We start from the raw sequence: 113,282 nt of genomic DNA, 5'->3' as shown, positions 1-113,282 counted from the left end.
CTGTCATGATCGGCATAGCCGCCGTTATTGCCCTGACCTTTCTCTTTTTCCACTATTCTGCTTTTATCAGCAGCAAACTCGGAAAAACCGAGATGAATGTGATCACCAGACTGATGGGATTAATCTTAGCCGTGGTTGCGGTCGGGATGATTGGTGCGGGGCTGAAAGGCATGTTTCCGATCTTAACCTCATGATGCAAAAAGCAGCTCCTTATTTTAGAGAGCTGCTTTCTTTTGTTTTTGGCACGTACCGAAAGACTTCCTCACTCTCAAAAAATTCAATCAACCTGCTCAGCCAATCATAGTAATGAAGCCATTCTTTTAATTCATTCAGCAGCTGATTGACTTTCTCTTCCGCTTCCGGGGTAAGCCCGTCCCTTTGTAAAAGATCACTCAGCTCCCGGTTTAATTTTTTATACAGCACTTTGTTTTTGCTCACGACCTTTGTCCAATTCGCCGCAAATAAAGAAATGAAGGTTTGATAATAATCCTGCTCGACGTCATAAAGGTCTTTTCGTACGCCTTTTTCAAACACCTTTTCGGCGATATTGGCATCGATCATTTCCCGGACAACCTGGCTCATCCGTGTTTTGCTCATGCCAGTTGCCTCAGAGAGCTCGCTTAAGGTCATTGGTTTTCGATTCATATAAATAATTCCGAGCACACGTCCGACAGTTGAAGGCATTCCAAACGTATGCATATTTTCGGCAATCTTCTCAATGAGATGCTCTTCAGCATGTTCAATGATGTCGAGAGCGGTTTTTTTCACAGCTGATCATCCCTTCAAATGGCAATTGATGGTGTCAATATATCATATTTCTTCCTGGTGTTGAAAATAGCTGAATGCAGAGGAAGTGGGAGGTATCCGGCGTAATTGTAAGAACACCCTTTCCGTCTCGGTCATAACAATAAATAATCTATAAATAACATATAATTTCAACACATTGTAAACTTTTTATTTTACAAAGTTCAAACTATAATAAGGATTATACTTTTCAGAAAATTTAAAGGAAACCTGCGGAGGTGCACGGATTGCTGAAATTGGAACAAGTGTCAAAAGTATATAAAGGCGGCAAAAAAGCTGTGAACAGCATTGATTTAGATATTGCCAAAGGTGAATTTATCTGTTTTATCGGCCCGAGCGGCTGCGGAAAAACGACAACGATGAAGATGATCAACAGACTGATAGAACCATCGTCTGGAAGGATCTTTATCGACGGAGAAAATATTATGGAACAGGACCCGGTTGAGCTGAGAAGAAAAATCGGCTATGTGATTCAGCAGATTGGTTTGTTCCCCCATATGACCATCCAGCAGAACATCTCACTCGTACCAAAGCTGCTGAAATGGCCTGAGGAAAAACGGAAAGAACGGGCGCGCGAGCTGTTAAAGCTTGTGGATATGGGCCCAGAGTATTTAGACCGTTATCCGCATGAGCTCAGCGGCGGACAGCAGCAGAGAATCGGCGTGCTGCGCGCCCTGGCAGCGGAACCCCCTCTCATTTTAATGGATGAACCGTTCGGAGCGCTTGATCCGATTACGCGTGATTCCCTTCAGGAAGAATTCAAAAAACTGCAGAGAACCTTAAACAAAACGATTGTGTTTGTAACCCACGATATGGATGAAGCGATTAAGCTTGCTGACAGGATTGTGATATTAAAAGCGGGAGAAATCGTTCAAGTCGGCACACCTGATGAGATTCTTCGAAACCCGGCAAATGAGTTTGTTGAAGAATTTATCGGGAAAGAGCGCCTGATTCAGTCAAGACCGGATATCGAGCGGGTAGAGCAAATGATGAACAGAACGCCGGTGACGGTATCTGCGGACAAAACGCTTTCTCAGGCGATTCAGCTGATGAGAGAAAAACGTGTTGACTCGCTGCTCGTTGTGGACCGGCAAAACGTGCTGAAGGGCTATGTTGATGTGGAAATGATTGATCAAAACCGCAAAAAAGCGAGCATCGTTGGCGATGTATACCGTTCAGATATATATACCGTTCAAAAAGGGGCGCTTCTTCGCGATACAGTCCGAAAAATTTTGAAGCAGGGGATCAAGTATGTTCCGGTGGTCGATGAACAGAACCATTTAGCAGGGATTGTGACAAGAGCGAGCCTCGTTGATATCGTATACGATTCCATTTGGGGCGACGAGGAAAACCAGCTCATGACGATCTGACCAGGGGAGGAGCTCTTTTAAGATGAATCAAATGATGACTTTTTTGCAAACGAACGGCGGAGAGCTGTTGTATAAAACAGGAGAGCATTTATATATTTCACTCATAGCCGTTGTATTGGGCATTATCGTTGCAGTGCCGCTCGGCGTTGCTCTTACCAGAATGAAAAAAGGCGCAGGTGCGGTAATCGGTTTCGTAAACATTGTGCAAACCCTGCCGAGTCTGGCGATTTTAGCCTTTTTTATTCCGCTTCTCGGCGTAGGAAAAGTGCCTGCGATTGTCGCTTTATTTTTCTATTCGGTGCTGCCGATCCTGCGCAATACGTATACCGGCATTAAAGGTGTAAATAAAAACCTCCTGGAATCGGGGAAAGGGATTGGCATGACCGGCTGGGAGCAGATTCGGCTCGTTGAAATCCCGCTGGCGATTCCCATCATCATGGCGGGGATCCGCACATCAACGATCTACCTAATTGGCTGGGCGACACTTGCGTCGTTTATCGGGGGAGGCGGCCTCGGGGACTATATTTTTATCGGCCTGAACCTATACCAGCCTGAATATATCATTGGCGGTGCCGTGCCTGTCACAATTCTGGCAATTATCATTGATTATGTGCTGGCCGTGACAGAACGAAAAGTGACGCCGAAAGGCTTGCAAGGGATGAAGGAAGTTTCGTAAGGAGTTGGCTCTGTTGAAAATGACAAAAATCAAATGGCTTGGCGCGTTTGCTCTCGTCTTTGTCATGCTGCTAGGCGGCTGCTCTCTGCCGGGTCTCGGCGGCGCTTCTGACGACACGATCAAAATCGGGGCGCAAAGCATGACAGAATCAGAAATTTTAGCGAATATGATCGCGCAGCTTATTGAACATGATACAGATTTGAATACCGCTTTAGTGAAAAACCTCGGCTCAAACTATGTTCAGCACCAAGCGATGCTGGGCGGTGACATTGATATTTCAGCCACGCGCTATTCCGGAACAGATTTAACAAGCACCCTCGGCAAGGAAGCGGAGAAAGATCCAAAAAAAGCGCTGAACATTGTGCAGAACGAGTTTCAAAAGCGCTTTTCTTATAAATGGTTTGATTCCTACGGCTTTGATAACACGTATGCCTTCACCGTAACAAAAAAGTTTGCGGAAAATGAGCATATTAACACCGTGTCCGACCTGAAAAAAAATGCCTCCCAATATAAATTAGGCGTCGACAATGCTTGGCTGAAACGAAAAGGCGACGGGTATAAAGGCTTTGTCAGCACATATGGCTTTGAATTCGGCACAACTTATCCAATGCAGATCGGGCTTGTCTATGACGCAGTCAAAAACGGGAAAATGGACGCCGTTCTGGCTTATTCAACGGATGGACGGATTAAAGCCTATGACTTGAAAATCTTAAAAGATGATAAGCGTTTCTTCCCGCCGTATGACTGTTCACCGGTGATTCCGGAAAAGGTGCTTAAGGCGCATCCGGAGCTTGAAGGTGTGATCAATAAGCTGATTGGGCAAATCGACACGGAAACGATGCAGGAACTTAATTATGAAGTGGATGGCAAGCTGAAGGAGCCGTCTGTCGTAGCAAAGGAATTTTTAGAGAAACATCATTATTTTGACTAAGAAAAGAGGTGGATCATATGGAAGTACTACAGCAGCTTGGCACATACTATTCGCAAAACGGCGGTTACGTGATGCAGGAATTTTACCGCCATTTTCTGATGTCGGTGTACGGCGTTTTATTTGCTGCCATTGTTGGAATTCCGCTTGGCATCCTGATAGCCAGATACAGAAGATTAAGCGGATGGGTTTTTGCGGTCACGAACGTCATTCAGACCATCCCGGCTCTCGCCATGCTCGCCGTGCTGATGCTTGTCATGGGGCTGGGCGCTAATACGGTGATATTGTCATTATTTCTGTATTCTCTTCTGCCGATTATCAGAAATACGTATACTGGGATTATCAGTATTGAGCACGCCTATCTTGAATCCGGAAAAGCAATGGGGATGACAAAATTTCAAGTGCTGCGGATGGTCGAGCTTCCGCTTGCGCTTTCTGTCATAATGGCCGGCCTGCGCACCGCGCTTGTCATTGCCATCGGCATTACGGCCATCGGGACATTTGTCGGTGCTGGCGGTCTCGGGGACATCATCGTCAGAGGATCAAACGCCACAAACGGAACCGCGATTATATTAGCGGGAGCGATCCCCACAGCTCTGATGGCGGTGATTGCCGATTTGGTCATGGGCTGGCTTGAACGAGCATTAAGCCCGATTAAAAAGAGAAAGAAGAAAAATCTGGCAGGTGCCGCATAAGAAAAAACGCCTTGTAATGACAGGGCGTTTTTTACGGCTTCGGCACATATTTAAAAATTTCTTCGCTCTCAAAAAACTCAATCAAACGGCTGAGCCAATTATAATAATCAAGCCATTCCTTTAATTCTTTCAGCAGTTCATTCACTTTTTCTTCCGCTTCAGGAGTAAGCTCTTCATCCAACACGCTAAGCAGCTCCCGATTGAGTTTTTTATGCATCATTTTGTTTTTGCTGATGACTTTGCTCCAGGTGGCTGAAAACAGCGTGATAAATGTTTGATAGTAGTCCTGCTCAACCTCATATAAATCTTTTCGGACGCCTTTTTCGAACACCTTCTCGGCAATGTTGGCATCAAGCATTTCCCGCACTACCTGGCTCATGCGTGTTTTGCTCATGCCGGTGGCCTCAGATAATTCCGTAAGCGTCATCGGTTTTCGATTCATATAAATAATGCCCAGCACTCGTCCGACGGTAGAGGGCATTCCAAATGCATGCATGTTTTCCGCGATTCTTTCTATAAAATGGTCCTCGGCCTGTTCAATGATCGTTAACGGATCTTTCTCCAACGGTTTCATCCTTTCAGCTAACAATTCCGATGTCAATATACCACATTTTTGATACGGCGAGAATGCTGTCAAAAGAGAATTTGGCAGGAAATTGGAGCAATAAGGAGATCAACACACGTCAATGCGGGTAAATCAGCGTTTACACATACTTTATAAATAATATGAACAAATTGTAAACTTTTTATTTTATAAACTTTATTCTATAATGGGAAGCATTCAATTGTCTGAAAAATTAAATTTAAACTGAACAAATTGAATAAACTTAATTTTGGAGGTGCGATGTTTGCTGACATTAGAAAATGTCTCGAAAACATACAAGGGCGGCAAAAAAGCCGTGAACAACGTAAATCTTAAGATTGCAAAAGGCGAATTTATCTGCTTTATCGGGCCGAGCGGCTGCGGAAAAACAACAACAATGAAAATGATTAACCGATTAATTGAGCCTTCCGCCGGAAAGATTTTCATTGACGGCGAAAACATCATGGACCAGGATCCTGTAGAGCTCAGGCGCAAAATTGGCTATGTGATTCAGCAGATCGGCCTGTTTCCCCATATGACTATTCAGCAGAATATCTCACTCGTCCCAAAACTGCTGAAATGGCCGGAGCAGCAGCGGAAAGAGCGGGCGCGTGAGCTTTTAAAATTGGTCGATATGGGGCCAGAATATGTAGACCGTTACCCTCATGAATTAAGCGGGGGACAGCAGCAGCGAATTGGTGTATTACGGGCACTTGCCGCGGAGCCGCCGCTTATCTTAATGGATGAACCGTTTGGGGCACTCGACCCGATTACGAGGGATTCCCTCCAGGAAGAATTTAAAAAACTGCAAAAAACCTTACATAAAACCATCGTATTTGTTACCCACGATATGGATGAAGCGATTAAGCTGGCAGACCGGATTGTGATTTTAAAAGCGGGAGAAATCGTTCAAGTTGGAACGCCCGATGACATTTTAAGAAATCCGGCAGACGAATTTGTTGAGGAATTTATCGGCAAGGAGCGGCTGATTCAGTCATCCAGCCCGGATGTTGAACGGGTTGACCAGATTATGAACACACAGCCTGTAACGATCACCGCGGATAAAACGCTTTCTGAGGCCATTCAGCTGATGAGGCAGGAACGGGTCGATTCATTGCTGGTCGTCGATGACGAGCGCGTTCTGCAAGGCTATGTCGATGTTGAAATCATTGATCAATGCCGGAAAAAGGCCAATCTCGTCAGTGAAGTTTTACATGAAGATATATACACAGTACTGGGCGGCACACTGCTGCGCGACACGGTCCGCAAAATTTTAAAACGGGGTGTCAAATATGTTCCCGTTGTGGATGAAGACCGACGCCTGATCGGAATTGTGACGAGGGCAAGTCTGGTCGACATCGTGTATGACTCCCTCTGGGGAGAAGAAAAGCAGCTCGCAGCATTGTCATAGGGAGGCGCGATAAGTCATGCATCATATTGTTCAATTTTTGCAAACCAATGGGGACGAGCTTCTTTATAAAACATACGAGCATATTACGATATCGCTCATTGCTGTGATCTTAGGCGTGCTGGTTGCCGTCCCCCTCGGGGTTGTGCTTACCAGAATGAAAAAAGGAGCCGGCACCATTATCGGCATTGCCAATATCATTCAGACGCTGCCGAGTCTGGCCATCCTCGCTTTTTTTATCCCGCTCCTTGGTGTAGGAAAGGTTCCGGCCATTGTGGCTTTGTTTTTCTATTCCGTATTGCCGATTCTTCGCAACACGTATACCGGCATTCGCGGCGTCAACAAAAATCTGCTCGAGTCTGGCAAAGGCATCGGAATGACGCCGGCTGAACAAGTCCGCTTGGTGGAGCTGCCGCTTGCCGCGCCAGTGATCATGGCGGGAATCAGAACATCGACGATTTACTTAATCGGCTGGGCCACGCTTGCTTCCTTTATCGGAGGCGGCGGATTGGGTGATTACATTTTTATCGGACTGAATTTATATCAGCCGGAATATATCATCGGGGGCGCGGTACCTGTCACGATATTGGCAATTGTGATTGATTATGTGCTGGCAGTTGCTGAACGAAAACTGACACCTGCCGGCATGCAGAGATTGAAGGAATTGTCATAAGGAGGCGGCTCATGAAAAGAAAATATCTCAAATTAATGATAGGTTTAGCACTTGTGGCAACGCTGACGCTGAGCGGATGTTCGCTTCCTGGTCTCAGCGCTGCTGCAGACCAGACCATTAAAATCGGCGCGCAAAGCATGAGCGAATCAGAAATCATCGCCAGCATGCTTGGCCAGTTGATCGAACACCATACAGATCTCAAAACAGCAACGATTAAAAATCTTGGCTCCAACGCGGTGCAGCAGCAGGCTTTAATGAACGGGGAAATCGACATTGCCGCCACAAGATATACGGGAGACGCGCTGACAGGCACGCTGAGAATGGAACCTGAAAAAGATCCGGACAAAGCGCTGGCGCTTACTCAGCGGGAGTTTAAAAAAAGATATGATTTAAAGTGGTATGACTCCTACGGGTTTGATAATACATATGCCTTTACAGTCAGCAAGGAGCTGGCCGACCAATACCATTTAGAGACCGTATCAGACGTTAAAAAATGGGCGCCGCAATTAAAGCTGGGCGTTGATAACTATTGGATGAAGCTCAAAGGAAACGGCTATCAGGATTTTACGAAAACCTACGGCATGACATTCGGCGGCACGTATCCGATGCAGATCGGCCTTGTGTACGACGCGGTGAAAAGCGGAAAAATGGACATTGTGCTTGCGTATTCAACCGATGGAAGAATCAAGTCCTATGGTCTCAAAATGCTAAAGGATGATAAACAATTTTTCCCGCCGTACGACTGTTCTCCGGTTGTTCCGGAAAAGGTGCTCAAAGAACATCCTGAGCTTGAAGGCATCATCAAGAAAATGCTCGGAAAAATCGACACAGCCACGATGCAGGAGCTTAACTATGAAGTCGACGGCAATCTCAAAGAACCGTCTGTCGTTGCCAAGGAATATTTAGAAAAACATCACTACTTCGAATCGTGAAAGGGGGAAGAGGTCAATGAACGTGCTTGAACAGTTAATGACGTATTACGCGCAGAATGGCAGTTACGTCATGGATGAATTCGGCCGCCACTTTCTCATGTCGGCTTACGGCGTTTTATTTGCCGCTGTCGTCGGGGTTCCGGCCGGAATCCTCATCGCGCATTTTCGCCGTTTGTCAGCCTGGGTGTTTGCAGTAACAAACGTTATTCAAACAATCCCGGCGCTCGCTATGCTGGCCGTCTTAATGCTTGTTATGGGGCTCGGCGCAAATACCGTGATTCTATCATTATTTCTGTATTCCCTGCTGCCGATTATTCGAAACACGTACACAGGCATTATCAGTATTGAGCATGCCTACTTAGAATCGGGAAAAGCAATGGGCATGACGAAATTCCAAGTGCTCAGAATGGTTGAGCTCCCGCTCGCACTTTCTGTCATTATGGCGGGCCTTCGCACAGCTCTCGTCATTGCCATTGGAATTACTGCGATCGGCACATTTGTCGGTGCCGGAGGCCTTGGGGACATGATCGTCCGCGGCTCAAACGCGACAAACGGAACTGCGATTATTCTAGCCGGAGCGATACCAACTGCGGTGATGGCGGTAGGGGCGGATTTGCTCATGGCCTGGATTGAAAGATTGTTGAACCCAGTTAAACAAAAAAACAGAAAAAAGTTAATTCGTGTATCGAGTTAAGCAAAAAGGATTCTTTTCTAAAAGGGAAAAGAGTCCTTTTTTTATGGGATTTATTGGGTGAATCTTGATTTTTTTTTGATTTTTCAAATGTATAGTTTAAATAGAATATTATGAAAATTTTAGAATGGAATGAATAAAATGGAGGACTTTACGAAGGGATGTTGAATTGTTGTTGTTATCGAAGTGGATAAATATGGGAGGTTGAAGACTAAGATGAAATCCTTATATACACCTACAGATTATTATATGATTCGGGTTCCTTTGGTACATCAGGCCTTGAAAAATGAGAACTCTGAGGATACAGATCAGTTATTGCATGACCTTTGTAATGATTCATTATTTCGTGAACAAATACTGGTATCTAGCAGGACACTATATGACACAATGAATATTTTCCTTCAAACGCCCGATAAATTAAAAGGAAAAAAAAAGCGGAACTTCCAGCAAGCTATTTTGAAGTATGCAACAAGAAGAGCAACTAGAACAACGCCTTTTGGCCTTTTTTCTTCAGTGGGTATAGGGGCATTTTCCGATAAAAATCAATTATCTTTTAATCAGCATTCATTTTACAAAAAAGCACGTGTTGATTTTGAGTGGCTCTATCAATTGATGAGAAAACTAGAAAACGAATACATCGACCGGCTTTCGTTTACATTAAACCCCGCTTGTTACATCAAAGGTGATCGGGCTTACTTGTTGTATAGCACAGATGGAAAATCTGAAGAGGTTAGTGTTCGTGCAACATCGGTTTTCCATCTAATAAATGAACTTTGTGGTGAATGTGTTGCTTATCATGATATTATTCGTAGTTTGACAGAGAACTATGAAAATACCCCAATAAGCAAAATTAATCAGTACGTAGAAGATCTTATTGACAAAGAGTTCCTGATATCAAATTTACGGCCGCCAATGACTGTTTCAGATCAATTTCAGTATTTAATTACTCAAGCGGAAAGCAGCCGAATTCCAAGTGAGCTTCTTCAGGCTTGCAGGAAAATACAATATCAGATAGATGCATATAACCGGATCACTATCGGAGAGGGAGAGGACCAGTATTTAAATCTGATTGAAACAATGAACGAACTCGTAAAGACTTCATCTCCTCTGCAAGTGGACACGGGTTTAGGTGACTCCTCCATTCAACTAGATAATGAAACATCTCTTGCGATAAGTGAATTGGCTAGTATGTTTACTTATATGGCTGCTCCCTCCGCAGAAAGACTAGACCACTTAGAAAAGTACAAAAATGTGTTTTTGGAGCGTTATGGGTATGAAAGAGAAGTTCCTCTTTTAGAAATGCTTTGTTCCAACGCTGGCATTGGTGCCCCTGCTACTTACACGAATCCTGTTAATGAATTCTTCGAAGAAATATCATTTGAGGATCAATTTTCACCTGAAATGAAACAATTTTTTATGAAAAAATACTTTGAATCAGTTAGAAAGAAAGCTCCCATTCAATTACACGACGAAACATTCCATAGAATCTGCAATTACGAAATTGCAGATGAAGAAATTCCAGTATCATTTGAACTCAATTTCTTTGTTAAATTGCGCAATGGCACAGTCATGCTTTATTTAGGACCAAATGTCGGATCTACACGTGCAGGGAAAACATTTGGAAGGTTCACTCACTTATCTGATTCAATCAATGCCGTTATAAAAAATATACATAATAAGGAAAAAGAGTTAACGGGCAAAAATAAGAAAATTTGTGAGCTGAGTATTGTGCCTAATCAGGTCAGGTCTGGAAATGTAACAAGAAATGTAAGTTATCGGGAAAAAGAAATGAACCTTTTTACAAACAGTGTCTTGCATCACAATGATTCTATTAAAGCTGAAGATGTTCTAATTGGAATCGATAAAAACCATATCTTTTATGCCAGACATAAATGTACTGGCGAAATTCTGTCTTTTGAATCAAATCATATGTTTAATCCTTTATTAATGCCAAATGCCATACGATTTTTATTGGAAATTTCAAGAGACGGCAAAAGAAAATGGAATGATTTCCCGTGGATGGGCATCTATAGTGATTTTAAGTATATTCCTGAAATCAAATATAAAGAAATAATCTTATCATGTGAACAATGGCTGATACACAAAAGTGATTTAAGCATTCATTCGAATTCATCGATAGACGAGGTGAAATCTGCATTTTTTGAATTTCATCGTACTTATGATCTTCCGCAAAGATTTTATATCGTTAACGCAGACAATCGATTATTAATTGATATAGAAGATGATCGTACTTTAGATGTTTTTTTCTGGGAACTTAAAAAAACGAATCATAACCATCCGTTACAACTTGTGGCTGCTGAGCTTGATGCAAATGCTTTAAAGGATAGAAACCAAAATGTCTATTCGGGGGAAATCGTTGTTCCGCTGATCAGGAAAAAACCAGAAAAACCATTGAAATTACCGGTCCTTAACTCAGTAGAGGAAAATGGATCCGAAAGAATTAAAATGCCATTTGAAGATTGGCTGTTTATTAAACTTTATTGTAAACAAACTAGAGAAGAAGAGCTAATTGCTTTTGAAATAGCGGATATTTATAACCAGATTTCTGATCAATATCCAGTCAGACATTTCTTTATGAGGTATCGAGATCCGAAGCCTCATATAAGACTTAGATTGAATGGAAAAGCAGAGGTGCTGTACAGTTTATTTCCACAATTATTGAATTGGCTGAAAAGCTTAAGAGAAAAAGGACTGGTTACTGAGTTTGTTATCACCCAATATGAGCGGGAAATAGAACGATATGGCGGGCTAGACCTAATGGATGCTGCAGAACAGGTTTTCTGTGAAGATAGCAAAGTTGTTGAAACGATGATCAGAATGCATCGCATGAAGGATATTGCGATAAGCAAGGAAATCGCAGGTATGGTTTCTGTCATACAGTTTTTAGAACAGTTCGAGCTTACGTTCGAAGAGCAGTTAACGTTTTTAGAAAAAAATTGCCTGCAGAATGAGTATCGTACTGAATTTAAGAAGGATAGAGAAATGTATATTGAAATATGCAACTCTGATAGAGAATGGGATAATCTCAGAAAAACAAGTGATGGCAGAATATTATATGAAATATTGAAAACTAGAAAAATAGCTGCAGCTAATTATGCATGCTTAATAAACAAGGCATTTGATAACAAAGAAGCAGTATATTCACGCATAGGTAGTGTAATTCACCTACATTGCAATCGTTTATTCGGCACTGATAGAGAAATGGAAACTAAAATACTTACACTTTGCAGACACTCTTTATATGCCCAGAGATATCAAAAGAAGAATGGTAGTTTAGCATGGAAGTAAAGGAACAACTAAAGCTAAAAGAGCTGCTGTTTATCATGAAACAAATGCCTAAGACTATCAAATTAATTTTCACCTTAGAAAGATCACTGTTTTTAAAGTTAATTTTATTCAGTATTATTACCGGTATTCTGCCAATTGTTTCACTCTATATTTCCCAAGAATTGATTAATTCCCTTGTGACTATACGCAAAGATGTTTCAGTTGTTATCTCCATTTTCTTAACATATCTTGGCGTATCATTTTGTTCGGAGCTGATCTCTCAGGTTTCTGAATATTATAATGGCAAATTCCAATTAAATATTGGTTATAAACTGAACTATAAAGTCATGAAAAAGAGCAGTAATCTAGCATTGAAGGATTTCGAAAATCCTGAAATATACGACAAATTAGAAAGGGTAACTAAGGAAATCAGCTATAAACCTTACCAAATCATTCAAGCCATCATTACAATGACCACATCATTTGTGACTCTGCTCTCATCAATTGCATTTTTGATGTCATGGAACCCTAAAGTTTCGCTGCTCTTGTTGGTTATTCCAGTGATTTCTCTATTCTATTTTTTGAAGATTGGACAGCAAGAATTTTTTATACATTGGAAACGAGCAGGACAGGAAAGGAAATCGTGGTATATCAGTTATATACTCACACACGATTTTTCTTTTAAAGAATTAAAATTGTATAACCTTAAAGATTATTTATTAAACAAATACTGGGATATTAAAAAATCCTTTATTGATCAAGATACAAAAATATTGAGAAAGAAAACTTATTTGAACCTAATATATGAGATTGCAGTGCAATTAGTTGGAGCTGTCATTATATTTATTGCTATTATGTCTGCTTTTGCGGGAAAAATAATGGTCGGTAATGTGATGAGTTATATCAGATCTGTTTCGCTGGTGCAAAGTCACTCACAGTCTATCATGACTAGCATTTATTCCATCTATAACAGCAATCTCTATATGAATCAATTGTATGAATTTCTGGAATTAAGAGAAGAGAAAAATCAAGGTCATAAGAAGCAAATTGTTGAGCCTATTCATTCTGTTATCTTTCAGAATGTCAGCTTTATCTATCCTAATCAAGGAGAACAGACACTGAATCATATTAATGTTTCATTGAATAAAGGAGAACGAATAGCCATTGTTGGGCCAAACGGGTCAGGGAAAAGTACATTCATTAAGCTCCTTACCGGATTATATGAAGTTCAGCAAGGTGACATTTTGGTTAATGGAGTAAATATTAAAGAATTGGATATGGACAGTTATATGGAACAAATTGCGGCACTCTTTCAAGACTTCATGAAATATGAAATGACCTTAAAGGAAAATATAGGATTTGGACAAATTGATAAACTACATCAGACAAATAAAATGCATGAGGTCCTCGATATTGTAAAAGCTGATTTTTTAAAAGGTCATTCATCCTATCAATTCGATACACAGCTTGGATTATGGTTTGATGAAGGAAGGCAATTATCCGGCGGACAATGGCAAAAGATTGCTTTGGCTAGGGCTTATTTTAGGGAAGCTTCTTTGTATATTTTGGATGAGCCAAGTTCTGCGCTGGATCCAATTGCAGAAAAAGAAACCTTCGATACTTTTTTCAGTTTGTCAAAAGATAAAATAGGAATATTTATTTCCCATCGATTGGTTGCTGCTAAACTTGCAGATCGGATCATTGTTATGGATAAAGGGGAAATAGTAGGAATAGGAACACATGAAGAGTTATTAAAAACATGTCCACTGTATAAAAAGATGGATGAATCCGAGAACTATATGAATCCGCTAGAGGAGGACGGTACTAAATGGGAAGAGGCGCTGTATCAGGGATAGAAGTTGAACTGGTGAAGGAAATCGCTCGACAAGTTTCTAATTACGATAAAGTACTTGAAATAGTGAATAAAAAAGATAACTTCCTCAGTATTGGGGAAGTTCCTCTTATACCTTGGAAGCCGACCGCATTGAGTCATGGTATACCAGGCATATGTATGCTGTATGGCGAATTGCACGCTCATTTTCCTGAGGAAGGATGGGACGATTTAGGACACAAATATTTATCGATTTTAGTAAATGAAATAAAAGAAAAAGGGCTGCATACTCCATCTATGTTTTCCGGAGCAGCTGGCATTGGACTTGCAGCTGTCTGTTTATCGCAACATTTCACCTATTACAAAGGTTTCATTTCCCGTATTAACGAATATTTGGCTGAAGTAGTACCTCAATTGTTAACTGAATTTTCTCAGCGGGAAGTGTATATGAGTGACTACGATGTAATAGAAGGTGTCAGTGGAATTGCAAGTTATCTTCTGCTATTTCAAGAAGATAAGGCAATGAAGGATTTGTTAATTGATATTTTAAAGTATCTGGTTAGATTAACTGAAGACATTACCATGAATGGAGAAAAAGTTCCTGGATGGCATATTCCATCTGAACATCAGTTTACAGATATCGAAAAAAAAGCTTATCCAAATGGAAACTTTAATATGGGATTAGCACATGGGATACCTGGTCCTATTTGCATTCTATCTTCAGCACTCATGCAGGGAATTAAAGTAAAGGGTCAAGTACGTGCAATTGAAAAAATGGTAGATTTCTTACTGGGATTTTCTGAAAAAGATCAAGGCAACTTGTTTTGGAAAGGAAATATAAGCTTTGAGGAGTATCAATACGGATCTCCACCTAACGCTCTAAATTTTAGTAGAGATGCTTGGTGCTATGGGAGACCTGGAGTATGTCTTGCGATTGTTAAAGCGGGAAAAGCACTTCAAAATACTAGATTTTTAAATATAGGTGTACAGAATTTAAGGTGCACAGCATCTGATATACAGGGGATTTTTTCTCCTACGATATGCCATGGCTATAGTGGAATAAGCCAGATTTTGCTTGCAGTGAATCAACTCACTGGACAAGAATTTTTTAACGAAGAGCTTCAAAAGATCAAACAAAAAATTATGAGCTACTATGACAAGGATTATATCTTTGGGTTCCACAATTATGAATCAATTGAAGGGAATGAAGCAGTACCTTTGCAGTACGTCGGTCTATTGGATGGAGCTGTAGGTGTAGGATTAGGGCTATTAAACATGGAATTAGGCTCAAAAACAGATTGGACAAAAGCATTACTTATTTAATAAAAAAAGGAAAAAATGATAAAATCTTGATATTCTTCTGTTACTATATAGGTATTGAAAGGAGGTGACCAATATGTCAAAGTTCGATGATTTCGATTTGGATGTAGTAAAAGTCTCTAAACAAGACTCTAAAATCACTCCTCAATGGAAAAGTGAATCACTTTGTACACCTGGGTGTGTAACTGGTGTATTGCAAACTTGCTTCCTTCAAACAATAACTTGTAACTGCAAAATCTCTAAATAAGTAAAACCATTGAATCACTTTGCTCTGACTCCTTGCATTCCTGAGCGTTATACATACTATTTTCATAGAGTTAGGGCCTAAAAATGATGTAAAAAGTAACGGGTGTGAATGAGTTTAAATTTCACACCCGTTTTTCATGTGGAAAAAAGTAACAAGGGGGATGATGGATAAGTCGATTTAAACAACACTCTAATACATACCCAAGTCAGTCTTTTTATCATGTACAGACAATTTAAGGAAATTCCTCAGAAATTCATATTTTAATGGATAGATCAATATGAGATAGATCTATCTGGAGTAAACAGTGTGACCTGATCACGCTTTTTTATTTAGACAAGTTGATTGTGTTGCCAGAAGCCCAAATGCTTTAAGTTTCCAGTTAGAAAAAGTATTTTGATTAAATTTTGATAAAAGTATTCTAGAATGATCAACATCCCACATAGATACCGCGCAGAGGAAGAATTCATTTTATCTTTAACATCTATTGGGGAAAATTCATAAGATTGAGGTGATGTACGTGTTTTTGAAAAGATGTGTAAACATTTCAGGCTGTTTTATTGTTTTATTTATGTTATCTGCTTGTCAAGCATTAACGAAGTTTAAAGATAAAACTGTTGAAGAAACAAAAAAAACAGTGCATTTTACTGAGGATAACAACGAAACATCTGAAACAATGGAGAGCTTGATTGATAAGGGAAAGCTCGATCAAGTGGTCTATAACGAAAAACTTTATCAGATGAAAGATAAAGTTGATGAAGACAAAAAAGGAAAAGTAATAGGGGCAATAGGTCAAACCTTCTTTGTAGATAGTGAGGGAAAGAGATGGTCTGAAGAAGAACTGAAAGAACCGTATATCTCTAATGATCCGGATGAAACCAGAGAGAAAAAACCTCTACGCTATGGGAAGGTTTACAGTGCGAACGAGGATACTGATGCCAAAGATGAAATCATTGTGGAGTTTAATCGCGAGTATTATCGAGCGGTTTTGATTAAGAATGAAAAGGGATAAGGGAGAGTGTGACATGAGTACAGTCCTATTAGAAACCAAAAGTCTTACAAAAAAGTTTGGCAAAGAAACAGCTGTTTCAGATGTTTCATTAACTGTTCAAAAAAACAGCATTTACGGTCTGCTTGGACCAAATGGAGCTGGAAAATCGACGACACTTAAAATTTTAACAGGAATTTTACGGAAAACTTCTGGTGAGGTTTTCTTCGACGGACATAAATGGAAACGTTCTGATTTGCAAAATATCGGATCTTTAATAGAAGCTCCACCCCTTTACGATAATTTAACAGCATTTGAAAATGTAAAAGTACATGCAACGTTGCTGGGCCTATCTGAGGATCGCATAAACAGCGTGCTAAAGACAGTAGATATGCAGCATGCTGGAAAGAAAAGAGCAGGGCAGTTTTCGATGGGGATGAGGCAGCGGCTGGGAATTGCTATTGCTTTATTAAATCACCCTAAATTATTAATTCTTGATGAGCCTACGAATGGGCTAGATCCAATCGGCATTCAGGAGCTCAGAGATCTTATTCGCTCTTTTCCTCAGGAAGGAATAACCGTGATTTTATCTAGTCATATACTTTCAGAAGTCGAGCAAATAGCAGATCATATTGGGATTATCATCGGCGGTCATCTTGGGTACCAGGGGGAAATAAACAAGACTGATGATTTAGAGCATTTGTTTATGGAAGTTGTAAAGGCAAGCCGTGAAAAAGAGGGTGTAAAAAGATGATGAATTATATGAAGGCCGAAAACCTGAAGTTTAAAAGGACCTTTTCTAGAAAAATGATTATCTTAGTGCCGCTGCTTAATATAGGTTTTTCTTTTTTGATGAACATTCAATTTTTTGTTCCCGGTACTTTTAACTGGTGGTCTATTATATTTATGCCGGTGATGATAGCTTTATTTTGTTCTTTATCTCATCAAAAAGAAAAAAAGGCCTCTAATTATAATGGTACGTATTCATTGCCTATTGATTTAGGAAGATTATGGTACTCTAAGATTGTAATTATTATGATTTATTCGCTATTATCTCAAATTGTATTTTTAGTGTTTATGTTACTAATGGGGTTTGTTATAGCTGATTTTGCTATTGTTACGCTTTCTACAATTGCCGCAAGTTTATTGCTTTGGGTAACAAGCCTTTGGCAAATTCCACTTTGTTTATTTGTGGCAAAAAAGTGGGGGCTTACAATAGCGGTAATGTTAAATCTTATAGGAACCCTTGTTCTAGGTATAATGCCGGCATCTCGTTCCTTTTGGTGGTTTATTCCTTGGAGCTGGCCAATTCGAATGATGTGTCCCACAATAGGTATTCATCCTAACGGTCTGTTGCTTGAAAAAAATGATCCTTTGTTGAGTTGGATGGTCGTCCCTCCTGCTATATTGATTTCTATTCTATTATTTTTAATAATAGCGTTTTTGACTAGCCGTTCGTTTGCCCCTTCAATCGATTACAGAACAAAAAAGCAGGGGGCGATATAAGGTGAGATTACTTTTGAGGTGTTTAAAAGCTGATTTCCAGAAAAGCAAACACACCTCCTTTATGTGGCTCCATTTAATTATTCCTATAGCTTTTTCAACTGTATTGATTCTGTATTTTTATGAGAGAGATCAGAGTCAATTTCACTTGTATAAGTCTTTTATGGAAGCTATTGCAGTTGCATTGCCGCTGCTTATAGGGGTGTTATGCGGAATGACTGCATCCTTAGAAGAACAGGCAGGGAAATTTCAAGTGTTACTAGGGAGTACGTCTCCAAAAGTCATTGCTTATGCCAGCAAAATGTTAATGCTGCTTTTCATGGAACTTTGCTCTATTGGTATAGCGCTTTTCATTTATATAATAGGATTAAAATTTATTTTACATGTGCCGGATTTGTCTTACGATATTTTTATAACAGGTGGTGCCTGGCTAGTTGCGGGTAGTGTAGCCCTATATTGTATTTACTTTTTTATCAGCTGTATGTTTGGAATGGGTGCTTCTGTCCTGATAGGCGGAGCTGGCCTGCTTATGACCGCTCTAATGAATACTGGATTAGGAGATGCTATATGGAAATATAACCCTTGGGCTTGGGGTATTAGATTGTCAGGTTTAAATGGGGTACTCCACTTTAAAGAAAAAGGGGATAATCCTTTATTAATGCATGAAATAAATTCAGGGGTATTGGTTATGATTTTTGGTATAATATGTATAATCATTGCCAGTCTAATATGGTTTAGTAAATGGGAAGGCAGAAAAACGTTTGAATAGTATGAGGGGGACAGGAAATGGCCAAAATCCTTGCTGTCGATGATGAAAAAGATATTCTTGTACTGATACAAAATATTTTGCGCCGTGACCAGCATCAAGTTGACATTTTAGATCGTGTTAAAGGACAGCCGCCTGACGTATTTCAAGGATATGATTTAATTTTGCTGGATGTTATGATGCCAGATATTGATGGTTTTGAGCTATGTAAACAGATACGTCCTTTGGTTGATTGTCCAATTTTATTCCTCACGGCTAAAACAGAAGAGGAAGCGATAGTAAAAGGTCTTATTACCGGCGGAGATGATTATATTACAAAGCCATTTGGTGTTAGAGAGCTTAGTGCTAGAGTTAATGCTCACTTAAGAAGGGAACGGAGAGATAAACATCAATCGAAAAGAGTCATCTCGGGTTTTTTATTTCATTTTGATAGTAAAGAAGTATTTATCAATAACCACAAACTTAACCTAACAAAAAATGAATATAAAATCTGTGAATTTTTAGCTCAACATAAAGGGAGAACTTTTTCAAGAGAACAAATTTACGAGGAGATATATGGATTAGAGGGGAATGCTTTGTATTCAACAATTACTGAATTTATCAGAACGATTCGAAAAAAATGTAAAGAGCATAATACAGACCCTATCAAAACGGTATGGGGTGTTGGGTACAAATGGGAATAGGTTTTAAGGGCCAGAAAACACTTCTTAGAGAACTGATAAAGTATATGGTCACGTTATGTATAAGTTTAGTTGTACTGGCTCTGCTATATTTATTTATAAATACAATCGCAATGAATACGGGTTTCTCACATCCCGCGAATTATAATGAACGAGAAGCAGAAAAACTTGCGCCAAAGCTGGAAAATACAGCTAAAGTCACTGCTGATATGATTCCAGATACAATGTCATATGCCATCCTTGATAAAGAAACAAAACAAAAAACAGCCGGAACCATTAAAGAAAAAGATCTGCAACTGGTTAAAAAGAAGATTGAAAAAAAACCGTATGTCAATTATAAACAAAAAGGATATTTGGTTATAGATAGAAATGAAGAGTATTGTATTTTGCAATATTCATTACGTGCAGATTTTAGCTCACCTTTATTAAGAAAATACCTTCCTAATTATGAATTAACGAGTATTTGTATTTTGATAGTCTTACTCATTGTAGTCATTTCTATTATAACAACTTACTTTGCTAATAGATTAAGAAAACATTTTGAGACACTGAACGTAATTACTCGATATATAAAAGAGCAAAATTTGCAGTTTACTCCCGAATTTACACATATTAAGGAATTTGATGATGTAATTGATTCCTTAATTGAAATGAGAGATGCTCTTCGGTCATCACTCGAAGCTCAGTGGCGATTAGAAAAAAATAAGAAAGAGCAAATTGGTGCTTTGGCACATGATATCAAGATCCCGATTACCATTATTAAGGGAAATGCTGAATTACTCAGCTTGTCTATTCAAAGCGAAGAACAAGCTGAGTATACAAAATATATTCTTGGAGCAGGAAATCAAATTGAACAATATATTTCTCAGCTGATTCACCTCTCGAGAACGGAGGATTCCTTAACTATTCATTTGAAGAAAGCCTTTGTAGATAAGCTGACAGAAACTCTACAGAAAGATATATCCGCCTATAAAGGAAATAAAAAAATAAATATTTCATTTAAAAAAGAAAATCTCAAGAAAGAGGCGGAAATAGACTGGCAACTGTTACATAGGGCGTTATTGAATATTTTAACAAATGCAGTTGATTATACACCGGAGGATGGGACTGTCTCGGTGCATGCTGAATGCGATTCTGATACTTTTTATTTTTTTGTAAAAGACACAGGAAATGGATTTTCGGAAATCGGGCTAAAAAAAGCAACAGAACTTTTTTACATGGATGACAAGGCCCGTCAGTCTAAAGGTCATTATGGAATGGGGTTGACCTTCGCAAAAAATGCTGTGAATCTTCATAATGGAGAACTTACTCTTGGAAACACTATAGAGGGTGGCGGAGAAGTGCGAGTGAAAATACCCTTATATAGAAATCATTAAACCCACGCCCTATCTGGACGTGGGTTATTTTTAAATCGTAAACTGACCCATCTTCTCATTAAGCTCCTTCGCCAGCTGCTCAAGCTCTTCAGTATTTTGAAGCACTTGATCCATCGAATGGGCGGATTGCTCGGTTATTGAAAATGTTTCTTCAATGCCGGCGGCCGACTCTTCGGATACAGAAGCGATATTTTCAATCGATTGATTGATGGTAATCGATTGGTTTGTTAACTGCTTCAGGCCATCCGTTACTTCCTTAATGCTGTCTGCAACATGGGTGACGGATTGTTTGATATGCTGCATAGCCTGTCCGGTGTCTGTCAGGTTTTCCGTTCCTTTTTCGACTTCTGTAAAGCTGCTTTCCAAGTACGTAATGACAGTGTGGATCTCCTGCTGTGTCCCGCCTACAATCCGGGTAATATCCTGCACGGAATCAGAAACGCCGTCAGCCAGCTTTCTGACCTCCTCTGCCACAACGGCGAAGCCTTTGCCGCTTTCTCCTGCGCGGGCAGCTTCAATCGCGGCGTTAAGGGACAGCAAATTCGTCTGCTCGGCAATCCCGTTGATGACCTGAACGAGCTTGTTGATATCCTGAGAATGCTGTTCAAGTGATCTCACTTTATGCACGGCTTCTTCAACAATATGATGGATGGTTTTCATTTGCTGTAATGACGTAGCCATATTTTCGTTTCCGCTTACCGCGAGTTCGAGAACGTTTTGCGACGTATCGCTGATGGTGATGCCGTGATTATAGGCTTTATCAATGCTTTCAGTGAACTCATTCATCGATTCGGCAATCGTCACGGCGTCTTGGGCCTGCTGTTCAGAGCCCTCAGCCATTTCGTTCATCGTCTCGGTAATATGTTTGCTGCCGGAACTTGTTTCATTCGTTGCGGTTGCAAGCACCTGTGAAGAAGAAAGAACCCGGCTTGATATGTCTTTAGAATATCCGACAATATCTCTCAGATTCCCTACCATTTTTTGCAGCGCTTCATTCAGATCACCCAGCTCGTCTTTTGAGTTGAGCGGCTCCATATCGTTCGACAGATCGCCTTCGGCAATATGATTGGCAGATTCCTTCATGCGAATGATAGGCTTTACAATGTTTCGCGTGATATAAAGCCAGATGAAAATGCTGATGAGGATCGATGCTGCCACAAGCAAAGCAGTGTAAATGAGCCCTTTATGATAGACGGCCTTCGTTTCTTTTACCGCTGTGTTGCTGCCTTCTTGATTTAAGTCAACAAGCTGAGTGATTGTTTTTTTCATATCCTCAAAGCTGGCCTCAGTCTGAACCAATAAACCTCTTGCTTTGTCCATGTCATTCGTGCGGCCGCTTTCGATAATTTGCGCATGAATATCCATATAGGTATTCACTTCAGTTTGAAGCTGCTCGAACAGTTTCTGCTCTTTATCAGTGGAGATCGTTTTTTCGTAGTTATCGAGCTTTTGGTTAATGTCTTCCATGATTTGATTCATTTCTTGATCAAGTGTATCCATTTTGCTTTTGTCTGTATAAATCAGAAAGTCCTTTTCTTTAGAAGACAGGTGCTCGGTTACATAATTAATTGAAGTGATTCCTTTGATGCCGTCAATCCATTTTGTGTTGATTTCATCTGTTTTTTGAATGATATGCTGCATATTAAGAACGCCTATTCCGCCTACAAGTAAATTGATCAGGATCAGTGTCAAAAATACCAGGCTGAATTTGCGGGAAATCGTCAGTCGCATATAGTGGTCTCCTTTAAAAACGTAATGTGTGGATGTACTATATATCGGCTGAGAAATCGTTTTTTCACCTGGAAAAAAATAAAAAACGGCTCTTTTCTCGTCTTTGAGATCAGAACCGTTTTAGCAATTAGTCAAGAAAGGAAGGGTCAATCCATTCAGTCGCCCATTTAGAAATCTCACCTAGAATGGGGGCCAGTGCCTTTCCTTTATCAGTCAATGAATATTCGATGCGAACCGGAGTTTCAGGGATGACATCCCGCTTCACTACTCCTTCAAGCTCAAGTTCTTTCAGCCGTTCTGACAGAACTCTGCCGCTTAGATTTGGAAGTGCTGCTTCAATTTCGCTAAATCGCTGCGATCCGTTCAAGAGCTGAAATACGATCAAAGCGACCCAGCGTTTACTTAAGATGTCGACTGCTTTTTCAAATCTAGGACACATTTCTGATTGGTTCATACTTTTCACCTCGTCTGTCACTATTATAACGCAAATAACGAGGGAGGGTATGCAAGCGTGATTGATAAAATGCAGAAAGAGAAACAGGGGATTATGAGGAAGAGGCGCGTTTTTTTGCTTCTGAAGACAAAAAATCGAAGTATTTGCTGAGATTTTCAATATCCTGCTTTGAGAGATGTTCCCATTTTTGACTATTGAAAATCGGGAGGTGCTCCGCTCCGCGAGTGACAGCCGTCTGGTAAATTTCATAAACGGATTGATAGCTTTCAGATGCTTCGCGGATTTCTTCAGGAAAGGCCTGAATATGGCCTGCGGCGGCCATTAGGTTTTCGTACGGCACTTTCAGGACGGCTGCCAGTTTTTTAATCGTGGCGGGTTTTGGCGTCCCGCGTTTGCCGTTTTCAATTTTTGAAATGGTGGCCGAGCTGATGCCTGAGTACACCGCAAGCTGATTCACTGTCAGTTTGCGGGCGCGGCGCAGCTCCCGTAATTGCTGTCCGAATGGTGACATGGTCTATCGCCCTCACATTTCTATAGAGTCAGTCATCAGCAGACCGTTTTTTGGCTTCGTCTGAAATAAACGAAAAATAATGATCCAGCATGAGCAAATCTTCTTTATTGAGATATTGCCATTTTTCGTTCTCAAGAAGCGCAAGGTTTTTCAGGTCATAGGCCTCCGCTTTTTCGAGCAGCTTGCACTTCGTTTCATAAGGAGCCTTGGCTTCATGCACTTCTTCGATGTAACCAGCCTTGTACATAAGCCCCTCATAAGGAATTTTTAAGGCCTCTGCCAGTTTTTTGATGGTGGCAGGTTTGGGAACGCCCCGTTTTCCGTTTTCGATTCTGGAGATGCCGGCCGCGCTTACGCCTGAATAAGTCGCCAGCTGGTTGACTGTTAACTTTCTCTCTTCACGCAATGCCCGTAATTGTTCGCCAAAGCTTTCCATATATCTCACCCCGTCCCTCACTGTTACTCATATTTTAGTATGTTTATTGACTAAAGGGAATAGGTAGACTGGAAATGTATTGACAAAAGTTAACATAAGCCGTAATGTAAAAGTATAGAAAAAAGTTTTTCAGGAATGGAAGGTGAGGAAAGTGCCAGTAGAAAAGATACAGATTAGACGTGATTATGTCTTGCAGTATATGGTTAATAACGATTATTCCCTTAATCAGCTTGCGCTGGAAATCGGAGTCTCACCCGCCACACTGAGCCGCGTGCTGAATGGAGAAAGACGGCCGGGGCAGCTTGTGATCGGTAAAATGCTTCACTATTTTAATTTGAAATTTGAGGATCTTTTTTACTATGACTTTATTGACAAAAGTCAATAAAGTAACAAAAAACGCAAGGAAGCCAAGCGTTTTCTATTCCTATGAATGATGTGTCAGCACAAACCCTGTCACCAGCTCATTGCACGTTTTCCATTGTTTTGTCGGCAATTGATGTCCCTGATATTCCAATCTGAAAAATTCGGCATGTCTGCACGATCTTCGGTAATAGCCTGCGTTTGTAAAGGTCCAGTCCCGCAGGCCGCCATACATAAACAGCATTGGCATGTCTAGGCGGGGCAGTTGTTCAATGCAATTGTAGCCAAGCGAATCCAGATAATACTGATGCCAATGGGCCTGGTCTGCTTTTTTCATATGGTCTGTTAATATGCTGCGAAGCTGTCTGTCTTTTGTGTGGCTGCCAGCGAGGATTTTCATGAGCAAACCGGGGTTTTTTTCAAGCAGATACATTCCCAGTTTGTGCAGCTTCTGGCCGATTACGTTATGAACAGCTGGGTAGGCGCCGGACAGAATAAGGTGTGACACTTTGTCCGGGCGGGTAAAGCCGATATGCTGCGCGATTAAGCCTCCGGCAGAATACCCGAATAACACAGCTTTATCAATGTGCAAAGCGTCCATGAATTGCGCGATCTCGTTTGCGTAATAGGAAATAGACGCTGGCTGATCGATGTGATCACTATCACCGTGGCCGCTTAAATCGGGAAAAATCACCCTGAAATGCTTGGATAGAAGGCGCTGATAATAAAAAACCTTGCGTCCCATGCCCGGCGGGTGGATAAAAATGATAGGGATTCCCTGTCCATATTCTTCATAAAAAAGATGTTTCCTGCTGTCTATGCTGATAAGCGGCATCGCTTTTCTCCTTTGACCTTTTCATATGAATAGGGTAACCAAGATAAAACGTCTTATCCGGCCTTTTGGCGTCTGATACAGCGTGACATGCCAACCCTTTTCATGTAAAATAGAAGTAATGTAGCCAGTGAGTCTGGAGGTGTATGGGATGCACGCAGTTTTGATTACCTTGTTGGTTATCGTCAGCATTGCACTTATTATTGTCGTTTTGCTTCAATCCAGTAAAAGCGCCGGATTATCTGGTGCGATTTCAGGCGGAGCGGAGCAGCTCTTCGGGAAACAAAAAGCAAGAGGTCTTGATTTAATTTTGCACCGCATTACGGTAGTGCTGGCAGTCTTGTTTTTCGTGTTAACGATTGCGCTTGCTTATATCCTATAGGGCAATGTTTGTATAAGGTCTGATGTGAAGTCAGGCCTTTTTCACGTTTCTGGATGATATTCAATACGTTTTTTTCTGATTAAACTGTGGAAAACTAAAATGATCGTGCAGATAGAAAGGGAGACATGAGCATGAAAGTTGTGACACCAAAACCATTTACATTTAAAGGCGGAGACAAAGCGGTGCTTTTGCTGCACGGCTTTACAGGCAATACAGCGGATGTAAGGATGCTGGGACGATATTTGAATGAACGCGGCTATACGTGCCACGCGCCTCAATATGAAGGACATGGCGTCCCGCCTGAAGAACTTGTACATACGGGGCCCGAAGACTGGTGGAAAAACGTAATGGATGGCTATGAATACTTAAAATCTGAAGGCTATGAGAGCATTGCTGCCTGCGGACTGTCGCTTGGCGGGGTTTTTTCGCTGAAATTGGGTTACACTGTACCCATAAAGGGAATTGTCCCAATGTGCGCACCGATGCATATTAAGAGTGAAGAGGTCATGTATCAAGGCGTTCTTTCATACGCTCGCAATTACAAAAAGTTTGAGGGGAAAAGCCCGGAGCAAATTGAAGAGGAAATGAAAGAATTCGAAAAAACGCCGATGAATACCCTCAAGGCGCTGCAAGACTTAATTGCTGATGTGCGGAATAATGTCGATATGATTTATTCACCGACATTTGTGGTGCAGGCCCGTCATGACCACATGATTAATACCGAAAGCGCCAATATTATTTACAACGAAGTGGAAACTGATGATAAACAGCTGAAATGGTACGAGGAATCAGGGCATGTCATTACACTCGACAAAGAACGTGACCTCGTCCATCAGGATGTGTATGAATTTTTAGAGAAGCTCGATTGGTAATCAACAGGAGGTCGGATAATGGAAAAAGAAGCATTTATGGAAAAGCTTCTCTCGTTTATGAAGGAAGAGGCGTACAAACCTCTGACCGTTCAGGAACTTGAGGAGATGTTAAATATTACGGAAGCCGAGGAGTTTAAAGAGCTAGTCAAAGCGTTAGTCGCCTTGGAAGAAAAAGGGCTTATCGTACGGACGAGAAGCGACCGCTACGGCATTCCGGAGAAGATGAATTTAATAAAAGGAAAGATTTCAGCCCATGCGAAAGGATTCGCCTTTTTGCTGCCTGAGGATTCGTCGTTAAGTGATGTGTTTATTCCGCCTAATGAGCTAAATACGGCAATGAACGGCGATATCGTCATGGTGCGTCTGAATTCACAGTCAAGCGGCTCCAGGCAGGAAGGAACCGTCATACGGATTTTAGAAAGAGCGATTCAGCGGGTTGTCGGCACGTATACAGAAACGAGAAACTTCGGCTTTGTCATTCCGGACGACAAAAAAATCACGAGTGACATCTTCATTCCGAAAAATGGGAAAAATGGAGCTGCGGAAGGGCATAAGGTTGTTGTCAAGCTGACGAGCTATCCTGAAGGCCGCATGAACGCAGAGGGTGAGGTTGAAACCATTCTCGGCCACAAAAACGACCCGGGCATTGATATTTTATCGGTCATTCATAAGCACGGCCTGCCGGGAGAATTTCCAGCTGACGCGATGGAACAGGCATCAAGTACGCCTGACACGATTGATGAAAAAGATCTGAAAGACCGCCGTGATCTCCGTGACCAGGTGATTGTCACCATTGATGGTGCGGATGCGAAGGATTTGGATGATGCAGTTACCGTGACGAAACTTGATGATGGAAGCTACAAGCTTGGCGTTCACATAGCTGATGTCAGCCATTACGTAACCGAAAACTCGCCGATTGACAAAGAAGCGCTTGAAAGAGGGACAAGTGTGTATCTGGTTGACCGTGTCATCCCGATGATTCCGCACAGATTGTCAAACGGCATCTGCTCCTTAAATCCAAAGGTTGACCGCCTGACGCTTTCTTGTGAAATGACAATTAACAGTCAGGGACAGGTGACAGAGCACGAGATCTTCCAAAGTGTCATCAAAACAACGGAAAGAATGACATATTCAGATGTGAATAAAATTCTTGTTGACGATGATGAAGAGCTGAAGCAAAAATACGAGCCTCTTGTTCCGATGTTCAAAGACATGGAGCGCCTGGCTCAAATTCTTCGCGATAAGCGGATGGACCGCGGCGCCGTTGACTTTGATTTCAAAGAAGCAAAGGTGCTTGTTGATGACGAAGGAGCGGTTAAAGACGTTGTGATCAGAGAACGCTCTGTCGCCGAGAAGCTGATTGAAGAATTTATGCTTGTGGCAAACGAAACAGTAGCGGAGCATTTCCATTGGATGAACGTCCCGTTTATATACCGGATTCACGAAGAGCCGAATGCTGAAAAGCTGCAAAAGTTTTTAGAGTTTGTGACGACATTTGGCTATGTGGTGAAAGGAACGGCGGGGAATATTCATCCGCGCGCGCTGCAAAGCATTCTGGACGCTGTGCGTGACAGACCAGAGGAAACGGTTATATCTACTGTTATGCTCCGTTCGATGAAACAGGCGAAATACGACCCGCAAAGCTTGGGGCACTTCGGTCTGTCAACGGAATTCTATACGCATTTCACATCGCCGATCCGCCGTTATCCGGACTTAATCGTTCACCGCCTGATCCGAACGTATTTGATCAACGGCAAAGTCGATGAAGCGACTCAGGAAAAGTGGGCTGAACGCCTGCCGGATATCGCCGAACATACATCATCAATGGAGCGCCGTGCAGTTGACGCCGAGCGTGAGACGGATGATCTGAAAAAAGCGGAATACATGCTTGATAAAATCGGTGAAGAGTTTGACGGCATGATCAGCTCTGTGACAAACTTCGGAATGTTCGTCGAGCTGCCGAATACAATTGAAGGACTCGTCCACGTCAGCTTTATGACAGATGACTACTACCGCTTTGACGAACAGCATTTCGCAATGATCGGCGAGCGGACAGGCAACGTCTTCCGCATCGGGGATGAAATCACAGTCAAGGTTGTCGATGTCAATAAAGATGAGCGCAATATCGACTTTGAAATTGTCGGCATGAAGGGCACTCCGCGGCGTCCGAGAGAATTGGACAGCAGCCGGAGCAGAAAACGCGGAAAGCCTGCCAGAAAACGTGTTCAAAGCACCAATACACCTGTTTCTCCAGCTCCGTCTGAGGAAAAAGGGGAGTGGTTCACTAAGCCGAAGAAGAAAAAGAAAAAACGCGGCTTCCAGAATGCTCCGAAACAGAAACGGAAAAAGAAGAAATAGCAGCTCAACCAGCAAATAGGGCCGCAGCGCTCTATTTGCTTTCTTTCGGAAACAGCTTTTCATTGTAGCGGTACGTGACATTTGGTAAAATAGAGCGTATCGCAAAAGGTGGACAGTTTTTCCTTAGAGAGAGGAGGTTCTGGCATGCCAAAAGGGTCAGGAAAAGTATTATCTCAAAATAAGAAAGCCAATCACGATTATTTTATAGAAGAAACCTATGAAACAGGCATCGTTCTGCAAGGAACCGAAATCAAATCGATTCGCGCCGGCCGCGTAAACCTTAAGGATTCCTTCGCCAAAATCGAACGGGGAGAAGTGTTTCTCCACAATATGCACGTCAGCCCATATGAGCAGGGAAACCGCTATAACCACGATCCGCTTCGGACAAGAAAGCTGTTAATGCACCGCAAGGAGATTAATAAGCTGATCGGGTTAACAAAGGAAAAAGGCTATTCTCTCGTTCCGCTGAAGCTGTATTTAAAAAACGGCTTTGCCAAAGTGCTTCTCGGCCTTGGAAAAGGGAAGAAGAACTATGACAAACGGGAAGATCTGAAGCGCAAGGACGCGAAGCGGGAAATCGAAAGAGCGTTCAGAGACAGTCAAAAAGGCTTCTAAAGGCATAGTGCTTGATTCGAAAATCAGGCCTGTGCTATACTGTGGTCACGATCAGATCACGTCGCCATTCATTTGAAGGATTTGACAATTGAAAAGAGCCGTGATCATGTTATAATAAGACTATAGCCAGTTTGAGTGAGAGCTTGATATTTTCTCCCGTATTTCCCTTATACCAAGGGGACGTTACGGATTCGACAGGGATGGATCGAGCTTGAGCTGCGAGCCGAGAGGCGATCTCGTAAACACGCACTTAAATATAACTGGCAAAACTAACAGTTTTAACCAAAACGTAGCATTAGCTGCCTAATAAGCGCAGCGAGCTCTTCCTGACATTGCCTATGTGTCTGTGAAGAGCACATCCAAGTAGGCTACGCTTGCGTTCCTGTCTGAGAACGTAAGAAGAGATGAACAGACTAGCTCTCGGAAGGCCCGCCCGCAGGCAAGAAGATGAGTGAAACCATAAATATGCAGGCTACGCTCGTAGACGCTTAAGTAATCGATGTTTCTGGACGTGGGTTCGACTCCCACCGTCTCCATACATATGTTGAAACCACAGTGTTATCAAGGGTTTGAGCGCCCTTGATAACAGCGTGGCAACATTTTGGCAACATTTTAGAAATTTTCTTTGTCCATAAGCTCAACTATTTCTTTTTGGGCTGAGGGGTAAAGGTGGCTATATGTGTTCAATGTTTCCGCCACATTCTTGTGTCCCAATCTTTGGGCTATGACGAGAGGATTACATCTCTTATGGATTAAGTATGACGCGTGAGAGTGTCTAAATTCATGTATAAGAATCCTTTTGACTCCAGACAATTTTAAGTATTTTTCGTATCGTCTATCTATTGTGCTGGTTGCAATGCTATCATAGAATGAACCAAAAACTCTATACTCAGGTTTGACCGGTGCTATTTTTTCGGCGCTTTTTTTTATGCCTTTTAATAATTCCATAACTTTTTGAGGCATTGGATTAATTCGAATGGACGATTTAGTTTTAGGAGTAGTGACAATCCGATTGTATTCAGTTTTATTTATGTCAATCAGGTTATTTTCGAAATCCACATCAGCCCAAGTCAATGCTAACATTTCGCCTTTCCTTGCCCCGCTGAAATACAGGGTCGTGAAAAACGCTCTGTACAATTCATCGTCAACCACTGAAATAAACTTCTTGAATTCATCAAACTCCCAATAATTCAATCTTTTATTTACTTCCACTTCAAAATTCCCTGCAATTTTTGCGGGGTTATTTTTCGTGCCATGAAACTTTATGGAGAAGTTAAATACAGCTGACAACGTTGTATGAATTTTTTTTAAGAAATCTGGCGCAAATTTATCTATTATTTTGCTTTGATACAGCATGACTTTTTTAGGTGTAATTGAGTCTACCTGAGTATTGCCAAACTCATGGATTAGATGGTTGAAAAGAATGTTTTTTATAACGTTAACAGAGGATTCTTTTCGTCGTGCTCTATACCAAGCGAAATAACTGTCAGCTGCTTCTTTGAAAGTTATATCAGAGGAATCATCTATCTCGATTAAAAATTTAGCTTCAGCTTCTTTCGCTGCTTTTTTTGTTTTAAATCCACGTTTTCTAGCCTGCTTTACACTGCCGTCCTCTCGCTGTACACGGGTGGTAAAAAAGTATGTGTTTGTTTTCTTATCTTTGTATACCGGCAAAGTGATTCCATCCTTTCTAATCACTAATTCACAATATTAAGATAGCACTAGTTTTAAAACTTTAAAAGAAATTTTTACATAATTCATGAGAAAGTAGACGGAATATTCAATACTTTTTGTTACAAATATGGTATAATTAAGTATAGAAATATTTTTCTTTAAAAATATTGCAAAATTCTAAATATTTTCGTCAGCATTCGACAATTTTCTATTTGCGCTTATGTTAAATTTAAGTTGAAAAGGTGATTATAGTGAACACGGTAGCAACAAGAGACATAAGGGTACATCTAAGAGAACTGATAAAATCATCGGGAGAAAAACAAATCACTGTCGCTGCTAATATAGGGATTAGCGAGGGATACCTTAGCAAATTCTTTAATGGGAAAGAGATTAATTTTTGGATGGTAAGAAATATTGTTTTGTACTTGGATAGCGAAAATGAAACTGAGTTAATGAGAAGGTATTGTTTAGACGGAGTAAAAAAGAAGAATTACCCTGCGGCATTAGAATATTGTTATGCTAAGAGACTATTTTCGGTTGTGGAAACCTTGATTGATAGACAAATCGAAAAAGACGGAAAACTGAATTCTTGGTCTAAAATCTATAAATTTATACTTGAAAATAGATTGTCGCTTGGAAGTTTGGAGTATACACAAAGGCTTAGTGAGCTTAAATCAGATTGCCATGATACGAAAACCTTACTACTTATTTTAGAAATGTACGCTAATTTTCAAAGCAGAAAGTATGAACTAACTCTCGACAAAATCAAAAAAATTAAAAAGCTCATCAGTAGAATATCTGATCCGTTTTTAAAATTAGCGTTCTCTGCTCGTTTAGAAGAGGTTTCTGTGAATATATATTTAAAGCAAGATAACGCTGTGTATAAAGCGAGGGAAGCTGCTCATTCTCTTCACGAGAAAAATCTTAGTGTGAATTTAAATTTGACTGCACTGTACATATTAGCGTTGTCCTATATGAACGAGTCTTATTTTGTATCTTATGAATACTATAAGAAATGCATTAAATTACTCGACCAATTTCCAGACCGGATTAAAGAACTGACACAAAATAAAGAAGAAATAGCAATCCTACAACGGTACTGGGGAAAAGAGATTTCTAAAGAATATCAGGTGACTGCTTTCGCTAAGGCATTAGCAACACAGGACTCATTAAGCTCTTATTATGAGCATGATTTCTATAAAAGGTATGCTCTACTCTTTGACGGAATTAAAGAAGAGTCTGCAGAAAAGTTACTGCTGTCTCTATACTTTTTCTCTCAGCAAAAAGATCAATTTCGGTCAACCCTGCCAAAAATATACTTGATAAAATTAGGATTTAATTTTAATATTTAGTAGCAGGAGGTGTTGAAGATGAAAAAAATGACAGTAGTCTTAGTCTTGGCGTTCGGTATACTGTCCTTAGGTGTTACAAATGGAGCATTAAACCATTCTAATGCAGAAGGCGAATTCCAAACAGCCGAGATTATTGTAGGCGCATAATTTCATCAACACCCTCGAAAAGCAAATATAATTTCAAAAAAGACGTTGCCAGCAATGGCATCGTCTTTCGTGCTTTTTGGGGAAATTTCCTGTTTTCAAAAAAAACGAAAACAGGAAATTCTTTTAAAAGTATTTGTTTTGATTACATTTTAAAATATAATGGAACATATGTTCTATATAAATTGGGGGATGCAACATGAAAATCACTTTTGAAAATCTTATTGATAATTTGAGAAAGGAGATTAATAAAGAAAAGGAAAAGGTAAATGACCGAAAAGAGGCAGTTTAGTCCTTATCGTTCATATAACTTTCCTTTAATTTCCTTAACTCTTTCAAGTGTTGAATCACTATTTGTAACTCTTCTTCTGTTATTTTGCTACCGTTCTCGTGCACTATATTGAGTTTTTTTAGATCGTCGACTGTAATGCTTTTTTGTGCGAGTAACTTTTTCTCCGGGTCAGTAAAGCTATCCAAGCTTTCTTCATCAAAAAATAAATATGATTTATGAACATTAAAGTAATCAGCAATTTTCTCAATAACCTTCAACGAAGGCACTTGAGTATTGTTTTCTATTCTTGATAAATAACTCTGAGAAATTCCGATTTCCTTAGCTGCCTCATCCACAGTCTTTTTCTTTTCGGTTCTCAGACGTTTAACGGCATGTCCAATTTTCTTACTTTCCATGCTTAACCACCTTTTCATCTAAGGGATAAAGGATAAACAAATTGAATTTAATGTCAAAAATAAATTGACTTTAAATTCAAATTTAAAGTCAATGATACAAATAATGATATAAATATTATATCATAGCAACTTTCCGGACGGGAATATTGTATTGAAAAAAATACTTGCCACGAATATTCCTGTGTGGTATATTTTGAATATATTCCTGATAAGAATAATTTGGAGGGGTTAATTTTGATAGACTTATCTGAACTTGGTCATATGATCAGGAAAAAAAGAAAAGAGAGTGGTCTTTCTCAAACAGTTTTTGCAGAAAAGATTGGCTGTACTGGTTCTTATGTTTCACGGTTAGAAAACGGAAAGGTTTCGCCTACCTTAAAAAGCCTAGAACAAATTTCGCAAACATTAAATATCAAAGCGAAACTTTTTTTTGACTAGTTTCATACCTGTCAGGAATATAATTAGACCGAGGAGGCGTTTAATGGAGTTATGTACTTAAATCTTTTTGTTGCTAGGAAGGAAAAAAGAAAATCCCAACGTGAAATTGCTGAAGTTTTGAATATTAGTCCGCAGACCTATCACTTAAAGGAATCCGGCAAAAGTGATTTTCTTTTGGCGGAAGCGCGAGTTTTGGCACAACTTTTCGAGCGGTCTATAGATGATCTGTTCAAAGTGAGCTAAATCGCGGTAAGGAGGTAAAATGCATGTATTTAATTAGTCAAGTATGGTCGAAAGCAAAATTCCATACGGTTATAAGCGAATCAGAGTCATTGCATCAAAAAGCTTTATGTAAGTTAGAGGCACAGGGCGGCAAAGTGGTTAGAACCGAAAGGATAGATAATACATTGGGGTCAGTAATCGTCAATGGTAAGAGATCAGTTTGGCCTTTAACTAAATCAGAGAGGGCTGAACAAAATGTCTGAGGTAAAGTGGATCAAGTTAAGCACCCAGATGTTTGAGGACGAAAAAATTAAGTTGATAGAGCAAATGCCTGAATCAGATACGATTTTAATCATTTGGGTCAAACTGCTTGCTCAAGCCGGAAAAACTAATGCTTCTGGATACATTTATCTAAGTGAAAACATCCCATACTCAGATGAAATGCTTGCTGCTATTTTCGGACGTCCTCTTAATATTGTTCGACTGGCTTTAAGTACCTTTCAGAAATTCGGCATGATTGAGATTAACGAAGAAAACTATATAAGTATTTCAAATTGGGAAAAGCATCAAAACCTTGATGCAATGGAAAAAATTCGCGAGCAAAATCGAAAAAGAGTTCAAAAACACCGCGAAAAACAAAAGGTATTACAGCTTTCTTCATCTAGTAACGTTACAAGTAACGTTACAGAAACGGAAAGTAACGCAATAGATATAGATAAAGAATTAGATAAAGAAAAAGAATTAAAAGATATATTGTCGGGTAAACCCGACGGCGAATCTTCTTCAAAAAAAGAAAAAGAGGAGATTCCATACAAACTGATCATTGATCTGCTGAACAAAGTAGCGGGGACACGATATCGACCTACTACAGCAAAAACAAAAAAAGACATTAAAGCACGCTGGAACGAAGGTTTTCGTTTTGAAGATTTCAAACACGTCATCCTAGTAAAAACAGAGGAATGGCTTCATGATCCTGCTATGAATAAGTTTCTGCGTCCTGAAACATTGTTTGGAACTAAGTTTGAATCTTATCTTAATCAAAAAGGAGGCTTAGCACATGGAGGAAATCACAAGGGAGCGGGCAGCCGCAGTCAAGGGCGAAATATCTCGGAGGATGACATTCCATACTGATGAGGCTGGAAATCCTGTCTACTGCAATAAACACACAAGAATTATCGGCGGCGAAGAAAAGCCTTTTCCAGTTCAACTGATGAAGCTGCGTGACGGCTCAGTGAAATGCCCAATGTGTGAAAGGGAACAGCGCAATAAGGAGATCGAACAAGAAGCTGAGGCGTGGCGCCGGCAAGTAGAGAGAAAGGTTCTTTCTACACATTCACTAATCGCTGATCCAACTCTGGTAAATGCAACATTCGAAACCTTTCACTGTTACAACAAAGAGGATACACAGAACAAACGCCGGATGCTTGAATTGGTTGATCAAATCAAAGCGGGCGTGGTCATGAACATATTTTTAACTGGCGAGTCAAATGCCGGGAAGAGTCACTTGGCAATATCAGCTCTTAAAGAACTGAACAAAAAGAGTCCAGAAGAGTATGCAAAATCAGCTCTTTTCGTTAATAGTGACGCACTCATGCGGCGTATTAAAAATTCTTTCAAAGATGATTCGGAAAAGCTTACGGAGTCCAAGGCAATCGAACTGCTTACAAGAGTCGACTACCTTGTTATTGATGACTTAGGGAGCGAAGTGGGCGACACAGATAATGAGAACAGGGCGGCACCTGATTTCATTTCAAGAGTTTGGTATGGAGTCTCTACTGGCAGACAAGGCAAGGTGACCATAGTGACAACCAATCTTACCGGAGTTGCTTTAGCAAAGCTTTATGACAGAAAGACCGTCAACCGACTTACAGCCCATCTTGAACAAATTGATTTTGTCGAGAAGCAAAAGAACAAAGGGCGTAAGACACCGGCTTTGCCGATTTAAGGGGGTGAGATAAGTGGTACAAGCAGTAATGCCCGGCGTTTGGGAGCTCAAGCCAGAACGGAAGCTTACTGACGCTGAACGCAAAAAAGAGATTAATAAACTTATTGCTCTCATTGATCAGAAAATTGCTGACTATCAAAACTTTAGGAGGAATGCAGTTTGAAACACGGTAAACGCCCAACACGCGCGCAAAAGGACATTATCAAGCAAAACGGTTTAAATCCAAACAACTGGCTGGTTTCTAAAAACCTGCAGCATGAACAGAGATTGATCATTGTTCACCGGTATACCGGTACGGTAAGGAAGTGCTTGGCTTGAGCGTTGCGGTTCTTGCTGATCGGTTAGATATCGCTTTGACTGATCTTAATTTTGAATGGTCATTGGTGCAAATGCGTCAAGTTGTTGATTACTGGTATGATGGCAAATCCATTTATGACATGGCCGAGCTGCTGAATAGAAAGCCGGATGAAATCATTTTGCTCATTGTTGACTTTGCAAGAGGCCGCGTACTTCCGCCACGTCCTTATGGGTTAAATGCAAATAAACGAATTTCAATCAAGAGAACGCATCTGAAAGGTAAAAAAGATAATCTGCGGCGGTTCGTGCAGGATAGCCCGGTGTATATACCATTCATCGAAAAAAACTTTGTCTGGAATGATTCGGAGATCAAGCGGTTTCGTGAAATGTGGGAAGCCAATGAGTCTATTATCTGTATTTCAGAGGAGCTTGATAGAGACATAGACGAGGTTCTATTCCTTGTTATGGATCAAGCCAGCAGGGACTTCATTCAGCCACGAAGGAACGGACTTCTCGGAAAGGATGCGACGGAACATGATCTTATCAGGCAGCGCCTTCCCTTTTGAGAAAGCAACCATTCACCAACTTATGGTCATTGTGCGGTATGAAGAATGTCCGCCTGACTATAAAAATGCCGCGATGCAATTATTGATCAAGAAGGGAGCGGGGACCGTTGGAATGGACAGAACGTCAGCACTTGATTGAGTGGCTCACTATCTTGGGCGGATACGGAAAAGCATTTCTGGAACGCCAGTCAGACGATGAAATTGAGACACTTTACAACCTGCGCATCAAACAATTGAACGAAGAGTAAGGAGGCGAGGACATGACAGAAAATAAAAACTTACGTCAGCATGGGGAAGTCATTACATGGGTTATGACGGAAGAGGAGCGTTTGGAGTATATAAAAAAACATCCAATCATCCCAACAGAAGAACCACAGACAAAGCTGCAAGTTTTCCCGATGAATGATTGGATGTAATGATGGTCATTTAGTAAATGCCACCGTATGGAAAATAGAAACTCGAGACTTCTATTATACCATACGGGGGCGTTTATAGTGAACTGTCCAAAACATATAGAAAATCTGGAACAGGTACTTAATCAAATTGAAAATGACAAAAATTACGTCATTGTGATTGACGGAAACAATAAATCATTCAAGTTAACGGAAATGCCGGAGCACGGCAAAACAATCGTGCAAACGTCTAAAGGCAATCTTTCAAGAATTGATTTTGAAATCGGATATAAAATGTGACGCAGAGGGGCCGGTCCTCTCTGCGATATGGGAGGAACGGGCATGGATAAATTGGAGGAAATAAAAAATAGATTTTCAATAGCAACTTCACTTTATAAAAAGCAAATTGACGTTAATTGGTCCACTATTCTTGAGGATCAAGAATTTCTAATTGAATCAGTAGAAAAGCAGCAAGAAATCATCGAGGAAAACAAGCGCCAGCAGGAAGTCACGGTACATCAATTCCGGCAAGCACAAAAGGATATTCAGCAACTAAGCGGCGATAGGAAACGATACAAACAGGCATTAGAGAAGATCATTATCAATCTCAATTTTGCGATAACAGTTGCTCAAAATGAATTGGAGGGTGATGTGCAATGAACAAGGATATTCAATTTTTGAAAGAGCTTCAAAATGAATTGAAAACACAGGATCATGACTCTCAAGCTGCACCACGGTTTTGGACAGTCGGTGATTATGAATGGGTTGAAGCTCGGGAGGAAAACGCAGAGCGTTATTCTGTATACCTGCCCTATATTGCAGAATCCTATGTTTTTGATGATTATCTAAAAGAAATAAAAGAAGATTGTGAGCTGTCTAAGGAAGCCTTAACAGAGTTGCAAGAAATTGAGGACGACTATGACGATGCTATTGAGTGGATTCAAAAATACATTGATGAAGAAGCAGAATTAATTCCAGAAAGAAAGGTTCACATTATACAACCAAATACAATGTTTTTGACAAAAGCAGAAGCAAAGAGTCACATCAAATTGAACAAGCACCATTACACTTCAGAAGCTCATACGTACGCAATGACAGCTTGGAGGGCGCCAAAAGTTGAAAGGCTACTTGAAATCCTTGAAACGTTTGATTGGGGTTCGTTCAGGAAAGAAGGTGCTGCAAAATGATTCCTCTACAAGTTGAGCTGCAGCGGGCAGTCAAATCCACGAAGGACGAAGCGATGACCATTTACGAGGCGGCCGAACACTTAAAGGTTAATGTCGAGGAAGTGCCTATGATCGTTGCTCAGGCTGATGATCTAAGAATGATCGGCAATGACGCAATTATTGCAAAAAGGGACAAAACAAATGGCTGGCTCATTGTGGCGATGGTTTTGGTTTTATTCTTTGCAATCGCAGTCGGCTGGGAATAGGGGGATGACAGCGTGATTAAGCAACATTATGACGATAGCAAAAAGCATATACACGTTCTTTCATATGGAGGGGGCACACAATCAACGGCCCTTCTCCTTATGGCTCTGAAAGGTGAAATAAATGGAGTTATTCCTGACTATATCATTTTCTCTGATACTGGCTGGGAGCCTCAACACGTTTATAACTGGGTCAATAAAGTAAACGAGCACATCAAAGCAACATATGGGCGGGAAATCATTTTCACAGATAACGGAAACATTCGTGATGACATAGTTCAAGGTGCTGAGACAGGTAATAGGTTCGCCAGTATTCCATTCTTTACTCGGGATTCAAAAGGTGAAATTGGCATCGCCCGCCGGCAATGTACCAACGAATATAAAATATTACCCGTTAACCGGAAAATCCGTTCATTGCTCGGATACAAGCCGAGGCAGCGCATTAAAGAAGTCGTTCACCTATGGAAAGGCATTAGCACTGATGAAATTCAGCGAGTTAAACCGAGCCGGGAAAGCTGGCAAGTAGCCGAGCATCCTTTGGTTGATGTGGCTTTCATAGATCGGTCACGCTGCATTACATACGTTGAGCGTGAGGGACTTGGAACGCCGGCGAAGTCCAGTTGCATCGGCTGCCCTTTTCATGATTATAACGCATGGCGTGACATGAAGATGAAAGACCCGGATTCATGGAAAGACGCGGTGGAAATAGATAGGCTTATTCGGAAGCTGCCACGATTCAAAAATAATGCCTTCTTGCATAAGTCCGGGAAGCCGTTGGAGGAAGTTGATTTCAATGAGAATCAGCTCGACATTGATCATTTTTTGAATGAGTGTGAAGGGATGTGCGGCGTGTGACAGTTAAACAAGATTACAAACCGGTTTTCCAGCAAGCAATTGAGGTTTTTGAACAGAAGTATGGTGACAATGGCAGGTATTATCTAATGTTCCTGCTGCAAGACAATCTAATGAAAACCGTCGGCGGGCGGAAATAAGGGAGCGCAAACATATGAATCTACAAAAAATGTTCGAAATGCAAAGGGTGCTTGATGAACGGATCATCAAAGAAAAGGGGCTGGAAGGTCAGGACTTGCTGCCAAACCTCATTCTCGCTTTACAAGTGGAGCTGGCTGAGTGTGCGAATGAATGGCGCGGCTTTAAGCATTGGAGTAATGACAGAGAACCTAGAATTTGTGTAATAGATAAAAAGGGACAGACTGCAAAAGAATATTATAAAAATCCACTGCTTGAGGAATACGTGGACTGCCTGCATTTTATCTTGAGCATTGGGAATAGAATTGGAATTAATAATGATACTGCGATTCAGCAGATCATGAGACAGGCAGAAGAAAGGGAATTAGAAACAAATATCGGTATTGGAAAAACATTTTCACATTTAATATCACTTGTATTTGGTTTCTATTTTTCGATTGACGACTGGACTTATGTAAGATCTTTTGAGCGCTTTTTGAATTTAGGCAAATTGCTTGGGTTCTCGTCTGAACAGATCGAAGCTGCATACATGGACAAAAACGCCGTCAATCATCAGCGGCAGCAGGAGGGGTATTGATGAACCACACCGACAACCCGATCATTTCAGCCGTTATCAGCAAACTAAACGCACAACAGGAAAAGGGGCTTGCCAAGTACGGACAGCCCGTCCAAGTTAGTGCCTATGACTTGCGCGGTTGGTTGCAGCATGCACTTGAAGAAACTCTTGATCATGCAGTCTATCTGGAAGCAGCTATCCAAACGATCCAAGCGCTTGACGACAATCAAATTATTAAACAAGTTATCAAAGGATTCAATGAAATGGAGGCTGCGCGTGAAAACATCCAACGCTTATATTCTTCCCGGCATTATAGCGGGTGGGATCATGCAATGTCACATTTTAAAGAAATTCTTGTCTCGGCTCAATTATTGAAGGAGGATGCGGAATGAACACAGCATACAGAGTTTGGGACGGCGAGAAGATGCATTATTGGGATGAACCGGGTATGAGTTTAGAGATTATAGGGACTCATTGGTTTTTACGATATATGGACAGCAAAGGTCACAAGAATCTCATTACAGGAAGTCACGAAGAAGGATCGGTACTCATGTGGGGAACTGGGATAAGAGAAGCGCCCGAAGAAATCCAACTTGGGGAAACAATTTATGCGGGGCACATTGTCCGACAAGAGAATCTTGATCCTGACTTATGCGGGAATCCCACTCTTATTGGGGAAGTGAAAATGATTGAGGGTCAATGGTGCATCGTTAACGACAAAAAAGAAGAGTGCCGCCCGTTGTTTTCTGAGACGGCGATAATCTCAATAATCGGCGACATTTTTCAAAATCCTGAGTTATTGGAGGGCGCGGAGTGATGAACACTAATGACAAAAAGGAGCGAGGGAAATGAAAGCGATTGAAAAGGATGGTAATGACACAGTGGACATTATAAAATGTCCTCACTGTGAGCATTTGATGGGATATGATGATTTGGAGATCGGGGAACTGTCAGGAAATTTTGATATGAAATGTGAAAAATGCAAAAAGGTTTTCAATGTGGATTTTACTAGCATGTTCTATTTTACGACTAAAAAATAAATATAAGTCCAAGATGGAGACGCCTGCGGACACTAATCACTGTACAGAGAAAATCTGTGCTTTGGTTGGTGTCCGTTTTTTATTTGAACGGAGGGATGGCATGAAGAAGAGAGAGAATAAGCCCAATAAAAATGCGCAGGAGCGTTCTGAACGGTTTTGGCGGCAAATGATGGGGCAAGACAGGCAAACATTGAAAAGAGGCAAAGGCGGGGCTTTAAGACGCAAATAAACGGGAGGGTAAAAATATGAATCAATTAACATTAAACATTCCTCAGATTGACGAAGAAGCGACTAAATTAAAAGCAGAGAAGCTGCTTGATCAATACCGGTTATATCTCTTACAGGTGCCAGATGATTTTTTACCAAAGGTTACACCTACTTACAGCATTGTTCCGCCGAGCATTACGAATGAATTTCATTCATCGACGGAAGATGCAGCATTAAAGCGTCTTGATTGGGAGATTCAGCGTGACAAATTCTTAAAAAGGATTCAAAGGGCTGTTAACCGGCTTTCTCAAAGAGAACGGCAGATCATCGTCATGCTCTATATGAAGCCGGAAGAAATGTATGATTATGAGGTATATGCAGAAATGAGAATGAGCCAGCGCAGCTATTATCGTGTAAAGGCAAAAGCTCTCTATAGGCTGGCGTTTGCTCTAAGAGAAGAAGTCTACAAGAAAGGGGCAGCTTCTTAATGAATTTTGTTCAGCCTATACGTGATCCGGAATGCATCTTTTACATCAAGAGGTTTTTAAAAGAGCAAAACATGAGGAATTACATGCTATTCGTGACCGGTATCAACTCAGGGCTCCGCATATCGGATATTCTGCAGCTGAGAGTAAGAGACGCGAAACGCCCTTATTTCAATCTCATAGAGAAGAAAACGAAAAAGAAAAAGAGAATTGACATGACGCCAGCTCTTCAACGAGAGTTTAAGGCATATGTCGAAGGGAAAGAGGATCATGAGTTTCTCTTTAAAAGCCGTGAAGGGATTAACAAGCCAATATCCCGGTCGATGGCATACAAGATTCTCAGGGCGGCTGCTGAGTATGTTGGTTTAGATGACATCGGCACTCATACATTGAGGAAAACATTTGGCTATCACTTTTACAAACAAACGAAGGACGTTGCAATGCTGCAGGAGATATTTAATCACTCGGATCAACGGACAACCTTGCGGTATATCGGAATCAATCAAGACGCCATGAACAACGCTATGAAGAAATTTAAAATATAACCAGGCTCATCCAAAACAACAAGGATGGGCCTTTTTCTTTGCATTTTTCGTCAATTCCTCAAAAATAACAGGTGTGTAATTCATTTTAGGGATATTGGTTAAAAACAGAGAGGACAAGGGGTTGGCTCGGTTCGACGAGTTGCACAGTATAAAACATATGGGTAATTCGTGGATTGTGTGGATATGTATAAAAGTTACCGTTAATTAATTCGTGATTGTGAGAAAGGTAGCTGATATGATTAGTATAAAATGACAAAAGGAGGAAGTTTCTTGAACAGAGAATTTGATTTTTGTAAGTGTGAAAATAGCTCTGCATCAAACCCTCAAATAGAAGATGAGTGGGGTTATTGGTTTGTTTGTAATGACTGTAATAAAAAAATAGAGGATGATTTTCATTATTTTGATGAACCAGATATTTATTAGTCTTAATTTTAAAGGAGGTGAGTGGGATGAGTAGAGGTTCTGGATCAAAGAAAGAACAAAAAGGTATGGTTTGATGTGTCTGTGAAACTACATATAAGGGTGGTGAATATTATGAGCAGAGGTGCAACACTTTTAGATGAAAAAGGCATGTACTAAAATTTTGGCAGAAAGATGGCATGATTACGGCACACCATTTTGTTTTCAGTCCTGTATTATGGTATTAGGTAATAAATCGACAGGCGCTTTCCCAATTGGGAGGGCGCTTTTTCATTGGAATTTATCACTAATAAAACTATGTACTAAATATTCTATTATGGAGGTAGTGCCGTGATTAAGAAAAGTAAGCTGCCATTTATAGAAGCCCTTGTGTCTCTTGGATGTTATGAAGGAGCAAAGGGAGCGGCTTTGTATGATATGTCTGTTTCTGAATTAACTAAATTGCTCGTTGAAACAAGATGTAAGCTTGTTCGTAAATAATTCGACAAATTCTGCAAATTGTTCCTTTGTCCTTTTCTTTCACCGATAATAAAGAGGGAGGTGATTAGATGATAGTCACAGGAACAGTAAAACATCTTAAAGATAGTCTGGACTTTGAGATTGAACTGGATGAGCAAGATATATCTACAGACACTATGCCAATTAGTCAGTCTTCAAGTTTAATAATCAATGCAGTAAATAGAAAATATGAGACCAATTTTCCGCATTCCAGTAAGTTAAATCCGGTCCGTATAAAACAACAAAACTAAGCATCCTATTGGGTGCTTTTTATATTCTCTGTAAACTGCTTCCGGTAAATCTCAGGATAGACAATTGGCGGTTAACGGCTTGAGTGCGGTGGCAGTTTAGAAAGAATATGATTGGAGGGAGTTAAGTGCAAAAGAATACATTGAGAAACAAAGTCTATGAGCAAGCACGTCGCACTTTAGAAAAGGAGATACCATCTCTTGAAGAATCAATAAAAAAAATAGAGCAACGGATGGATCAACTAAAAAAAGAAAAGGATCGCCTCAGTAAATTGTTAGACGAAGACAAAGACTTTGTAGAGGAAGCTAGTGAAAATTTTGGGTTTGTCAGACATTTTTTTATGGGTTATGACGGTTCTCAATGTGGTTGGTTATTGTTTTTAAATAAAGAATTTTTATCTGACACAGATGGTTTTTCGTATGAAGAAGTGATCAAAAAAAGAGATGGTGATAGAGAACATAGGCTGCGTCCTCAAACATTGTTCGATGCTGGAGTCATTAAACCATGAAGAGAGCTTTAAAGCCCTGCAATGAACCCGGATGCCCCAACCTAACAAGAGAGGGCTATTGTGAACAGCACAAACGAGCCACACCAGCCTATGATCAATACAGGGAGTCCGCTGCCAAACGGGGGTACAACAGCAAGTGGAGGCAGGCGCGTCTTGGCTACCTGTCAAAGCATCCATTTTGTGTATCGTGCATGATGGAAGGTAGACGAGTCCCGGCAACAGTAGTCGATCATATCAAACCGCATAAGGGAGACACGAAACTCTTTTGGGACTCAAGCAACTGGCAGCCTTTATGCGCACCGTGCCACAGCAGGAAGACAGCGAAGGAGGATGGAGGATTTGGGAACAGAACATCAAACATGCTTGTGTGATGAATGCGGAACAATGCTCTTGGTCAAAGGATGCTCGAAGGTCAGGAAGCATGACGACGGCATTCGTGAGCATTATATCAAGTGTCCTCGGTGTCGGACTGAGTATACATCCTATTACACCAATGCTGACATAAGACGTATGCAACAGAAGGTAAAGAAACTATTTGCTCTTCGTGCAACGATGAAAAAGGAAACAGCATACGATCTGTATACAAAGAAATTAAACGAAGCACAAAAGAAATTAGAAGCCGCAATGCTGCAGTTGACAGAGGAAATGAGCACCCCCCACCCTAAAATCTCTGAGGGGTGAACGCCGGAGACCGCGCTCCCCTCCCCATTTTGAAAAATTCCCTAAATGAAAATTCGGAAGGAGGTGAGGGAATGGCTAGACCGCGGCAACCAGTTGACTTGCTACTGGTGAAAGGGAAGAAACACCTGACACAGCAAGAGATTGAGGAGCGTCGAGCACAGGAAATAAAGGCACCAAATGATAAAGTGAAAGCTCCGTCATATTTACCAAAAGACTTAAAAAGAGAGTTTAAAAAGATAGCGGACGAGCTGAAAAACATCGGGATTATGACCAATTTAGATGTTGATGCGCTTGCCCGTTTTTTGTTTGCCCGAAAATTATATTTGCAAGTAACAGAGCAATTGCTTGAACGGGGTCCGATGAAAACAGTGATCGTTAGAAAATTTGACGATGATGGGAATGTAATAGGAGAAGAAGAAAAGGTTGTTCCGAATGATGACTATTCTGAACTATTGATAAACCAAGACAAGTTGTTTAAACAATGCCGGCAAGCTTCAAGTGATTTAGGGCTGACCATTTCCTCTCGCTGTAAACTCGTCATCCCGAAAAAAGATGATGGGAAACCGAAGTCAAAAGAGGAAGAACGGTTCGGGGGCCGCATGTAATGCAAGAGATTACTGCCGAAATTCTCATTGAACGGGTATGGTCATACGCTGAGAAAATCCGTTCCGGTGAAATCAAGGCAAGCAAAAAGCACAGATGGGCAGTTGAACGCTTTTTCCGAGATGTTGAACGCCTCGCAGATGATGACTGTCCTTATTATTTTGACGCTGAGGCTGTTGTCGATTTTTATGAATGGGCGCGGCAATTCAGACACGTCGAGGGGATTCTTGCCGGACAGCCAATTGAACTTACAGACTTTCAGCTTTTTATAGCGGCTAATATCTACGGTTTTTATAAAAAAGAAAACGGTGCACGGCGATTTCGAAAAGTTTATATACAGCTGGCCCGGAAAAATGCGAAATCACAGTTTCTTGCTTTAGTGGCATCATACGAGATTTTTCCGACGCAAGAAAAACACCGGGTATTTATCGCCGGCTGGTCCAGAGAACAATCAGATGAGGTTTATCAAGCCATACTCGAACAGCTGCATCATGCGCCCATACTGAAAGGGAAATACTCCTCAGCCAATGGGCGAGTAAAAAAATACAAGACAAACTCCATCATTCAGCCTTTATCTCGGGAAGCCCGGAAGTTAGGGGACGGGAAAAACCCATCTATTGGGATAGTGGACGAATATCATGCTCATGAAACAAGTGAAATTTATGATGTTCTTGATAGTGGTATGGTCGCCCGTCGCAGCCCGTTAATGGCTGTTATTACGACAGCCGGCTTTCATATGGAAAGGCCGTGTTTCAGGGAATATCAATATACAAGTAAAATCCTTGATCCAGACATTGACACGGAGAATGATGATTATTTTGTTATGATCTGTGAGCTTGATCCAGAGGACGATATAAAAGACGAATCAAACTGGATTAAAGCCAATCCCATTGTTGCGACATATCCAGAAGGCATGGAGTCTTTACGGTCGGCCTTAAAAGTAGCATTGGAAGTTCCGGAGAAAATGAGAAGCTTCCTTACAAAAAATATGAATCGGTGGGTTGATCAAAAGGATAATGGCTATATGAAAATGTCAAAATGGCGGGCATGCAAAGGGGAAATTCCTGATATGCAAAGCATGGCCGTATATCTTGGACTTGATTTGTCCATGACTACGGACCTAACCTCAGTCGGATGGGTCGGCGTGCTTAATGGAATTTATTATGTGGGTCAACATTCTTTTATGCCCGAGGGGCGTGCAAAAGAAAAAATGGCGACGGATAAAGTGCCATATGATTTGTGGAGAGATATGGGATATATCACTTATACGCCCGGCGACGCTGTTGACTATCAACTTGTTGAAAAATGGATTTTAGAATTTATTTTCAAAAATCGTTTCCAACCACAGGAGACAGGATATGACAAATGGAACGCCCTGCATTTGGCTCAACGCTTGGAAGCTAAAGGGCATAATATGGTTGAGATTCCGCAAAGAATCAATCATCTATCCTTGCCAACAAAAGATTTCCGGCAAAATGTGTATGATGGCAAGATAGTTCATGGGGATGATCCAGTATTAAATTGGGCGATCAATAACGCGATCATGAAAATTGATCCGCAGGAAAATATTATGCTGGATAAAGCAAAATCGCCGCAAAGGATTGACCCTATTGCAGCTGTTATAAATGCATATGCCCGTGCAATGTACTTTGGCACCAATGGAAGAGTTGATTTGAATGAGCACTTTGGGTCCGGCAATTTTAGTTTTTAGGATGTGAGAAGTATGAAAAAGGTTAGTGCCTTTTTTGCAGCCATGTTTAACTCTAGAGTTATGAAAAGAGGGTTTTCTTTTTTCTTGTTGATATTAAATGATCTGCTATTCATCACGGGTGCAGGCTTTATCCTGACAGCTGCTTATAGATGGAATACAAACATCGGTCTTATTCTGACGGGTGTCTTTTTTATGTTTTATGCCTATCTCCTGACCAAGAAAGCGAGGTGAAATAGTTGTTAATAGATCGGATGTTTGAAAAACGGTCCGGTTCAACGGATATAGACGGTTTCAATGATTTATTTGTGAATTTATTCGGCGGCCGGAAAACAGCAAGCGGTGAAACTGTAAATGAAAGAAATTCATTGGTGCAGCCTGATGTTTTTGCATGCGTGAATGTATTATCTGATGATATTGCAAAGCTCCCGATCCATACGTTTCAAAAAACAGAAAACGGCATAGAACGTAATCCGGATCATCCCACTGCCTACGCTGTTTATGCACGTCCTAATCCTTATATGACTGCTTTTGTATGGAAAAAGTTGATGATGACGCAAGTGCTGACGTGGGGAAATGGTTACTCATATATCCAATTCGGCGAAAACGGTTATCCAAAAGCGCTGTCTCCTTTACGTCCTGAAACTACAAACGCTTATATTAGTCCGAATACCGGCATGTTGTGGTATCAAACGGTGGTCAATGGAAAGGCCGTGGAGCTGTATGATCATGAAGTGCTGCATTTTAAAGGACTCTCAACAGATGGCATACACGGGAAATCACCCATAGGGGTTGTGCGGGAACATATCGGGGCACAATCGGCAGCCACAAAATACAATGCAAAGCTGTATAAAAATGAAGCAACACCGCGCGGGATCTTGAAAGTTCCTGCTTTTTTAGATGAGAAGCCTAAAGAGAATGTTCGTAAAGAATGGAAAAGAGTAAACCAGGGCGAAAATATTGCGATCATCGACAATGGCTTAGAATATCAATCTATTTCTATGCCATTGCAAGAAGCTCAATTTGTCGAGTCTATGAAATTTAATAAAGCACAAATTTCAATGATCTATAAAGTGCCGTTGCATAAACTCAACGAATTGGATAAAGCAACTTTCTCCAATATTGAGCATCAGTCTATTGAATATGTTAGGAATACTCTGCAGCCGTGGATCGTGAATTTTGAACAAGAACTCAACGTCAAATTATTTATGGATCACAACCAAAGAAGCGGCCACTATGTAAAATTCAATGTCGACAGTGAGCTGCGGGGAGATAGCCAGTCACAGGCAGAGTATTTTAAAACAATGCATGAAACAGGAGTGCTGAATAAAAACGAAATTAGAGAGCTCATTGAACGCAATCCGATTCAACACGGTGACAAATATCTCGCCAGTTTAAATTATGTGTTCCTTGATTTCATGGAGGAATATCAGCGTCTTAAAGCTGGCGGTGCCGTGAAAGGGGGTGACATCAAGAATGAAGGATAAAGAGGTCCGGCAGTTAACAACACCCATTGAAATCCGTTCTGAGGGTGAAGGCCAAAGCGAATTTGTCGAAGGATACGCTTTGAAGTTTGAAAAATGGTCAGAGCGTCTTGGATGGTTCAAGGAGATTATCAGCAGGAATGCACTTGATTCAGCCGATCTTTCAAACGTTATTGCTCTTTTTAATCATCAGCAAGACTTCCCTTTGGCGAGAAATACTGTTTCTGGCGATGTTGGGCGTCTCGACCTTGAAATAGATGGAATAGGTCTCAAATTCAGATTTAAGCCCTCAGACACGTCATACGCGCGTGATTTAATGGAAAATGTCCGCAGCGGTGTTATCAATCAATGTTCTTTTGCTTTTTCACTCGATTATGGCGACGCAGACGCGGACGAGTGGCGGTTGAATGAAGATGAGGACATCTATGAGAGAAGAATCAATAAAATACATCGTATTTTTGATATATCTCTTGTCACAACGCCAGCGTATAGCGATACAGAGGCAGTTGTGGGCGCCCGCAGTTTGGAAAAAGTAGAGCAATTGAAGGAGAGCCGCAACGCATCAGATGAAACATTAAAAATGGAATTGGAATTACTTGACCTTGTACTCCCGGAGTAAGGTCTTTTTTTGTGTCTAAATAAGGAGGAAACCTATATGCCAATGCAAATGAGCAAAAAAGAAATTCAATTAAGACAGCAATTTACTGAAAAGAAGCAACAAGCAGACAAGGCGCTGCAGGAGGGTAAAACAGATGAGGCCCGTGCCTTGCTTGATGAAGTGAAGCAGCTCAAGAATCAAATTGAATTGATGACAGAAGGACGTTCACTTGATGTGCCTGACTTGCCGGGAGGAGTGAATTTTGTGCCGGAGCAGGAGCGGAATCCAGAAGGTAGGACAGGTGATACAGGAGCAAAAGAGGAGCGTCAAAAGATGTTCGCTCAAGCATTCATGAAGTCCCTTCGAGGCAAGCGTTTAACTGATGAGGAACGTGACTTATTTGAAAGTGAAGAGTTTCGGGCAATGTCCGGTAAAAATGAAGAAGATGGCGGCATCTTAATTCCCGAAGATATTTCTAGACTGATCAAAGAGTTAAAAAGGGAGCAAGTACATCAGTTAGAGCAATACGTGACTGTTGAGCCAGTTGCAACTCGCTCAGGAAGCCGTATGCTTGAGAAAAATAGTGATTTGACTCCGTTTGCAGTTCTTGAAGAAATGGACGAGATTCAAGAAACGGATCAGCCGAAATTCTCCAAACTCTCTTATAACATTGTGGATTATGCTGGCATCTTGCCACTTTCAAATACACTGCTTCAAGACACAGACCAAGCAATCATGACCTATGTGGCTAAATGGTTTGTGAAGAAATCAATCACAACTCGTAATGCTTTGATTTTGTCGATTCTTGATAGCTTGAAGAAAGTAGAATTTAAAGGGCTGGACGCAATTAAAAAGGCTTTAAACGTAACGCTTGATCCTGCTATTTCATCAGGCGCAATCATCATGACTAACCAAGACGGCTTTGACTATCTTGATCAGTTAAAGGATGCAGACGGCAAATATCTACTTAAAGACATCCCTTCTGAACCGACAAACAAAATGCTATTTGGCCGTCAGGTAGTGGTCATTTCAAACAAGATTCTAAAAACAAAATCAGGGAAAGCGCCTGTCATTGTCGGCGATCTAAAAGAAGCGATTGTTTTATTTGACCGCCAGCAACAATCAATTGCCTCTACTGATGTCGGGGCCGGTGCATTTGAGACAAATACAACTAAAGTGCGCGCAATTGAGCGTGAAGACGTGAAGTTGTGGGATTCTGAGGCTGTAGTGTACGGTCAATTGACGTTGCCTGCTGAGTAATAAAGGAGGGTTATCATGCGAGTAACTAAAAACTATACCACTGATGGCGGAGATCGTACCGTCATTGGCGGTGTTTTAGACATCGACGGTGGAACCGTTATGAAGGATGGTCAGGAAATTTCATTAGGCGGCGGAAATCAAACCGAAATGGGTGCAGGTAGTGTAACTCATGAAATGCTGCAGGATAAGTCAGTCCGCAGTAACAATATCGGCACCGGCAGCGTAATGGAAGAGCACTTGAATTCAGCTATCACAGAAAGAATATCAAGTTTAGAAGATAGATTGAAAGCTTTAGAGACAGCTAAAACAGAACCAGCTGCAACTGAATGAAAAATATAAAAGAAAAGGATGAGTGAAAATGGCAGAAGATTATCTTTATGAGAGTGGCGGAGTAAAAACATCATCTGAAAAGGGTGCTGACGGAAAAGCAATCACACCCGTTTATTTAAAAGAAAACAGCGAGGAAAACCCTGTGTATGTGAAAGGATTAAAAGGCGACCCGGGCCCGCAAGGACCACAGGGCCCTCAAGGTGAAAAAGGCGAAACTGGTCCTCAAGGTCCGAAAGGCGATAAGGGAGACACAGGAGAACAAGGGCCTCAAGGGGAAGCAGGGCCACAGGGGCCGAAGGGAGAAAAGGGCGATCCAGCTGTAATTGCAGACGGCTCTATTACTCACGAAATGCTGCTGGAAAAGTCGGTTCGTAGCAAAAATATTGGCACAGGAAGCGTCATGATGGATCATTTGAATGCAGAGGTGAAGGCAGTATTTGACCAGCTGCAGAAGCAAATTGATGAGCTGAAAAATGAGGTGCAGACACTTAAAGGAACAGATGAAGCGCCACAAGAATAAGGCGGTGTATCCTAAATGGATTTAGAGGCTATTAAAAACTATTTAAAGGTCGAGCATGAAGAAGATGATCGCCAGCTCTTGAGACAAATAGCTGCGGCCAAAAGCTATATCATCAATGGAATAGGCCGGTATATAGAAGGGCACCCGCAATTTGAGCTGGTACTTCAAATGCTTGTTGAACATTGGTATGAAAACAAAGGGATATATGAGTCCGGGGGCACCGGCTCGTCTATCCCTTTTACTGCTGAAAATATATTGACGCAGCTGCGTTATATATCTGTGGAGGAACAAGAAGATGAGAAAAAAGATCAGCCAACTCCGGCACAGACTGACCTTTCAAAAGAAGGAGTCAACACAGGATGAAGAGCTGAATTGGAATGAGGGATATATTGATCTATTCACTGTATGGGGATCGATAGAAGGATTTAGTTCTCTCGGGAACAATCAAACTGTTATCGCGGGAGCATTGGGAGTCAAATCACCGAAAAAGATCACAATTCGTTATCGGGATGACGTTCAACAAGATATGAGGGTTGTGAAATATGTCGGCCAAAATGAAAAGAATGAACCGGTGTTCCGCACCTTTGATGTAATAGATTTTAATGATCCTGAGGATAACAAGGAAGAGCTTGAGATCATGTGTCAGGAGGTTGGTTTGAATGGCTAATATGGACATTGACGGCCTTGATGATTTAACACAGTATTTTGAAAAAATCGGCGGAGACGTTGAAAAGGTTGAACCCGTAGCATTGAAGGCTGGTGGTGAAATTATTGCTGAACGGCAGCGCGGCCACGTTAACCGAAGTGATAAACAACAGCCTCATATGCAGGACAATATTACAGTCTCTAATGTAAGAGAATCCAAGGACGGAGAGAAATTTGTTTCTGTTGGTCCGAATAAAAAAGTCGCTTATCGTGCCAGATTTTTAGAATGGGGTACTTCAAAAATGCCGCCGCATCCCTTTATTGAAAAAGGCGGAGAAGAAGGGGAGGCAAGCGCTGTTGAGGTCATGCAGAAAATCCTTACAGCGCCGATCAAATGACTATGGACCCGGTTAGTGAATTAGTCAAAACTCTTACGTCCAGTTCTAAATTGGATGAATTAGTAACGGGCGGAATTCATAATCTTACCGCAAATGATGTGAATGCTTTTCCGAGAGTCGTATTTTATGAGCTTAAAGACGCTGATGCTGGTTATGCAGATAATAAAGCATACTGTTTTGAAGTTCGGTTTCAGATTAGTATATTCACTCAAGCAGCTACGCGGAAATTTGAAAAGCCGATTGCTAATGAAATAGATAAATTAATGCGTTCAATCGGTTATGGCCGGTATGATTCGCAACCATTATACGAAGAAGACACCAAAGTCTATCACAAAGCAATGCGATATGTGAAAGGCTATTTTAGGGAGGAAGAATAGATGGGAAAAATTTTAACCGGACTGGATATGTTCCATATCGCAGAAGTTCTGAAAGATACAAAAGATGAACTTGAGTTTTCAGTTCCAGAGGAATTACCAGGTGCAGTTAGTATGAAACTTGACCCGAAGTCTGAAACGGAAACTTTCTATGCGGATAACGGTGCGTATGCACAGTTAAGCAGCTTAGGAGACATTGACGGGGAAATGGAAGTCGCAGATTTACCCCTTGATATGCAGGCGAGGATTTTCGGGAAAACGGTTGAAAATGGCATTCATTTCTCTAGTGCAGATGACAGGCCACTAGAGATTGCGCTGGGTTTCCGTGCAAAAATTTCAACTGGTGGCTACCGTTACTATTGGGCTTTAAAAGGGAAGCCGGAATTAGTACCAGTTGAACATAAAACGGAGGAAGGAAAACCGTCGCCTCAATCTACTCAAGTGAAAATTAAATTTAGTCCACTGACCAATGTGAAAAAAGGAAAGAGAAGATGGGAAGCTAAAGCCGAAGAAGGAAACGGCATTAATGCTGATACTTGGTTCAGACAAGTTGTCTATAACAAAGATAGTTTTACTTCTGGCGGAAACGATGAAGTTGTGGACGTCGGTAAATAAGTAACCTGAGCGCTTTAAGCGCTCTTTTTTCTTGAATTAAAAGGAGGAATGAAAGTGGAGGCTTTAACAATAACTCTAAGAATTGACGGGAAAGACAAAAAATTCGTGACACCAGACTTCATTTCCGGAAAGTTGTTTCGCAGTGCTGCGGCTATTGCGGAAGACTTTGAATCTAACGATACTGACAGGCTGTTTACTGAAGAACAAAATGAATTTGTCTGTAATGTATTCGGAAATAAATTCACGCTTGATCAATTTGAAGAGGGAATCGATTCCCGATTAGCTGGAAGAACAATTTATGCTACTGCAAATTATGTTCTTGGAAACATAACAGAAGCCAGCGCTCTGTTAAATCCGAATCAGAATGCAGATGGTGAAGAACCGGGGGAGTAAGTTTGTCCGAGGCTGTCATGGATATGTACAACGCCTTGGAAGAAATCGGGTTCTCCCAAAATCAAATTGACGAAATGGACATTGTGTATCATCTCAAACGGTTAGCTAGGAGAAAAGAAACGACTGAAAATCCAAAAACTAATGAGAATGATCAAGTGTACATAGATCAAATTTTAGGATAAGGAGGTGCCCGATTGAGCAAGGACATTAAAGTCAAACTGTATTCCAATTCATCTCAGTTTAATACCGAAATGCGTGGTATTGCTGTCCAGATGAAAAATATCAAATCAGAGTTTGAGAAGAACCGTACAGCAGTTGGCGTGTGGGGGAATCAGTTAAAGACTGCCCAAGTAACAGCCCGGACTCTTAGCCAACAGCTTGAGCAGCATAAACAAAAAGTAAAAGCACTTCAAAGAGCTTATGCAGATGCAGCAATCAAAAAAGGGAAGGATGCAAAAGAGACACAATCTCTTGCCCGCCGACTGAATAATGCAACAGCTCAGATGAATAGAACGCAGCACGCTTTGAATGAAACAACTCAGAAAATCAAAGAAATGGAAAGCGCATCAAGTAGAGCTGCAGCACGTATCAGGCAGATGGGGCAGCGCATGAATTCTGTAGGCGGAACAATGCGGAATGTTGGATCATCGGTTGCAATGACATCGGGTGTGGCCTTCGGTGGCTTAGTTCTGACATTCAAAGATGCCATACAAACAGGTATGGAATTTGAAAAACAAATGAGTAAGGTACAAGCGATCTCTGGCGGAACAGCGTCAGAGGTAGCCAAATTGAAAGAGCAAGCAAAAGAGCTCGGTGCAACCACTGTCTTCACAGCAAGTCAGGCGGCGGATGCACAGGGCTTTTTAGCAATGGCCGGATTTAAAGTAAATGATATTTACGATGCAATGCCGGGGATGCTCAGTCTTGCGGCTGCTGGTCAATTGGAGCTGGGCGCGGCGGCAGATATTACGTCAAATATCATGTCTTCTTTTGCTCTGAAAGCAAAGGAATCAGGTCACGCTTCGGATGTCATTGCTTATGCAGCTGCTAACGCAAACACAAATGTAGAGCAGATGGGTGAAGCCATGAAATTCTTGGCACCTAATGCTCATTCACTTGGATGGGGCATGGAGGAATCAGCTGCCGCAATTATGGCCTTTGGTGATTCCGGTCTTCAAGGAACTTTAGCTGGACAAGCGTTTGGAACATCTTTAACCCGTCTTGCAGCGCCTTCCAGAAAAGCAGCCAAGGAAATAGAAAGATTAGGCTTTAATTTCTTGATGCTGCTGGGAATATGAAGAGCATGCCAGAAGTAGTCGCTGAGATGGAAAAAGGCATGAAGGGCATGACAAAGGAGCAACAGGCAGCTACGCTGAAAACAATTGTGGGTGCCGAGGCGTATAAACATTGGACAATTCTTCTTCAAAAAGGCTCGAAAGCCCTCGGAGATAATACAAAAGCTCTTGAAAAGTCAGACGGGGCAGCCAAAAAGATGGCGGATACCATGCTGGATAATGCACATGGTAGTATCGTAGCGTTTGAATCGGCTCTTGAAGGCGCGAAAATAAAGCTTACCGAGAGCCTGTTGCCGGCACTAGGTGATTTAGCTGATAAAGGTGCCGATATTATATCCACTTTTAACAATATGGATTCCAGCACCGTACAAACGATTGCCAAAACCGCACTTCTTGCCACAGGAGTTCTAGGCGTAACAACAGCCGTCGCAACGTTAACAGCTGGTATTGGAGCCCTCCTTGCATTCACCGGACCAATTGGTTTGGCAATTGTCGGCGGAACAGCTCTTCTCGGAGGAATCACTGTTGCTACTTATGCTTACAACGAAGAATTAAAGAATCAAAAGAAGAAGCAGGAAGAGGCACGGGAAGCTGCATTGCTATATGGTGAAGGGGTTTCTAAAGCGACTCAAAAGTCAGCAGCGGCTTATGTTGATTTGAGAGAAAAAGCTGAACTTCAATTATTTGAATTGAGCCGGGTTTCTGGTGAAGAAGCAGAAAAAATGTCTTCTAAACTTGTCACTACTTATTCTCAAATGCGGGACAGTCTAATCAAGGAACTTGAGGGATTAAAGAAAGATGCATTAGTTGTTCTCAAGGGTTTGTTTGAGGATACGGACGAGAATACCAAGAAACAAGGCGAAAAGATCACAGATAAGATGGTCGGCGCTATTGATAAGGACATGCAGGAAGCCCGCAAAAAGGTAAAAGAATTGGAGCAGTTACAAAAAGATACGGGCCTTGTTTCCTCAAAAATGAACGAATCACAAAAGGCAAAATTCAACGAGATTCTTTCATACTTCGAGCAGTCTACAAGTAAATTTGCGGCAAATCAAAAAGAAGCTATCGCTATGCAAAAAGCAGTTTCCGAGCAGCAAGGGAAACTATCATTCAAACAGGCGAAACAGTACAACGATGATATTAAGAAGGTTTATGAAGATGGACAACAAGCAGCCAAAAAGGACTTGGATTATCGGAATGATGTCATTGAAAAACTATATGCACAGGGCTATATTGATGCAGAAAAACGCAATACTTTGCTCAGTAAGAGCACAGCTGATTATGACAAGGCTTTAGCAAAAAACACAGCTGCTTATGAGAAGAATTCAAGTGCTCTCTTTTCAAAAATGTCGAGAGACGGACAACTATTAGATTTAGAGACTGGGAAAGCATTAAAGCGACAAGATGAATATGTTTCTAACTCAATGGGGATTATGGTCAAAACTGAGGAATCTGAATCCGCCTATCAAGAACGGTGGGCCAATAAACAAATTGAGTTTCTTCAAAGTTTAGGTAAGAGCAAAGAAGAGGCCATTGCTACCACACAGCAGGCACTTCAAGAGTTTTATCAAGGCGTGGGGATGACAGAAGGCGAAGCGCGGGCAGAAGCAAGCAAAGTCGTCTCGGCTGTTGAAGATGAAATGAATAAGCCGGGTAACACGCAAGCTGCCGGTCAAAAAGTGGTTCGTGACTTTGCCAGCGGCTTAAAACAAGCAAAGCCGGCTGTTGTGGGAGAAGGAACAGTTTTACAGCAGGCTTTAAATAATTCATTGAAGTCGGATACTTCTACACCTGCCCAAGCTGGTAAGTCTAAAGGGAACGCATTCAAATCAGGTTTAAATTCCACAAAAAACTCTAATGTTCAAAGTGGATCGGTCTTACGTCAGGCTGTGCTGAGTGAGCTCAACAAAGGCGGAGGACAGGCCAGTTCAGCTGGTCAGAATAAGGGGAATAAACATAAATCCGGTTTGAACTCAACGAAAGGGGCAAACACCTCTGCAGCTGGTTCTCTCAGTTCATCCGTGACCAAAACTCTTGGGAAAACCACAGATGGTGGCGGAGGTAAGAAAGCTGGGACCATGTTTTCGAGTGGAGTGAACAGCAAAAAAGGAAGTGCGAGCAGTGCAGGGAAGAATGTTTCCAACAGCGCGAAGACAGGGTTGAAAAGCGTTAAAACAAACAGTGTAGGTCAAGACTTTGTAACTGGATTTATCAATGGAATGGGATCTCTAAATGGATCACTTGTGAGTGCCGCATGGAAACTTGGGAAATCTGCACTTAGTTCATTAAAGAAATCCATTGACTCGCATTCTCCGTCAAAACTGACTCAATCAGAAGGTCATAACTTTTCTGATGGTTTTGCAATTGGGATTCAAGATAAAGCTAAAACAGTGAAGAAAAGTGCTGTTTCCATGGCTCAAAGCACAATGAGCTCATTTAAACAGGAACTTAGCCAGATGGCTTTTGACATAAAGGGCGCGGCCGATCAGCTGATTTCCATGAGATCAGAACTTGTGGTCAGAAACGAAGTAGATACACCATCTTTAAACCAAAAGCTTGATGCATTGATCACGATTTTATCCAAGGGGCTTACAAGTGATGGAGGAGGAAGCGCGGGAATGGCACAGGCTCCAATTGTCATTTATCCTGCACCTGTTCAGATAGATGGTCAGCACGTTGCAAATATCCTGTTTGAAAAAGGAGATGGGAAGATTCTTGATCAAAAGAGCGCGGACCGTTACAACCAGAGTGCCTATAAAGGTGGGGTGAGAGGCTAATGCTTGATCTATATATAGATTTTAACGATGGGAAGGGGGAGCGAGAGCTGACAAGCTTGCTCCCTCGTTTTAGTGTAAGGAGTTTTACACCCGACTCTCCAAACATTGAGCGAGAAACAACAACGATGTCGAGGATAAACGGCTTAGTCTTGCCGCAGCATCCCCGGGATGTTGTGTATAAGGAGCGAAGTATAAAAGTTGAATTTCTTCTCGATTCAATTATTGCTGAGACGTTTTACCAGAACAGGCATGAACTTTATGCCTTGTTAGTTCAGCCTTTTCCCTATTACATTTCAACGGATCTGTTTCCTAACCGTCGTTTTCTTGTTACGTGTGACGGGAATTTCTCTATCCCGAAAGATAAGCAAAAAAACCATGCAACATTCACTGTAGAGTTTACAGACATTCTTGGACTGGCTGAATCTAAATTCACATCATCTACCTCTCAAAACTTTTCCGGAGAGCATTGGAGTTCTGGCATGGGAATTTTAATGAGGGATGATCTTGAATATCACTTCAAAAACAAAAAGCGATTCAGCATTTATAATCCGGGGGATGCCATTGTAAATACTTTGCAGCATAACTACAATGTTACCTTTTGGGCGAAAGGAAAGAATGTCACAATAGTCAATCACACGAACGGTGAAAAGCTAAAGATTGAACAAGAGCTTCAACGATCTCAGAAGGTAACGTTCATCATGATTAAAGATAAACGAATTAAAACCTCTGGCCGGCTTCCGTCCTTAGATATTGGATGGAACGAGTTTGAAATACAAAACTCGAATGATTTTGAAATCAAATTTGATACCCATTTTTATTACAAGTAAGGAGGGATGATATGGCTGCAGCAGACTTTATTAAAAGCCTTGTACCCGGCGCACAAAATGTATACAAAAAATACAATGTTCTCGCCAGCCTTGTCATCGCTCAGGGGTGTCTTGAGAGTGCGTACGGTACAAGTGGACTTGCTCAAAAAGCTCATAACCTTTTCGGCATAAAAGGGACCTATAACGGTCAATATGTCTTGATGTGGACAAGTGAGCAAGACAAATATGGAAACGTTACCCGGATTCAAGCAAAGTTTAGAAAGTATCCCTCCTATGCTGAAAGCTTGGCTGATTTAGGAAGCTTGTATAACCGTCTTGATCGGTATAAGGCGGTTGTGGGTGAAAGCAATTATAAAAAAGCATGCCAAGCAGTAAAAGACGGCGGATATGCTACTGATGTGAACTATCCGAGCAAGTTAATCAGTATCATAGATAAATATAATTTGACGCAATATGACAACATTACGACGCTGCCTGACGATCCAGATGTACCAGAGAATCCAGATACACCAGTTGAGGACCCTGTATTTCCAAGTAAGGAATATGCGGGGAAAGACATTTCTTTGAATAAAAACTTGCCTTCAGATGTGGATTTCCCTCAATTATTTGTTTCGACGACGGACGGAACGGATGTTGTTGAAATAACAGGGGTTATTGTTGATTTGACAGATGACACAACGGGAAAGAAAAGCTTTACCTTTACTATTACAAAAACTCAGCAGAATGCAGCTGAATTTGATCTCTTAATAAACGACAATATCCTTTATATAGACGAGAGAAAGTTCAATCACCAGAAATACTACATTACGGATGTTGACTTGAAACAATCAAAAAACGTAATCACAAAAACGATTACCGCGAATCATATCTATTCTGTCCTTCTTGTCGAAAACCGTGTTGAGGAAACTGTCTCTAAAAAGCTAAGGCTAAAAGAGGCACTTGATATTGCGCTGAAAGGGACGGACTTCACTTATGTATTAGAAGCTCCTGAAAGTGATTTCCCGTCTGCAGAAGAGGAGAATTTCGGAGAGAAAAACAGTACAGAATTGATGGATCAGATCATAGAGGATTATGACTTAGAAATTGATGTTGATAATTATAAGATTCATGTTTACAAGAAAATGGGGCAGGAAGTAGACTTCACGCTTGATTCCCGTTATAACATGCCGGGAATTAACATTAAAACAAACTCGCAAAACTGCACGACTCGGGCGTGGGGATACGGTGCAATGGCAAAGGATAGCAACTCTACAGATAAGAAACCTAAGTATGTTTTTGAGCCTATTCTTTATGTTCATCCCGAAGAGAAAAAATTCTTGCGAGAGGGTAAACCAAGATGGGCCGATCCGATAAAAGATGAAACAATCAAAAAGCCGGGCAGCATGGTCTCAGCTTTAAAGAAACATGTCAATCCTTACCCAGAAACCACTGTAAGTGTAGACTATCAATATATCTATGAACCTAAGCTTTTATCTATTGAAAAACCTTTTTGGAAAGGTGACACAATTCATGTTTTAGCTGATACGGCCGATGGCATTACGTTTGAAGATGATGTTCGTTTAGTAACCATTCAGTATAATCCTTTGAACCCTTATAGCAGTCCTAAGCTTACATTTGCGAATTTCAGAAAGGATATTCAAGATATTGCAGTCAATCAGGCCAAGAAAATAAGAGATCAAAAACGTTATATTGATCAGTTATTGCAAACGCTCCGATAAGCGTTTTTTATTTTGCTCAAGAAAGGAGTGCTGCTGTTGTTAACGCTAAGAAAGTATTTTGGCACCATCAGAAACGCATTATATGAGGAACAGCTTGCAAATGATTTAGGAAGCATTGAAACTGCTGTGAATGGTATTGAGCGAGATGTTACGAATCATAAACGGACAGACACTGCTCATACATCCTCACAGATCGCTCATGGGGGCGGACTAACTGTCTATGAAGAAATTGAAATAGCAAAAGCGCGTATACGAAATCTTGTTTTAAATGCAGATGGAACCAATATAAAAGAAACCATAGATGCCCGTGTAGATAAAAGGGGGAAAGTCTATCCTTCTTTACGTGATCACCTCATCGCAAATGAAACTGATCTCGAAAACTTAGGTTCCATTGTTCAAAAAGAAATGGGCTTTGACTTCACAACTGTTCCCCCGGTTTATCATACAAACTTGAATTTAGCAGATAAAACGATACTGCAGTGTTTTGTTATTGATGAGTTGACTGGCGATATCTACGCCACACAGGTTGCCAGCGGAAACCAAGATAAAAGCGAAAGTTTCATCATTACACGTATGAACCAAAATGGAGTAATGCTAGATAGCATGAAGCTAGTTCACGGCGGCCACGGTACCACGATTGGACTGGAACGGGAAAACGGAAAAATGTATATCTGGTCAAACTATAATGTTGTTGATTCAAACGGAAACACTGTCGGAAACGATCTTGTACGTTTCCCTTATACTGCGGGCGCCACACTGAATGGCGGCAGCGGAGGGATCAAACGCTATAACAAATTCAACGATTACTATACAATCCCTGTCATTGATAGAGAAAATGGCTTTATTGCGTTCCGAATCAGGTTAAAAGACGATAATAGTTTAGTAGAGCTCAGGAAATTAAGTGATGTAAAAAACGGCGTAAATAAGGTTTTGGGAAAGGTGATCATTCCGAATGACTTATTCTATCTTCAAGGGTTAACAATAGACGGGTATGATTTGTACTGGTACACCGGGGACACCAATAACAAAACGTATCCATGTGAAATCACGCAATTTAGCTTTAAGGATGGCAGCTTAAAAAAACGTATCTCTTGTGATTTTGGTTATGGACCGGACGGCAAATACGAAGATGGTTTTCGTGAGCCTGAGTCCATCTTTTTATACAAGGACCCGAAGACAGGGAAGAAATCGCTATTTGCTGGCGTGGCGACGGGAGCCGTTGGAAAAAGGCTTGCCAAGGTATATGCCTATCATTCGAAAGAGAACGCAGCCAAATTCGGTATTGATTTAGCGCAAGGGTATCAAGGGTATAAACTCACTCAAAACAATGGCTATTCAAAACGGCTTCCGGACGGCTTAAAGTCATTAAAAGAATTCAGGCAACCCGGTTTTTATTATATGTTGACGACAGAAACAAAGACGCTTTCGGATCATCCAGACAGTGGTAATGCTGGATGGTGGTTGAATATTGCGCCAGCTGATCGCGCCGGATCAGTTATTCAAACGTTAACCAGAAACGCAACAGCCCGACCAATTAAAATTTTAACCCGGGTTGTTACAAATGACGGGAATGTTGGTGAGTGGTCCGAGATTTCAGCAAGTGGAAAACTACCCTGGGCAAACCTGCCTTTAAAGAATGGTGCAAAGAATCCTGACAGCAACAATCGCCTTCAATTTGCGATACAAGGAGGTTTTCTTTTTGTGAGAGGTCGAGTTACCATTCCGAAAAAAGATGGCGTTGATTTTGCGACATTGCCTGCCAGTGCCCGGCCTAAAAAGAATGCCTTTAAAAGCTGTCCTGTAGCCGGAACAACGGGAGAGCGAAAGATTGTTTTTAGGTCAAATGGAAATATCTCTGCACTAGGTCTATTTGTAAAAAACGAGTCGAATGCAACATACACCTATATTGATGAGATCATCAAGCTGGATTAAAAAGGGGTGTCTTATATGGAGAATGAGCAAATGTGGGCTTATCAATATGATGAAAACTATATTTATGATTGCCCGGTTGAAATTCAATACATTGAAGATGATGACGGAAACGTAAAGCGTGTTGTTCCGGAAAATGCAACTGAGATCAGTCCGGGCGACTTGGTGCTTGCTAAATGGACGGGAACAGAATGGGTAGAAAGTGCATCGGCTGAATACATTGAGTCGCTTGAGACAGCTGATTCAGTTGAAGAAAGCGACGGGGCAAAGGCTCTGAAAGCTGTTGCCGATATACTTGAAACAATGGTAAGGGGTGATGCTGGATGAGCAGCCCTTTTTATAATGCCATTAAGACTTGTTATCTATCAGGGTATTGGGATGGAAAAGAGGAGCTTCTTTCTATGGCAGTCGATCAAGGAAAGATTACTGAAGAGGAAATGAATGAAATCAAAAGGCTTCGGCAGGATGAAGCATCTCCTTCTATAGAGGAGTAAAGGAGGGACACTATGCCGTATAAAGATGAATCACTTACTTTTACGATCAATGGCCGGCGCAAAAGCCCAGTCCAAACAAATATTCAATATACAACTCAAGATAAAGGAACAGCAAAGCTAGCATTCCAGCTTATGAAAGACGGGGTTCCCCTACCGTTATCCGCGGCAGTGGTGAAGCTCGTTCTTTTAATGTCTGACGGCAGCCGATTTGTCCGAAATATTGAAATCACTGATAAATTGAACGGCCGGCTGACGTATGTTCTCACTGATGAAGAAATTAGACACGTTGGGATAGTTCAGGCGGAATTGGATGTTTCGTACACCAATCAACAGGCAATGTCGATCCATGAATTTTCTTTTGAGATTAAGAAGGCACTGATTGACACCGATATTTTGCCAAGCGTTGAATACTATATAGATGATTTTGAGTCCTTAAAACATAAGATCAACGAGCTTTATAACGAGACCATTCAGACCGTTGAAGAGCTGCGGAAAAAATTTGAGGATTTAGAGAACATTGAAACAAAAGAAGGGGCACAGAAAAAGGCTGATGCTGTTCAGGCTAATTTAGATACCCATAAAAATGACAAGTCCAACCCTCATGGTGTTACAAAAACTCAGGTAGGGTTGGGGAACGTAGACAACGTGCAGCAAGCAACAAAAGCAGAATTCAATACACACAATACGGATTCTACGCGTCATATCACGTCCACAGAGCGTTCAAACTGGAATGCGAAAGAAACGACAACGGGAGCACAAAACAAGGCAGATACTGCCGAAAAAAACGCAAAAACGTATACTGATCAACACATCGATAATAAAAGCAATCCCCATGGGGTGACAAAAGGTCAAGTCGGGCTTGGGAATGTTACCAATGACAAACAGGCAACAAAAACTGAATTTGATACGCATGTAAAAGATGTGACTGCTCATATATCTGAAGCAGAACGCACAAAGTGGAACGGTGCTCAGCTTTTCAAAATCACAAATGATGTTGGAGGGGTCTTGATTTCAATCGCTGATACAGACGATTTTCTGGACAGAATTGTGAAGGCAGGCAAGACGTTCGGGACATTTTATTCAACAGGAAAGCCGACAAATGCACCTTCCACTTTATCGACAAGAGGTTTTTTTCACTTCACATCCATTGATAGTAATAGTAACGGCACTTTCGGCTATGTCGTGGCTATGGATTATAAGAATAATATGTATTCAAACTATGTTGACGGCAATTTAGGCTGGTCAGGTTGGAAGCGACTTCTCACTGAAAATGATACTGACAGTGCGCCTTGGTTAAATGCAACATATAAAAATGGGGCAAAGACTGGAGATCGTCAGCTTCAATTTAAAAAAGTAGCAGGTGCCCTTCATCTTACGGGCCATATTGTGACAGATCGAGAAGTCGTTTTTGCGTCTATTCCTTCCTCCTATGCCCCGTCAAAAGGCGTGATGGAATTAATAGCTGTAAGTGGAATTACAGGAATGAGCAAATTAATTGTGTTTCCGTCAGGAGACCTTAAATTGACCGGCCTGATGGCGAACGATAGCAGCAAAGTGACCGGATACTATATAGATAAAGTGATCCCATTAAACTAAAGGAGGGGAAATATGATCTTAATTTATCCGTATAGAGAAGATGGCTTTTATGCTGGACAACCTGTAGAGCTTTTTCCCGACGCTGAAACAGGTAAGTATAATATACCGCCTAATGCTACCGATAAACCGCCTGAAAAAAACGGTTCGGGCATGTGGCTCCCTTGGTTTGACGTTGAAAAACAAGAGTGGATCGAAAAAGCTGATCAGGAATATAAAGACAGTTTGAAGGGGCCGGCAGACCCTCCATCTGCTTTAGATGAATTGAAAGCACAACACGCATTAACGACAGTGCAGCTGGCTGAATCTCAAAACTTAATAGAGTCTCAGGCAAAAATGATTTCGGACTTGTTCCTGATGATGGCCGAGGGAGGGAAAGCATAATGGATTATTGGTTTAGAAATATCAAAACCATCTATGGGTGGGGCAGACAGTATTATACAAACGCTGATGTCGCCCGTTTTGTTGTTTTAAATAGAATCACAGAAGAACAATATAAAGAAATCACCGGCCTGACCTATCCAGCCACAGAGCCGGTTGTCATAGATTTAGGAAGTTAACCAACACCCATTGAGGTGTTTTTATTTTGCCTCTAAGGAGGTGATAACAAGAAATGGAGGAAACGACTGTGTTTATTAGCTTTGATACGTTGGATTTAGCGAGAGTTTATCTGTTTGGGGGTGTAAAATATCTTGATTTAATGCTGGTGCTGAACATCATTGACATCCTTACCGGTGTGGTGAAAGCGTGGAAGTTTAAGGAGCTCCGCAGCCGAAGCGCTTGGTTCGGTTATGTCCGAAAAATGCTCAGTTTTCTGGTGGTCATTGTGGCAAATATCGTAGATACAATTCTCAGTCTTAACGGTGTCCTGACATTTGGAACCGTTCTTTTTTATATCGCCAATGAGGGGCTTTCCATTACGGAGAACCTTGCACAGATCGGCGTTAAGATTCCGGCTGCTATCACGGACCGGCTTCACGTAATCGAAAATGACAACGAACAAACAAACGAAAAGGATGAACAGGCTGCTGGATAACCCGGCGGCCTTTTCTATACACAAAAAGGAGACGATGAAACATGGTAAACATTATCCAAGACTTCATTCCGAAAAGAAATAAAAACAGACCAGCATACCCTATGAATCCTCATTATATTACAGTTCATAATACTTCGAATACTGCGAAAGGGGCGGACGCTGCCAGTCATGCTCGGTATGTTAAAAATCCGGAAACAGCAACCAGCTGGCACTTTACTGTGGATGATAAAGAGATTTATCAGCACCTTCCTTTAAATGAAAATGGCTGGCATGCAGGAGACGGAAACGGGACAGGAAACCGTAAATCAATTGGTATTGAAATCTGTGAAAATAGCGATGGGGATTTTGAAAAAGCTGTTTCAAATGCTCAATGGCTTATCAAGAAATTGATGAAAGAACAGGGGATTTCTTTTGCAAATGTCGTGCCTCATAAGCATTGGTCAGGTAAAGAGTGCCCTCGGAAGTTGCTGAACCGTTGGGATTCATTTAAAGCAGGGATCAGCGGTGCTGCATCTTCGCCGACAAAAACGGTTAAGAAAACCGCCGGAGATACCTACACAGTCAAAAAAGGCGATACTCTTTCCGAAATTGCAAAAGAGCACGGGGTGAGTGTGGCAAATCTTCAGAGCTGGAATAACATTAAAGACCCTAATAAAATCACAGTTGGCCAAAAGTTAAAGCTCACAGGCTCAAGCACTTCCAGCACTAAACCAAGCAGCAAAAAAACGTCATATGCGCTGCCTTCTGGAACCTTTAAAGTAACTAACCCTATGCGAAAAGGTGATGACGTAAGGCGGATTCAAAAAGCGTTGGCGGCTCTTTATTTCTACCCGGACAAGGGAGCGAAGAATAACGGTATTGACGGCGTGTATGGACCGAAAACAGCAAACGCGGTCAAACGGTTCCAGTCTATGTACGGGCTTACTCAAGACGGTATTTATGGTTCTAAGACTAAAGCGAAACTTGAATCACTATTGAAGTAACAAAAAAACCCCTCTCTTTTTCCGAAGGGAGGGGTATCATTTATTTCGGTTCGATTTTCACTACTACAGCTGTATCTGGAATTTTAGCGAGATGCACAAAGTAATCTCCCTCGTCTACATCCAACATATCTTGATCGCTTTCTAAAAGGTCATTTAAATGACCAATATCAATTCCTAACGCATGAAAAACCGCAAATGTATTAAAAAGGCCAATTTCAGATGCAATATTATCTGAACCAGAAGCCATTAAATTTAAACCATTGAAATTTTGATCGTTATCATACCAAGCTGTTAAAGTAAAAACTCCACCGGAATCATCACTTTCACTTTTAAGCTCTCTTGTATAAATGTCTTTATTTTCATCATGTTTAAAATCTCCAATGTTATCTCCATTAATATGATTGAGACTAGGAGACTCCATTTCTCCATCATTTTCAATATCTTGAACTGCTTCATTGAAAGTCTGTACAAATTCCTCTAGGCTAAAATTAAATTCTTTTTGCGTATTCTTAACTTCATCTGTCTTGGTGTTATTGTCTTCAATTTCAGTGTTATTTATCTCTTTATCTTCTGAAGCGGTGTTTTTACTGCTGCACGCAGATATACCGAAGCATAAAAGAAAAATGGATAATAAAGAAACAAGCTTTTTCATAAAAAATCCTCCTCTATTTAAGACGACATTTACATTTTAAAGCATATGAGGATTTATATCTATGTACTGTAAATAACTTGATAATCATTGGAATTACAGATCGAAGACGAAAGCAAAGCTTGAAGACTTAATTAAAATAAAAAAGGCCCTTTAGTCAGGACCTATTTTTCAAATACTATCAATTAGCACTTCTGAATTTGTTTTTTTCCCTTTTTTAAGAGCACTTTTTAAAATCGTTATAAAATCCTCCCCATCACTCGTGACAAAATAATTAGACAAGTCGGTGATTTCTTCACTTATGTTATCTCCCCATGGAGGCCTTTTGCTAACATCTTCGATATCCCAAATGACTTGTGAAGGGGTGTACTCTTTCAATTTCTCTTTTATATCTTCCAATTCTTCAAGGGCAGAATCAATGTTTTTGCTTTCAAGCTTTCCTTGATAAAGCTCATTTAATAAATAAGGATATTTCGATCCCCAACCATGCTCTTCTAAATGGTAGCTTACGGTTGAAAAAAATGAATGTAAGAAGTCTCCATGCCCAACTTGATACCAATAATATTTAACCTTAAATCCTACAGCCAATGTGCTCACCTCTAATTGGTTTTGAATTTAATATCTGCTTTTCCGTTAGTCTTTTTCATTATCTTATCATATAAGTCGTCCATTATTTCTTCAGAAACTGACTGGCCCCTAATATCTATGACTACTGATTGTTTTGTATTATTAGGAAGGTCAGTGAGTCGTTTTTCAACTTGTTTCGAAACATTGTTTACTAGCCTACTTCTCCCACTCGGTGTAGTAATCTTATAGTTTTTAACCTCTATACTATGCCCAGTTTTATAGAAGTCCGGACGGGAGCTGCCTTTCTTTCCATAAGGGACTTCTTTGCCATCTATAAATGACTTTTGGGCACTATAGTTAGGATAATCTTTTCCAACATCAATCTCAGATTGTCGCCATGATTGTCTTTTAGGAATATCAGAATTTTTCACATTTAAGTTTTTGCTGACTCCACGCAAACCGAATCCACCAAGCATCGATAACGCATGATTAAGACTGTTTTGTCGTTGTTCATCAGAAATTTTATTCCCAAACATATCTCGACCGGTTATTGCTTCACTAAATCCGTTAGCAGAAGCAAGTCCATATAGACCTTTACTGGAATTTTGAAGAGCATAGAAGGTCTTCGGTGTTTTATAAACATCAAGTGCTTTGTCAGCTTTATAAATTGCTTTACTAGTTGAATAAACAGCTTTTACACCTTTGCCTAATTTACCTGCCCATCCCACAATGGGCACATAACCTGCCGCAGCCATCGCGCCAGCTGCTACACGTTGGCCCTCTGTCAACTTTTCGCCGGTTACAGGATCAACGCCATCGGCGGCTCTTTTATAATCATAATATCCAGATACTTCCCCTGTAAAATTACAAACAACATCCCACGTTTTTTCGTACCATGGCTTATTTGCAAGCTCTTCCTGTTCTTTTGCTATCCTTCTTTGTTCAGCCTGCTGATCCTTAAAGGCAATATAGTCAGTCGATTGTTTTCTTACATCCTCAGTCATCTTGTGGACTTCACTGTCTCTATAAGTCTTGGCATTATAGTAGATGGGAGAAGCGCTTTTGCCTTTTGATGTTGCACTTATCAACGCCTGATAATCTGCTTGGATCATTTGTTCATTTGCTTCTGTGAGGGCGTATTCTGACGTTAGATTCTCATCGACTTCACTTATTTTCTCTACTGCATTTTTGCGTTTTTTCTCAGCAGAGGATAACTCATTTTTAAAATCTTCCGTTGAAAAAACATCTAAAGGAAGGACGTCGTGTATATCATTTAAGATATCTTTGATCGCCTTTTTCTGTTCAGACATAATGGAATTTGATTTGGAATTAGCATTAGCCAACTCATGCTCTAGGAAGGATTCTTCTATGTAGGCATCTGATAAGCTGGCGTCTTCCAATATAGCAGGAATACTCGTTAAAAAAGATATTTTCATCTCAATTAGATCAATCCACTGGTCAGCAATGCCGGCCTGATCTTCATAAAATGATTTGATGTTATTGGCACCTTTGCCTGAAAACTCGCTATCATCTAAATCAGCGACAGCTTTAAATGCTTTCTTTAATTTGACCATTTTAGTCTTTAAATCTTTGTATTCTTTTGCACGGTTGTCAGCCTCGGAAAGTAGTGTTTTTGCTTCAAATACTTTCATGATCATATCCCTTCTTTTGGAATTTTACATCCAAAATTTTACCACGAGGAAAAGAGGAATAATTGAAAAGTCTTTGTATTAGAAGAAAATGATTCGTTTGATCTGTGTCTTTGCTCCTGTTGTATAAAACAAAAAAAGTCCCGGCTCATTGGAGAGGGACTTTATATAATCCATATTTTCTTTTCTTTATCCCAAGAAAGCGCTCCTTTTCGAATAAGGCTTTTTGTAGCCTCACGTATTTCCTGTTCGCTTTTCCCGGTCTTTCTTTTTAGCTCTGGCAAAGTCGGGTTCTTTCCGTAAAGACGCATATTAACAAAAATCTGATATAACTTTCGTTCGAAATCAGTCATGCTCATTTGCATTTCACGCCTTCTTATTCACACCCCATACCAACAGGCGGATCACATCGCATCCCGATGGCTGGATCATAATATTCACTTACCGGCGGATCAAGTTTAACATTCCTCATTTGTCTCAACTCCTATCACAATGACAACACAATACTGTAATTCAATTATATCTGAGAGTAAGGATTCTGTGGCAACATTTTGGCAACAAATTCATAAAAAAATAGTTTTATTCGACCAAGATGAATGCAATGAAAATCCTTATTTATCAACGTTTTTCCACCATTTTAAAAATATATAAATGCAGTATAATAGACTCCCACCGTCTCCATACATACTTTGAAACCGCAGTGCTATCAAGGCTTTTAAAGCTTTTGAGGGCACTGCGGTAACATTTTGGTAACACTTTTAAAATTTTTCGTTTTTCATAAAGCCAATAACCTCACGTTGTGCAGACGGATAAAGGTGACTATACGTGTTTAATGTTTCGGCGGTCGTGAGGAGGTTGAAGGCTTCCTGAAAACTGAGGTCCTCAGCACTTCTGAAGTTGCCGAGATTTTAGGGGTAAATAAGCAGCGCATGAGTAAATTGATAAGTGACAAACGCATTGAAGCTGTAAAAAAAAGATAGGGAATACAAGTTTGTCTTTACTAGCAAGATGCGGAGGCGTTGAAAGAATAGCTTGAAACAAATAAAAAATATCGTCCGCATAATAATTGAGCCCCCTCGTATGAGCAGGGCTTTTTTGATGTGTAAAAAGTTTAAATGTCACAGTTTTGTAATGTAAATTAAATTCCAAATATGATAATATTTAGCATGTAGCAAATTAGTAGAAAGGAATGATTAAAGGAATGAGTAAGCTAAAAAGTAGCATAATTGTCATTTTGTCGTCTTTTGCCCTTTTAGTCACTGTCCTCTTAAGCACTCCTGCCAACACCGTAGAAGCAAAATCAATTATGGACAATTTAACATCGAAAGAGAAGGTAAGCGAGGCATTAAAGCATGCAACGGAAGCTGATTTTGAGAAAGCAGAGAAATTTGTCAAAGAAGCTTTAAAACTCAACGATGATTTTACATACAGCGTAGATAAAGAAAAAGCTAAACAAATTGGTTATACTGGTGATGAAATCTTTAACCTTTCATTATTTTATGCTAGCATTCCAACTGAACAGGTTAAATGGTTAGAGCAAAACAAAGGACAAGAAGTCAAAGTTGGAGATGCCTCCACTGCAATTGTTCCAGCACTCCCGTGGGTAGTATATATTGGATTGCAAGAGCTTATTGCTCTTCTTACTGCAATTGGTCTGGCTGGGATAGCTCAACAATTCTTGAAAGAAGTTTATAACGCTGGGATGAATAAAGCTTGCAGAAAATTTGCTAGCAAAAACAAATATATTAAGAGTTTCTGTAAGGCAAATGGTTATCCAACTGAATAAAAACAAGCCTCCTGTAAAGGGAGGCTTGTTATTTTACCTAAGTAAAAGCCACAATGCTGAAACAACTGCAACCATAAAATAATCACCATCAGTTAGCTTAGTACCGTTTTTAATAAACACGTTTGCGACCCAATTCGCTTTAGTTCCTTCCGATGTGCTTAGCGCTAATTTTTTACCAATATTGTAATAAGCGACTTTAAATAAATAATAAGCAAAAGAACAGAAGATATAGAGCAATATGAATTTACCTATAAATAGCAACATGTATCAATCACTCTCCTTCATATATCCATTATTTTACCAAATGTAAAATTTATTTTGAAGAGAATTTAGCCTATTCATAAAGAAGTCCTCATCGAGTAGGACTTTCTAAACAATCCATTTTTCGGATAAGGTTTTCGTGGTATCACGTATTTCCTGTTCACTTTTTACGGTCTTTCTTTTTTTCTGTAAAGCCGCATATTAACAAAAAACTGATATAACTTGCGTTCAAAATTTGTCATGCTCATTTGTGTTTTCTGTATCACCCACACCCCATACCAACAGGTGGATCAAAGTTAATTTCATATATATTCACCTCTATCTTTAAAGCACATATGCACATAATTCAATTATATCTAGTGAGATTTTTTGGCGGAAACCATTTTAAAGGAATGTTTGTCTTTGCTTTTAAAATGTTAGAATTACAATCTGGAATCAAGTTCCTCCATTTTTAGAGAGGAATGGAAAAGGCCCTTTCCTAGTGAAGGCCCTTTTTATTTGCAGGCAGAAAGTTCTACAAGGGCGGTTCCATTTTTTAAAGTAGATTTAGATAATGAGTATATTGATAAACAAAGAATTATTTTTAAAATAAATCAAATCAAAGTGTTAGCTATCATGTGAAAATTACCCTTAGGTTGAATGATAAGGTGATTATGGACCAGAACAGGGAAAATGAGGAGGGAGGGGAACGATCGGTAAATGGACCTACCGCATCGTAGCAGAATTCAAGGCATTGAGTATGTGTGTAGGTCCATGACATTTGCGGTAACATTTTGATAACAAAAATATAAAATTATAGTTTTTAAACTGATTTTTTATCATACGTAAAGGCTTATATATCAACGGCTTGTAACTATTTTAAAACATAACCATACCATGGTAATAGACTCCCGCTGTCTCCATACATAATGAGCATAAAGCAGAACCTCTTAAGAGGTTCTGCTTTATTTTTCTCCAAACCACAGGCACCAAAAAGTGCGTACTTCCATTTCAAACCCAGCTGTTTCATACTGATTGCAGAGCAGATGTTTCACCAATCAGATTTCTGTCAATAAATAAGAGGAATCAAAAACGGAGGGATGAATAATGAAGCTGAATTTACAAGGAAAAACCGCACTGGTGACCGGTTCGACATCAGGGATCGGAAAAGCTATTGCCTCTTCGTTAGCTGAAGAAGGTGCGGCAGTGATCATTAACGGACGCCGGGAAGAGAAAGTGAATCAGACGATAGATGAACTGAAAACACAACATGCTGAAGCGGTTCTTTATCCGGCCGCATTTGATTTGGGAACTGAAGAAGGCTGCAATGAGCTGTTTCAGGCATATCCAGAGGTTGATATTTTGGTCAACAATTTAGGGATTTTTGAACCGGCGGAGTACTTTGATATTCCCGACGATGAATGGTTTCGTTTTTTTGAAGTGAATATTATGAGCGGTGTAAGGCTGACACGCAGGTATTTGCATAACATGATAGAGAAAAAAGAAGGGCGTGTGATTTTCATTGCCAGTGAAGCGGCGATTATGCCGTCACAGGAAATGGCCCATTACAGTGCGACAAAAACGATGCAGCTGTCCATTTCCCGCAGTTTGGCGGAGCTGGCAACCGGCACGAATGTCACAGTCAACACCGTCATGCCGGGCTCTACCTTAACAGAGGGTGTGGAAACCATGCTGAACTCGCTGTATCCTGGTGAAAACCTGACTGTTCAAGAAGCTGAGGCACGTTTTATGAAAGAAAACCGGCCGACATCTATTATTCAAAGACTGATCCGTCCGGAAGAAATCGCCCACTTCGTTACATTTTTAAGCAGCCCGCTTTCCTCTGCGATCAATGGCGCGGCACTTCGGGCGGACGGCGGTTTGGTCCGCAGTGTCTTTTAAACCTCTCCCAACAGGAGAGGTTTTTTATATATTGTTGATTTCCATAAATTTCTGCCGTATAATATTGGTACCGAAATAGTTTTCTTGGTACCGAAAGCGGGGGATTAATATGGATAAAAGAATTCTGGCGGAAACTTTCCGGCTGATCAAGCAAAAAGGATTTTCATTTACGATGAATGATTTGGCTGCAGCGCTGGGAACGAGCAAACGGACGCTCTATGCATATTATTCATCTAAAGATCAGCTTGTTGAGGCGGTTGTCGAACAATTTTTAGCCGAAATGAAGCAAATGGAAAGAGACATCTATGAAAATGAAAGTTTAAATGTGCTTGAAAAGGTGAAAAAAATGCTGATCAGCCTTCCGCAGGGAATGGAACTGCTGAACATGGGATTATTAAATGAACTAAAGAAATACCATTACGATGCGTGGCTTACATTAGACACGTTTATTAAGGCAGAATGGGCCATTGTCCTAGAATTATTAAACGAGTGCAAACAGCAAAAGAGAATCAGAAACATCAATCCGGACCTGTTTATTCACATGTATATAGGGAGCATCAACCAAGTGTATGACCCTGAATATCCACTGAAACATCAGTTCACGACAGGAGAGGTACTTGAATCAATTGTAGATGTTTTGTTTAACGGTATAACAGCTGATGAGGAGGCTGATGCCACGTGAATTGGGTGTTTCTATGCTTGGCGATTTTGTTTGAGGTTGTGGGAACGGTCAGCATGAAGCTATCGTCTGGTTTTACAAAGCTTATTCCCAGTTTGCTGTTGATTTTCTTTTATGGAGGGAGTCTTTTCTTTCTGACGCTTACGCTTAAATCCATTGATGTATCAGTTGCTTATGCTGTATGGTCAGGGATGGGAATTGTCCTGATTACAGTCGTTGGTTTTTTGTTTTTTCAAGAACATGTTAGTGTCATCAAAGTCATTTCAATTGGATTGATTATTGCCGGTGTTGTGTCTTTAAACCTGATTGAGCATGCTGCGGTGTCTGAGCCGGTACATAAAAGCGGGCAGTACAAATGAGATATATGAAGCTGTTTTTTCTCGTGACTGATATCGGTTTTATCTTGTACTGGTTGTCAGCCGGGTTTTCGCTCATACCGGAAAGCTGGGCTTTTAAACATCATGACCATCCGTTTATGATCGCTTGGAACTGGTCTTTTTTTCCGCTGGATATCCTGATTTCTGTCACAGGGTTGTACAGCTTGTACCTACAGCGGGTGAATCGTGCTGACTGGAAAATGATGGCGCTGATTTCTCTTGTGCTGACCTGTTGTTCAGGTCTGCAGGCGATATCATTCTGGACATTCAGCAGGGACTTTGATCTTGTATGGTGGCTGTTTAATGGGTATCTATTGATTTATCCTTTATTTTTTATTCACCTGCTCTTGAAGGAAGGCAGAAGGACAAAACAGTCCTGACAGGTGCCGCTTTTATGATAATAAACTGATGTAATGAAGCAGAGACGGTATAAGTCTCTGTTTTTTTATCGGGCGCACCAATTGAGAAGCTAACCGCGTTTTTGGGCATACTAAAGCAAAGAAACGGGAAAAGTTCTACACATTCATTGAAAAGGATTTTGTCAAATGAACAAAACTGCTGCGAACAATCAAAGAATCATGCCTATCGTGAAGGATGCCTTTCGCATTCATGCAAATCCATTTCCTTGGAAAAAGGCTATCGGATCAGGTTTCGCTTCAGGGTTTCCTGTGCTGGTCGGTGCATTGGCAGGTCACACGGATTACGGATTAATTGCAAGTATCGGAGGCTTTGTTTATTTATATGCGGGCGGTGAATCGTACAAAAAGCGCGCCTTGAAGCTGCTCTTAGTTTCTATTGGGATCGCCCTCTCATTTGGTTTAGGGACGCTTTTGTCCGGGACGCTTTGGATGATGGCGGCTGTTTTGGGGCTGGTCGGTGCAGCGGCGATGTTTATTTTTAGCGCGCTCGGCATTCAAGGCCCTGCGCCGATGTTTTTTGTCCTTGCCTTTTTAGTCAGTTCCGGGCTGCCGGCCGATCCTTCACAAGCGCTGTTCAGAGCGGGACTGACGTTTCTCGGCGGCATTTTCGCCATGGGCATCGCGCTAATCGGCTGGTTATGGAACAAACATGGACCGGAGGAAGCGGTGTTGCAAAAAACATATCATCAGCTGGCTGCATGTCTTTCAGCCGTCGGAACGCCAGGTTTTCATAACGCACAGCATCAGACCGTGCTCATGCTTAGAACAGCCCGCCAAACGGTTCTTGGGAAAGGGGATAAATGGAAAAAATCGCAGCATGATGAACGATTTTTCCGCCTCCTTGAAAAAGCTGACGATATATTCATTGCCATTATTCATTTTTCAGCTGAAACGCCGGACAGAGAGACCGCGCAGATTGAAAAGGCACTTCGCCAAACCGGAGATATGCTTGCGAATGCACGGGTTTTCAATACGTTTCAGATTAATGAAAATGAATCTGAGCCTAGGCGGAAGCTGTTTGAAGAAATCAATGAGGTTTTGCATATCGCTTCAGGACGTTTTGATAAGCAGCTTGACGGGGAACCGAGCCGCCTGCCATCCTCTTTTTACTTTTTGAGAAATGCCTTTGACTGGAAGTCTCCGGTTTTGATTAGAGCGTTAAAGTACGGAATTGTTCTGTTTGCCGCCGATATGTTTGCCCTCGCATTCGGCTTTGCACGCTCCTATTGGATTCCGCTTTCGGCAGCAGCAGTCATGCTTGGCACTACTGTTGTTTTTACGCTTCACAGGGCTATTCAGCGTTCGGCCGGAACGGTGATCGGGGTAATGCTGGCTGGCGCAATCCTGTTTTTTAAGCCGGGCGGTGTTTATATTGCGTTATGTATTGCAGCGCTGCAATGTCTTCTTGAGATGCTGATCGTCCGCAATTATGCGCTGGCTGTTCCCTTTTTAACCGCAAATGCGCTTGTTATCACAGAAAGTATGCATGGCGGCGCGGGAGCCGGTTATTTTATGATAGCGAGGCTGACGGACGTAGCTGTCGGCAGCGTGATCGGGCTATTGGGAACAATGCTTTTGTGGCGGCGGTTTTCAACAAAGCGGCTGCCTGAACTGATGAGGAACGTCATCCGGTTGGAAGGGCAGTTTATGGAGAAACTGTTAACCGGGCAGAAAGCCGACGAACACAAGTTAAGGGTGAGCCTTGTCAGGCTTCGGGATGCGTATGACAAGGCGCTTGGAGAGTTTCCTCATGCGAATGCTGATGCGCTCTGGCCTGCCATTTCCGGTGCTCAGCACTTAGGGTACTATTTGCTCTCGGCCCAAGCTCACCGCCGTCCGCCTGCTCCGTTTTCTGATGAAGAGATCAACCAGCTGCGGGCGTTTTTTGAACAGGCTCAGCAATCCTTTATCATGAAAAGGATACCTGCGGATATTCAAGTGCCGCATGTTCCTCATTATCCTCGAATCAGTAAAGAATTGTCCGCGCTGTATTCAGGCTTGAGAACAGCTTTTGAAAAGTAAGCTGTTTGGAAAGTTAAATAATCTTTAATTCGAGATGTTTTACTTGAAAGTAAATTTCTTTGTCTCTATAATAAAGTCTAAGAGAGACAGAATAATCATTATGCATCTGTATGATAATAATTGGTGTGTGATTTTTAAAAACGAAAGGGCTGGTAAAAATGGCAAAAGTATTATATATCACTGCTCATCCGCATGACGAAGCAACTTCGTACAGTATGGCAACAGGTAAAGCATTTATCGAATCTTACAAAGAAGCAAATCCAAATGATGAAGTTGTACATATCGATTTGTACAAAGAAAACATCCCGCACATTGACGCAGATGTATTCAGCGGATGGGGAAAGCTTCAGTCAGGTACAGGCTTTGAAGAGCTTTCTGAAAGCGAAAAAGCGAAAGTAGGCCGTTTGGGAGAGCTTAGCGATCAATTTGCATCAGCTGATAAGTACGTATTTGTTACACCTTTATGGAACTTCTCATTCCCGCCAGTGATGAAAGCGTATCTCGATTCTGTTGCTGTTGCAGGAAAATCATTCAAATACACAGAACAAGGTCCTGTCGGCTTGTTGACTGATAAAAAAGCAATTCATATCCAAGCTCGCGGCGGCTACTATTCAGAAGGCCCTGCGGCTGAGATGGAAATGGGACACCGCTACATCGGCATCATGATGAACTTCTTCGGCGTACCATCATTCGAAGGCATTTTCGTAGAGGGACATAATGCGGAGCCTAATAAAGCACAGCAAATCAAAGAAGACGCGATTGCGCGTGCGAAAGAAGCAGGAAAAACATTCTAATGAAAAAGCCTCCCCTTATTTGGGGAGGCTTTTGTTTTAGTGCTCCAGCATAATGGTTCGTTTCTCTTTACTGCTTTTCATCGCGGCTTCAATGATGCGGATGACATTAATACCTTCCTCAGCAGTGACTGGCAGCGCAGCACCTTCCCGTATGCTTTCCGCTATTTTGCGGTAATAAGTAAGGTAGGAGCCATTTACTGATGGAATCGTTTCTGTTTTTTTGTCGGAGCCACGAATGGTTGTAAGCTGTCCGTAAAACTCCGGATCATCTGCACCCCAGCTGTCATCCTCTGGTTTTCTTCCCGCTCTGAGTGCGTCTTCCTGTCCGTCAATTCCGTATTTGATAAAGCTGGAATCTTTTCCATGGATTTGATAACGAGGTCCGTTTGCCGGAACGATTGATCCCCCGTATAGAATGGCTTGAAGCTTGCCATAGTCCAGGGTTAAATGAAAATAGTCAACCGTTTCGGCATTTTCCCGCTGGGCCATCACGTTTGCAGTCACGGCTTTAGGCATCCCAAACAAATGCAGGGTTTGGTCTATGATGTGGGAGCCGAGATCATACAGCGTACCAGTGGCAATGCCTTCTTTTTCCCGCCACCGCGCTTGAACTTCAGGTCTGTAGCGGTCATAGGAAACTTGATATGTATTGATATCTTCAAGAGATCCCTCAGAGATCAGCTTTTTAATCGTTAAAAAGTCGTTATCCCAGCGTCGGTTATGATATACGCTTAATAATACGCCTTTTTCATCGGCAGCCCTTTTTAATGTTTCCCCCTCTTCGGCTGTTGCTGTCATTGGTTTTTCCATCACAACATGTTTTCCGGCCTGTATGCATGCCATAGCATGCTCGTAATGAAGGCCGCTCGGGGTGGTGACAATGACAAGCTCAATGGCAGGGTCATTTGTGATTTCCTCAAGCTCATGTACAACCTCAGCATCTGGAAAGTCCCGTTTCACTTCTTCTGTCCGAGATGTCATGATTTTGCTGATTTGATATTCATCCAGAACATCCAGCAGCGGCCCGTGAAAAACAGAACCGGACAATCCGTATCCTAATATTCCAACCTTGATCGTATCCACTTTTCTTCTCCCCTTTAAAAGCGTTATCAACAGAAGTATATACCCTCCTGATCAAATGGTAAAACCTAACTGATTCATTTTTTGCGTCGGCATGCTTAGACAACCGTTTGGACAATCAGTATAATGGGAATTAATATCATTAAACAGAGGTGTACGCATGGAAAAGCATAACGAACATAAAACATTAAACCATAAAAGCTCGAAAGAAAAAGATCAGATTACAAACCGGCTTAAGCGGATTGAGGGCCAGGTCAGAGGCATTCAAAACATGGTGGAAAACGACAGATATTGTGTAGATATTCTTGTGCAAATTTCAGCTGTTCAGGCGGCAATGAAAAATGTGGCGCTTCATTTGCTTGAGGATCATGCCCATCATTGTGTAGCAGATGCCATCAAAAGCGGCGACGGGGAACAGGCCATTTCTGAGCTTTTGGACGTATTTAAAAAGTTCACAAAATCATAAAGCGTTTTTTTATTGTAATACCCTACGGGGGTATGGTAGGATGTAAATAGAAAGAATAAACAGGAGGAATTGATTATGGAACAAAAAACATTGCAAGTTGAAGGAATGTCTTGTCAGCACTGCGTCAAAGCAGTAGAAACAAGCGTAGGAGAACTGGACGGCGTCAGTGCCGTTCATGTCAATCTGGAAGCGGGTAAAGTCGATGTTTCGTTTGATGCTGACAAAGTATCAGTCAAAGATATTGCGGATGCGATAGAAGATCAGGGCTATGACGTAGCTGAGTGATTCAAGGTATCGCGCCTTTAGGGAGGCGCGATATTTCTTTCATTTTTATATACCCCCCAGGTGTATATAAAGGAGTGAGTATGTTGAGTGAACAAAAGGAAATCGCGATGCAGGTCTCTGGTATGACCTGTGCGGCATGTGCTGCCAGAATTGAAAAAGGCCTGAAGCGGATGCCCGGTGTCACGGATGCAAATGTTAATCTGGCAACGGAAACATCAAATGTAATCTACGATCCTGCTGAAACAGGGACTGCAGCGATTCAAGAAAAAATAGAAAAGCTGGGCTATCACGTTGTTACAGAAAAAGCTGAATTCGATATTGAAGGCATGACCTGTGCGGCTTGCGCCAATCGGATTGAAAAACGGCTTAACAAAATAGAAGGCGTCGCAAATGCACCAGTAAACTTCGCTTTAGAAACAGTTACGGTCGAATACAATCCAAAAGAAGCGTCTGTCATCGATTTGAAAGAAGCGGTAGATAAGCTTGGATATAAGCTAAAGTTGAAGGGGGAACAGGACAGTGAGGCTGCTGCTGCTAAAAAGAAAGAAGAACGGAAGCAAACAGCGAGACTGATTTTTTCAGCTGTCCTGTCATTTCCATTGCTTTGGGCGATGGTGAGCCATTTTACATTTACATCATTCATTTGGGTACCCGATATATTTCTCAATCCGTGGATGCAATTTGCGCTGGCGACACCAGTCCAATTTCTGATCGGCTGGCCGTTTTATGTGGGTGCGTATAAGGCGCTCAGAAATAAAAGCGCCAATATGGATGTATTGGTCGCCCTCGGTACGACGGCTGCTTACGCTTATAGCCTTTATCTTACTTTTCAAAGCCTTGGCTCTCACGGGCATACAGATGGCCTTTACTATGAAACAAGCGCGATTTTGCTGACGCTGATTTTATTAGGCAAGTTGTTTGAAACAAAAGCAAAAGGCCGTTCCTCGGATGCGATTAAAAAGCTGATGAAGCTTCAAGCGAAAACAGCGACTGTTGTAAGAGACGGACAGGAGCAAATCATCCCGATCGACGAAGTGCTTGTTAATGACATTGTTTACGTCAAACCTGGCGAACGAATTCCTGTCGACGGAGAAGTGGTTGAAGGCCGTTCAGCGGTTGACGAATCGATGATTACAGGAGAAAGTCTTCCTGTTGACAAAAATCCTGGTGACAGCGTGACAGGTTCAACCGTTAACGCAAACGGTTTCCTGAAAATTAAAGCTGTCAACGTCGGAAAGGATACTGCGCTTTCTCATATCATCAAAATTGTTGAGGAAGCACAAGGGTCAAAAGCGCCGATCCAGCGTCTCGCTGACCAGATTTCAGGCATTTTTGTACCCATTGTATTGGGGATTGCAGTTCTCACTTTTCTCATTTGGTATCTTTGGGCGGCTCCTGGCGATTTTGCTGAAGCGATCAGCAAGTTCATTGCGGTTCTTGTCATTGCCTGTCCTTGCGCCCTCGGTCTTGCCACTCCGACGAGCATAATGGCTGGATCTGGACGCGCTGCTGAATTCGGGATTTTATTTAAAGGCGGAGAGCATTTAGAAAAAACACATCGTCTCGATACCATTGTTCTTGATAAAACCGGAACCGTGACAAACGGGAAGCCGCGTCTGACGGATGCCATTCCATTCGGCCGTTTTGAAGAAAAAGATTTGCTTCAATTTGCAGCGGCAGCGGAAACGGGATCAGAGCATCCGCTTGGCGAAGCGATTATTGCTGGCGTGAAAGATAAAGGGCTTGAGATACCGAAGCTTACCCGCTTTGAAGCAAAAGTCGGCGCAGGCATTTTGGCTGAAGCCGGAGGAAAAAGCATTCTCGTCGGCACAAGAAAATTAATGGAGAGCGAACAGGTTGAGCATGGTGCTCTTCTCGCCCAAATGGAAGAGCTAGAGGCCGAAGGGAAAACAGTTATGCTTGTATCCATTGATGGAGAAGCAGCGGGGCTAGTAGCGGTTGCAGATACGATTAAGGATACGTCACGGAAGGCTGTTGCCCGTCTGAAAGAGTTGGGCCTTGATGTCATCATGATGACAGGAGACAATCGCAGAACCGCAGAAGCCATCGCGAAGGAAGCGGGAATTACGAATATCATTGCGGAAGTCCTTCCTGAACAAAAGGCAGCAGAAATTGCCCGCTTGCAAAAAGAAGGCCGCCAGACAGCAATGGTAGGCGACGGAATTAACGATGCGCCGGCGCTTGCCACAGCTGACATCGGCATGGCGATTGGAACTGGCACGGACATTGCCATGGAAACAGCAGACATTACACTGATTCGCGGCGATCTGAACAGTATTGCCGACGCAATCCGCATGAGCAGATTGACAATGAAAAACATTAAACAAAATTTATTCTGGGCGCTTGGCTATAACAGCCTCGGCATCCCAATCGCAGCACTTGGATTTTTAGCACCGTGGATAGCAGGAGCAGCAATGGCATTCAGCTCCGTTTCCGTTGTTCTGAATGCTCTTCGTCTGCAAAAAGTAAAATGAAAAACCGGCTATATGCCGGTTTTTGTTTTTCATTGACACTTTCTTGGAAAACAACATATAATAGGTGTAACTTATATATGAGTATATGCTCATATATATTAAAATGAATGCAATACTCATTGATACGCTTTGAAAAGGGAACCCTAAATCGGAAGGTAAGGTGAGACTAGTGAAACAGGAATACGTTCTGGACGGTTTGGATTGCAGCAATTGTGCCCAAAAAATCGAAAATGGAGTCAAAGGCATAAAAGGCATTGACGGATGCGCGGTAAATTTTGCGGCAAGCACCTTAACTGTCTCAGCCGATGGGAAAGAAGAGCAATGGGTCACGAATAAAGTAGAGAAAAAAGTGAAATCAATTGATCCGCATGTAACGGTTCGCCAAAAGCATATAAAGAAATCAGCTGATGATGGCTATCGTAATCGAATGGTCAATATGCTGATCAGAATGGCGGCGGCTGTCATTCTCGGCGCAGCGGCATATTTGGTTCATTCGGGAACCATTGAACTTTTCCTTTTCCTCGCTGCTTATTTGATCATCGGCGGTGACATTATGATCCGCGCAGTCAAAAACATCATCCGCGGTCAGGTGTTTGATGAGCATTTCTTAATGGCTCTTGCTACAATCGGCGCCTTTCTGATTCAGCAATACCCTGAGGGCGTCGCCGTTATGCTGTTTTATCAAATCGGTGAGCTTTTTCAAGGTGCCGCGGTCAGCCGTTCCAGAAAATCAATTAGTGCGTTAATGGACATACGGCCTGATTACGCCAATCTCAAAACAAAGAACGGCATCGAACAGGTTTCCCCGGAGGATGTTCAGACAGGAGACATCATTGTGGTTAATCCGGGAGAAAGCATACCCCTGGACGGTAAGGTCGTGCAAGGGTCAGCGATGGTTGATACATCTGCTTTAACAGGTGAGTCCGTTCCGAGAAAAGCTGCGGAAGGACAAGATGTAATGTCAGGCTTTATCAATCAAAACGGCGTTCTGCATATTGAAGTTACAAAGGGCTATCAGGAATCAGCAGTATCAAAAATATTAGACTTGGTTCAGAATGCGAGCAGCCGTAAAGCCCGGACAGAAAACTTTATCACGAAGTTTGCCAAGTATTATACACCTGCTGTTGTGATCATCGCGGTATTGCTGGCCTTTGTTCCGCCGCTTGTTCTTTCTGGCGCCGCGCTTTCCGATTGGGTGTACCGCGCGCTTATCTTTTTAGTGATTTCTTGTCCTTGTGCGCTTGTTGTCTCCATTCCGCTCGGTTTCTTCGGCGGAATCGGAGCGTCCTCAAAGGCCGGAGTGCTTGTAAAGGGAAGCAATTATTTAGAAGCTTTGAATCAAGTCAAATACGCGGTGTTTGATAAAACGGGAACACTAACAAAAGGCAGCTTTGAAGTGACAGAAATCAAACCCGCGGAAGGTTTTACAAAGGATAGATTACTTGAAGCGGCGGCATACGCTGAGCTTCATTCACAGCATCCAATTGCTGAATCTGTGCGTAAAGCTTACGGGAAAATGCTTTCCTCCGATGAGATTGAGTCATACGAAGAAATCTCTGGCCACGGCATTTTTGCAAAGGTAAATGGAACTGAGATCCTTGCTGGGAATAAAAAGCTCATGGAAAGAGAACAAATTGAGGATGTCCCGGATGAAAATGCTGGAACAATCGTACACGTTGCTGTTGATCAACGCTATGCCGGAGCAATCATCATAGCGGATGAGATAAAGGAAGACGCAGCACAAGCGGTTGCTGATCTGAAGTCGCTTGGGATCAAACAGACAGCTATGCTGACGGGTGATTCGAAACAAACGGGAGAAGCCGTCGGAAAACAGCTTGGGATTGGTGAGGTATATGCAGAGCTGCTGCCGCAAGATAAAGTCGCGCAGGTCGAAGCATTGGAAGCTAAGCTTTCACCTAATGAAAAACTCATTTTTGTCGGTGACGGCATCAATGATACGCCGGTGCTTGCCCGCGCAGATATAGGGATCGCGATGGGAGGCCTTGGCTCAGACGCCGCAGTAGAAGCCGCAGACATCGTGCTGATGACAGATCAGCCGTCAAAAATAGCGGAAGCGATTCGGATTGCGAAACGGACACGGCGAATCGTGTGGCAAAACATCGGCTTTGCTTTAGGTGTGAAAGCGATCTTTCTCATTCTTGGTGCATTTGGAATTGCGACCATGTGGGAAGCGGTTTTCTCAGATGTCGGCGTTACACTGCTTGCTGTGGCGAACGCCATGCGCGTCATGCGTCTCAAAAACAAATAAATTGTCGGAGAGAATTCATTTTTTCGGGGTTTTCTTATCAGCGCTTGTCTTGTTAAAATAAAGAAGTGGGTCAATTGCGATCCGCTTCTTTTTTAATTTTAAAACGATGAGGTGTCGGAGTGAAAAAGAAACAGCAGTCTTCTGCGAAATTCGCGGTCATCCTTACGGTTGTGGTTGTTGTATTGCTAGCAGCCATTGTCATCATTAATAACAAAACGGAACAAGGCAATGATGCGGTGTCCGGGCAGCCGTCTATCAAAGGGCAGCCTGTGCTTGGCAAGGACGATGCACCGGTAACTGTAGTAGAATTCGGAGATTACAAATGTCCGTCTTGCAAGGTGTTTAACAGTGACATCTTTCCAAAAATACAAAAAGACTTTATTGATAAGGGCGATGTGAAATTTTCTTTCGTGAACGTCATGTTCCATGGAAAAGGTTCAAGGTTAGCGGCTCTTGCATCTGAAGAAGTATGGAAGGAAGACCCTGACTCTTTTTGGGATTTCCATGAAAAGCTGTTCGAAAAACAGCCGGATACGGAACAGGAATGGGTAACCCCAGGCCTCCTTGGTGATCTTGCAAAAAGCACCACAAAGATAAAACCTGAGACGCTCAAGGAAAATCTTGATAAGGAAACATTCGCTTCTCAAGTGGAAAAGGATTCTGACCTTAATCAAAAAATGAACATACAGGCAACACCGACGATTTACGTCAATGATAAAGTGATCAAAAATTTTGCGGATTATGATGAAATCAAAGAGACAATAGAAAAAGAGCTGAAAGGGAAGTAACGATATGAAAAATAGAATCGTATTTTTATATGCTTCCTGGGTTGTGGCTCTTATCGCTATGCTGGGCAGCCTGTATTTCAGTGAAATCAGAAAGTTTATTCCATGTGAACTGTGCTGGTACCAGCGTATCCTCATGTATCCGCTCGTCCTGATTTTAGGCATCGCCACCTTTCAAGGGGACACACGAGTGAAAAAATATGTGCTCCCGATGGCGATTATAGGGGCATTCATTTCGATCATGCATTACTTAGAGCAAAAAGTGCCCGGCTTTAGCGGCATTAAGCCATGTGTCAGCGGCGTGCCGTGCTCGGGCCAATATATTAACTGGTTTGGTTTTATTACGATTCCATTCTTGGCCCTGATTGCTTTTATCCTGATTATCATTTTTATGTGCCTGCTGAAAGGCGAAAAATCTGAATAACAAAAAAAGCGCCCGCGTATGCCGGGCGCTTTTTTAATTTCGCAAACTCATGTCCATCAGCAATAGCCGTATTCCCTCTAAATTTATCTTTTTTTCTCATAAAAATGTTATTGATTTTACGCTGGAGCGATTATAAAATCTAGAGGTCGTCAGAAAATTTAACAAACATAAAAGGGAGTCATCAGAATGGCTTGGGAGCTGCTCAGTGTGATTGGCATCATTGCGTTTGCAGTCAGCGGCGCAATTGTTGCGATGGAAGAGGAATATGATATTTTAGGAGTTTATATATTAGGGATTGTCACCGCTTTTGGAGGAGGAGCGATCCGCAATTTGCTGATCGGTGTTCCGGTGTCAGCGCTATGGGAGCAGGGAGCGTACTTTCAAATCGCGCTTTTATCTATTACAATTGTGTTTCTGTTTCCGAAGCTGCTGCTGAAGCATTGGAATAAGTGGGGCAATTTATCAGATGCGATCGGCCTCGCTGCCTTTGCTATCCAAGGCGCACTGTATGCTGTCAAAATGGGCCATCCGCTTAGTGCCGTGATCGTGGCTGCGGTGCTGACGGGAAGCGGGGGCGGAATCATCCGCGACCTTCTTGCCGGGCGCAAACCGCTTGTGCTGAAGGCAGAAATTTATGCAGTCTGGGCGGCTCTCGGCGGTTTAATCGTCGGCTTGGGCTGGCTGGGAAACTCGTTCGGCTTGTACGTTCTGTTTTTCGTGCTCGTTGTTTGCCGGGTTTGTTCCTATATGTTTAATTGGAAGCTGCCAAACCGTTCTTTTCGCTTAGATAGTCAGTAAAATAAAAGAAACCTCTCCGTCATGGAGAGGTTTCTTTTATGGTAGCCTGCCGGGATCAAATAAAAAGTCCTTTTCGAATGCTGACGCGCAGAGCAAAGCTATTGAAAATTAATAGGTAGCCCAAAAGGTATAGCTGATGGTTTTTTTAGTTCCTGTGTTAGTGAATTTGAATCTGTATTTTGTTTTGTAGCTTTTAGAAGCTTGTTTGTAACTTAAATTTGTAGAGCCTTTTTTCGTTGCATAAAAAGTTTTAACATTTTTCCAGCCTTTATTTGTCTTTTGTTGCAGAGTTGCTGTAATTTTCCCGCTGCCTGATCCGTTTGCTGTCATGTTGGCCCAAGTTCCTCGTCCTGGATAATAAATCTGAAATGTTGGCGAGTAAGTATAGTTTTTAAATGAGCCCGAATGGTAATGAGTACTCCATATTTGACCTTTTTTAACCCAATCTTTAGCTTCCGCTTTGTTGTTTACTAGGTCAATTGCCGTAAAACTTGTTACGGCTACGACGAATGCCAGCAACATCATAGATAGCTTTTTCTTCACTGAGTATTTCCTCCTAACTAATTCTGGTTCTTTCTTCATGTTTATATCATAAACCGAGAGAAATAATGTAACATCGTCCTATTCTCCCAAATGAAAAACTTCAATTTGTTGAAATATGTCGAAATTGGATGAAAAATGACTATTTTACTGCGACTATAGATACGATAGCAAGGATGTAGTTGCTTTATGGAAGATGACAATAACAGCCAGTTTAGTCATTCTTCACGTTAGATGAACAGACAAACACGGTAAAGCTCTGCGGTGTTTTTAAAATGAAAAAGAAATATTATATCGAAGATTGAATGGAATAAGGAATCGATACTGATGAAAGAGAAGATTCGCAACCTAAGAAAAGCACCTCCAACAGTGATCAATGTGAAATCATAAGAGAAAAAACCGATTTCGAGTTGAAATCGGTTTTTTCTGCATATAAATAACCCAAACCTTGATTGGTATTGGGTGAATGTGCTAAGATAAATTGTATTTGCCAGTTTCGTCATACATTCGATATATGTATCCAATTATATTTTACAGTATTTCATCTATGTTTGTCAACTATTTTCTGGAGGTGCCGTTCATGAATCAGCAGGATAAGGAATGGAAGGAAGAGCAGTCGAGAATAGATGAGGTGCTGCAGGAGCTCGAAAAAAAAGAGCGGTTTCTGGAAACGTCTGCGGGCGGGTTGAAGCATGATATCATCGGATTAAGAAAAAGCTTTTGGGAGGATGTTAAGGTTAATTTTGATGATGCCCATGAAGCGATTGAAACGATGGCAAGCATTAAGCAGCAGGCAGAGCTGCTGTCTGATCGGGAACACAATCATCGGCGCATGGATCAGCAGCTCAAACGAATTCATCAATTAAAAAAATCGCCTTATTTCGGCCGAATTGATTTTATTGAAAACGGCGAGGAGCAGGCAGAGCGAATTTATATCGGTTTAGCTTCCTGTTTGGATGAGAAGGAGGAACACTTTCTGATTTATGACTGGAGGGCGCCGATATCAAGTTTGTACTACAATTATTCCCCAGGTAAAGCGGAGTACGAGGTGCCCGGTGAAACGATAGAAGGGGAAATGGTGCTGAAACGCCAGTTTATGATCAAAAACGGCACTCTCAAGGCGATGTTTAATACCGATATGACGATTGGTGATGAAATGCTGCAAGAGGTATTAAGCCATCACTCCGATACCCAAATGAAAAACATCGTGTCTACGATTCAGAAAGAACAAAATCAGATTATCCGTAATGAAAAAAGCAAGATCCTGATCGTGCAGGGAGCGGCTGGCAGCGGGAAAACATCGGCTGCGCTTCAGCGTGTCGCTTATTTGTTATACAGGCACCGTGGCGTCATTGATGCCGGACAAATCGTTTTGTTTTCTCCCAACTTCTTATTTAACAGCTATGTCTCCTCTGTTTTGCCGGAGTTAGGAGAAGAGAATATGGAGCAGGCGACGTTTCAGGAATACATCGAGCATCGTCTTGGCCGCAAGTTCAAATGTGAAAGCCCCTTTGATCAGCTCGAATATTGCCTGACCGAAACAAAGGGAGGCGATTTTCCAACAAGGCTTGCGGGAATCACATGGAAGGCGGGTTTATCCTTTCAGCAATTCATTAATGAATACGTCACACGGCTTTCCTCTGAAGGGATGATTTTTAAAAATATTATATTCCGCGGACAAAAGCTGATCACAAAGGAGCAAATTCAATCCTATTTTTACTCATTGGATCAAAATCACTCCATTCCGAATCGGATGGAGCAAACCGCGAAGTGGCTGCTGAGTGAGCTTAACAAGCTTGAGAAAAAGGAACGGCGAAAGGATTGGGTCGTTCATGAAGCTGAGCTGCTTGACAAAGAGGACTACTTGGACGTGTACAAAAAACTGCAGGAAAGGAAACGGTTCAGCGAGAGTACGTTTAACGATTATCAAAGAGAGCAGCAGCTGCTTGCCGCCATCATTGTGAAAAAAGCTTTCAAACCGCTCAAGCAGGCAGTCAGGCTCCTTGCATTTCTTGATGTTTCACAGCTGTATTTGCAATTGTTTTCTGGCTGGGGAGGGAAATTTCAGCATGAGAAGATGGCCGTGATAGGTGAGCTGACCCGTTCGGCATTTACGGATAATAAATTGCTCTATGAGGACGCGGCACCGTTTCTTTATATGCAGGATCTGATTGAGGGCAGAAAGAAAAATACGAAGATCAAACATCTATTTATTGACGAAGCCCAGGACTATTCACCGTTTCAGATGGCTTACATGAGAAGTATTTTTCCGGCTGCCAGCATGACAGTGCTCGGTGATATCAATCAGTCCATCTACGCGCATACCATACACGGGGATCAGCGTATGGATGCGTGCTTTGAGGATGATCCTGCTGAGTATGTTCGTTTAAAGAGAACATACAGATCAACAAGGCAGATTGTCGAGTTTACCAAAGCGATGCTTCAAGATGGAGCGGATATTGAGCCGTTTAATAGAAGCGGGGAAATGCCGCTCGTTGTCAAAACTGAAGGACATGAGAGCCTTTGCCAAAAGCTCGCGCAAGAAATTGGCCGGCTCAAGAAAAAAGGGCACGAAACAATAGCCGTCATCTGCAAGACTGCGCAGCAATGCATACAGGCGCACGCCCACATGAGTGAATATACAGATGTTCGCCTGATTCATAAAGAAAATCAACCATTCCAAAAGGGTGTTTGCGTGATTCCGGTGTATTTAGCGAAGGGAATTGAATTTGACGCAGTGCTTGTCTATGATGCATCTGAAGAACACTATCATACAGAGCACGACCGCAGGCTTTTATATACTGCGTGCACCCGTGCGATGCACATGCTGGCGGTATTTTATACAGGTGAAGCCAGTCCGTTTGTAACCGCTGTGCCGCCTCACTTATATCAGATTGCTGAATGAAGAGAAGGGAGTCCTTCTCTTTTTTCTATTTACATGAAGCATAGCCGTTTTATCATTAGGATTCTTAATAGTTATCATCATGTAAATATATTTTACTTAAGCCTAGTATTCCGGTAAAGTTCAATTAGATGCAATTTTCGATCAGTTTATAACTTTGTGAGGTGGATACGTTGCAACTTCAGGTAATGAACAGTCCGTTTAATCAGGAGCAGGCAGAGCTCCTTAACCGCCTTCTGCCGACCTTGACCGAATCCCAGAAAATCTGGCTGAGCGGATATTTATCCGCTCAATCTGTTTCCGCCCAAGAAGCTGCGGGTGCGCCGGCGGCAGCTGTGTCTGCGGAAGCACCAGCACCGGCCGTTTCAAAAGAAGTGACCGTTCTTTATGGTTCACAGACGGGAAACGCACAGGGGCTTGCAGAAAATGCCGGCAAGCAGCTTGAACAGAGCGGTTTTCAAGTGACCGTCTCATCCATGAGCGATTTTAAGCCGAATCAGCTGAAGAAGGTAACCAATCTTTTAATCGTCGTCAGTACGCATGGAGAAGGCGAGCCGCCTGATAACGCGCTGTCGTTTCACGAATTTCTGCACGGAAGACGGGCGCCTAAGCTTGAAGACCTGCGCTTTTCCGTTTTGGCGCTTGGTGACAGTTCGTACGAGTTTTTCTGCCAGACAGGGAAAGAATTTGATCAGCGCTTAGAAGAACTCGGCGGAAAACGGATTTCTCCGCGCGTTGATTGCGATCTTGACTATGATGAACCGGCAGCCGAATGGCTTGAGGGTGTATTGAAGGGATTAAATGAAGCTGGGGTCGGAAGCGCCGCGCCTGCGCCGGCGGCTGCGTCACAAACCGGTGAGTCTTCGTATTCCAGAACAAACCCGTTTCGGGCTGAAGTGTTAGAAAATTTAAATTTAAACGGCAGAGGATCAAATAAAGAAACACGCCATGTGGAGCTGTCTCTTGAAGGATCTGGCCTGACTTACGAGCCTGGTGACAGCCTCGGCGTCTATCCGGAAAACGATCCGGAACTTGTCGAGCTGCTCCTAAAGGAAATGAATTGGGACCCGGAAGAAATTGTGACGCTTAATAAGCAAGGTGATGTCCGTCCGCTGAAAGAAGCGCTGATTTATCACTATGAGATTACCGTTCTCACAAAACCGCTTCTTGAACAGGCAGCCCAGCTGACAGGGAACGATGAGCTTAGAGAGCTTTTAGCCCCGGGAAATGAGGAGAATGTAAAAGCCTATATTGAAGGGCGCGATTTGCTTGATCTCGTCCGTGACTATGGCCCATTTAGTGTATCTGCGCAGGAGTTTGTCTCTATTTTGCGAAAAATGCCTGCCCGCCTTTATTCGATTGCAAGCAGTTTATCCGCAAATCCGGATGAAGTGCATTTAACAATCGGCGCAGTCCGCTACGATGCGCACGGCCGTGAACGAAAAGGCGTCTGCTCGATTTTGTGCGCGGAACGTCTGCAGCCGGGTGACACACTGCCGGTTTATGTACAGCACAATCAAAACTTTAAGCTTCCGAAAGACCCTGAAACACCGATTATCATGGTGGGCCCTGGGACAGGCGTCGCACCTTTCCGTTCCTTTATGCAGGAGCGTGAGGAGACGGGAGCGGAAGGAAAGGCATGGATGTTCTTTGGCGATCAGCACTTTGTCACGGATTTCCTTTACCAGACAGAGTGGCAGAATTGGCTCAAAGACGGTGTGCTGACAAAAATGGATGTGGCGTTCTCACGTGATACGGAAGAAAAAGTATATGTGCAGCACCGCATGCTCGAACACAGCGCAGAATTGTTTGAATGGCTTCAAGAAGGAGCGGCTGTTTACATTTGCGGAGATGAAAAGCATATGGCGCATGACGTCCATCACACATTACTTGAAATTATCGAAAAAGAAGGCAATATGAGCCGCGAAGAAGCGGAGGCTTATCTTGCCGATATGCAGCAGCAAAAACGCTATCAGCGTGATGTATATTGATTTGACTTGAAAGGAGTTTTTCAACATGGTGACCAAAATTCTAAAAGCACCGGACGGCTCTCCAAGTGATGTTGAACGCATTAAAAAAGAAAGTGATTATTTGCGCGGCACGCTGAAAGAAGTGATGCTCGATCGAATCAGTGCCGGAATTCCGGATGATGATAACCGCCTGATGAAACACCACGGCAGTTATTTGCAGGATGATCGGGACCTCCGAAATGAACGCCAAAAGCAGAAACTTGAGCCCGCATATCAGTTTATGCTGCGCGTGCGTATGCCAGGGGGCGTCTCGACGCCTGAACAATGGCTTGTCATGGATGACCTGTCCCAGAAATACGGGAACGGCACATTAAAATTGACGACACGTGAAACGTTCCAAATGCACGGGATTCTGAAATGGAACATGAAGAAAACCATTCAGACGATCCACTCAGCACTTTTGGATACGATCGCAGCCTGCGGAGACGTAAACCGTAACGTCATGTGCGCATCAAACCCTTATCAATCTGAAATCCACTCAGAGGTATACGAGTGGTCTAAAAAATTAAGTGATGATCTACTGCCGCGGACGAGAGCCTATCATGAAATTTGGCTTGATGAGGAAAAAGTTGCCGGCACGCCGGAGGAAGAAGTCGAGCCAATGTACGGACCGCTCTATCTGCCGCGGAAGTTTAAAATCGGTATTGCCGTTCCGCCGTCTAATGATATTGACGTCTTTTCACAAGATCTGGGATTCATTGCGATTGTCGAGGATGGCAAGCTGATCGGTTTTAACGTGGCAATCGGCGGCGGTATGGGAATGACGCATGGCGATACTGCGACATATCCGCAATTAGCCAAGGTGATCGGATTCTGCCGGCCTGAGCAAATGTATGACGTTGCTGAAAAAACGATTACGATTCAGCGTGATTACGGCAACCGTTCTGTCCGTAAAAATGCGCGGTTCAAATACACAGTTGACCGCCTCGGTTTAGAAAACGTAAAAGAAGAATTGGAAAACCGTCTCGGCTGGAGCCTGGAAGAAGCGAAGCCGTATCATTTCGATCATAACGGCGACCGTTACGGCTGGGTGGAAGGCATTGAGGATAAATGGCATTTTACGCTGTTTGTCGAAGGCGGCCGTGTAACAGATTACGATGACTATAAACTGATGACAGGCTTGCGGGAAATCGCCAAAGTTCATACAGGCGAGTTCCGGCTGACGGCCAATCAGAACTTAATGATTGCGAACGTTTCAAGCGATAAAAAAGAAGAAATCAGTGCTTTAATTGAACAATACGGATTAACTGACGGCAAGCATTATTCAGCGCTTCGCCGCAGCTCGATGGCATGCGTCGCTCTTCCGACCTGCGGATTGGCAATGGCTGAAGCAGAACGTTATTTGCCGACCCTGTTAGATAAGGTTGAAGAGATTATTGACGAAAATGGCCTTCGTGATCAGGAAATCACCATTCGCATGACAGGATGCCCGAACGGCTGCGCACGTCATGCGCTCGGTGAGATCGGATTTATCGGAAAGGCGCCGGGCAAATATAATATGTATCTTGGCGCTGCGTTTGACGGAAGCCGTTTAAGCAAAATGTATCGTGAAAACATCGGTGAAGCAGACATTTTAAGCGAGCTGCGCGTCCTTCTTTCCCGCTATGCGAAAGAACGCGAGGAAGGCGAGCATTTCGGTGACTTCGTCATCCGTGCGGGCATTATTAAAGCAACAACTGACGGTACGAATTTTCATGATTGAGAAAACTAAGAAGAGAGACAGGGAATAGCTTCCTGTCTCTTTTTTCTGTAATTTGCTCTGCTGCAAAAAAGTTCACTGTGAGCATATCATGAGAAAAAATACCCTAAAAAGGGTACTATAAAAGAAGACAAGTGTGGAGGGAACTCCTGCGAAACCACATAGCGGATGCAAGGCCAGACTAGCTTAGCGGCTTTTAGACAAACAGATTTTTTGGCTCATCATGCCGACACACAACAGACGAAGGAGGTCATGCATTTGGACATATTTTTAGTTGTGCTCGTATTATTAACGATTATTGCGATTTCTAATATCGTGAACCGGTTTATTCCGTTTATTCCGGTGCCGCTGATTCAAGTGGCTCTTGGGATTCTTGCCGCCTCATTTCCACAGGGACTTCATTTTGAATTAAACACCGAATTGTTTTTTGTTCTTTTTATCGCGCCTCTGCTATTTAATGATGGAAAGAGGACACCGCGGGCAGAGCTTTGGAATTTAAGGGCTCCGATTTTATTGCTTGCACTCGGCCTTGTATTTGCGACTGTGATTGTAGGCGGCTACACGATTCACTGGATGATTCCTGCTATTCCGCTGGCAGCGGCCTTTGGACTTGCGGCCATTCTTTCACCGACTGATGTCGTCGCTGTCAGCGCATTATCAGGAAGAGTGAAAATGCCAAAAGGGATTCTTCGCCTGCTGGAAGGTGAGGGGCTGATGAATGACGCATCAGGTCTGGTGGCCTTTAAGTTTGCGATTGCAGCGGCAGTGACTGGCGCATTTTCATTAGCGCAAGCGGCTGTCAGCTTTGTCTTTATTTCTCTCGGAGGCTTGCTGTGCGGGGTTGTCATTTCATTTTTGATTATTCGTTTTCGCCTATTTCTGCGCCGCCTTGGCATGCAGGATGTCACGATGCATATGCTGATTCAAATTCTGACGCCGTTTGTGATTTATTTGGCAGCTGAAGAAATCGGCGTTTCCGGCATTTTAGCTGTTGTGGCTGGCGGTATTACCCATGCGGTTGAACAGGATCGTCTGGAATCTACGATGATCAAGCTGCAAATTGTCTCCTCAAGTACGTGGAACATTATTTTATTTATTTTGAACGGCCTGGTCTTCGTTATTCTCGGCACGCAAATCCCTGATGTTATTTCTGTTATCTTTAACGACACTGCCATCAGCAACATGAAGGTGATCGGCTATATCCTAGTCATCACATTTACGTTAATGCTCCTGAGATTCCTGTGGGTGCTGTTCTTCTGGAACGGCAAATGGTTCTTTAATAAAGATCAGAACATCTATAAACCGGGTCTTCGTTCGACGCTGTTAATTTCGATTTCCGGTGTGCGTGGAGCAGTAACGCTTGCAGGTTCTTTTTCCATTCCGTATTTCCTGCAGGACGGCACGCCGTTTCCGGAAAGAAATCTGATTCTCTTTTTAGCAGCCGGCGTCATTTTATGCACGCTTGTCATTGCTACCGTTGTGCTGCCGATTCTGACTGAAAAAGAAGAAGAGGACGAGGAACGAAACAAGAAGCTGCTGACGGCGAGACGCAAATTGATCAAAACAGCCCTTCAAACGATTAAAGAGGACATGAATGAGACAAACAAAACGGCCTCTCTTGCGGTGATAGCTGAATACAATGAGAAAATGAAAAATCTTCGTTTTCAGCAATATACATCGTCTAATCGCATCAAAAAGCACGAGCGTAAAGTCCGTGCCCAAGGGGTTAAGGCAGAGCAAGAGGCGCTGATGAAAATGCTGGAGCGGGGAGACATCCCGGAAGAAACAGCAAATGTGCTGCAAGAACGATTTAACGAGTTGGAAATTTTGTATGCGAACCCGTTTAAAGTCGGATTATCAAAAACAAGGCTCAAGAGGCTGATGTATTGGATTTTCTTCGGTGAACATAAAAAGCCGGAGATGTCGATTTTAAATGAAGCGGGATTGATACGGGCAACAAGAGTGAAAACGGCAAAAGCAGCGATAGAATATCTGGAAAAACACAAGACGGAAGAGCATAAAGAAGTGTTTTTATCTGTCATTACATTCTATAAACAGTTAATTTTCAGGCTGGAGCACAGCCATCATGAGCTGAAATCAAGCGCCCATTTTGAAAATCAGAAGCTGGAAGTGAAGCTGAAGGCTGTACAGGCGATCAGAAATGAAATTCAAACACTTTTCGAGGAAAGAGAAATTTCCCGGGACATCTCCCATGAGCTTCGCCAATACATTAATGATGTCGAAGCCGCCATGCTTGAAGGCGGCGAATAAATGCAGCAAAAAAGCTGGCGTTAGAGCGCCAGCTTTTTTTATATTAAGGGCGATGAAATGCGACAGTGCTGCCATCCCGGTCGAACCAGCCTCTGAAGGCCCAGTTGATCCAGCCGCCATCGCCTTTGTTTGTAAAGGTTCCGTCTTCAAATACCCAAATGCCATACGTAATGCCGTCGTAAACGGCTGAGCCGTAAAATTGCACACCGTTCAAATGATCTTCATATTCCTGGCTTAAATTAAAGACCATGACGTTATATTTTTGGCCGGACGCGTAGAAGGAAGACTCCATGAGGTTTTTCACAAAGCCATCCCTATTCTGTGCGGATTTGATGGCATCAGCGATCTGGTTGGCAATTCCAAGTACATCCAGGTTGACGTTTAAACCTACATCAGCGGCAGTTGTTCCAGCAGTAGTTGTCTGCGACATCTTCGGAGCAGGATTTTCTTCAGCGGAAGCAAAGGACAAAGGGGCAATTGTCAAAGCGGCACCAAGAGCAAGTGTCATTGGGATACGAATACGTTTCAAGTTGTTTCCTCCTTTGTTTTCATTTGGTTACACTACACGCATACCCTGCTCAATGTATTTGTAATCTCAATATTGTTAAAATAGGAAAAAAATAGTGTTTGAATTTGCCTGTGCTGTGAAAAAAGAAGCAAAAAGAGGGTCTTAAGCGTATTATTGGTATCGGCTGAGAGGAATGTGAGATAATATAGACGCTTACATTTCAGTGAAAGGGTGGATGTTCAAGTGCCAACAAGTTTAAAAGATACTGTAAAGTTACATAACGGAGTTGAAATGCCTTGGTTCGGTCTGGGTGTTTTTAAAGTAGAAAATGGTAATGAAGCGACTGAATCAGTGAAAGCGGCAATTAAAAATGGCTATCGCAGTATTGATACAGCAGCGATCTACAAAAATGAAGAAGGCGTTGGCATCGGGATTAAAGAATCCGGTGTGGCAAGAGAAGAGCTCTTCATCACATCAAAAGTGTGGAATGAAGATCAAGGCTACGAAACAACGCTTGCTGCCTTTGAAAAAAGCCTGGAAAGATTACAGCTTGATTACTTAGATTTATATTTGATCCATTGGCCTGGCAAAGATAAATATAAAGATACATGGCGCGCGCTTGAAAAGCTGTACAAAGATGGCAAAATTCGCGCGATCGGCGTCAGCAACTTCCAAGTTCATCATTTAGAAGAGCTGTTGAAAGATGCTGAAATCAAACCGATGGTGAACCAAGTTGAATTTCACCCTCGTTTGACGCAAAAAGAATTAAGAGATTACTGCAAAGCGCAAGGCATTCAGCTGGAAGCGTGGTCTCCGCTCATGCAGGGACAGCTTTTGGATAACGAAGTGCTGACACAGATTGCTGAAAAACACAATAAATCTGTGGCTCAAGTGATTTTGCGCTGGGATCTGCAGCATGAAGTTGTAACCATTCCAAAATCCATTAAAGAACACCGTATCATCGAAAACGCTGATATTTTTGATTTCGAATTGTCTCAAGAAGACATGGACAAAATTGACGCATTAAATAAAGATGAGCGTGTCGGCCCAAATCCTGATGAGCTTCTGTTTTAATCAAAAAACTCCCCGTTATGGGGAGTTTTTTTAGTGCGTTTTTTTCTGTTGAATGAAAAACAGCATCAAAAAGGAAATGACAACAATACAGACGACCCACGCCCAAGCAAGGGTATTGTTGCCGGAATCCAATGCGACATATATCGCCGTCGGCAGTGTTTGCGTAACACCGGGGATGTTTCCTGCAAACATGAGTGTTGCGCCAAATTCTCCGAGCGCCCGCGCAAGGCTGAGGATGCTTCCGGTCAGTAACGAAGGATAGGCAAGCGGGACGGAGATATGGATAAACACTTTCCATCTGCTAGCGCCGTCTACCATTGCCGCACCTTGTATATCGGGATCAATGTCAGCAAATCCGTTTTTGGCTGATTGATACATAAGCGGAAAGGCTACAACAGCCGAGGCGATCACAGCGGCCCACCAGGTGAAAATGACAGGCTGCTGGAAAATCCACTCGATGGCTTGTCCGATGAAGCTGTGCTTTCCGAAAATGACGATCAAAATAAAACCGACAACAGTAGGCGGAAGAACGAGCGGAAGCATAAAACATGTTTCGAGTGCCGTTTTTCCGAAAAATGATGCCCGTGACATCCATGCTCCAGCAAGTGTTCCGAGAATAATGACAACAATTCCGGCAACTGCCGCCACCTGAAAGGAAAGCACAACGGGTGTGAAAAATTCTGAAGTGCTTATGCTACTCGGCAGTAAAGCCATATTTCTCAAATACTTTCATTGCTTCATCAGATTGCAGGTATTCGTAAAATTCCTTCGCTTCCTTACGGTGTTTTGTATCTTTTACGATTCCTAACGGATAGACAATTGGGCTGTGTGTATCTGCTTTTGCCTCGTCAATAATGTTGACCTTTTTCGAGACCAGGGCATCTGTTTTATAAACAATACCTGCGTCTACATTGCCGGTTTCAACATAAGAAAGAACTTGGCGAACGTCTTTTCCATACACAATTTTATCCTTCACTTTTTCCCATAAAGACAGCTTTGTCAGTGATTCTTTCCCATAAGCTCCTGCCGGTACGGATTCCGGAGTGCCAAGGGCGATTTTTTCTGATTCAGCCAGATTGCTGAAGCTTGTCACAGGTGAATCTCCGTTTTTCGGTACGACCAGCACAATTTCATTACCGACTAAATCAGTGCTGTCTTTTTTTGCGATATCTCCATCATCCACCAGCTTTTTAAATTTATCCTCAGCAGCTGAGAAGAACAGATCTGCTCCTGCTCCTTGAGAAATCTGTTTTTGCAAGGCGCCGGATGAGCCATAGTTATCTTGGATGGTAATATTTTGATGCTCTTTTTCATAATTTTTTTGGATTTCCTCAAGTGCATCCTGCGCGCTGGCGGCAGCTGAGATGGTTAACGTTACTTTTTTCTCGCTGTCCGTTGAAGACTGGTTTGAAGAACAGCCTGCTGCAAGGAGAAAAGCAGTTAAGGCTGCGATGAAAATAGAATACTTCTTAAACATGATTGCACCCCTTATCATTAGATATAACTAATTATAACTGATTATGTTTGGTTTATGTGGGTTTTTTTACATTCGGCGAAAAGGTATAATAAAATAGGAGAGTGATGATGATGAATGAAACCTCTTCCTATACGATAGAAGAAGTTGCAGGTCTGCTGAAGGTATCAAAGCTGACCGTTTATGATTTGATTAAAAAAGGCGTGCTGCCTGCTTATCGTGTCGGAAGGCAGATGCGTGTGGATGAAGAAGATTTAAAGCAATATAAAACGAATATGAGAATGTCTCAGCCCATCGCTGCAACAGAAGCGCCGAAACAGGTGCAGGAGGCTGAGCCGGACGGCAGACCGAATGTCATGATCAGCGGACAGGACATTTCGATGGATCTTCTCAGCAAGCATTTGGAGAATGCCATTCAGGAGACGCCGCTCCGTAAATACAAAGGAAGCTTAAACAGCCTGATTGATATGTATCAAGGCAAGTGTGACATTGTCAGCCTCCATTTGTACGATGCTGAAACGGGCCAGTATAACGCTCCTTATGTAAAACGGATTTTGACAGGTGAACCGTTTTGTCTCATCAATGTCGTTCTCCGCAAAGCAGGACTGTATGTGAAAAAAGGGAATCCGAAAAACATTCAAGGCTGGAAAGACTTGAAAAGAGCCGATATCCGGATCATCAACAGGGAAAAGGGTTCTGGCGCAAGGGTGCTCCTTGATGAACAGCTTGGCTTGTTTGGTGTGAATCCGGCTGATGTAAAGGGATACGGCGATATCGTGACCGATCATTACGCTGCCGCTTCACAAGTTTCAAGCGGACAGGCTGACGCGGGAATCGGGGCGCAGCACGCGGCACATATGGGCAGTGTTGATTTTATCCCGCTCATCGACGAACAATATGATATCGTTGTTTTGAAAAAACATGAGCAGCTGCTGAAAGCCGTGAAGGAGATTTTGAATTCTGAGGAATACAAGGCGAATTTGTCTCATTTAAACGGCTATGAAACGAAGCTGACTGGCAAGGTGATGTTGGAAACGTAAAAAATCCCTCTTGATAGAGGGATTTTTTCATTCGGAAAACCTGAGCAGGTCACCATTTAAAATTTTATCAGAGAGAGAAAGTTCTTCGTTTGCTTTCTCCTTGTAAGGGAGGCACGCATCCTGATCTTCCAGCACTTCACCTGTTTTTTGGCTATAGCACGTGTTCTTTGTGTATATATAATCGTTCGTAATAAAGCTGCCGTTTCGCAGAACGGCGAATGGGGTGCGGTCGCCCGACAGCAAATCATTGCCGAATTGGATATCGCCTTTTGTCTCAACGCCGAGCAAATGCATCAGCGTCGGCCTGACGTCGACCTGTCCCCCGGCATCAGGGATGGTTTCCGGCTTTTGATCGGTGATTCCCGGGATATGTATGATAAACGGCACCCGCTGGAGCTGAACGTTGTCATACGGTGTGATTTCGTCTTTCCCTAAAAACTCAGCCATGGCCTCGTTATGGGCTTCAGAAATGCCGTAATGATCTCCCATAAATACGATCATCGAATTTTCGTATAAGCCTTCGTCCTTCAGTTTTTTGATAAAATGCTTCAATGCCTCATCCTCATAGCGAACCGTGGTCACATAGCGGTTTAACAGATCACTGCTTGAATCGAATTCATCTATCAGCTGATCCTTTTCATCAATCTCAAACGGAAAATGATTCGTTAACGTGATAAAACTGCTGTAGAACGGCTGCGGCAGGCTTTTCAGCTTTTCGGCGGACTGCTCTAAAAATTCTTTGTCTTTTAAGCCCCAGCTTGTCGATGTCCCGGGAGTGACATGAAAATCATCAACATCAAAAAAGCGGTCAATGCCAAATGTATCGTACATGACATCTCTGTTCCAAAATGTTTTATGGTTAGCATGAAAGACGGCTGAATAATAATCGTGCTGCTTCAGCGATTTATACATCGTATGAAATTGATGGTCGCTTTTCGTGAAAAAGACGGCGCCGCTAAGGGAAGGATACAGCGAGTTAGCAACGATGAATTCTGAATCAGATGTTTTCCCTTGTTCTGTTTGCTGATAGAAATGATCAAAGGAATAGCTTTTTTTAATGAGATCATTCATAAATGGGGTAATTTCTTTTCCATTTACTTTTTCATTCAGAACAAAGCTTTGGGTCGATTCAAGTGTTACAAAGATGACATTGCGCCCCTTTGCAAGACCGAATTTGCTTTGATCAGGCTTGCTGTAATCAGCCTCTGTATAGTTTTTAATGGCAGTTATACTGTCTTCATCGGCAAAAGCTTTCGCGCTGATATTAACAGTCTGAGAAATTGTATCGTAAATATGGAACTGAAACAGGCCGATGCTTTTGACTAGCATTTCCCGGTCAAAAGAATGTGCCAAAAGCTTCGGCTGCTGTACTTCTGCAAGTGCCAGTGTGCATAAAAGCATGCCGCAGGAAGCTGCATAGTACCGTTTGATCGTGCGGGGAGCGGCTTTTGTCTGTGGGTGTTTGGTTTTTCTGGCGAACAGCAGCAGAAAAACCAAATCCACAAACAGGGCGATAAACAGAGGATGGAACAATTCTTTTACACTGCTTCCCATATCGCTCATGTTGCTCGCCTGAAATAAAACCGGAATGGTAATAAAATCGATATAAAAGCCGTAAAAAATCGTATTAGAGATCAAGATAACAGTCAGAACCAAATTGGCAATCAGCAAAAAAGCCCGCTGCTTGTTTCCTTTCAGAAGCAGGCCGATCCCGAATAAAGGAAGAATAAAGCTGAGCGGGTTGACCAGCAGCATTAGCTCCTCCAACAGAGTATCGATTTGCAAATCAAAGCCGAGTTTATATATCACATACGTTTTGATCCACATAAATAAGATCGAAAAACATAAAAACCGCTGATTGTGAAAAAAGGTTCCTTTCATCAATATGACTCCTCACGTTTTCTTGATCATCTGCATGAAATGCTTCTTAAGTAAAACCTACTAAAAACAGCCGGTTCAGACAAGTCTCAGCACTCATGTGTTTAAAACATGCGCCCATGAAACAGCATATAAAAGTAGTAACATGAAGCAAGGGTCAGGCCGGCTAGCACGAGCTGCTCAGAAAAACTGCCTGTCTTCATATATAATGGAAGCCGAACGCGGATCGTTGAAGGGAATAATAATTTGATTCCGTTCACCGTCCAAGCGTCAAGAAACAAGTGGCTCGCCATTCCGATCATCAGGCCGGCTGATATGTTTTTATCTGGAATGTATGTAGAAGTGATAAAAAACATGATGAGCATAAACAGCAAGCTGTGTGTAAATGTACGATGGCCAAAAACGGAGCTGACCACTTTCGATAAAATAGGAAATTTTCTCCCGATTTTGCTTTGTGTGTGGCAGATATCGGGTATTAATGCTCCAACCGCGCCTGACGCAGCCATAAGCACTGGATCAAATCCATAATAATAAGCCGCTGCCGTACAAGAAGCGATGCCTCCCATGATGTGTGTTTTTCCTGTCATTTGCCGCTTCTCCTTTTATCTTTTGCAAAAAATCTCTGAATTACAAATATATCAAGAGAATGTATGTTTGATCAACAGGACTTTGGACGATAAAAAATATCCCGCATAATTTTTCAGGAAAGAGGCATCTTAAACATGTACCTATTTTTTAAAAGAGGTGATACGAATGGGTTTCTTTAATAAAGATAAAGGAAAACGTTCCGAAAAAGAAAAAAACGTAATCCAAGGAGCTCTTGAAGATGCTGGTTCAGCTCTAAAAGATGATCCGCTTCAAGAAGCTGTGCAAAAAAAGAAAAATAATCGATAACCACATGCGGATAGAGCTTGGCTCTATCCGTATTTTCCATCTGTTCCCTTTGACAGATCATCCTTTCTTTGATAACCTTCTGGGAGTAACTGAATAATTAAATCCTCACTCTTTCTCAGTGAGGTAGAGGTTGCGCGGATGATAAGTCACACATGCCAGGCTGACAGGAGCTGTTAAACATGTGTAAAAGGCATCAGCGCCGAAGTGTGGAGAAAGCCGATCCTTCTCTATGCTGGGACTGTATCTGAATAAGTGCAGGACTGCCGCGTGCTTTTTCGCGGAGGGCTATCCGGAGATCAAGGGTGTGTGTTTCTTTAAGCATGGACTTTTGTTCAGGCTTTTTTTGCGTTTATATGATCTCGGGGTCTGGTCCGTACAAAGAATCATGGAGGTACTGGAATGGAACAGACAAAAAAATGGGGTTTTTGGTTATTAACGGCGTTTGTCGTTGGAAATATGGTTGGATCAGGAATTTTCTCCTTGCCGAGCTCGCTTGCTTCAATTGCGAGTCCGTTTGGAGCTACGTCCGCCTGGCTTTTGACAGGTGCCGGCGTGCTGATGATTGCACTTGTGTTCGGACACTTGTCCATTCGCAAGCCTGAACTGACAGCGGGACCGCAAAGTTATGCAAGAGCGCTGTTTTCTGACCCGAAAAAAGGCAACGCTGCCGGTTTCACAATGGTGTGGGGCTACTGGGTGGCGAGCTGGATCAGTAACGTGGCGATCATCACAAGTCTCGCCGGTTACTTGACTTCGTTCTTCCCGATCTTGGTTGATAAACGTGAGATGTTTTCGATCGGCGGGCAAGAGGTGACACTCGGCCAATTACTGACGTTTGCCGTATGTACGATCTTGTTATGGGGAACGCACGCGATTCTTGTTGCCAGCATTAACGGCGCAAGTAAATTAAACTTTGTCACAACGCTTTCTAAAGTATTAGGTTTTGTCTTCTTTATCGTTGCTGGTTTATTTGTGTTTCAAACGACATTATTCGGTCATTTTTATTTCCCGGTTCAAGGAGAAAACGGCACAAGCATTGGAATTGGCGGCCAGGTTCATAACGCCGCGATTTCTACACTGTGGGCGTTTGTCGGAATTGAATCCGCGGTGATCCTGTCCGGCCGTGCGCGCTCTCAGCGTGATGTGAAACGTGCGACAATTACCGGCTTGCTGATTGCCTTGAGCATATATATTATTGTGACTTTAATTACGATGGGTGTTCTGCCGCATGATAAGCTTGTCGGCTCTGAAAAACCATTTGTTGATGTACTCTATGCGATTGTTGGAAACGCGGGAAGCGTGATTATGGCGCTTTTGGCTATCCTTTGTTTATTCGGAACGATGCTCGGCTGGATTTTGCTTGGCTCTGAGGTGCCATACCAAGCAGCTAAAGCGGGAGATTTCCCGGCATTTTTTGCAAAAACGAATAAAAAGGGAAGTCCGGTCATTGCACTCATTATTACAAACGTCATGTCACAGGTCTTCATTTTCTCGGTTATTTCCCGGACAATAAGTGACGCATTTACATTTTTAACGACAGCGGCTACACTCGCATATTTAATTCCGTATCTAGTATCTGCAATCTACAGCTTGAAGGTAGTCATCAAAGGTGAAACGTATGACCAGCTGAAAGGCTCCCGTGTAAGAGACGGATTGATCGCAATACTGGCGTGTGCATACTCCGTGTTTGTTATCGTAACAGGCACAGCAGATTTAACGACATTTATCCTCGGCATCGGTTTATTCTTTGTCGGCTTAATCGTTTATCCATTTGTGAGTAAAAAGTTCCAGAAAGAAAAACAAGCATAATGAAAAGACACCTGATTTGCTCAGGTGTCTTTTTTATAAAATCACAATTTCTCCTGTTAGGAATCCGTTCGTTAAATATGCAAAAAACGTTTTTCAGTCTCTCCAGCATAAAAAAACTGATCGTGTTGAGGATGCAGCTTAATATGAATGGCTCAAAGAAAATATCCGATATGATTCAAATTGAGCCGTTCCTTATAAATAAGCAAAAGAGCCGCGGGCAGGCGGCTCTTTTGTTTATTTAGTCAAGCTTTCCGTAATAAACTTCAGTTGTCCTTCTAATGAAATCGGGTCAGAGAAATAGAATCCGATCGGATCCATCTTGTAGACATGGCCATTTTTAACGGCATTCAGGTTCTTCCAAATGGAGCTTTCAAAAACGCCGCCATCATCACCGCCTGATTGCCATGGGCCCGCGAAAATGTAATCTCCGGCGAAGTCAGGGAGCTTCTCTAATGAAATACTTGTATAACCTGGCCCCTGGTCAATGGCTTTTTCTTTTGTCAGCTTTGTAGCCTGCAGGCCAAGGTCTTTGTAAATGATGCTTCCGCCTCTTCCAAAGTCTTTACCGAATACGTAAATGTCTTTTCCGTTCGTTTGCATAATGGAAATGGTTTTGTCACCGACCGCTTTTTTGATTTTTGTTTTAGCGGCCGCAACTTTTTTATCCCACTCGGCCAGCCATTTTTCAGCTTTATCTTCAGTTCCCGTCATTTTTGCAAATTCTTTCAGCTGTTCGATGTTGTCGAGCTTATCGTATTTTACTGCGACAGTCGGCGCAATTTTTTCAAGCTTTTTAATATCAGCGCCCTGTGTTGTCCAGACGATAATCAGGTCAGGGTTCAAATCAATGACCTTTTCAACCGAAGTGCCGTCTCCGATGTTTTCGACGCCGTCAGTTTTTCCTTTGTAGTAAGGGTTTTTAAATACATTCTCAGGCGCACCGACAACGTTGATGCCGAGTGTTTTGAAGTAGCCGTAATAGCCGTCTGCCATGACAACCACCCGTTTAGGATGCTTCGGGATTTTTACATTTCCGTTTTCAGCCTTGTATGTAAAGGTTTCTGCGCCTTTTGAATCAGAGGCAGAACCTTTGCTTTCTGAGTTATTCCCGCAGGCTGCCAGCGCTGCAATCAATAACAGGGCAAAAAACGCGGCTCCGAGTTTCTTGTATATATGGGTCATATCTCATACCTTCTTTCTAAAAGATAGATGAAAAAGAGAATCATTATCATCTGTGATTATACCACTGCAAGTGCCGGTTGACACGATATTTTTGCAAATGCATTTTCATTTTTGTTCAAAACACTCTATTAAATCAGCTGAAAAAAGTGATATACTGAAACAGCAATTGATAATCATTATCAGTAACAGAAAGGAAGTACGGCAGTTGAGTCAACATAAAAATATACGGACTGCATCAGAAGAAATCCAATGGACGTCAAGGACATATGGCGCGATCATCGTCCTTATTGCAGGTCTATGCCTGCTTTGCCTTGGCGCATTTTTATCCATATCCCTCGGTGCAGCGGATATTCATTTGCGCACTGTATGGGACGCCATTTTTCATTATCAGCCGACAAAGACATCTCACCAAATTATACATGATCTTCGACTGCCTAGAACGGCGGCTGCCGCGCTTGTAGGCGCATTGTTGGCAGTGTCGGGAGCAATCATGCAGGGGATGACGAGAAACCCTTTGGCAGAGCCTTCGATTATGGGTGTGACTTCAGGCTCTGCGTTTGCGGTTTCGATTGCGTTTGCCTTTTTTCCCGGGCTTTCTGCAATGGGGCTTGTGCTATGGTCCTTTGCGGGAGCGGGGCTGGGGGCATCGACGGTAATGGGCATAGGCATGTTTTCAAGGGGCGGACTTACGCCTGTAAAGCTTGCTCTGGCGGGTACGGCAGTTACTTATTTCTTTACCGGCATTTCAACTGCCATTGCAATCCGCTTTGATGTCGCTCAGGATATCAGCTTTTGGTACGCAGGCGGGGTAGCGGGTGTGAAATGGCCGGGGGTCCAGCTTTTGCTTATTGCAGGGGCTGTCGGTTTAACGCTCGCGTTTTTCATCGCCCGGTCTGTGACAGTGTTAAGTCTCGGTGACGATCTGGCAAAAGGGCTTGGACAATATACATCAGCGGTGAAACTGGTTGGCATGCTTATTGTAGTAATTCTGACCGGAGCTGCGGTTTCCATTGCCGGCACCATTGCATTTATCGGGCTGATCATTCCGCATATTACCCGTTTTTTGGTCGGTGTGGATTATCGGTGGATCATTCCTTGCTCGGCGGTGCTCGGTGCTGTTTTGCTTGTTTTTGCTGACATAGCGGCCAGACTCGTAAATGCGCCCTTTGAAACGCCTGTCGGCGCGCTGACTTCTCTGATCGGCGTTCCCTTTTTCTTTTATTTGGCACGTCGTGAAAGGAGAGGGCTGTAATGAAAACAAAAACAAACAAACCGCTTATTGTAATGGCTGTGACCTTTTTGCTTATCGTGGTGGTCTTTTTTATCAGTCTCAATTTGGGCGTTATCAAAATTGCACCGCTTAAAACGCTTCAGGTCTTTTTCGGCCAAGGAACGGCGCGTGATGAACTTGTCTTATTTGAGTTCAGGCTGCCCAGGATCATCCTTTCTTTGCTTGTTGGAGCAGGGATCTCCGTAGCTGGAGCCATTTTGCAAAGCGTGTCTCAAAATGAACTTGCCGAGCCTGGTATTCTCGGAATTAACGCCGGCGGTTCACTTGCTGTAGTGCTTTTTATATACTTTTTTCAAGGGTCAGCTTCAGATCTCAGCTTTTTCGGAACATTTATGCTGCCGTTCAGTGCTTTGGCAGGAGCAATCCTCGCTGCGTTTCTCATTTATATTCTGGCATGGAAAAAAGGCGTGACACCGATTCGGCTGATTTTAGTCGGCATAGGGGTGAATGCCGGATTCAACGCCCTGTTGCTGATTTTTCAGCTCAAGATGGACCCTCATGATTTTATGCAAGCCGCGGTTTGGATATCCGGCTCAATATGGGGGGCGAACTGGAATATGATCTGGGCGATTCTCCCTTGGATTGTGATCTTGCTTCTGTTTACTTTATATAAGGCACGCTATTTGAACATTATGCAGCTCGGAGACCAATTGGCGACCGGACTGGGCACCGCTGTTGAAAAGGAAAGACGGATTCTTCTTCTGGCAGCGGTCACTCTTGCCGCTTCATGCGTGGCAGCTGCGGGGGGCATTGCGTTTCTCGGATTGATCGCGCCGCATGTGGCTAGAAGGCTGACCGGTCCACGTCACCAGACGCTGATACCGGTCTCCGCCTTCATCGGCTCATTCCTGTTTTTGCTTGCTGATACGCTGGCGAGAAATGTATTGGCACCATCAGAAATTCCGGTCGGACTTGTCATTTCCGTGCTAGGTGCGCCTTACTTTATTTATTTATTGATGAAAGCGAATTAGAGGAGGGGGCCGAATATGAATTCATTATCAACGGAACAGCTTGGAATCGGTTATGGCGACAGGGTGATTGTAGAGGATTTAAATATATCGATTCCTAAAGGGAAAATTACCACCTTAATTGGCCCGAACGGCTGCGGGAAATCAACGATTTTAAAAACAATGTCCAGAATTATGCGTTCACATGCAGGTGCCGTCTATTTAAACGGCAAAGCGATTCATAAAATGTCTACAAAGGACATTGCGAAAGATATGGCGATTCTTCCACAGACACCTGAAGCGCCGAGCGGCCTAACAGTGCACGAATTGGTGTCGTACGGCAGGTTTCCGCATCAATCAGGATTCGGCAGATTAAATGACGAAGACCGCCGGATTATCAAATGGGCGCTTGAAGAAACAGGCATGGCTGAATATGCTGAACGGCCGATTGAGGCATTGTCAGGCGGACAGCGTCAACGCGTGTGGATTGCCATGGCGCTTGCGCAAGGGACGGAACTGCTTCTGCTGGATGAACCTACAACGTATCTTGATCTTGCACATCAGCTTGAAATTCTGCAGCTGCTTGACAGACTCAACAAAGAGCAAGGGCGGACGATTTTAATGGTCATTCATGATCTTAACCATGCAGCTCGTTTTTCTCATTATATGATCGCGCTCAAAAAAGGCACGGTCATCAAGGAAGGAACTGCACTGGAGGTCATGACACCGGACATTTTGAAGCAGGTATTTCAGATTGATGCCGAAATCGTGACTGATCCCCGTACAAATAAACCTGTATGCTTGACCTATGACTTGATTAAAAATGAAAAAGAGCTAGTTACTGTATGAAAAAATCCCGGTTCGAAGCCGGGATTTTTTTTATTCGGCTTTGAAAATACAATTTTTCTATTTGATGCCGTCATTTCAATAAAAGGATTGCAAGTCTTTTTGAATTAATAGATAATATTGGTTAGAATGTTTCGAAAATATTACATAGTTTACAGAAAGAGGAGATCGTTGTGTCCAAGAAGAAAAAATGGCTTATTGGCGGTGCGATATGTGCCGGTGTGCTTGTATTGGCTGGGATCGGCGCTGGCGGTTTTTACTTTTTTACTCACATGAACCAAGTTGCCGTATCATCGGAGCCCTATGCTGAATCGGTCGCGGTATACATGGGAGGAGATTCAGAATCAGGCCAAACGTTTTCTGGAAAGGTTGAACCTGAGAAACAGCAGAAAGTATACATAGATTCAGAAAAAGGCAGCATTAAAAAAACATACGTCAAAGAAGGCGATCAGGTTAAAAAGGGCGATAAGCTTTTTGAGTATGAGGGCGAGGATCATTCTGATGAAGTGGAGCAAGCCAATTTGCAAATTGAAATGACAAATCTGCAAATCAACCGTTTGCAAAAATCAATAACGGAAACGGAAAAGAAGCTGAAAGTTGCAGGAAAAGAAGAGAAAACCCAGCTTCAAGATGAACTTGATCAGGCCAATTTCGATTTGAAAACAAGCCAGCTCGAACTGAAGCAGCATCAAAAAGAACTGGCTGGCCTGACGAAAAACAAAGGTTCCAATGTCATTACAAGCAAGCATGACGGAATCGTTCAAAGCGTCAATCAGGATATCGCTGACGGTGCAACAGGTGACCAGGCAGCAGGCCCGTATATCCAGATTGTTTCGACGGGCAAATATCTGGTCAAAAGCCAAATCAATGAGCTGTTAATGGACACGATCAAAAAAGGCAGCAAAGTCAGGGTCACGCTGAAAACAGGCGGTGAGGGCGAGTGGAAAGGAAAGGTCACCTCGATCGGCAAGCTTCCAGCGGGAGCAGGCGAGGGTGAAGAATCAGAAAGCTTTGCTGATGAAGAAATGAATCCCCAGTCCTCTAACTATCCTTTCACCATTTTATTAGACAGCCATAAAGGTCTTGAAGTCGGCTATCATGTCAACATCGAAGTGATGAGTGATAATGCTGATGCGGATACGATCAAGCTGCCGTCCGACATGGTCATTCAGGATGACGGCGAACCGTATGTGTGGAAAGCTGATGAGAATCAGAAAGCGGTTAAGCAGCCTGTTGAAATCGGAGAGACTGATGAAAATGACATGGTGGAAATTAAGAGCGGCCTGACGCCGGAAGATTATGTGATCTATCCTGATCCCGCGGTCAAGGAAGGAAAGCAGGTTACAGTCAATGCTGACACTGAATAATATTTCGAAGTCATACAAGCTGGGAAAAGAAGAAGTTCCAATCTTGAAACATATCAATCTGACTGTTCAGGCGGGGGAGTTTTTAGCTATTATGGGGCCTTCAGGTTCTGGAAAGTCAACGTTAATGAATATTATCGGCTGTTTGGACAGGCCAACCTCAGGAACCTATATGCTTGACCAGATCGATATATTGAAAGGGAAAGACGGGGCTTTAGCCGAAATTCGCAATGAATCAATCGGGTTTGTGTTTCAAACTTTTCATTTGCTGCCGCGTCTCACCGCGCTGCAAAATGTCGAGCTGCCGATGATCTACAATAAAGTGAAGAAAAAAGAGAGAAGACAACGGGCATATGAAGCGCTGGAAAAGGTCGGATTAAAAGACAGGGTCTCCTACAAACCGCCTAAGCTGTCCGGCGGCCAAAAGCAGCGGGTGGCGATAGCGAGGGCCCTTGTCAATCAGCCGAGGTTTATTTTAGCTGATGAACCGACCGGGGCGCTTGATACCAAATCAAGTGAACAAATTTTGTCACTGTTTTCCGAACTGCATCGGGAAGGCAAAACCATTATTATGATAACCCACGACCCGGACGTTGCCAAAAAAGCTGACAGAACCGTTTTTATCAGAGACGGAGAGCTGGTATTAGATGAGAGAGGGGATATCAGCCATGCTTGAACATATTCGCATCTCCTTTCAATCCATTTTTTCTCATAAATTAAGATCGATTCTGACAATGCTCGGCGTGATTATCGGCATAGCGGCAATCATCGCGATTGTTTCAATGCTGAAGGGCCAAAGTGAGCAATTAAAGCAAAGTATGATCGGCATGGGAAACAACGCCATCAATGTTGTCTACCAGCCGTCTGGCGGAGAAGAGGAGAGCGGCGGCCCTGAGGTGTCGTATGCGTCCGCGCCGCCTGTAGCGGAAGAAACAGTAAAGGCGATCAAATCAGATCCGATGGTCAAAGGATTATCCTTATATTACTTGTCAGAAGGCGCGAGCGTTTTTCATTTAACAAACGTTTCGTATCCCCAAGTGTATGGAGTGGACGATGATTACTTCGACATGTTTCCAATCCGAATAACCGAAGGGAGAAAGCTGACGGAAAATGATTTAAACAGCACACACCAAGTGGTGATGATCAATGAAGCTGTCAGAGATGAACTGTTTCCGGACGGAGAAGCTCTGCATAAAAGCATTGAGATGAATGGTGTGCCGTTTAAGGTCGTCGGTGTTTTTAAAGAAAAAAATCAACAGGAAAGCATGTTTGAAGGCGACTACGCGAACCCGGTTTTGTACGTGCCGAAAAAAGTGTGGCCGCTTATTGAAGGGTTTGACGCGCCAACGCAGATTGCCGTGCAGGCTAATTCTTCTGAGCATATCCAAGAAGCGGGTGTAATGGCTGCAGATCTTTTAAATCAGGGACTGTCAGAAGCTGAGCTGGAAAAAGCAGAGTACAGTGTAATGGATCTTCAGGAGATCGCGCAGGAAGTGGAGTCCTTTAATCAGTCATTTGCATTGCTGCTTGGCGGAATCGCCAGTATTTCACTTTTGGTGGGCGGTATCGGCGTCATGAATATTATGCTCGTTTCCGTAACGGAGCGCACGAGGGAAATCGGAATTAAGAAAGCGCTCGGTGCTAAGCGGCGTGTGATTTTATTTCAATTTTTAACCGAGGCTGTTGTGCTGACAAGCATTGGCGGAATACTCGGTGTGCTGGCGGGCTTCGGCATCGCCAAGCTGCTGACGGTCATTTTTCCGATGCCTTTTATCGTCTCCATTCCAGCTGTTGTCGGAGCACTCATCTTTTCAATGGCAGTCGGCATTATCTTCGGCTTGCTTCCGTCTATCAAGGCTTCGAAGCTTCAGCCTGTAGACGCGCTTCGCTATGAATAAAAAGAACGCATCCAATTGGAATGCGTTTTTTTTTTTTTTTAGCTGGGAAGGGCCGAGTTGCATTTGTCTAAAATCAAAAAAACGGCTGCGACAATCATTTCTTCTGTGGTGGACAGCCAGATGTCGCTGATCAATTGGTCTGTTGTATGAGCAGTCATCCACAAAAACAGCAGCTGTACGATGCCGGCAAGGAGAATGAATAGACGTTTTCCTGTCTTGAAAAATGTAAAGCTATGTATCATCAGCCTTTCAAATGGTTCAAAGCATAATCCGAGAACAAGGAATACCACGGCAAAAAGCAGGACATGAGCTGCTGAGCGGTAGCTCGTTCCCGCTAAAGAAAACAATATATAGATGACAGCAAAATAGGTCAACACCACTGCTGCTGCGGCCAGCAAGTACTTTATGGAGAGCCGCAATAAGCGTTTTGAAGGGTTTTGATGTTTCACTGGTTCAGCTCCTTATGAAGGCTTGCAGAGAACGAGTGCTCTCTGCAAGCCGCAAGTCTCTTATTTACTGCATTTCTTTTTCACTACTGGGTGCTTTTCTTTTGAAAGCACATCAGTAAAGTCTTTGCCCAAGTCAAGGTGCGCTTGAACAAATGTTTCAGGAAGCATGGCAAGCCATTGGTTTAAAGATACATCAGCATAATGGTCGTCTTTGAAGATTTCTAAAAAGACAAGCGGTTCATCCCCGATGTTTTCAACGTAATGACCCATTGCAAATGGTACATACCCGACATCACCGGCTTGGTAATTAAACGTTCTGGCATGGCCGTCAGATGCAAAAACGGTCATTCTAGCTTTACCGGAGATGTAGTATTGCCATTCGTGGGTATTCGGATGCCAGTGCAGTTCTCTCATGGCGCCGGGTTCTACTGTTACGAGCGCTGATGCGATGGTTTTAGACACTTTGAAGTTTGTCGAATCTGCAATGTATACTTTTCCTCCCTCAGATTCGATCGGCTCTTGTTCAAGAAGGCGGTAAGTAAATGGATAAGGCACTTCGCCATTCGGCCCTTCCACAATATCATCTTTTAAACTGCCAGGAAGTTGGTTTTCAAATATATATTTTTCTTTGCCAGGTAAATTGGCAATCTCTTCTTTTGTCACGCCGAAGTTCGCAGCAATAACTTCTTTTGGAGTGTGGGCAAGCCAATCTGTCAGCTGGAACGTGCTGTTTTCAGAGAATGATCCATCGTCAAACACGAGCAGGAACTCAGCTCCCTCATCCAGCGCTTGGATGGAGTGCGGCAGGCCTGACGGGAAGTACCAAAGGTCTCCTTCACCTACATCGTCAATAAAGCTGCGCCCTTTTTCATCTACAATTGTGACTCTTGCACTTCCGTAAATCATATAAGCCCATTCAGCTTCTTTATGCCAGTGAAGCTCGCGAATGGCACCTGGCTTCAGCCGCATATTTACGGATGCAAGGTTTTCTGAAATCGGCAATTCACGTACTGTCACTTCACGGGCATATCCGCCTTTTTCTAATCGGTTATGAGTATCAGAGAACGAAAACTTCATATTGCTGACGGTGCCATGATCGGTTTCAGGCGGAACGAGCATATCAGGGTTTTGCCGGTCTCTTTCAATATTGCGCGGGATTTTTACCGTTGCTCCTTTGTCTCCTCTAATTGGCTGCGGAATGTCATTTTGTTTTTTCATGAAATGTTTCCTCCTTACATTTAAATGTGATAGCAGAAAGAGAAGGTGAAAGGCCTTTCGTTTTCCCTTC

General features: G+C 42.3%; 135 protein-coding genes, 1 other RNA gene, 1 pseudogene and 1 riboswitch (1 of these 138 only partly in view). Of the genes and pseudogenes, 113 read left to right on the top strand and 24 right to left on the bottom strand.

The genetic code is table 11. The features are described from left to right. On the top strand, positions 1–194 hold the end of the coding sequence (locus KXZ66_RS17850; protein ID WP_163117167.1) for an NAAT family transporter. Its footprint begins 442 nt before the window's first position; 194 of the gene's 636 nt are visible here — the last part of the coding sequence; its start codon lies off the left edge, out of view; the stop codon is at positions 192–194. Between the two features lie 16 nt (positions 195–210). Here the strand turns inward: KXZ66_RS17850 and opcR are convergent, their stop codons facing one another. Continuing rightward, entirely contained in the window at positions 211–768 is a 558-nt protein-coding gene (gene opcR, locus KXZ66_RS17845) for an opuC operon transcriptional regulator OpcR (protein WP_003228345.1), read from the bottom strand. 263 nt (positions 769–1,031) lie between these two features. On the opposite strand from opcR, the gene opuCA reads away from it, so the two are divergent. From opuCA to opuCD, 4 genes are read left to right on the top strand one after another with little or no spacing between them, the layout of a single operon-like run. Next, positions 1,032–2,174: an osmoprotectant ABC transporter ATP-binding protein OpuCA gene (gene opuCA / locus KXZ66_RS17840; protein ID WP_003243370.1), complete on the top strand. Its 1,143-nt coding sequence runs from the start codon at positions 1,032–1,034 to the stop codon at positions 2,172–2,174. A gap of 22 nt (positions 2,175–2,196) precedes the next feature. Beyond that, on the top strand, positions 2,197–2,850 hold the full coding sequence (opuCB, locus tag KXZ66_RS17835) for a glycine betaine/carnitine/choline/choline sulfate ABC transporter permease OpuCB (RefSeq protein ID WP_003228349.1): 654 nt from the start codon (positions 2,197–2,199) through the stop codon (positions 2,848–2,850). Between the two features lie 19 nt (positions 2,851–2,869). Further along, the gene (gene opuCC, locus KXZ66_RS17830) at positions 2,870–3,781 is read left to right on the top strand and encodes an osmoprotectant ABC transporter substrate-binding lipoprotein OpuCC (RefSeq protein ID WP_072173533.1); all 912 of its coding nucleotides are present in this window, start codon (positions 2,870–2,872) and stop codon (positions 3,779–3,781) included. A 17-nt stretch (positions 3,782–3,798) separates the two neighbouring features. After that, positions 3,799–4,473: a glycine betaine/carnitine/choline/choline sulfate ABC transporter permease OpuCD gene (opuCD, locus tag KXZ66_RS17825; protein WP_015714713.1), complete on the top strand. Its 675-nt coding sequence runs from the start codon at positions 3,799–3,801 to the stop codon at positions 4,471–4,473. A gap of 31 nt (positions 4,474–4,504) precedes the next feature. Here the strand turns inward: opuCD and KXZ66_RS17820 are convergent, their stop codons facing one another. Beyond that, a complete protein-coding gene (locus tag KXZ66_RS17820; protein ID WP_032726868.1) occupies positions 4,505–5,038 on the bottom strand; it encodes a GbsR/MarR family transcriptional regulator in 534 nt (177 codons plus the stop codon). Positions 5,039–5,321: 283 nt separating this feature from the next. Between KXZ66_RS17820 and opuBA the strand changes: the two genes are divergently transcribed. The 14 genes from opuBA (at position 5,322) to KXZ66_RS17750 (ending at position 20,756) form a co-directional block, all read left to right on the top strand. Beyond that, entirely contained in the window at positions 5,322–6,467 is a 1,146-nt protein-coding gene (opuBA, locus tag KXZ66_RS17815; RefSeq protein WP_003228368.1) for a choline ABC transporter ATP-binding protein OpuBA, read from the top strand. Between the two features lie 16 nt (positions 6,468–6,483). Beyond that, entirely contained in the window at positions 6,484–7,137 is a 654-nt protein-coding gene (opuBB, locus tag KXZ66_RS17810; RefSeq protein ID WP_041850526.1) for a choline ABC transporter permease OpuBB, read from the top strand. A gap of 11 nt (positions 7,138–7,148) precedes the next feature. Further along, positions 7,149–8,069: a choline ABC transporter substrate-binding lipoprotein OpuBC gene (opuBC, locus tag KXZ66_RS17805; RefSeq protein WP_134991803.1), complete on the top strand. Its 921-nt coding sequence runs from the start codon at positions 7,149–7,151 to the stop codon at positions 8,067–8,069. Between the two features lie 16 nt (positions 8,070–8,085). Continuing rightward, positions 8,086–8,763 carry a choline ABC transporter permease OpuBD gene (gene opuBD, locus KXZ66_RS17800; protein WP_041850528.1) on the top strand — a complete coding sequence of 226 codons (678 nt, stop codon included), beginning with the start codon at positions 8,086–8,088 and terminating at the stop codon, positions 8,761–8,763. A gap of 213 nt (positions 8,764–8,976) precedes the next feature. Continuing rightward, a complete protein-coding gene (locus KXZ66_RS17795) occupies positions 8,977–12,069 on the top strand; it encodes a lantibiotic dehydratase (RefSeq protein WP_041850529.1) in 3,093 nt (1,030 codons plus the stop codon). After that, positions 12,060–13,904: an ABC transporter ATP-binding protein gene (locus tag KXZ66_RS17790; protein ID WP_041850530.1), complete on the top strand. Its 1,845-nt coding sequence runs from the start codon at positions 12,060–12,062 to the stop codon at positions 13,902–13,904. Before KXZ66_RS17795 ends, KXZ66_RS17790 begins: the two co-directional genes overlap by 10 nt. After that, positions 13,877–15,202, top strand: coding sequence for a lanthionine synthetase C family protein (locus tag KXZ66_RS17785; protein WP_043940195.1), 1,326 nt, complete (start codon positions 13,877–13,879; stop codon positions 15,200–15,202). Before KXZ66_RS17790 ends, KXZ66_RS17785 begins: the two co-directional genes overlap by 28 nt. Before the next feature lie 73 nt (positions 15,203–15,275). Then, the gene (locus KXZ66_RS17780) at positions 15,276–15,446 is read left to right on the top strand and encodes a gallidermin/nisin family lantibiotic (protein ID WP_032726862.1); all 171 of its coding nucleotides are present in this window, start codon (positions 15,276–15,278) and stop codon (positions 15,444–15,446) included. 517 nt (positions 15,447–15,963) lie between these two features. Beyond that, a complete protein-coding gene (locus KXZ66_RS17775; RefSeq protein WP_032727099.1) occupies positions 15,964–16,455 on the top strand; it encodes a NisI/SpaI family lantibiotic immunity lipoprotein in 492 nt (163 codons plus the stop codon). Between the two features lie 13 nt (positions 16,456–16,468). Further along, complete coding sequence (locus KXZ66_RS17770; RefSeq protein WP_038829373.1) at positions 16,469–17,185, top strand: lantibiotic protection ABC transporter ATP-binding protein; 717 nt, start codon at positions 16,469–16,471, stop codon at positions 17,183–17,185. Next, complete coding sequence (locus KXZ66_RS17765) at positions 17,182–17,937, top strand: lantibiotic immunity ABC transporter MutE/EpiE family permease subunit (RefSeq protein WP_032726860.1); 756 nt, start codon at positions 17,182–17,184, stop codon at positions 17,935–17,937. The genes KXZ66_RS17770 and KXZ66_RS17765 overlap by 4 nt, the downstream gene beginning before the upstream one ends. Position 17,938: 1 nt before the next feature. Next, complete coding sequence (locus tag KXZ66_RS17760; RefSeq protein WP_041850532.1) at positions 17,939–18,703, top strand: lantibiotic immunity ABC transporter MutG family permease subunit; 765 nt, start codon at positions 17,939–17,941, stop codon at positions 18,701–18,703. 17 nt (positions 18,704–18,720) lie between these two features. Continuing rightward, positions 18,721–19,383 carry a response regulator transcription factor gene (locus tag KXZ66_RS17755; RefSeq protein WP_032726858.1) on the top strand — a complete coding sequence of 221 codons (663 nt, stop codon included), beginning with the start codon at positions 18,721–18,723 and terminating at the stop codon, positions 19,381–19,383. Further along, positions 19,374–20,756, top strand: coding sequence for a HAMP domain-containing histidine kinase (locus KXZ66_RS17750; RefSeq protein ID WP_041850533.1), 1,383 nt, complete (start codon positions 19,374–19,376; stop codon positions 20,754–20,756). The genes KXZ66_RS17755 and KXZ66_RS17750 overlap by 10 nt, the downstream gene beginning before the upstream one ends. 30 nt (positions 20,757–20,786) lie before the next feature. Here KXZ66_RS17750 and KXZ66_RS17745 read toward each other — a convergent pair whose 3' ends face one another. From KXZ66_RS17745 to rghR, 4 genes are all read right to left on the bottom strand, one after another. Then, entirely contained in the window at positions 20,787–22,487 is a 1,701-nt protein-coding gene (locus KXZ66_RS17745) for a methyl-accepting chemotaxis protein (RefSeq protein ID WP_041850534.1), read from the bottom strand. Between the two features lie 127 nt (positions 22,488–22,614). Further along, positions 22,615–22,941: a catDE operon transcriptional regulator CatR gene (gene catR / locus KXZ66_RS17740; protein WP_003242888.1), complete on the bottom strand. Its 327-nt coding sequence runs from the start codon at positions 22,939–22,941 to the stop codon at positions 22,615–22,617. A 91-nt stretch (positions 22,942–23,032) separates the two neighbouring features. After that, positions 23,033–23,452 carry a helix-turn-helix domain-containing protein gene (locus KXZ66_RS17735; RefSeq protein ID WP_014480905.1) on the bottom strand — a complete coding sequence of 140 codons (420 nt, stop codon included), beginning with the start codon at positions 23,450–23,452 and terminating at the stop codon, positions 23,033–23,035. Positions 23,453–23,480: 28 nt separating this feature from the next. Next, positions 23,481–23,888, bottom strand: a complete 408-nt coding sequence (gene rghR / locus KXZ66_RS17730; protein WP_014665397.1) for a transcriptional repressor RghR — start codon at positions 23,886–23,888, stop codon at positions 23,481–23,483. Positions 23,889–24,039: 151 nt separating this feature from the next. On the opposite strand from rghR, the gene KXZ66_RS17725 reads away from it, so the two are divergent. Further along, positions 24,040–24,273 carry a helix-turn-helix domain-containing protein gene (locus tag KXZ66_RS17725; protein WP_003220031.1) on the top strand — a complete coding sequence of 78 codons (234 nt, stop codon included), beginning with the start codon at positions 24,040–24,042 and terminating at the stop codon, positions 24,271–24,273. A 39-nt stretch (positions 24,274–24,312) separates the two neighbouring features. Here KXZ66_RS17725 and KXZ66_RS17720 read toward each other — a convergent pair whose 3' ends face one another. After that, positions 24,313–25,083 (bottom strand): alpha/beta fold hydrolase, encoded by a 771-nt coding sequence (locus tag KXZ66_RS17720; protein WP_015251223.1) that lies wholly within the window; start codon positions 25,081–25,083, stop codon positions 24,313–24,315. A gap of 148 nt (positions 25,084–25,231) precedes the next feature. On the opposite strand from KXZ66_RS17720, the gene secG reads away from it, so the two are divergent. From secG to ssrA, 5 genes are all read left to right on the top strand, one after another. Then, entirely contained in the window at positions 25,232–25,462 is a 231-nt protein-coding gene (gene secG / locus KXZ66_RS17715; protein ID WP_003220028.1) for a preprotein translocase subunit SecG, read from the top strand. A gap of 131 nt (positions 25,463–25,593) precedes the next feature. Next, positions 25,594–26,334, top strand: coding sequence for an alpha/beta hydrolase (locus KXZ66_RS17710; protein ID WP_003242610.1), 741 nt, complete (start codon positions 25,594–25,596; stop codon positions 26,332–26,334). 18 nt (positions 26,335–26,352) lie between these two features. Beyond that, a complete protein-coding gene (gene rnr, locus KXZ66_RS17705) occupies positions 26,353–28,692 on the top strand; it encodes a ribonuclease R (RefSeq protein ID WP_021480613.1) in 2,340 nt (779 codons plus the stop codon). A gap of 144 nt (positions 28,693–28,836) precedes the next feature. Continuing rightward, positions 28,837–29,307, top strand: coding sequence for an SsrA-binding protein (gene smpB / locus KXZ66_RS17700; RefSeq protein WP_003220025.1), 471 nt, complete (start codon positions 28,837–28,839; stop codon positions 29,305–29,307). A 176-nt stretch (positions 29,308–29,483) separates the two neighbouring features. Next, positions 29,484–29,846, top strand: a transfer-messenger RNA (tmRNA) gene (gene ssrA, locus KXZ66_RS17695). A gap of 73 nt (positions 29,847–29,919) precedes the next feature. Here ssrA and KXZ66_RS17690 read toward each other — a convergent pair. Continuing rightward, positions 29,920–30,981 (bottom strand): tyrosine-type recombinase/integrase, encoded by a 1,062-nt coding sequence (locus KXZ66_RS17690; protein ID WP_219144662.1) that lies wholly within the window; start codon positions 30,979–30,981, stop codon positions 29,920–29,922. A 251-nt stretch (positions 30,982–31,232) separates the two neighbouring features. Between KXZ66_RS17690 and KXZ66_RS17685 the strand changes: the two genes are divergently transcribed. Together KXZ66_RS17685 and KXZ66_RS22670 are read left to right on the top strand one after the other, a co-directional pair. Continuing rightward, the gene (locus KXZ66_RS17685) at positions 31,233–32,333 is read left to right on the top strand and encodes an AimR family lysis-lysogeny pheromone receptor (RefSeq protein WP_219144660.1); all 1,101 of its coding nucleotides are present in this window, start codon (positions 31,233–31,235) and stop codon (positions 32,331–32,333) included. A gap of 18 nt (positions 32,334–32,351) precedes the next feature. Next, positions 32,352–32,480, top strand: a complete 129-nt coding sequence (locus KXZ66_RS22670; protein ID WP_257475322.1) for a hypothetical protein — start codon at positions 32,352–32,354, stop codon at positions 32,478–32,480. A 285-nt stretch (positions 32,481–32,765) separates the two neighbouring features. Here the strand turns inward: KXZ66_RS22670 and KXZ66_RS17680 are convergent, their stop codons facing one another. Continuing rightward, positions 32,766–33,164, bottom strand: a complete 399-nt coding sequence (locus KXZ66_RS17680; protein ID WP_014480897.1) for a helix-turn-helix domain-containing protein — start codon at positions 33,162–33,164, stop codon at positions 32,766–32,768. A 234-nt stretch (positions 33,165–33,398) separates the two neighbouring features. Between KXZ66_RS17680 and KXZ66_RS17675 the strand changes: the two genes are divergently transcribed. From KXZ66_RS17675 to KXZ66_RS22850, 57 genes and pseudogenes are all read left to right on the top strand, one after another. Next, on the top strand, positions 33,399–33,602 hold the full coding sequence (locus KXZ66_RS17675) for a helix-turn-helix domain-containing protein (RefSeq protein ID WP_014480896.1): 204 nt from the start codon (positions 33,399–33,401) through the stop codon (positions 33,600–33,602). A 51-nt stretch (positions 33,603–33,653) separates the two neighbouring features. Beyond that, positions 33,654–33,845, top strand: coding sequence for a helix-turn-helix transcriptional regulator (locus tag KXZ66_RS17670; RefSeq protein ID WP_033881244.1), 192 nt, complete (start codon positions 33,654–33,656; stop codon positions 33,843–33,845). Positions 33,846–33,868: 23 nt separating this feature from the next. Beyond that, positions 33,869–34,087 (top strand): hypothetical protein, encoded by a 219-nt coding sequence (locus KXZ66_RS17665; protein WP_219144658.1) that lies wholly within the window; start codon positions 33,869–33,871, stop codon positions 34,085–34,087. Further along, complete coding sequence (locus KXZ66_RS17660; protein WP_219144656.1) at positions 34,080–34,955, top strand: phage replisome organizer N-terminal domain-containing protein; 876 nt, start codon at positions 34,080–34,082, stop codon at positions 34,953–34,955. Before KXZ66_RS17665 ends, KXZ66_RS17660 begins: the two co-directional genes overlap by 8 nt. Continuing rightward, positions 34,939–35,769, top strand: a complete 831-nt coding sequence (locus tag KXZ66_RS17655) for a P-loop NTPase family protein (RefSeq protein WP_219144982.1) — start codon at positions 34,939–34,941, stop codon at positions 35,767–35,769. The genes KXZ66_RS17660 and KXZ66_RS17655 overlap by 17 nt, the downstream gene beginning before the upstream one ends. Before the next feature lie 13 nt (positions 35,770–35,782). Continuing rightward, positions 35,783–35,932, top strand: a complete 150-nt coding sequence (locus KXZ66_RS17650) for a hypothetical protein (protein WP_162920077.1) — start codon at positions 35,783–35,785, stop codon at positions 35,930–35,932. Continuing rightward, complete coding sequence (locus KXZ66_RS17645) at positions 35,929–36,087, top strand: DUF6906 family protein (protein WP_003220291.1); 159 nt, start codon at positions 35,929–35,931, stop codon at positions 36,085–36,087. Before KXZ66_RS17650 ends, KXZ66_RS17645 begins: the two co-directional genes overlap by 4 nt. Further along, complete coding sequence (locus KXZ66_RS17640; protein ID WP_219144655.1) at positions 36,084–36,632, top strand: hypothetical protein; 549 nt, start codon at positions 36,084–36,086, stop codon at positions 36,630–36,632. Before KXZ66_RS17645 ends, KXZ66_RS17640 begins: the two co-directional genes overlap by 4 nt. Positions 36,633–36,739: 107 nt before the next feature. Further along, a complete protein-coding gene (locus tag KXZ66_RS17635) occupies positions 36,740–36,880 on the top strand; it encodes a BH0509 family protein (RefSeq protein ID WP_003237439.1) in 141 nt (46 codons plus the stop codon). Between the two features lie 12 nt (positions 36,881–36,892). Further along, on the top strand, positions 36,893–37,048 hold the full coding sequence (locus KXZ66_RS17630) for a hypothetical protein (protein WP_014480890.1): 156 nt from the start codon (positions 36,893–36,895) through the stop codon (positions 37,046–37,048). 78 nt (positions 37,049–37,126) lie between these two features. After that, positions 37,127–37,324 carry an XtrA/YqaO family protein gene (locus KXZ66_RS17625; protein WP_003220282.1) on the top strand — a complete coding sequence of 66 codons (198 nt, stop codon included), beginning with the start codon at positions 37,127–37,129 and terminating at the stop codon, positions 37,322–37,324. 42 nt (positions 37,325–37,366) lie between these two features. Beyond that, the gene (locus tag KXZ66_RS17620; RefSeq protein WP_219144653.1) at positions 37,367–37,684 is read left to right on the top strand and encodes a VWA domain-containing protein; all 318 of its coding nucleotides are present in this window, start codon (positions 37,367–37,369) and stop codon (positions 37,682–37,684) included. After that, positions 37,681–38,211: a hypothetical protein gene (locus KXZ66_RS17615; RefSeq protein ID WP_219144651.1), complete on the top strand. Its 531-nt coding sequence runs from the start codon at positions 37,681–37,683 to the stop codon at positions 38,209–38,211. Before KXZ66_RS17620 ends, KXZ66_RS17615 begins: the two co-directional genes overlap by 4 nt. Then, positions 38,208–38,456 (top strand): hypothetical protein, encoded by a 249-nt coding sequence (locus tag KXZ66_RS17610; RefSeq protein ID WP_046160672.1) that lies wholly within the window; start codon positions 38,208–38,210, stop codon positions 38,454–38,456. Before KXZ66_RS17615 ends, KXZ66_RS17610 begins: the two co-directional genes overlap by 4 nt. Before the next feature lie 12 nt (positions 38,457–38,468). After that, positions 38,469–39,308 carry a phosphoadenosine phosphosulfate reductase domain-containing protein gene (locus tag KXZ66_RS17605; protein WP_219144649.1) on the top strand — a complete coding sequence of 280 codons (840 nt, stop codon included), beginning with the start codon at positions 38,469–38,471 and terminating at the stop codon, positions 39,306–39,308. Continuing rightward, complete coding sequence (locus tag KXZ66_RS17600) at positions 39,305–39,445, top strand: hypothetical protein (protein ID WP_219144648.1); 141 nt, start codon at positions 39,305–39,307, stop codon at positions 39,443–39,445. Before KXZ66_RS17605 ends, KXZ66_RS17600 begins: the two co-directional genes overlap by 4 nt. A gap of 14 nt (positions 39,446–39,459) precedes the next feature. Beyond that, positions 39,460–40,020, top strand: coding sequence for a dUTP diphosphatase (locus KXZ66_RS17595; RefSeq protein ID WP_219144646.1), 561 nt, complete (start codon positions 39,460–39,462; stop codon positions 40,018–40,020). Continuing rightward, positions 40,020–40,391 carry a hypothetical protein gene (locus tag KXZ66_RS17590; RefSeq protein WP_219144645.1) on the top strand — a complete coding sequence of 124 codons (372 nt, stop codon included), beginning with the start codon at positions 40,020–40,022 and terminating at the stop codon, positions 40,389–40,391. Before KXZ66_RS17595 ends, KXZ66_RS17590 begins: the two co-directional genes overlap by 1 nt. Beyond that, positions 40,388–40,816 carry a YopX family protein gene (locus KXZ66_RS17585; RefSeq protein ID WP_219144643.1) on the top strand — a complete coding sequence of 143 codons (429 nt, stop codon included), beginning with the start codon at positions 40,388–40,390 and terminating at the stop codon, positions 40,814–40,816. The genes KXZ66_RS17590 and KXZ66_RS17585 overlap by 4 nt, the downstream gene beginning before the upstream one ends. Positions 40,817–40,847: 31 nt before the next feature. Beyond that, entirely contained in the window at positions 40,848–41,039 is a 192-nt protein-coding gene (locus KXZ66_RS17580) for a hypothetical protein (RefSeq protein WP_147801348.1), read from the top strand. Positions 41,040–41,139: 100 nt separating this feature from the next. Beyond that, the gene (locus KXZ66_RS22665; RefSeq protein ID WP_257475321.1) at positions 41,140–41,268 is read left to right on the top strand and encodes a hypothetical protein; all 129 of its coding nucleotides are present in this window, start codon (positions 41,140–41,142) and stop codon (positions 41,266–41,268) included. A gap of 16 nt (positions 41,269–41,284) precedes the next feature. After that, positions 41,285–41,734, top strand: coding sequence for an ArpU family phage packaging/lysis transcriptional regulator (locus KXZ66_RS17575; protein ID WP_219144642.1), 450 nt, complete (start codon positions 41,285–41,287; stop codon positions 41,732–41,734). Further along, the gene (locus tag KXZ66_RS17570) at positions 41,734–42,276 is read left to right on the top strand and encodes a tyrosine-type recombinase/integrase (RefSeq protein WP_003220264.1); all 543 of its coding nucleotides are present in this window, start codon (positions 41,734–41,736) and stop codon (positions 42,274–42,276) included. The genes KXZ66_RS17575 and KXZ66_RS17570 overlap by 1 nt, the downstream gene beginning before the upstream one ends. Positions 42,277–42,546: 270 nt before the next feature. Then, positions 42,547–42,699 carry a hypothetical protein gene (locus tag KXZ66_RS17565; protein ID WP_162175547.1) on the top strand — a complete coding sequence of 51 codons (153 nt, stop codon included), beginning with the start codon at positions 42,547–42,549 and terminating at the stop codon, positions 42,697–42,699. 327 nt (positions 42,700–43,026) lie between these two features. Further along, the gene (locus KXZ66_RS17560) at positions 43,027–43,176 is read left to right on the top strand and encodes a hypothetical protein (protein WP_219144641.1); all 150 of its coding nucleotides are present in this window, start codon (positions 43,027–43,029) and stop codon (positions 43,174–43,176) included. A gap of 68 nt (positions 43,177–43,244) precedes the next feature. After that, positions 43,245–43,445: a hypothetical protein gene (locus KXZ66_RS17555; protein ID WP_219144639.1), complete on the top strand. Its 201-nt coding sequence runs from the start codon at positions 43,245–43,247 to the stop codon at positions 43,443–43,445. 125 nt (positions 43,446–43,570) lie between these two features. Next, complete coding sequence (locus KXZ66_RS17550; protein WP_219144638.1) at positions 43,571–43,951, top strand: hypothetical protein; 381 nt, start codon at positions 43,571–43,573, stop codon at positions 43,949–43,951. Continuing rightward, the gene (locus KXZ66_RS17545) at positions 43,948–44,322 is read left to right on the top strand and encodes an HNH endonuclease signature motif containing protein (protein ID WP_219144637.1); all 375 of its coding nucleotides are present in this window, start codon (positions 43,948–43,950) and stop codon (positions 44,320–44,322) included. The genes KXZ66_RS17550 and KXZ66_RS17545 overlap by 4 nt, the downstream gene beginning before the upstream one ends. Then, positions 44,291–44,632: a transglycosylase gene (locus KXZ66_RS17540; protein WP_219144635.1), complete on the top strand. Its 342-nt coding sequence runs from the start codon at positions 44,291–44,293 to the stop codon at positions 44,630–44,632. The genes KXZ66_RS17545 and KXZ66_RS17540 overlap by 32 nt, the downstream gene beginning before the upstream one ends. Before the next feature lie 71 nt (positions 44,633–44,703). Further along, on the top strand, positions 44,704–45,237 hold the full coding sequence (locus tag KXZ66_RS17535) for a phage terminase small subunit P27 family (RefSeq protein ID WP_017697674.1): 534 nt from the start codon (positions 44,704–44,706) through the stop codon (positions 45,235–45,237). Next, a complete protein-coding gene (locus tag KXZ66_RS17530) occupies positions 45,237–46,946 on the top strand; it encodes a terminase large subunit (protein ID WP_217827945.1) in 1,710 nt (569 codons plus the stop codon). Before KXZ66_RS17535 ends, KXZ66_RS17530 begins: the two co-directional genes overlap by 1 nt. A 12-nt stretch (positions 46,947–46,958) precedes the next feature. Next, positions 46,959–47,177 (top strand): hypothetical protein, encoded by a 219-nt coding sequence (locus KXZ66_RS17525; protein WP_219144984.1) that lies wholly within the window; start codon positions 46,959–46,961, stop codon positions 47,175–47,177. A 5-nt stretch (positions 47,178–47,182) separates the two neighbouring features. Beyond that, positions 47,183–48,430: a phage portal protein gene (locus tag KXZ66_RS17520; RefSeq protein WP_219144634.1), complete on the top strand. Its 1,248-nt coding sequence runs from the start codon at positions 47,183–47,185 to the stop codon at positions 48,428–48,430. Then, on the top strand, positions 48,420–49,046 hold the full coding sequence (locus KXZ66_RS17515; protein ID WP_219144632.1) for an HK97 family phage prohead protease: 627 nt from the start codon (positions 48,420–48,422) through the stop codon (positions 49,044–49,046). Before KXZ66_RS17520 ends, KXZ66_RS17515 begins: the two co-directional genes overlap by 11 nt. Before the next feature lie 36 nt (positions 49,047–49,082). Further along, positions 49,083–50,285: a phage major capsid protein gene (locus KXZ66_RS17510; protein WP_219144631.1), complete on the top strand. Its 1,203-nt coding sequence runs from the start codon at positions 49,083–49,085 to the stop codon at positions 50,283–50,285. Positions 50,286–50,300: 15 nt separating this feature from the next. Continuing rightward, the gene (locus KXZ66_RS17505) at positions 50,301–50,615 is read left to right on the top strand and encodes a hypothetical protein (protein ID WP_017696300.1); all 315 of its coding nucleotides are present in this window, start codon (positions 50,301–50,303) and stop codon (positions 50,613–50,615) included. Positions 50,616–50,643: 28 nt separating this feature from the next. Next, complete coding sequence (locus KXZ66_RS17500) at positions 50,644–51,135, top strand: collagen-like protein (protein WP_219144630.1); 492 nt, start codon at positions 50,644–50,646, stop codon at positions 51,133–51,135. A gap of 15 nt (positions 51,136–51,150) precedes the next feature. Next, complete coding sequence (locus KXZ66_RS17495; protein ID WP_088272492.1) at positions 51,151–51,498, top strand: head-tail connector protein; 348 nt, start codon at positions 51,151–51,153, stop codon at positions 51,496–51,498. After that, positions 51,431–51,802: a phage head closure protein gene (locus tag KXZ66_RS17490; RefSeq protein WP_088272491.1), complete on the top strand. Its 372-nt coding sequence runs from the start codon at positions 51,431–51,433 to the stop codon at positions 51,800–51,802. Before KXZ66_RS17495 ends, KXZ66_RS17490 begins: the two co-directional genes overlap by 68 nt. Continuing rightward, positions 51,795–52,178 carry an HK97-gp10 family putative phage morphogenesis protein gene (locus tag KXZ66_RS17485; RefSeq protein ID WP_217827629.1) on the top strand — a complete coding sequence of 128 codons (384 nt, stop codon included), beginning with the start codon at positions 51,795–51,797 and terminating at the stop codon, positions 52,176–52,178. Before KXZ66_RS17490 ends, KXZ66_RS17485 begins: the two co-directional genes overlap by 8 nt. Next, positions 52,175–52,555: a tail completion protein gp17 gene (locus KXZ66_RS17480; RefSeq protein ID WP_213419991.1), complete on the top strand. Its 381-nt coding sequence runs from the start codon at positions 52,175–52,177 to the stop codon at positions 52,553–52,555. The genes KXZ66_RS17485 and KXZ66_RS17480 overlap by 4 nt, the downstream gene beginning before the upstream one ends. Then, positions 52,556–53,167 (top strand): major tail protein, encoded by a 612-nt coding sequence (locus tag KXZ66_RS17475; protein WP_017696306.1) that lies wholly within the window; start codon positions 52,556–52,558, stop codon positions 53,165–53,167. 54 nt (positions 53,168–53,221) lie between these two features. Next, positions 53,222–53,560, top strand: a complete 339-nt coding sequence (gene gpG / locus KXZ66_RS17470; protein WP_213419992.1) for a phage tail assembly chaperone G — start codon at positions 53,222–53,224, stop codon at positions 53,558–53,560. 2 nt (positions 53,561–53,562) lie between these two features. Then, positions 53,563–53,742, top strand: a complete 180-nt coding sequence (locus KXZ66_RS17465; protein WP_213419993.1) for a hypothetical protein — start codon at positions 53,563–53,565, stop codon at positions 53,740–53,742. 12 nt (positions 53,743–53,754) lie between these two features. Continuing rightward, positions 53,755–54,858: a phage tail tape measure protein gene (locus KXZ66_RS22660; protein ID WP_257475320.1), complete on the top strand. Its 1,104-nt coding sequence runs from the start codon at positions 53,755–53,757 to the stop codon at positions 54,856–54,858. 26 nt (positions 54,859–54,884) lie between these two features. After that, positions 54,885–57,632: a phage tail tape measure protein gene (locus KXZ66_RS17460; protein ID WP_257475319.1), complete on the top strand. Its 2,748-nt coding sequence runs from the start codon at positions 54,885–54,887 to the stop codon at positions 57,630–57,632. Further along, on the top strand, positions 57,632–58,459 hold the full coding sequence (locus KXZ66_RS17455) for a phage tail family protein (protein WP_219144628.1): 828 nt from the start codon (positions 57,632–57,634) through the stop codon (positions 58,457–58,459). Before KXZ66_RS17460 ends, KXZ66_RS17455 begins: the two co-directional genes overlap by 1 nt. Before the next feature lie 11 nt (positions 58,460–58,470). Continuing rightward, the gene (locus KXZ66_RS17450) at positions 58,471–60,177 is read left to right on the top strand and encodes a phage tail protein (protein ID WP_119996775.1); all 1,707 of its coding nucleotides are present in this window, start codon (positions 58,471–58,473) and stop codon (positions 60,175–60,177) included. 27 nt (positions 60,178–60,204) lie between these two features. Next, positions 60,205–62,109, top strand: a complete 1,905-nt coding sequence (locus KXZ66_RS17445) for a phage baseplate protein (protein ID WP_257475336.1) — start codon at positions 60,205–60,207, stop codon at positions 62,107–62,109. A 15-nt stretch (positions 62,110–62,124) separates the two neighbouring features. Then, positions 62,125–62,433 (top strand): hypothetical protein, encoded by a 309-nt coding sequence (locus tag KXZ66_RS17440; RefSeq protein ID WP_213419997.1) that lies wholly within the window; start codon positions 62,125–62,127, stop codon positions 62,431–62,433. Next, positions 62,430–62,600 carry a hypothetical protein gene (locus KXZ66_RS17435; RefSeq protein ID WP_182916759.1) on the top strand — a complete coding sequence of 57 codons (171 nt, stop codon included), beginning with the start codon at positions 62,430–62,432 and terminating at the stop codon, positions 62,598–62,600. The genes KXZ66_RS17440 and KXZ66_RS17435 overlap by 4 nt, the downstream gene beginning before the upstream one ends. Before the next feature lie 12 nt (positions 62,601–62,612). Next, the gene (locus KXZ66_RS17430; protein ID WP_219144625.1) at positions 62,613–64,196 is read left to right on the top strand and encodes a phage baseplate upper protein; all 1,584 of its coding nucleotides are present in this window, start codon (positions 62,613–62,615) and stop codon (positions 64,194–64,196) included. A gap of 12 nt (positions 64,197–64,208) precedes the next feature. Beyond that, positions 64,209–64,577: a hypothetical protein gene (locus tag KXZ66_RS17425; RefSeq protein WP_119996771.1), complete on the top strand. Its 369-nt coding sequence runs from the start codon at positions 64,209–64,211 to the stop codon at positions 64,575–64,577. Beyond that, a complete protein-coding gene (locus KXZ66_RS17420) occupies positions 64,577–64,753 on the top strand; it encodes an XkdX family protein (protein WP_119996770.1) in 177 nt (58 codons plus the stop codon). Before KXZ66_RS17425 ends, KXZ66_RS17420 begins: the two co-directional genes overlap by 1 nt. A gap of 53 nt (positions 64,754–64,806) precedes the next feature. Continuing rightward, a complete protein-coding gene (locus KXZ66_RS17415; RefSeq protein WP_119996769.1) occupies positions 64,807–65,229 on the top strand; it encodes a phage holin family protein in 423 nt (140 codons plus the stop codon). Between the two features lie 41 nt (positions 65,230–65,270). After that, positions 65,271–65,717: pseudogene (locus KXZ66_RS22855) on the top strand (N-acetylmuramoyl-L-alanine amidase family protein); the annotation flags it as partial. After that, positions 65,694–66,212 (top strand): PGRP and LysM peptidoglycan-binding domain-containing protein, encoded by a 519-nt coding sequence (locus KXZ66_RS22850; RefSeq protein ID WP_372338630.1) that lies wholly within the window; start codon positions 65,694–65,696, stop codon positions 66,210–66,212. The pseudogene KXZ66_RS22855 and the gene KXZ66_RS22850, both read left to right, overlap by 24 nt. 40 nt (positions 66,213–66,252) lie before the next feature. On the opposite strand, the gene KXZ66_RS17405 is transcribed toward KXZ66_RS22850, so the two are convergent. From KXZ66_RS17405 to KXZ66_RS17390, 4 genes are all read right to left on the bottom strand, one after another. Further along, positions 66,253–66,864: a hypothetical protein gene (locus KXZ66_RS17405; RefSeq protein WP_219144623.1), complete on the bottom strand. Its 612-nt coding sequence runs from the start codon at positions 66,862–66,864 to the stop codon at positions 66,253–66,255. Positions 66,865–67,032: 168 nt separating this feature from the next. After that, a complete protein-coding gene (locus KXZ66_RS17400; protein WP_219144621.1) occupies positions 67,033–67,449 on the bottom strand; it encodes an immunity 70 family protein in 417 nt (138 codons plus the stop codon). 11 nt (positions 67,450–67,460) lie between these two features. Then, entirely contained in the window at positions 67,461–69,080 is a 1,620-nt protein-coding gene (locus tag KXZ66_RS17395; protein ID WP_219144620.1) for a ribonuclease YeeF family protein, read from the bottom strand. 161 nt (positions 69,081–69,241) lie between these two features. Beyond that, entirely contained in the window at positions 69,242–69,430 is a 189-nt protein-coding gene (locus KXZ66_RS17390) for a hypothetical protein (RefSeq protein WP_219144981.1), read from the bottom strand. A 513-nt stretch (positions 69,431–69,943) separates the two neighbouring features. Between KXZ66_RS17390 and KXZ66_RS17385 the strand changes: the two genes are divergently transcribed. Both KXZ66_RS17385 and KXZ66_RS17380 read left to right on the top strand, forming a co-directional pair. Continuing rightward, positions 69,944–70,057: a helix-turn-helix domain-containing protein gene (locus KXZ66_RS17385; RefSeq protein ID WP_223497724.1), complete on the top strand. Its 114-nt coding sequence runs from the start codon at positions 69,944–69,946 to the stop codon at positions 70,055–70,057. 221 nt (positions 70,058–70,278) lie between these two features. After that, complete coding sequence (locus KXZ66_RS17380; RefSeq protein ID WP_032726854.1) at positions 70,279–70,863, top strand: hypothetical protein; 585 nt, start codon at positions 70,279–70,281, stop codon at positions 70,861–70,863. Positions 70,864–70,896: 33 nt separating this feature from the next. Here the strand turns inward: KXZ66_RS17380 and KXZ66_RS17375 are convergent, their stop codons facing one another. Beyond that, on the bottom strand, positions 70,897–71,127 hold the full coding sequence (locus tag KXZ66_RS17375; protein WP_021480611.1) for a hypothetical protein: 231 nt from the start codon (positions 71,125–71,127) through the stop codon (positions 70,897–70,899). 1,083 nt (positions 71,128–72,210) lie between these two features. Here KXZ66_RS17375 and KXZ66_RS17370 point away from each other — a divergent pair. The 6 genes from KXZ66_RS17370 (at position 72,211) to azoRB (ending at position 77,296) form a co-directional block, all read left to right on the top strand. Then, entirely contained in the window at positions 72,211–73,005 is a 795-nt protein-coding gene (locus KXZ66_RS17370) for an SDR family NAD(P)-dependent oxidoreductase (RefSeq protein WP_003228388.1), read from the top strand. A 109-nt stretch (positions 73,006–73,114) separates the two neighbouring features. Then, a complete protein-coding gene (locus KXZ66_RS17365) occupies positions 73,115–73,687 on the top strand; it encodes a TetR/AcrR family transcriptional regulator (protein ID WP_032722523.1) in 573 nt (190 codons plus the stop codon). Then, positions 73,684–74,043: a DMT family transporter gene (locus KXZ66_RS17360; RefSeq protein WP_041850537.1), complete on the top strand. Its 360-nt coding sequence runs from the start codon at positions 73,684–73,686 to the stop codon at positions 74,041–74,043. Before KXZ66_RS17365 ends, KXZ66_RS17360 begins: the two co-directional genes overlap by 4 nt. Beyond that, a complete protein-coding gene (locus KXZ66_RS17355; protein ID WP_021480606.1) occupies positions 74,040–74,441 on the top strand; it encodes a YvaD family protein in 402 nt (133 codons plus the stop codon). The genes KXZ66_RS17360 and KXZ66_RS17355 overlap by 4 nt, the downstream gene beginning before the upstream one ends. Positions 74,442–74,606: 165 nt before the next feature. Continuing rightward, the gene (locus KXZ66_RS17350) at positions 74,607–76,502 is read left to right on the top strand and encodes an FUSC family protein (RefSeq protein ID WP_187954097.1); all 1,896 of its coding nucleotides are present in this window, start codon (positions 74,607–74,609) and stop codon (positions 76,500–76,502) included. 158 nt (positions 76,503–76,660) lie between these two features. Next, a complete protein-coding gene (gene azoRB / locus KXZ66_RS17345) occupies positions 76,661–77,296 on the top strand; it encodes an FMN-dependent NADH-azoreductase AzoRB (protein ID WP_151870055.1) in 636 nt (211 codons plus the stop codon). Between the two features lie 36 nt (positions 77,297–77,332). Here azoRB and iolW read toward each other — a convergent pair whose 3' ends face one another. After that, positions 77,333–78,409, bottom strand: coding sequence for a scyllo-inositol 2-dehydrogenase (gene iolW, locus KXZ66_RS17340; protein ID WP_029725934.1), 1,077 nt, complete (start codon positions 78,407–78,409; stop codon positions 77,333–77,335). Positions 78,410–78,536: 127 nt separating this feature from the next. Between iolW and csoR the strand changes: the two genes are divergently transcribed. The 7 genes from csoR (at position 78,537) to KXZ66_RS17305 (ending at position 85,898) form a co-directional block, all read left to right on the top strand. Then, a complete protein-coding gene (gene csoR / locus KXZ66_RS17335; RefSeq protein WP_003228404.1) occupies positions 78,537–78,842 on the top strand; it encodes a copper-sensing transcriptional repressor CsoR in 306 nt (101 codons plus the stop codon). 75 nt (positions 78,843–78,917) lie between these two features. After that, on the top strand, positions 78,918–79,127 hold the full coding sequence (gene copZ, locus KXZ66_RS17330) for a copper chaperone CopZ (RefSeq protein WP_003228406.1): 210 nt from the start codon (positions 78,918–78,920) through the stop codon (positions 79,125–79,127). 83 nt (positions 79,128–79,210) lie between these two features. Beyond that, positions 79,211–81,622 (top strand): copper-exporting P-type ATPase CopA, encoded by a 2,412-nt coding sequence (copA, locus tag KXZ66_RS17325; protein ID WP_151870510.1) that lies wholly within the window; start codon positions 79,211–79,213, stop codon positions 81,620–81,622. A 160-nt stretch (positions 81,623–81,782) separates the two neighbouring features. Next, positions 81,783–83,891 (top strand): heavy metal translocating P-type ATPase, encoded by a 2,109-nt coding sequence (locus tag KXZ66_RS17320; RefSeq protein WP_151870056.1) that lies wholly within the window; start codon positions 81,783–81,785, stop codon positions 83,889–83,891. A gap of 119 nt (positions 83,892–84,010) precedes the next feature. Then, positions 84,011–84,679, top strand: coding sequence for a disulfide bond formation protein BdbD (bdbD, locus tag KXZ66_RS17315; protein WP_003228414.1), 669 nt, complete (start codon positions 84,011–84,013; stop codon positions 84,677–84,679). A 4-nt stretch (positions 84,680–84,683) separates the two neighbouring features. After that, on the top strand, positions 84,684–85,100 hold the full coding sequence (locus KXZ66_RS17310; protein WP_003228417.1) for a disulfide oxidoreductase: 417 nt from the start codon (positions 84,684–84,686) through the stop codon (positions 85,098–85,100). A gap of 186 nt (positions 85,101–85,286) precedes the next feature. Further along, the gene (locus tag KXZ66_RS17305; protein WP_003228419.1) at positions 85,287–85,898 is read left to right on the top strand and encodes a trimeric intracellular cation channel family protein; all 612 of its coding nucleotides are present in this window, start codon (positions 85,287–85,289) and stop codon (positions 85,896–85,898) included. Positions 85,899–86,006: 108 nt separating this feature from the next. Here the strand turns inward: KXZ66_RS17305 and KXZ66_RS17300 are convergent, their stop codons facing one another. Then, positions 86,007–86,441, bottom strand: a complete 435-nt coding sequence (locus tag KXZ66_RS17300; protein WP_014477979.1) for a hypothetical protein — start codon at positions 86,439–86,441, stop codon at positions 86,007–86,009. Between the two features lie 577 nt (positions 86,442–87,018). Here KXZ66_RS17300 and helD point away from each other — a divergent pair. The 4 genes from helD (at position 87,019) to KXZ66_RS17280 (ending at position 95,340) form a co-directional block, all read left to right on the top strand. Beyond that, complete coding sequence (helD, locus tag KXZ66_RS17295) at positions 87,019–89,343, top strand: DNA helicase IV (protein WP_041850540.1); 2,325 nt, start codon at positions 87,019–87,021, stop codon at positions 89,341–89,343. Positions 89,344–89,513: 170 nt separating this feature from the next. Then, positions 89,514–91,331 carry an assimilatory sulfite reductase (NADPH) flavoprotein subunit gene (locus tag KXZ66_RS17290; RefSeq protein ID WP_064671595.1) on the top strand — a complete coding sequence of 606 codons (1,818 nt, stop codon included), beginning with the start codon at positions 89,514–89,516 and terminating at the stop codon, positions 91,329–91,331. Between the two features lie 25 nt (positions 91,332–91,356). After that, positions 91,357–93,072 carry an assimilatory sulfite reductase (NADPH) hemoprotein subunit gene (gene cysI, locus KXZ66_RS17285; RefSeq protein ID WP_103803706.1) on the top strand — a complete coding sequence of 572 codons (1,716 nt, stop codon included), beginning with the start codon at positions 91,357–91,359 and terminating at the stop codon, positions 93,070–93,072. A gap of 255 nt (positions 93,073–93,327) precedes the next feature. After that, on the top strand, positions 93,328–95,340 hold the full coding sequence (locus tag KXZ66_RS17280; protein ID WP_049139718.1) for a Na+/H+ antiporter: 2,013 nt from the start codon (positions 93,328–93,330) through the stop codon (positions 95,338–95,340). Positions 95,341–95,383: 43 nt separating this feature from the next. On the opposite strand, the gene yvgO is transcribed toward KXZ66_RS17280, so the two are convergent. Beyond that, positions 95,384–95,869, bottom strand: coding sequence for a stress response protein YvgO (gene yvgO, locus KXZ66_RS17275; protein ID WP_003243913.1), 486 nt, complete (start codon positions 95,867–95,869; stop codon positions 95,384–95,386). Between the two features lie 222 nt (positions 95,870–96,091). On the opposite strand from yvgO, the gene pgoN reads away from it, so the two are divergent. Beyond that, entirely contained in the window at positions 96,092–96,922 is an 831-nt protein-coding gene (gene pgoN / locus KXZ66_RS17270; RefSeq protein WP_015483687.1) for a glyoxal/methylglyoxal reductase, read from the top strand. A gap of 30 nt (positions 96,923–96,952) precedes the next feature. On the opposite strand, the gene modB is transcribed toward pgoN, so the two are convergent. Both modB and modA read right to left on the bottom strand, forming a co-directional pair. Then, positions 96,953–97,645 (bottom strand): molybdate ABC transporter permease subunit, encoded by a 693-nt coding sequence (modB, locus tag KXZ66_RS17265; RefSeq protein WP_120363516.1) that lies wholly within the window; start codon positions 97,643–97,645, stop codon positions 96,953–96,955. Then, on the bottom strand, positions 97,617–98,399 hold the full coding sequence (gene modA / locus KXZ66_RS17260; RefSeq protein WP_072173511.1) for a molybdate ABC transporter substrate-binding protein: 783 nt from the start codon (positions 98,397–98,399) through the stop codon (positions 97,617–97,619). The genes modB and modA overlap by 29 nt, the downstream gene beginning before the upstream one ends. A 110-nt stretch (positions 98,400–98,509) precedes the next feature. On the opposite strand from modA, the gene KXZ66_RS17255 reads away from it, so the two are divergent. Beyond that, the gene (locus KXZ66_RS17255) at positions 98,510–99,436 is read left to right on the top strand and encodes a substrate-binding domain-containing protein (RefSeq protein WP_049139750.1); all 927 of its coding nucleotides are present in this window, start codon (positions 98,510–98,512) and stop codon (positions 99,434–99,436) included. Between the two features lie 27 nt (positions 99,437–99,463). On the opposite strand, the gene KXZ66_RS17250 is transcribed toward KXZ66_RS17255, so the two are convergent. Both KXZ66_RS17250 and KXZ66_RS17245 read right to left on the bottom strand, forming a co-directional pair. Then, the gene (locus tag KXZ66_RS17250) at positions 99,464–101,317 is read right to left on the bottom strand and encodes an LTA synthase family protein (RefSeq protein WP_049139699.1); all 1,854 of its coding nucleotides are present in this window, start codon (positions 101,315–101,317) and stop codon (positions 99,464–99,466) included. 101 nt (positions 101,318–101,418) lie between these two features. After that, entirely contained in the window at positions 101,419–101,901 is a 483-nt protein-coding gene (locus tag KXZ66_RS17245) for a metal-dependent hydrolase (protein ID WP_049139698.1), read from the bottom strand. A gap of 166 nt (positions 101,902–102,067) precedes the next feature. On the opposite strand from KXZ66_RS17245, the gene sspJ reads away from it, so the two are divergent. Both sspJ and KXZ66_RS17235 read left to right on the top strand, forming a co-directional pair. After that, a complete protein-coding gene (gene sspJ / locus KXZ66_RS17240) occupies positions 102,068–102,208 on the top strand; it encodes a small acid-soluble spore protein SspJ (protein ID WP_003221612.1) in 141 nt (46 codons plus the stop codon). Positions 102,209–102,324: 116 nt separating this feature from the next. Then, positions 102,325–102,504, top strand: a riboswitch (Lysine riboswitch). Between the two features lie 103 nt (positions 102,505–102,607). Further along, positions 102,608–104,017, top strand: a complete 1,410-nt coding sequence (locus tag KXZ66_RS17235) for an amino acid permease (RefSeq protein ID WP_021480593.1) — start codon at positions 102,608–102,610, stop codon at positions 104,015–104,017. Positions 104,018–104,251: 234 nt separating this feature from the next. On the opposite strand, the gene KXZ66_RS17230 is transcribed toward KXZ66_RS17235, so the two are convergent. Beyond that, the gene (locus KXZ66_RS17230; RefSeq protein WP_049139696.1) at positions 104,252–105,199 is read right to left on the bottom strand and encodes an iron-hydroxamate ABC transporter substrate-binding protein; all 948 of its coding nucleotides are present in this window, start codon (positions 105,197–105,199) and stop codon (positions 104,252–104,254) included. A 205-nt stretch (positions 105,200–105,404) separates the two neighbouring features. On the opposite strand from KXZ66_RS17230, the gene KXZ66_RS17225 reads away from it, so the two are divergent. The 6 genes from KXZ66_RS17225 (at position 105,405) to KXZ66_RS17200 (ending at position 111,545) form a co-directional block, all read left to right on the top strand. Next, positions 105,405–106,451: a FecCD family ABC transporter permease gene (locus KXZ66_RS17225; protein WP_049139749.1), complete on the top strand. Its 1,047-nt coding sequence runs from the start codon at positions 105,405–105,407 to the stop codon at positions 106,449–106,451. Then, on the top strand, positions 106,451–107,461 hold the full coding sequence (locus tag KXZ66_RS17220; protein WP_003244298.1) for a FecCD family ABC transporter permease: 1,011 nt from the start codon (positions 106,451–106,453) through the stop codon (positions 107,459–107,461). Before KXZ66_RS17225 ends, KXZ66_RS17220 begins: the two co-directional genes overlap by 1 nt. Positions 107,462–107,476: 15 nt before the next feature. Then, the gene (locus KXZ66_RS17215) at positions 107,477–108,286 is read left to right on the top strand and encodes an ABC transporter ATP-binding protein (RefSeq protein WP_003243882.1); all 810 of its coding nucleotides are present in this window, start codon (positions 107,477–107,479) and stop codon (positions 108,284–108,286) included. Positions 108,287–108,456: 170 nt separating this feature from the next. Further along, positions 108,457–109,650 (top strand): efflux RND transporter periplasmic adaptor subunit, encoded by a 1,194-nt coding sequence (locus tag KXZ66_RS17210; RefSeq protein ID WP_015251242.1) that lies wholly within the window; start codon positions 108,457–108,459, stop codon positions 109,648–109,650. Further along, complete coding sequence (locus KXZ66_RS17205; RefSeq protein WP_003228456.1) at positions 109,634–110,323, top strand: ABC transporter ATP-binding protein; 690 nt, start codon at positions 109,634–109,636, stop codon at positions 110,321–110,323. Before KXZ66_RS17210 ends, KXZ66_RS17205 begins: the two co-directional genes overlap by 17 nt. Continuing rightward, positions 110,316–111,545 carry an ABC transporter permease gene (locus KXZ66_RS17200; protein WP_219144618.1) on the top strand — a complete coding sequence of 410 codons (1,230 nt, stop codon included), beginning with the start codon at positions 110,316–110,318 and terminating at the stop codon, positions 111,543–111,545. Before KXZ66_RS17205 ends, KXZ66_RS17200 begins: the two co-directional genes overlap by 8 nt. 38 nt (positions 111,546–111,583) lie before the next feature. Here the strand turns inward: KXZ66_RS17200 and rsiO are convergent, their stop codons facing one another. After that, positions 111,584–111,994 carry an acid stress-sensitive anti sigma factor RsiO gene (gene rsiO / locus KXZ66_RS17195; protein WP_003243579.1) on the bottom strand — a complete coding sequence of 137 codons (411 nt, stop codon included), beginning with the start codon at positions 111,992–111,994 and terminating at the stop codon, positions 111,584–111,586. Between the two features lie 60 nt (positions 111,995–112,054). Next, complete coding sequence (gene oxdC, locus KXZ66_RS17190; RefSeq protein WP_014477958.1) at positions 112,055–113,212, bottom strand: oxalate decarboxylase; 1,158 nt, start codon at positions 113,210–113,212, stop codon at positions 112,055–112,057. Positions 113,213–113,282 lie beyond the last annotated feature (70 nt).

Origin of the sequence: Bacillus sp. LJBS17 (assembly GCF_019334685.1) — a bacterium.
Taxonomy (GTDB): Bacteria; Bacillota; Bacilli; order Bacillales; family Bacillaceae; genus Bacillus; species Bacillus subtilis.
The sequence above is the reverse complement of the archived record's forward strand: the minus strand, read 5'-3'. Positions and strand labels throughout refer to the sequence as shown.

What these genes read in the sequence shown, in the direction of transcription:
- KXZ66_RS17415 (WP_119996769.1), top strand. Translation starts at nt 64,807, where the DNA reads ATGGAGGAAACGACTGTGTTTATTAGCTTTGATACGTTGGATTTAGCG.
- KXZ66_RS17580 (WP_147801348.1), top strand. Translation starts at nt 40,848, where the DNA reads ATGAAAGCGATTGAAAAGGATGGTAATGACACAGTGGACATTATAAAA.
- KXZ66_RS17670 (WP_033881244.1), top strand. Translation starts at nt 33,654, where the DNA reads ATGTACTTAAATCTTTTTGTTGCTAGGAAGGAAAAAAGAAAATCCCAA.
- KXZ66_RS17755 (WP_032726858.1), top strand. Translation starts at nt 18,721, where the DNA reads ATGGCCAAAATCCTTGCTGTCGATGATGAAAAAGATATTCTTGTACTG.
- KXZ66_RS17305 (WP_003228419.1), top strand. Translation starts at nt 85,287, where the DNA reads ATGGCTTGGGAGCTGCTCAGTGTGATTGGCATCATTGCGTTTGCAGTC.
- opuBD (WP_041850528.1), top strand. Translation starts at nt 8,086, where the DNA reads ATGAACGTGCTTGAACAGTTAATGACGTATTACGCGCAGAATGGCAGT.
- KXZ66_RS17475 (WP_017696306.1), top strand. Translation starts at nt 52,556, where the DNA reads ATGGGAAAAATTTTAACCGGACTGGATATGTTCCATATCGCAGAAGTT.
- KXZ66_RS17585 (WP_219144643.1), top strand. Translation starts at nt 40,388, where the DNA reads ATGAACACAGCATACAGAGTTTGGGACGGCGAGAAGATGCATTATTGG.
- csoR (WP_003228404.1), top strand. Translation starts at nt 78,537, where the DNA reads ATGGAAAAGCATAACGAACATAAAACATTAAACCATAAAAGCTCGAAA.
- KXZ66_RS17630 (WP_014480890.1), top strand. Translation starts at nt 36,893, where the DNA reads ATGACAGAAAATAAAAACTTACGTCAGCATGGGGAAGTCATTACATGG.
- KXZ66_RS17430 (WP_219144625.1), top strand. Translation starts at nt 62,613, where the DNA reads ATGCCGTATAAAGATGAATCACTTACTTTTACGATCAATGGCCGGCGC.
- KXZ66_RS17785 (WP_043940195.1), top strand. Translation starts at nt 13,877, where the DNA reads ATGGGAAGAGGCGCTGTATCAGGGATAGAAGTTGAACTGGTGAAGGAA.
- KXZ66_RS22670 (WP_257475322.1), top strand. Translation starts at nt 32,352, where the DNA reads ATGAAAAAAATGACAGTAGTCTTAGTCTTGGCGTTCGGTATACTGTCC.
- oxdC (WP_014477958.1), bottom strand. Translation starts at nt 113,212, where the DNA reads ATGAAAAAACAAAATGACATTCCGCAGCCAATTAGAGGAGACAAAGGA.
- KXZ66_RS17230 (WP_049139696.1), bottom strand. Translation starts at nt 105,199, where the DNA reads ATGACCCATATATACAAGAAACTCGGAGCCGCGTTTTTTGCCCTGTTA.
- KXZ66_RS17595 (WP_219144646.1), top strand. Translation starts at nt 39,460, where the DNA reads ATGAATCTACAAAAAATGTTCGAAATGCAAAGGGTGCTTGATGAACGG.
- catR (WP_003242888.1), bottom strand. Translation starts at nt 22,941, where the DNA reads ATGAACCAATCAGAAATGTGTCCTAGATTTGAAAAAGCAGTCGACATC.
- KXZ66_RS17500 (WP_219144630.1), top strand. Translation starts at nt 50,644, where the DNA reads ATGGCAGAAGATTATCTTTATGAGAGTGGCGGAGTAAAAACATCATCT.
- KXZ66_RS17505 (WP_017696300.1), top strand. Translation starts at nt 50,301, where the DNA reads ATGCGAGTAACTAAAAACTATACCACTGATGGCGGAGATCGTACCGTC.
- KXZ66_RS17205 (WP_003228456.1), top strand. Translation starts at nt 109,634, where the DNA reads ATGCTGACACTGAATAATATTTCGAAGTCATACAAGCTGGGAAAAGAA.
- KXZ66_RS17615 (WP_219144651.1), top strand. Translation starts at nt 37,681, where the DNA reads ATGAACAAGGATATTCAATTTTTGAAAGAGCTTCAAAATGAATTGAAA.
- cysI (WP_103803706.1), top strand. Translation starts at nt 91,357, where the DNA reads ATGGTGACCAAAATTCTAAAAGCACCGGACGGCTCTCCAAGTGATGTT.
- KXZ66_RS17765 (WP_032726860.1), top strand. Translation starts at nt 17,182, where the DNA reads ATGATGAATTATATGAAGGCCGAAAACCTGAAGTTTAAAAGGACCTTT.
- rnr (WP_021480613.1), top strand. Translation starts at nt 26,353, where the DNA reads ATGGAAAAAGAAGCATTTATGGAAAAGCTTCTCTCGTTTATGAAGGAA.
- KXZ66_RS17620 (WP_219144653.1), top strand. Translation starts at nt 37,367, where the DNA reads ATGGATAAATTGGAGGAAATAAAAAATAGATTTTCAATAGCAACTTCA.
- azoRB (WP_151870055.1), top strand. Translation starts at nt 76,661, where the DNA reads ATGGCAAAAGTATTATATATCACTGCTCATCCGCATGACGAAGCAACT.
- opuCD (WP_015714713.1), top strand. Translation starts at nt 3,799, where the DNA reads ATGGAAGTACTACAGCAGCTTGGCACATACTATTCGCAAAACGGCGGT.
- KXZ66_RS17535 (WP_017697674.1), top strand. Translation starts at nt 44,704, where the DNA reads ATGGCTAGACCGCGGCAACCAGTTGACTTGCTACTGGTGAAAGGGAAG.
- KXZ66_RS17375 (WP_021480611.1), bottom strand. Translation starts at nt 71,127, where the DNA reads ATGTTGCTATTTATAGGTAAATTCATATTGCTCTATATCTTCTGTTCT.
- KXZ66_RS17660 (WP_219144656.1), top strand. Translation starts at nt 34,080, where the DNA reads ATGTCTGAGGTAAAGTGGATCAAGTTAAGCACCCAGATGTTTGAGGAC.
- KXZ66_RS17655 (WP_219144982.1), top strand. Translation starts at nt 34,939, where the DNA reads ATGACATTCCATACTGATGAGGCTGGAAATCCTGTCTACTGCAATAAA.
- KXZ66_RS17720 (WP_015251223.1), bottom strand. Translation starts at nt 25,083, where the DNA reads ATGCCGCTTATCAGCATAGACAGCAGGAAACATCTTTTTTATGAAGAA.
- KXZ66_RS17460 (WP_257475319.1), top strand. Translation starts at nt 54,885, where the DNA reads ATGGAAAAAGGCATGAAGGGCATGACAAAGGAGCAACAGGCAGCTACG.
- KXZ66_RS17680 (WP_014480897.1), bottom strand. Translation starts at nt 33,164, where the DNA reads ATGGAAAGTAAGAAAATTGGACATGCCGTTAAACGTCTGAGAACCGAA.
- opuCB (WP_003228349.1), top strand. Translation starts at nt 2,197, where the DNA reads ATGAATCAAATGATGACTTTTTTGCAAACGAACGGCGGAGAGCTGTTG.
- KXZ66_RS17610 (WP_046160672.1), top strand. Translation starts at nt 38,208, where the DNA reads ATGATTCCTCTACAAGTTGAGCTGCAGCGGGCAGTCAAATCCACGAAG.
- KXZ66_RS17370 (WP_003228388.1), top strand. Translation starts at nt 72,211, where the DNA reads ATGAAGCTGAATTTACAAGGAAAAACCGCACTGGTGACCGGTTCGACA.
- KXZ66_RS17770 (WP_038829373.1), top strand. Translation starts at nt 16,469, where the DNA reads ATGAGTACAGTCCTATTAGAAACCAAAAGTCTTACAAAAAAGTTTGGC.
- KXZ66_RS17590 (WP_219144645.1), top strand. Translation starts at nt 40,020, where the DNA reads ATGAACCACACCGACAACCCGATCATTTCAGCCGTTATCAGCAAACTA.
- KXZ66_RS17215 (WP_003243882.1), top strand. Translation starts at nt 107,477, where the DNA reads ATGAATTCATTATCAACGGAACAGCTTGGAATCGGTTATGGCGACAGG.
- KXZ66_RS17250 (WP_049139699.1), bottom strand. Translation starts at nt 101,317, where the DNA reads ATGAAAGGAACCTTTTTTCACAATCAGCGGTTTTTATGTTTTTCGATC.
- KXZ66_RS17245 (WP_049139698.1), bottom strand. Translation starts at nt 101,901, where the DNA reads ATGACAGGAAAAACACACATCATGGGAGGCATCGCTTCTTGTACGGCA.
- secG (WP_003220028.1), top strand. Translation starts at nt 25,232, where the DNA reads ATGCACGCAGTTTTGATTACCTTGTTGGTTATCGTCAGCATTGCACTT.
- KXZ66_RS17350 (WP_187954097.1), top strand. Translation starts at nt 74,607, where the DNA reads ATGAACAAAACTGCTGCGAACAATCAAAGAATCATGCCTATCGTGAAG.
- KXZ66_RS17310 (WP_003228417.1), top strand. Translation starts at nt 84,684, where the DNA reads ATGAAAAATAGAATCGTATTTTTATATGCTTCCTGGGTTGTGGCTCTT.
- KXZ66_RS17555 (WP_219144639.1), top strand. Translation starts at nt 43,245, where the DNA reads ATGATAGTCACAGGAACAGTAAAACATCTTAAAGATAGTCTGGACTTT.
- KXZ66_RS17395 (WP_219144620.1), bottom strand. Translation starts at nt 69,080, where the DNA reads ATGAAAGTATTTGAAGCAAAAACACTACTTTCCGAGGCTGACAACCGT.
- KXZ66_RS17575 (WP_219144642.1), top strand. Translation starts at nt 41,285, where the DNA reads ATGAATCAATTAACATTAAACATTCCTCAGATTGACGAAGAAGCGACT.
- opuBB (WP_041850526.1), top strand. Translation starts at nt 6,484, where the DNA reads ATGCATCATATTGTTCAATTTTTGCAAACCAATGGGGACGAGCTTCTT.
- KXZ66_RS17380 (WP_032726854.1), top strand. Translation starts at nt 70,279, where the DNA reads ATGAGTAAGCTAAAAAGTAGCATAATTGTCATTTTGTCGTCTTTTGCC.
- KXZ66_RS17745 (WP_041850534.1), bottom strand. Translation starts at nt 22,487, where the DNA reads ATGCGACTGACGATTTCCCGCAAATTCAGCCTGGTATTTTTGACACTG.
- KXZ66_RS17780 (WP_032726862.1), top strand. Translation starts at nt 15,276, where the DNA reads ATGTCAAAGTTCGATGATTTCGATTTGGATGTAGTAAAAGTCTCTAAA.
- KXZ66_RS17570 (WP_003220264.1), top strand. Translation starts at nt 41,734, where the DNA reads ATGAATTTTGTTCAGCCTATACGTGATCCGGAATGCATCTTTTACATC.
- KXZ66_RS17545 (WP_219144637.1), top strand. Translation starts at nt 43,948, where the DNA reads ATGAAGAGAGCTTTAAAGCCCTGCAATGAACCCGGATGCCCCAACCTA.
- sspJ (WP_003221612.1), top strand. Translation starts at nt 102,068, where the DNA reads ATGGGTTTCTTTAATAAAGATAAAGGAAAACGTTCCGAAAAAGAAAAA.
- KXZ66_RS17420 (WP_119996770.1), top strand. Translation starts at nt 64,577, where the DNA reads ATGGATTATTGGTTTAGAAATATCAAAACCATCTATGGGTGGGGCAGA.
- KXZ66_RS17455 (WP_219144628.1), top strand. Translation starts at nt 57,632, where the DNA reads ATGCTTGATCTATATATAGATTTTAACGATGGGAAGGGGGAGCGAGAG.
- KXZ66_RS17795 (WP_041850529.1), top strand. Translation starts at nt 8,977, where the DNA reads ATGAAATCCTTATATACACCTACAGATTATTATATGATTCGGGTTCCT.
- KXZ66_RS17200 (WP_219144618.1), top strand. Translation starts at nt 110,316, where the DNA reads ATGCTTGAACATATTCGCATCTCCTTTCAATCCATTTTTTCTCATAAA.
- rghR (WP_014665397.1), bottom strand. Translation starts at nt 23,888, where the DNA reads ATGGAAAGCTTTGGCGAACAATTACGGGCATTGCGTGAAGAGAGAAAG.
- helD (WP_041850540.1), top strand. Translation starts at nt 87,019, where the DNA reads ATGAATCAGCAGGATAAGGAATGGAAGGAAGAGCAGTCGAGAATAGAT.
- KXZ66_RS17480 (WP_213419991.1), top strand. Translation starts at nt 52,175, where the DNA reads ATGACTATGGACCCGGTTAGTGAATTAGTCAAAACTCTTACGTCCAGT.
- KXZ66_RS17790 (WP_041850530.1), top strand. Translation starts at nt 12,060, where the DNA reads ATGGAAGTAAAGGAACAACTAAAGCTAAAAGAGCTGCTGTTTATCATG.
- KXZ66_RS17440 (WP_213419997.1), top strand. Translation starts at nt 62,125, where the DNA reads ATGGAGAATGAGCAAATGTGGGCTTATCAATATGATGAAAACTATATT.
- KXZ66_RS17425 (WP_119996771.1), top strand. Translation starts at nt 64,209, where the DNA reads ATGATCTTAATTTATCCGTATAGAGAAGATGGCTTTTATGCTGGACAA.
- modA (WP_072173511.1), bottom strand. Translation starts at nt 98,399, where the DNA reads ATGTTTAAGAAGTATTCTATTTTCATCGCAGCCTTAACTGCTTTTCTC.
- KXZ66_RS17450 (WP_119996775.1), top strand. Translation starts at nt 58,471, where the DNA reads ATGGCTGCAGCAGACTTTATTAAAAGCCTTGTACCCGGCGCACAAAAT.
- KXZ66_RS17365 (WP_032722523.1), top strand. Translation starts at nt 73,115, where the DNA reads ATGGATAAAAGAATTCTGGCGGAAACTTTCCGGCTGATCAAGCAAAAA.
- KXZ66_RS17525 (WP_219144984.1), top strand. Translation starts at nt 46,959, where the DNA reads ATGAAAAAGGTTAGTGCCTTTTTTGCAGCCATGTTTAACTCTAGAGTT.
- KXZ66_RS17530 (WP_217827945.1), top strand. Translation starts at nt 45,237, where the DNA reads ATGCAAGAGATTACTGCCGAAATTCTCATTGAACGGGTATGGTCATAC.
- KXZ66_RS17235 (WP_021480593.1), top strand. Translation starts at nt 102,608, where the DNA reads ATGGAACAGACAAAAAAATGGGGTTTTTGGTTATTAACGGCGTTTGTC.
- KXZ66_RS17390 (WP_219144981.1), bottom strand. Translation starts at nt 69,430, where the DNA reads ATGACTGATTTCGAACGAAAGTTATATCAGATTTTTGTTAATATGCGT.
- KXZ66_RS17710 (WP_003242610.1), top strand. Translation starts at nt 25,594, where the DNA reads ATGAAAGTTGTGACACCAAAACCATTTACATTTAAAGGCGGAGACAAA.
- KXZ66_RS17490 (WP_088272491.1), top strand. Translation starts at nt 51,431, where the DNA reads ATGAGAAAAAAGATCAGCCAACTCCGGCACAGACTGACCTTTCAAAAG.
- KXZ66_RS17435 (WP_182916759.1), top strand. Translation starts at nt 62,430, where the DNA reads ATGAGCAGCCCTTTTTATAATGCCATTAAGACTTGTTATCTATCAGGG.
- KXZ66_RS17495 (WP_088272492.1), top strand. Translation starts at nt 51,151, where the DNA reads ATGGATTTAGAGGCTATTAAAAACTATTTAAAGGTCGAGCATGAAGAA.
- KXZ66_RS17405 (WP_219144623.1), bottom strand. Translation starts at nt 66,864, where the DNA reads ATGAAAAAGCTTGTTTCTTTATTATCCATTTTTCTTTTATGCTTCGGT.
- KXZ66_RS17485 (WP_217827629.1), top strand. Translation starts at nt 51,795, where the DNA reads ATGGCTAATATGGACATTGACGGCCTTGATGATTTAACACAGTATTTT.
- KXZ66_RS17510 (WP_219144631.1), top strand. Translation starts at nt 49,083, where the DNA reads ATGCCAATGCAAATGAGCAAAAAAGAAATTCAATTAAGACAGCAATTT.
- KXZ66_RS17355 (WP_021480606.1), top strand. Translation starts at nt 74,040, where the DNA reads ATGAGATATATGAAGCTGTTTTTTCTCGTGACTGATATCGGTTTTATC.
- opuCC (WP_072173533.1), top strand. Translation starts at nt 2,870, where the DNA reads ATGACAAAAATCAAATGGCTTGGCGCGTTTGCTCTCGTCTTTGTCATG.
- KXZ66_RS17515 (WP_219144632.1), top strand. Translation starts at nt 48,420, where the DNA reads ATGAAGGATAAAGAGGTCCGGCAGTTAACAACACCCATTGAAATCCGT.
- KXZ66_RS17220 (WP_003244298.1), top strand. Translation starts at nt 106,451, where the DNA reads ATGAAAACAAAAACAAACAAACCGCTTATTGTAATGGCTGTGACCTTT.
- KXZ66_RS17665 (WP_219144658.1), top strand. Translation starts at nt 33,869, where the DNA reads ATGTATTTAATTAGTCAAGTATGGTCGAAAGCAAAATTCCATACGGTT.
- smpB (WP_003220025.1), top strand. Translation starts at nt 28,837, where the DNA reads ATGCCAAAAGGGTCAGGAAAAGTATTATCTCAAAATAAGAAAGCCAAT.
- copZ (WP_003228406.1), top strand. Translation starts at nt 78,918, where the DNA reads ATGGAACAAAAAACATTGCAAGTTGAAGGAATGTCTTGTCAGCACTGC.
- KXZ66_RS17255 (WP_049139750.1), top strand. Translation starts at nt 98,510, where the DNA reads ATGAATGAAACCTCTTCCTATACGATAGAAGAAGTTGCAGGTCTGCTG.
- KXZ66_RS17750 (WP_041850533.1), top strand. Translation starts at nt 19,374, where the DNA reads ATGGGAATAGGTTTTAAGGGCCAGAAAACACTTCTTAGAGAACTGATA.
- KXZ66_RS22665 (WP_257475321.1), top strand. Translation starts at nt 41,140, where the DNA reads ATGAAGAAGAGAGAGAATAAGCCCAATAAAAATGCGCAGGAGCGTTCT.
- opuBC (WP_134991803.1), top strand. Translation starts at nt 7,149, where the DNA reads ATGAAAAGAAAATATCTCAAATTAATGATAGGTTTAGCACTTGTGGCA.
- KXZ66_RS17735 (WP_014480905.1), bottom strand. Translation starts at nt 23,452, where the DNA reads ATGTCACCATTCGGACAGCAATTACGGGAGCTGCGCCGCGCCCGCAAA.